Raw genomic sequence first — 92,022 nt, 5'->3', positions numbered from 1 at the left:
GGCGCGGTGGCGCGGTGGCGCGGTGGCGCGGTGGCGCGGTGGCGCGGTGGCGCGGTGGCGCGGGGCACATGGTGCAGCAGGCCATACCGGCGTGCCAGGGCGTCGAACTCGGGCGGTCCCGCCCGCCCCCCGGGACGCGCCGATCGCCGACGTCGCGGTGGCGCGGGGCACGCCGGGCGCGTGGTGCGGCCGGGCCGGGCGGGCGAGGCGGTAGCGTTGCCGGAGTGGCCGTGACCGATCCCGCCGACATCCGCCTGCTCGCCGCGCTCGCCGAGCTGGGCAAGGGGGCTGTGCACGAGCTGGCGGCGAAGGTCGGGATGGACCCGAGGGAGGTCGCGTACCGGCTGGTCGCGCTGTCCGGGAGCGGATTGCCGCTGCTGGTCGGGGTCGAAAGCGACCCGAACGGCCTCCGCGCGGCGATTTCCGGGGCTCCGGCGTCGTGGCAGCGTCCCCCGGGCGGCTATCCGGGCGGGCCCGGGTCGGTGCCGTTCCCCGCTGCGGCTGGACCGAACGCGGGGCCCGGGACGGCGGGACAGAACCTGGGCGGGATGCCCGGGGCAGCCGGGCCGAATCCGGGCGGGGCTGCGGGGCCCAACCAGGGCGGGATGCCAGGGGCTGCCGGGCCCAACCAGGGCGGGATGCCCGGGCCCAACCAGGGCGGTATGCCGGGGCCGATGACGTCCGGCCAGGGTGCGGCGCCAGGCGCCGGCCCGGCGTCGGCGGGAGTCCCCGTGCGAGGCGGGGCGGCGGGAATGCCGGGCGCGCAGGGCTCCGGTCCGCATCCGCCCGGGCCGAACGGGATCCCCGATTCCGCCGGGATGCCGGGGCACTCCGGACCGCATCCGCCGGGACAGCACGGCATGCCCGGCCCGGGAACCTCCGGCGCCTACGCACCAGGGCAGACCGGGATCCCCGCGGGTCCGGGGCAGCACGGCATGCCCGGCCCGGGGACTTCCGCCGCGTACCCGCCCGGGCAGACCGGCATTCCGGCGACCGGGCCAGGTCCGGGCGTGTCCGGCGCGTACGCACCCGGACCGGCCGGGATTTCCGGCGCGTATCCCCCTGGGCCGAACGGAATTCCCGGCGGGCCGGGAGTGTCGGGCGCGTATGCCCCGGGACCGAACGGGATCCCTGCCGGGCCGGGAGTGTCCGGCGCGTACTCCCCCGGGCAAACCGGGATGCCGCCGCAGGTTCCCGTCGGCGCGAATGTCCACAATGGACTCTCCGGGCCGTACCCGGCTCCGGATCCGGTCGTCAGCACGTGGGGCGTCCCGCAGACCGCTTCCTGGGCCCGCGGCGACGAACCCCGGCCCGCCGCGGCGCCTGCCAAGCAGGGGCGGATCGGCGAGACGATGCAGTCGCAGGGGCTCGAAGGGGAACAGCTTTCCGTGCAGCTGCTGGAGGTCCAGGATCCCGCCGACTTCCTCTTCGGCGCGGCGGGCTACCGGCTCGAGGACGGCGAGCGCGCGGTCGTCGTGCACACCGAGATCACCAATCGCGGGCCGATCCCGTTCGCGTCGCTGCCCGACAACTATCTCGAGCTCGTCACCGACAGCGGCGAGACCGTCGCGAAGGCCCCGGTTTCGCTGACGTCCCGGCCGCCGCACAAGATCGGCGTGCAGCCGGGCGAGACGCTCGGCGGGCACACCGTCTACGTGCTCCCCACCGCGACCCGCGTCGTCTCGGTGCGCTGGAGCCCGCGGCCCGAGCCGGACGAGCGCACCCTGACCTGGGCCGTCGACTAGTTCCCGTCGCGCAGGATCTCCAGCGCACTGGCCAGATCGTCGGGGTATTCCGCCTCGAACTCGACCCACCGGCCGTCCGCGGGGTGCGCGAATCCGAGCGTCCGCGCGTGCAGCCACTGCCGCGTCAGGCCGAGTTTCCGGGCCAGCACCGGGTCCGCTCCGTAGGTCAGGTCGCCCGCGCACGGGTGGCGCAGCGCGGAGAAGTGCACGCGGATCTGGTGCGTACGCCCGGTTTCCAGCTTCACGTGCGCCAGCGACGCCGCCCGGAACGCCTCGACCACCTCATAGTGCGTGACGCTCGGCCGTCCGCCCGCGACGACGGCGAACTTGTAGTCGTGCCGCGGATGGCGGTCGATCGGGGCGTCGATGGTGCCGCGCGTCGGGTCCGGGTGGCCCTGCACGACGGCGTGGTAGCCCTTGTCGACGGTCCGTTCCTTGAACGCCCGCTTCAGCACGGTGTACGCGTGCTCGCTCTTCGCCACCACCATCACCCCGGTGGTGCCCGCGTCGAGCCGGTGCACGACGCCCTGTCGTTCGGCCGCGCCGGAGGTCGAGATGCGCAGCCCGGACGCGGCGAGTCCGCCGACGACCGTCGGGCCGGTCCAGCCGGGGCTGGGGTGCACGGCGACGCCGACCGGTTTCGAAATCACCACGATGTCGTCGTCATCGTGCAGGATCTTCATGCCTTCGACCGGCTCCGCGACGATTTCCGCCGCACGTTCCGGTTCCGGCAGCGTCACCTCGAGCAGCCCGCCCGCGGACAGCCGGTCCGATTTGCCCGCCGGACGGCCGTCGAGGAGGACGTCGCCAGCCGCGGCGAGGTCCGCGACCGCGGTGCGGGACAGGCCGAGCAGTTTGGCGAGCCCGGCGTCGACGCGCATCCCGTCGAGCCCGTCGGGGACGGGCAGCATGCGCGCGCTCACTCGGAGTCCTTCTTCTTGCCGCGGGTGGAGGTGCCGTCGTAGTCCTTGCCGAGCAGGGACAGCAGCACGATCAGCGCGCCGCCGACGCAGATCGCGGAGTCGGCGATGTTGAAGATCGCGAAACCCTGGCCGTTGGGCGCGAACGCGGAGATGAAGTCGACGACGTGGCCGCGCAGCGGTCCGGGCTCGCGGAAGAACCGGTCGGTCAGGTTGCCGAGCGCGCCGGCGAGCACGAGCCCGAGGCCGATCGCCCAGCCGACCGAGCGCAGCCTGCGCGAGATCCACACGATCGCGATCACGACGCCGATCGCGACCAGCGCGAGCACCCACGTCATGCCGGTCGCCATCGAGAACGCGGCGCCCGGGTTGCGGATGACCTGCAGGTAGATCAGCCCGCCGAGGATCGGCTTGGGCTCCTTGCCCTCGAGGTTCGCGACCACGAGGTTCTTCGTGATCAGGTCGATCGCCCACAGCAGCGCCGCGACCGCGAACACCACCCAGACCCGCCGCTTGGGCAGCGGCGCGCCGTCCCCGGCGGCCTCCTGCTCAGGCGGTTCCGCAGACGGCTCGACCTCGGACTCGGACGGCGAAGGATCGGTGCTCACACCCCCATTGTCCACAACCGCGCCCGAGCAGGTCACAGCGGCCGAATTCAGTCGCCCCGGAGGCCCCTCGCCCGCCATCATCGCTGCCATGCCCGCCGAGATCCCCGCCCCCGCCGCGGCCGCGGCCTGGATCGCCCTCGACCTCTCCCCCACGAGCGACCTCCCGCTCTGGGCCGCCCACTGGCTGGCCGACGGCGAGGACGGCGAGCACCTGCGCCACCTGGCCGGGCTGTCCCGCAGCGAACCACGGGAAATCCACGACGTGCAGGAGGCGGCCTTAGCCGACTGCCGCACGCCCATTCCCGCTGTGGCCGACGCAGCCGAAGCCGCGTTCACTCATCTGGCCCGGCTGTTCCTCAGCGGCGACCTCACCGAGCGCGGCCTGTTGAACGACCTGCACGCGGACTGTGTTTGATGGCGTCGGCTCCGCCGCCGCGGCGGGATCGCCCTTAAGCCGACGTTTGGGCTGAGCGACGCGAGGGGCCTTCGGCCTGTCACGCCGCTCAGCCCAAACGTCGGCGCGATCCCGCGTTGTGGTCACGTTTCCTGTCGCGCCAGTCCCAGCACCAGCCCTGTCAGGCGCAGAACGGCGGCAGCTCCCGCGGGTCCCCGACCGGTGCCCACCGCCCGTCCACCTTCGCGTACTCCCACCGGGCTCCCCGGGCCACGATCTGCCGCAGCGCCAGCACCAAGCGGTCGACGTGTTCCTCGGTGCTCCCCAGCCCGAGGCTCACCCGGACCGCCTGCTGGCCCTGGCTTCCGGCTTCCCGGATCAGCCGCCGGGCGGCCACGTGCGCGCAGAACGCCCCGTCCCGCACGCCGATTCCGTACTCGGCCGACAGCACCGCGGCCAGCCATCCGGGCTCGAACCCGTCGACCACGAAGCTCACCGTGCCGACCCGGTCCACCGGCGCGTCGAAGAACCGCAGCTCGGCGAACCCCGGCAAGCTCTCAAGCCCCTTGCGCAACCGCTCCAGCAACGCGGCTTCGTGCGAACCCACGGCATCCCACTGAGCTGCCAGCTGCTCGCAAGCCACCCCGAGCGCATACACGCCAACGGTATTCGGCGATCCGGCCTCGTGCCGTTCTTCGCCGCTGTTCCACACCACGGCTTCCTCGGTCACCAGCTTCGTAGCGCCACCACCGGCCAGGTACGGCTCGGCCGCCCGCAACCAGTCGCTGCGCCCGATCAGCGCACCAGCCCCGAAGGGCGCGTACAGCTTGTGCCCGGACAGCGCGACATAGTCAACATCCAGCTCCCGCAACGAAATCTGCCGGTGCGGAGCGAGCTGTGCGGCGTCGAGGGCCACCCGGGCGCCGTGTTTCCGGGCCACCGCAGCGATCTCGGCCACCGGCAGCAGCTCACCGGTCACATTGGACGCACCGGCGACGACGACCAACCGCGGCCCCTGCGGGCATTCCGCGAGCGCTTCGTCCACAACGGACACTGCGGCGAGCCGGGTCCGCGGCAGCTGCACGCGCCGGACGTTCGGGCCGCGCCACGGCAGCAGGGCCGCGTGGTGCTCGCTGTCGAACACCACCACGGAAGTCTTGCGCGGCAACGCTTTCGCCAGCAGGTTGAACGCGTCAGTGGTGTTGCGGGTGAAAATCACCGAGTCGCCGTTGCGCGCGTCCACGAACCGGCGCAGCACGTCGCGCGTCCGCTCGTACAGCCGCGTCGAGACCTGCGAAGCGAAACCCGCGCCGCGATGCACGCTGGCGTACCAGGGAAGGAACTCGTCGACCGCCGAACGCACCGCGTCCAGACACGGCGCGCTCGCCGCGTGGTCGAGGTTGGCGTAACCGATGTCGCCGCCGGTGACCAGCGGGACCCGCAGCGTCGCACCGGCGACAGCGGGAACGGCAGCGGCAACAGTTTCCGTGGACCGGTCGAGTGCGAGAGTCATGACGACGCCTCCTCGGCGTTCCGGGGGACCCCCGGCGAGGGGCCCGCGCTTGCCCGCCGCACTGCGCGACCGGCCTGGTCCTCACCCGGGGCACCCCACCGCGGTAGGAGGGTTGCCGGCCAGCAAGCCGGGGCTTCGCGCTGGCACTCATGACCTGAAACCGAAGATAGCGGACGACCCCCGGGAGAAACCAGACCCGTCTCGTGATCTGAGACGGCAGTCACAGGGCGTGTCCACAAAGGACAGAAAAGATCAGGCTCCGGATTCCCCGTGCCAGCGGGCGAGGCGGCCGGCCCGGTCGACAGCCCGGATGCGCCGTTCGGTCGCGTCGCGGTCGGCGGCGGTCGTGACCACCAGAAGCTGGTCCTCGACCTGCAAGCGGCTCGTTTTCTGCGGCGTGAAGCCCGTCCCGCCGCGCACCACGAGACTGACCGTCGCCCCGGCGGGCAGCCGCAGCTCGGACAGGTACACGCCGTGCAGCTTCGACCCCTTCTGGATGCGCACCTGCAGCAGTTCGGCGCCGAGCTCGTCGAGCGGGGCGGCGTCGACCTCGATCTCGTGCGCCTGCGTCGCCTTCGCCAGCCCGAGGATCCGCGCGAGCGGGCTGAGCGTCGCGCCCTGCAGCACCGTGAGCACGATGACGAGCACGAAAACCGCGTCCACGAGCCGTTGCGCGCCGGGCACGCCTTCGGACAGCGGGATCATCGCGAGCACGATCGGCACCGCACCGCGCAACCCCGCCCAGGACAGGAACGCCTGATCCCGCCACGGCAAGCGGAACGGCAGCAGCGACAGGACCACCGACAGCGGCCGGGCGAGCAGCAGCACCACCGCGCCCGCGACGAGGCCGGGGATGAGCGTTTCGAGCAGCCGGGTCGGCGACGCGAACAGGCCGAGCAAGACGAACAGCCCGATCTGCGCGAGCCAGCCGAGCCCTTCGGCGAACGACAGGGTGTCCGACCGGTGCGGGAGCTTGGAATTCCCCAGCACCAGGCCGGCGACGTAGGTGGCGAGCAGGCCGGACGCGTGCGCCAGCTGACCCGAGGAGTACGCGAGCACGCACACCGCGACCGTGGCGAGCGGGTAGAGACCGGTCGCCGGGAGCGCGGCCCGGCGCAGCGCCTGCGCGCCCAGCCAGCCGAACGCGAGGCCGAGCACGAGGCCGGTGAGCAGTTCGTAGACCACCAGCAGCGGCAGCGACCAGTCGACCGCCTCGCCGGACGCGAGCACGACGACCGCGATGTAGGCGGGCGCGTCGTTGATGCCGGATTCCAGTTCCAGCGCGCCGACGAGCCGTTTCCCGACCCCGGCCGTGCGCAGCACGGAGAACACCGCCGCCGCGTCGGTGGACGCGAGAACCGCGCCCCACAGCAGGGCGAGCCGCCAGTCGAGGCCGAGCAGCCAGTGCAATGCCGCGCCGGTGACCGCGATGCTGATCACCACGGCCACTGTGGACAGCAGGATTCCGGGCCCCAGCGAGGGTTTCACCGCGGACCAGCGCGTGGTGAGCCCGCCCTCGGTGAGGATCAGGACGAGCGCGGCGAGCCCGAGGGACTGGGTGAGCGCCGGATTGTCGAAGCGGATGCCGAACCCGGCTTCGCCGAGCACGACGCCGATCCCGAGATACAGCAGCAGCGACGGGAATCCGAGCCGGATGGACACCCGCACCGCGACGACCGAGACGACGAGAACCAGCGCTCCGACGCCCAGCACCAGGGGAAGCTCGTTCACCCTCCGCCTCCCTCCCGGTCGCCCGCAGGCGTCCAGAATAGTGAGGCAGTGTCCGGTTCCCGAGCGCGCACCACCGGTCCGGGGGACCTCGCCGGTGTGTTACGAAGCCTCGGCGGCACTCACCGTCGCGAGATCGACACCGAGCGCGGCGAACGGACCCCGCGCGCCCGGCAGGACGCGGACCGCGCGCTGCTGGTCCCGCGTCAGCCATCCCGCCTCGACCGCCCGCTCCAGCACCGCCGCCGGGACCGCGCCGGCCAGGTGCTCCCGCCGCTCTGTCCAATCCAGACAGTCGCGCAACAGCGGCCGCCGCGGCCGATCCGGCACCGCGACGCCGAGATCCGCCAGCACGTCGCGTCCGGAGTCGGTGAGCGCGAGCCCGTCCGACACGTCGATCAGGCCCCGCTCGACCATTCCGTCCCGCAAGGCGACGCCGAGGGTCCCGGCGAGATGGTCGTAGCAACTGCGCGCGAACGACAAACGCTGCACCCGCAACGAAGTCCGGAGCCCGGACGGCCGTTTCAGTTCGGCATGCTGCGCCAGATGCTCGATCAGCTCCGCGACCCGCGGGTTCGCGAGCCGCACGTACGCGTGCCGCCCCTGCTTCACCCGGGCGACGAACCCGGCCTCGGCCAGCCGCGTCACGTGCTCGCTGGCCGTAGACACCGCGATCCGCGCCGCGGCGGCCAGTTCGCCGACCGTCCAGGCCCGCCCGTCGAGCAGAGCGAGACACATGGTCGCGCGGCTCGGGTCGGCGAGCACGGCAGCGACCTCGGCCAATGCGACGGTTTCCATGTGCCCACGGTAGAGCGGGGACGCTTCGGCCGCGGCCGAAGCGAGGTTTTCTCGGCAGCCGCGGCGTGCGCCCTGGTTGCCGCGATGCGCGGCATCAGCCGGGCTTCGTGGCTTCTCCGCACCCGCCGACACGCATCGCGGCTCGCGGAACTGGCGCGGTCGCGAGGTCCGTGAAGGGCTCCTTGAGGGAATCAGATTCCCTCAAGGAGCCCTTCACGGACTTTCAACGGGAGAGGAACCCGCCGCACACCCGCGCTGCTGGGTCCCTACAGCGCGTCGAGGAACTTGGCGCCCAGCGAGACGGCCGGTTTGGAGTCGTTGGCTCCCTCCAGGAACACCGCGAACGCCAGGTCGCCGCGGTAGCCGACGAACCAGCCGTGTGCCTCCGCGCCGTCGCCGAACTGCGCGGTGCCGGTCTTGCCGAATACCGGGCCGGAGTGTGCCAGGCCGGTCGCCGTGCCGCCGGTGACGACCTCGCGCATCATCCCGCGCAGCGCCGCCAGGACCGGGCCGGACGGCGGGTGGTAGCCGGTGTTGACCTTGGTGCCGTCCTCCCACAGCCGCGGCACGACCGCGCGCCCGGACGCCGCGGTCGCCGCCATCACCGCCGCTCCCATCGGGCTGACCTGCACCTTTCCCTGGCCGATGCCGTCCTCGACCTGTTCGTCCGCGTTCGCCGCCGGGTCGACGCGGCCCATCTCGGTGGACAGGCCCTCGATCGAGAAGTCGGCGTTGAGGCCGAACTGGGTGGCCGCCTTCGCGAGCCCGTCGGCGGGCAGCTGCGACGCGAGCCGGGCGAACGTGGTGTTGCAGGACTTCGCGAACGCCTTGTGCACGGTCGTCGTGCCGAGGTCGAACCCCTCGTTGGAGAGCGTGCGGGTGCCGATCCGGTCGGTCAGCGGGCACGGAACCGTGGAATCCGGCGTGACGATCCCGGCTTCCAGCGCCGCGGTCGCGGTGACGATCTTGAACGTCGACCCCGGCGCGTACTGGCCGCTGAACGCCGACGCCGCGTTGGTGACGCTGGCGTTCTGCGCCACCGCGAGCAGGTCGCCGGAGGACGGCTGGATGGCGACCAGGACGGCCTTGCCGTGATACCCGTCGACGGCGGCCTGAGCCGCGTTCTGCGTCGCGACGCTGAGCCCGGTGGCAGCCGGTTTGTGGTCGCCTTCGGGGTTTCCGAACAGTGCTTCGAGGTTCTTGCCCGAGGCGTCCACGCGCTCGACCGCGAACGCTTCGGACGACTGCCCGTGCCCGGTGAGCGCCGAACGGAGCAGCGGGAACGCCTTGTCGTCAGCCAGCTTCAGTCCCCCGCCGCCGGAGACGACGAGCGGTTTGCCGTCGCGGTCGACGACCGCCGGGACGTCCGAGGACGCGATCGCCAGCCGCTGCCCCGCTTCCAGCTTCGGGTGCAGCACCGTCGGAGCCCAGTGGACCCGCCACTTGCCCTGCGCCTGGACGAGCCCGAGGCTGCCGGTGTACGTCCAGACGTGGCCCGGGCCGAGGTTCCAGGTGATCGTGTAGCCGGCGGTGGCCTTGTCGCCCTGCGCCGCGCCGACGTCGCCGAGCTTCGCGGTCAGTTCCTTGGGCTTGAGCGTCGCCCACGCGTCCTGCAGTGCGGTAGAGGCGTCCATCGGAGCGTCGGTGGCTTTGCTGGCGGCGTCGGCGTCCTTCCCCGCGAAAGCGAGCAGGTACGTGCGGGCCGCCGACGTCGGATCGCTCGGCTCCGCAGCCGTCGAGGCCGGCTCCGTGCCTGGTGAGGCCGCTGTCGTTCCGCCACCGTTGAGCAGCACGACCGCGGCCACGACGATCGCGACCACGACCAGCGCGCCCCCGATCAGCACGCCCTTCTTCCCGGCAGGACTCACCGTCGCCTCCCCCTCGCCCACGCGGTCCGCCCGCGTCGCTGGCTCAGCTTGCCCATCGCAGCGCGGGACCGGGCGTTACCTCGGGGAACGCGACGGATTCGTGATCAACGCCGAGCCGTATAGGTCGTTATACAGTCTGGTCAGCCGCCCGGCGGGCGCGTTGCCAGCAGATCCCGGCCACGACCAGCGCCGCCACGAGGACGCCTGAGCTGATCAGCTGGATCCGGGCGTCGGCGTCGCCGGTCATCACCGCCAGGATCGCGATCATCGCGGCGAGCGTCGCCCAGGTCAGGTACGGGAAGCCCCACATGCGCACGGTCAGGCTCTCCGGCGCGGTGCGTTCCAGCTGCTTGCGCACCCGCAACTGCGTGCAGGCGACCAGGATCCACACGATCAGCAGCACCGAGCCGACCGCGTTGAGCAGGTACTGGAAGACGGTGTCCGGCCAGAGCGCGTTCAGCGCCACGGCGACGAACCCGAAGAGCACCGAAGCCGCGACCGCGAAGACGGGTACGCCGTTGCGGTCCACTTTGGTCAGTGCGCGCGGCGCGTGGCCGCGTTGCGCCAGCGAGTACACCATGCGGGCCGCGCCGTACATGTTGGTGTTCAGCGTGGACAGCAAGGCGAACAGCACGACCACGTTCATGATCTGCCCGGTCGCCGGGATCCCGATCCGCTCGAGCACCGCGGCGAACGGGCTCTGTCCGATGTGGACACTCGACCACGGCAGCAGCGAGACGATGACCAGCATGGAACCGATGTAGAACACCGAAATCCGCACGACCGCGTTGCGGACCGCCTTGCCGACCGCGTGCGCGGGGTCGTCGGACTCGGCGGCCGCGATGGTCACCACTTCCAGGCCGCCGAAGGTGAAAACCACCGCGAGCAAGCCGGTGCCGACGCCTTCCCAACCATTCGGCAGCAGCCCGCCGTTGCCGAGGAGGTTGGTCGTGCCGACGAAGGACGTTCCCGGGAGCACACCGAGGAACGCGAGCACGCCGAGGACCAGGAAGGCCACGACCGCCACGACCTTGATCAGCGCCAGCCAGAACTCCAGCTCGCCGAAGCGGGACACCGCGGTGAAGTTGACCGCGGTCAGCACGGCCATGAAGAGCAGGACCAGCGCCCACTGCGGAATGCCGGGCAGCCAGCTGTTCACGATGATCGCGGCCGCGGTGGCCTCGACGGCGAGCACGACCACGAGCGCGGCCCAGTACAGCCAGCCGATGGCGAACCCGGCCCACGGCCCGAACGCGCGCTCGGCGTGCACCGAAAACGACCCGCTGGACGGGATCGCGGCGGCCATTTCCGCCATCATGCGCATGACCAGCATCGCGAGCGTGCCCGCGAGCACGAAGGACAGCACGATGCCGGGCCCGGCAAGCTTGATCCCGACGCCGGAGCTGACGAACAGTCCCGAACCGATCACGCCGCCCATCGCGAGCATGGCGAGGTGCCGCTGGCGCAGGCCGGCGGCCAGCCCCTCGGCGGCCGGTTCGGCGGCGGCTTTCGAAGTCATGGGGAAATCCCTAGCAGACGCGTTCCGCGGCGCAGGAGCCGAGGCCCGTCCGTCCGGAGTCACCGGCTGGGCCGGTAGCGGGCCCTGAGGTGGAATCGTTCGCCCTGCGGCCCGAGGATGCTGAGGAATTCCACCGCGTGCTCGTCGGCGTTGCCGAACCAGTGCGGCAGATGCGTGTCGAATTCGGCGACCTCGCCGGCCTTCAGCACGAAATCCTGGTCGCCGAGGATCATCCGCAGCCGTCCGCTCAGGACGTACAGCCAGTGGTATCCCTCGTGCGAACGCGGATCCGGGTCGAGCCGGTCGGTCCGCCCGGCGGGAAGGATCTGCTTGTACACATGCAGCCCGCCGGGTTTGCGGGTCAGCGGCAGGACCGTCATGCCGTTGCGGTCGAACGGCCGGAGATGCACGCGCGGGTCGCCGCTGGGCGGGGCGTCGACGAGTTCGTCGAGCGGCACCTGATAGGCCTTGGCCAGCGGGAGCAGCAGTTCCAGACCCGGTTTGCGCTGCCCGGATTCCAGCCGGGACAGGGTGCTCACCGCGATCCCGGTGGTCTCCGACAACGCGGTGAGAGTGATCCCGGTCCGGCGGCGCAGCTCCCGCAGCCGCGGCCCGACCGCGGCCAGCACGGCGTCGAACTCTTCGCTCATGCCCTCATGGTGCGGGCGGCTTTGCGGTTTCCGCCAAGAATTTTGCCGAAACCGCGGTCTTGCCCCGGACTCCCGGAGCAAGACCGCGGCACGTCACGCCTTAGCGACCGCCACGCGCACCTTCACGCCCTCGCCGACCGTGCCGTCGAAGCCCTCGGCGACCTCGCCGTAGGACACCGACGTCGCGAGCGTCTCGGACGCCACGAACTCCTCGTGCTTGCGCACCGCGGCCGTCACCTCGTCGGCGGCGTCCACGGTCAGCGAGATCCGGTCGCCGACGTCGAGACCGGCCTCGCGGCGCGCCTGCTGGACCACGCGGACCAGGTCGCGGGCAAGGCCCTCGGCCGCCAGGTCCCCGGTGACCTCGGTGTCCAGCACGACCAGGCCGGCCCCGCCGGGCAGTTCGGCCGCCGCGCCGCCGCCGGACGCGACCAGGCGCCGGTCGTACTCGCCCTCGACCAGTTCGACGCCCGCCGCCACGACCGCGCCGGACGCGTTGGTCGTCCAGTCGCCCGCCTTGACCGCCTTGATCACCTGCTGCACGGCCTTGCCCAGCCGCGGCCCGGCCGCCCGCGCGTTCACCGCGACCTCGAACGTGCCGTGCGCCGCGACGTCGGTGGTCAGCTCCACCGACTTCACGTTCACCTCGTCCCGCAGGATCTCGGTGAACCCGCGCAGCGCTTCGACGTCCTCGGCCGCGACCACGAGCTTCGCCAGCGGCAGCCGCACGCGGAGCTTGTTCGCCTTGCGCAGCGCCAGCGCCGACGACGCCACCTGCCGCACCTTGTCCATCGCGGTCACCAGCGCCGCGTCGGCGGGCAGGTCGAGCGCGTTCGGCCAGTCGGTCAAGTGCACCGAACGGCCGCCGGTCAGCCCGCGCCACACGGTTTCCGTGGTGAGCGGCAGCAGCGGCGCGACGACCCGGCAGGTCACCTCCAGCACGGTGTGCAGCGTGTCGATCGCGTCCTGCTCGCCCGCCCAGAACCGGTCGCGCGACCGGCGCACGTACCAGTTCGTGAGCACCTCGAGGAAGTCCCGCACGGTCTGGCACGCGCCCGCGATGTCGTAGCCGTCCATCGCGGACTCGACGTCGGTGACGAGTTCGTGCGTCTTGGCGAGCACGTACCGGTCGAGCAGATGCGTCGAATCCGTGCGCCACTGCCCCTGCTTGCCTTCGGCATTCGCGTACAGGGCAAGGAAGTAGTACGAGTTCCACAGCGGCAGCACGGCCTGGCGCACCGCGTCGCGGATCCCCCGGTCGGTGACGACGAGGTTGCCGCCGCGCAGGATCGGGCTCGCCATGAGGTACCACCGCATGGCGTCGGACCCGTCGCGGTCGAAGACCTCGTTGACGTCCGGGTAGTTCCGCAGCGACTTCGACATCTTCTGGCCGTCGGAGCCGAGCACGATGCCGTGCGACACGCAGGTGCGGAACGCCGGCCGGTCGAACAGCGCGGTCGCGAGCACGTGCAGCAGGTAGAACCAGCCGCGGGTCTGCCCGATGTACTCGACGATGAAGTCGCTCGGGTAGTGGTGCTCGAACCATTCGCGGTTCTCGAACGGGTAGTGCACCTGGGCGTACGGCATCGACCCGGAGTCGAACCACACGTCGAGCACGTCCGGCACGCGGCGCATGGTGGAGCGGCCGGTCGGGTCGTCCGGGTTCGGCCGGGTCAGCTCGTCGATGTAGGGCCGGTGCAGGTTGTCCAGCCGCACGCCGAAGTCGGCCTCCAGCTCGTCCAGCGAGCCGTAGACGTCGATGCGCGGATAGGCCGGGTCGTCCGAGCGCCACACCGGGATCGGCGTGCCGAAGTAGCGGTTGCGGGAGATCGACCAGTCGATGGCGTTCTCCAGCCACTTGCCGAACTGGCCGTCCTTGACGTTCTCCGGGTACCAGGTGATCTGCTGGTTCAGCTCGACCATCCGGTCCTTGAACTGCGTCACCGCGACGAACCACGACGACACCGCGCGGTAGATCAGCGGGTTCCGGCAGCGCCAGCAGTGCGGGTACGAGTGGTCGTAGGTCTCGTGGCGCAGCAGCACCGCGCCCTGGCGCTCCGCGCCGCCGGTGCCGTTCTTGAGGTCCCGCACGATGTTCGGGTTCGCGTCGAACACCAGCTGCCCGGCGTAGTCCGGAACGGTCTCGTCGAACTTGCCGTGGTCGTCCACCGGCGTCACCGGGGCGATCCCGGCCGCGTCGGTGACTACCTTGTCCTCGGCGCCGTAGGCGGGCGCGATGTGCACGACGCCGGTGCCGTCGTCGGTGGTGACGTAGTCCGCCGACAGCACGCGGTGCGCGTTCTCCGTGCCGACGAAGTACGGGAACGGCGGCGCGTAACGGGATCCGAGCAGCTGTTCGCCGGTGTAGCGCGCGACGACGGCCGGCTCCTCGCCGAGTTCGCGCGCGTACGCGGCGACGCGGGCCTCCGCGAGCAGGAAGCGCTTGCCGTCGCTTTCCACCACGACGTACTGCACCTCGGGGTGCACCGCGGTGGCGAGGTTGGACGGCAGCGTCCACGGCGTCGTGGTCCAGATCAGCAGGTACGTGCCGTCGAGGTCGTTGTCGTTGCCCTCCAGGCGGAATCCGACCGTGACGGCCGGGTCCTGCCGGTTGCGGTAGACGTCGGCGTCCATGCCCAGCTCGTGGTTGGACAGCGGCGTCGCGTCGCGCCAGCAGTAGGGCAGGACGCGGTAGCCCTCGTAGACGAGTCCCTTGTCCCACAACCGTTTGAACGCCCAGAGCACCGACTCCATGTAGGTGACGTCGAGCGTCTTGTAGTCGTTGTCGAAGTCGACCCAGCGGGCCTGGCGGGTCACGTAGTCGCGCCACTCGTCGGTGTAGCGCAGCACGGACTCGCGCGAGGCCTCGTTGAACTTCGCGATGCCCATCTCTTCGATCTCGGTCGTCTCGGTGATCCCGAGCTGCCGCATCGCTTCGAGTTCGGCGGGCAGGCCGTGGGTGTCCCAGCCGAACCGCCGGTCGACGTGCTTGCCCTTCATCGTCTGGTAGCGCGGGACGATGTCCTTGACGTACCCGGTGAGCAGGTGCCCGTAGTGCGGGAGGCCGTTGGCGAAGGGCGGGCCGTCGTAGAAGACGTACTCGTTGTCGCCGTTCGTGCCCTCGGGACGGGCGTCGATCGTCGCCTGGAAGGTCCGGTCGCTCTCCCAGTACGCGAGGACGCTCTCCTCCAGCGCGGGGAACGACGGCTGGGACGGGACCGTGGTCTCTCCGCCCGGCGAAGCCTGGGGGTACATCCGGGTGCTCCTTGCGTTCGTCGCTCGTACGGGCGACCGGCGGCCACCCACACGGGGACGAGACGCTGGCGCGTCACGCGGTACCACCCCGCTTGCCCGGCGCACTGCTCCCGGGCCACTCGTTGCGCGGCTGTCACGGGCCGCACCCGTCCGGTTCTACTGCGGGCGGCGACCGCCCGGTTCTTCCGGAGGCTCCCCGGTGATGGCCGGATCGACGCCTTGCTGACTCCAGGTTAACCCGTCGCCGCAACCCGCTTTCGCCCTGCCCCGGCCGGGCTCGCGCCGTCGCCGGGGGAAAAGGCGAAAACCGATGTCCGGCACCGGGTTCCGCCGATACGGTAACGACCGGGCGTGCGCGGCGGATGTGCCGGGCAGATCTTCCTTCCGGCCACAGCACAGGAGTCGAGCACGGGTGAACCGTAGTTTTCAGGTGGATCTTCGCGGGGTCGTCGACCTGCTGAGCCAGCACCTCTATTCCAGTCCCCGCGTCTACGTGCGCGAACTGCTCCAGAACGCCGTCGACGCGGTCACCGCGCGCCGGGCGGCCGACGCTTCGGCGCCCGCGGAGATCGCGATCGAAGCCGGCGACGGGACGCTGCGGATCACCGACACCGGCATCGGCCTGTCCGAGGCGCAGGTGCACGAACTGCTCGCGACGATCGGCCGCAGCTCCAAACGGGACGAACTCGGCTACGGACGGCGGGATTTCCTCGGCCAGTTCGGGATCGGGCTGCTGTCGGCCTTCCTGGTCGCCGACGAGACCCGCGTCGTCACGCGTTCCGCGAGCGGCGCTCCCGCGGTCTCGTGGACCGGCCGCGCGGACGGCACCTACGCCGTCGGGCCCGGCGAACGGGACACGATCGGCACCACCGTCACCCTCACCGCGCGCCGCGGCGCCGAGCAGTGGTTCGTGCCGGAGACGGTCGCCGATCTCGCGACGCTGTACGGCTCGATGCTGCCGTTCGAAATCACCGTCAACGGCAAGGCGATCAGCGGCGCCGGCATCCCGTGGCAGGCCGACGAGCGCTCCCCCGGGCACCGCTCCGCGGACCTCGTCGGCTACGCGCAGGAGGTCCTCGGCTTCACTCCGTTCGACGTCGTCGACCTCGACGTGCCGGAGGCCTGGCTCACCGGCGTCGCCTACGTGCTGCCGTTCCCGGCGAACCCGGCCGAGCGCGCCGGGCATCGCGTGTACCTCAAGCGGATGCTGCTCGCGGAGAACGCGCCCGGGCTGCTGCCGGACTGGGCGTTCTTCGCCCGCTGCGTCGTGGACACCGGCGAGCTGCGGCCCACCGCGAGCCGCGAGGCGCTCTACGACGACGACCAGCTCGCCGCGACCCGCGAAGCGCTCGGCGAGCAGCTGCGCGGCTGGCTCGTCGGGCTCTCGGCGACCAGCCCGCGGCGGCTGAACCAGTTCCTGAAGATCCACCACCTCGGCGTCAAAGCGCTCGCGCTGCACGACGACGACATGCTGCGGCTGGTCGACGAGTGGTGGCCGCTGGAAACGAACGTCGGCCGGATGACGCTCGCCGAGTTCCGCTCGCGCCACGGCGTGCTCCGCTACTGCGCGACCGCCGACGAATTCGACCAGCTGGCCGGGGTCGCCGCCGCGCAGAACCTGCCGGTGATCAACGGCGGCTACACCTACGACAGCGAACTCGTCGAACGCGTCGGCGCGCTCGAACCGGGGGTGCGCGTCGACCGGCTCGACCCGAGCGACCTCACCACCGCCTTCGCCGATCTCGCCCCGGACACCGCGCTGGCGGTCCGGCCGTTCGTCGCGGCCGCGCAACGCTGCGTCGACCGGCTCGGCTGCGAGGTCGTGCTGCGCGAATTCGAGCCCGCGTCGCTCCCGGTGCTCTATCTCGTCGACCGCGCCGCCTCGTTCGCCGGCGAACTGCGCGCGACCAAGGAGGCCGTCGACGAGCTGTGGGCCGGGGTGCTCTCGGCCTTCGAGAAGCCGGAACGGGATCGCCCGCAGCTCGTGCTCAACTACCGGAACCCGTTGGTGCGGCGCGTTTCCCGGCTCGAGAACGCGGAACTGACCGCGCTGGCCGTCGAATCCCTCTACGGCCAGGCGCTGCTGCTCGGCAAGCACCCGATCCGGCCCGCCGACTCCGCGCTGCTCAACCGGGCCTTCCTCAGCCTTCTCGACCACGCCGTCCCGAACCGGGAGAACTGATGACCGCACCGACCGAAGAGAACCTGTGGAACCGGCTGGGGTCGGCCCGGGCCCTTCCGTTCGGCAAGGGCCAGATCGCCGCGACGGAGAGCCTGGTCCGCACCGCCGACGCCGAGCGCCTGCCGGACCTGCAGTACGCCGCCCGGCTCTCGCTCGTCCGCGCGTACACGCACGGCGGCGAGCCGGCGAAGTCGTTCGTGCCGTTCGCCTGGTGCCTCGCCAAGCACGACCAGGGCGAGGGCAACGAGCGGTGGGACTACATCCTCTTCTGGTCGTTCAAGTCCATCGTCACGTCGCTGACCGACTTTCCCGAGGTGCCGCTGGACCGCACCTACGCCGTGCTCGACGACATGGAGCGCCGGTACCGGGCGGCCGGGTACGCGATGAACCCGGTGCACCAGCACCGGCAGATCGTGGCGCGGCACGTCGGCGACCACGAAACGGCTGTCGAGCAGTACCGGCTCTGGGCCGCGGCCCCGCGCGGCGAGATGTCGGACTGCGTCGGCTGCGAACCGTCCGGCAAGGTCGCCCACCTGAGCCGCTACGGCCGGTTCGAGGAGGCGATCGAGGTCGCCGAACCGGTCCTCGGCGGCACGTTCACCTGCAGCGAGCAGCCGAACGGGATCCTCTCCTCGCTGCTGCTCCCGTTTGTCCGCACCGGACGGCTGGAGGAGGCCGCGCGAGCCCACCGGCAGGTGTACCGCACGATCCGGCACAACCGGCTGGACCTGGATCTCCTCCCCCGCCACCTCCGGTTCTGCGCGCTCACTGGCAACCACGTGCGCGGGCTTGAAATCCTCGAACGGCATCTCGGCTGGCTCGCCGACGCGCCCTCTCCGGACGTCGAGATGGAGTTCTGCGCCGCCGCCGCGCTCAACCTGCGCCTGGTCGCCGATTCCGGGCACGGCGGCACGACGGTGCGCCGTACCGACGGCGAGATTTCCGTCCAGGCACTGCACGACGAGCTTTCCGGGCGCGCACTGGGCATCGCGGCCCGCTTCGACGCCCGGAACGGCACCAGCGAGCAGAGCGACCTGATCCGCGACGTCCTCGCCGCCGAGCCGATCGTGGACCACCTCCCGCTGTCCTTGACCAGTCCGCGTCCGGTTTCCCCGCCGCGGACGCCCGTCGCACCGTCCCTTCCGGACACTCCCGAAGAGCTGGCCGATCTCGCCGACCAGCACTCCCGGCTCAGCGCTTACGAGGCCGCCGAAGCCGCGTGGGCGAAGTTCGACGAACTGTGCCCGGAACCGGCGGGGTCGCTGCTCGCCCGGCGGCTGTCCGGATCCGCGACCGCGGTCGTGGACACCGACCCCGAGGCCGCCGTGCGGGATTGGCTGCGCGCGGCCGAACTGTTCGCGGCCGAAGGCGACGAGGTCGCCCGGCACACCGCGGCGAGCAAGGCCGGGCTCGCCCGTTACCAGCTGGGCGAGCCCGAATCCGCTCTCGCCGCCCTCGCCGGCACGGCCGAGGCGCTCGCCGGGCTCGGCGACGTAGAACAGCACGTCCGCGCGCTGCTGCGGTGGTCCCTGGCGCTTTCCGGGAACGACGACCTCGACGCCGCGCTCGAGATTCTCGGCCGTGCCGAAGCCGCCGCCACCGAGGTTCCCGCTGAGCTGACCGCCCGGCTTTTGCTGCTGCGCGGCGAACTCACCGCACGCAGCGGCCGGCTGGACGAGGCGCGGGAACCGGCCGGACGCGCGGTGGACCTGTTCGCCGAAGCCGGGTTGGCCGAGCAGGAGGCGTGGGCGCGGCTCATCGCCGGACGGATGGCCGCCGCGAGCGGCGAACTCGAGACGGCCTACGCCACGGTGCGGCCTGCCGAGTCCGCCGCCTCCCCGGGCCTGCGCGCCCAGGTGCGGCACACGCTCGGCTTGCTCGCGTCCGACCTCGACCTGCGGGAGGAGGCGGTGGCCCACTACCGCGGCGAGGTCGCCGACCTGGTCGAAGCCGGGGACCTGTCCGGCGCCGCGCTCGCCCAGCTCGGACTGGCGTCCGCGGCCGAACGCGCCGGGGACCCGCTGACCGCAGCCGACGCCGCCGAGGCCGCGATCGAGGTCCTGGAGCAGGGCGGCGACGAGGACGAACTGGCCCGGGCGCGCTACCTGCTCGCCGGAGCGCACCGCGCCCTCAACCAGCCGGATCCGGCGCTGATTTTGCTGGAGCAGGTGCTCGGGCACTTCGCCGCCGCGGGCAACCAGCCCGCCGCCGGGCAAGCGGCCGAGACCATCGGCGACCTCCTCGACGAACTCGACCGCGACGCCGAGGCCGCCTCGTCCTACGGGCGCGCAGCGGAGTACTACACGGCGGCGGAACTCCCGGTCGACGCCGTGCGCAACCTCCGTCAGGCAGCGCTGTCATGGCAGTGGGCGACGGAAACGGATCAGGCGCTTTCGGTGCTGGCAGAAGCGGAAAAGAGCGCCGCGGACCTCGACGGCGACGAGCCGCCGATCCGCTGGGAACGAGCCATGGTCGCCTTGAACGGCGGCAAACTGCTGGGTGCCGCAGAGCGGCCTGAGCAAGCGCTGCCCCGGGCGACCGCGGCCGTCGAACTGTTCCTGGCCCTCGACGCGACCACCGAAGCCGCGATCGCCGCGGGCCTGCGCGCCCGGCTGCTGGTCGACCTGGGCCGCCCCGCCGAAGCCCGCGCCGCGACGCAGGCCGCGATCGAAGGCCTGCCGCCGGAAGCGACGGAACAGATCGAACGGCTCGAATACATCCTGGCGAATCTCGGCGCGGAGTAAAGCCTTTCGCCGGGCCCACGGGTTCTCCCGTGAGCCCGGCGGAGGGTGCGCTCTCGCCGGGCTTTCTCCCGGCCGATGCCGTGAGCCCCACAGCCGCTGAGCCCACGGGTCTTCTCGCAGGCCCGGCGGAAGGTGCTCTCGCCGGACTCCTCTCCCTGCCTCAGCTCACCCCGTCGGCTCAAGCCGCTTCCCGCGAACCCGCCGCTGCACCGTCACCACCGCCAACACCGCAGCCACAACCCACAACCCGCCCGAAACAAACCCCAGCAAGTGCAAGCCATGCACAAACGACCCCCGCGCCCCCGGTTCCCCTGCCACCGCACCGAAAACCGCCACACCAAGCGCACCACCTGCCTGCCGCGCCGCGTTGTTGATTCCGCCCGCGATGCCTGCCCGCTCGTCCGGCGCGTCGGCGACCGCGGCGGTCACCACGGCGGCGGTCAGCAGTCCCATTCCGATGCTGAGCACGAACAACGTCGGCAGCAGCGTCCAGTACCCGGTGCCGGGGCCGATGCGCAGCAGGTTCAGCATCGCCGCCGCGCCGAGGAGGAGCCCGGTCACGATCTGCGGGCGCGGGCCGAACCTCGCGGTGAGCCGTCCGGAGACCGGGCCGAGCAGCACCATCGGGACGAACATCGGCAGCAGCGCCGCGGCCGCGGCGATCGGGTCCGCGTGGAGCACATCCTGCAAGTACAGCGTGAACACCAGCACTGAACCCAGGCCGACGAAGTTCATCGCGGCGGACACCAGGTTCGCGCCTGCCGCCTGCCGGGACCGCAGCAGCGGCAACGGCAGCATCGGGGCCACAGAACGCCGTTCCACCACCACGAACGCCACGGCCGCCGCCACCGCGAGCAAACCGACCCATGGCGTCCCCGCGATCACCGCGTACACCGCGGAGCCGAGCGCCAACGCCGCGGTCGCCGCGCCGGGAACGTCCACGCGGCCCGGTTTCCGCACGTCTCGCGGCACCAGCCGCCGGGTCGCGACGGCCGCCGCGGCGACTATCGGGACGTTCAGCCAGAACACCGGCCGCCATCCGGCCGTCTGCACGAGAATCCCGCCCAGCAACGGTCCGGCTGGCAGGGCGAGCGCCGAAATCCCGGCCCAGATCCCCAGCGCCCGGGCGCGTTCGGTACGGCCGGGGAACGCCCCGGAGATCACGGCCATCGTGCCCGGCAGCAACAACGCCGCTCCGACCCCTTGCACCGCCCGGGCCGCGACCAGCCAACCCGCCGACTGCGCGAGCCCGCACGCCGCCGACGCGGCCCCGAAAACGCCCAGCCCGGTCAGCACCACGCCGCGGTGCCCGAGGACGTCGCCGAGCGCTCCCCCGGTCAGCAGCAACGCGGCGAGCACGACCGAATAGCCGACCACCACCCACTGCAACTGCGGGACGTCCGCGTGCAGTTCGCTGCCGAGGGTGGGGAGGGCGACGTTGACGACAGTGACGTCGAGCTGCACCAGGAACATCCCGGCGCACATGGTGAACAAGATCGCGGTGCGCATGGGTCCAGCAGACACCGGGAGCGCTTCCGTCGCGGTGGAAGTGTGCCGGGGGCATGCTGGAGGCATGGAAGGAGACGCCGACATCGCGCGCACCGCCGCCCTGTTCGCCGATCCGGCGCGGGTCCGCGTGCTGATGGCCCTCGCGGACGGCCGGTCGCTGGCCGCGTCCGTGCTGGCCGGCGAAGCGGGTCTGACCGCGCAGGGCGTGAGCGCGCACCTGTCGAAACTGCTGGCGGCTGGGCTGGTGACGGCGGAAAAGTCCGGCCGGCACCGGTTCTACCGCATCGCCGGCGCCGCCCCGGAACTGCTGGAAGCACTCGCCCGGCACTCCCCCGCGCGCCCGGTTCGCTCGCTGCGGGAAGGCACGCGCGCGGAAGCCTTGCGCACCGCGAGATTGTGCTACGACCACGTCGCCGGACGACTCGGCGTCACCGTCACGGCCGCCTTGCTCGACCGCGGCGCGCTGGCCACTGTGGACGGTGACCCGACGACGCAGCGGCGACCCGGAGACCGGATTTCCTCGCAGCTGCAAGAACATCCGTACGTGCTGGGGCCCGCTGCCGACGATGTGTTCGCCGCGTTAGGGGTGGATGTCGAAGCGGCTGCGGAGAGCCGTCGCCCGCTGCTGCGGTTCTGTCTGGATTGGACAGAGCAGCGCCATCACCTGGCCGGAGCCTTGGGCGCGGCGGTGACGCGACGGTTCATGGACGCGGGCTGGCTGCGGTCACGCGCGAAGGCGCACCGAGCCGTTCAGCTCACCGAAAGCGGCGCGAAGGTACTTGAAGAGGTGCTCGGCGTCAGCGATGCGCCGCGGCCAGCACAGCGTCCGGACCGCACCGCGCGCACGGCGTGAAGCCGAGCTGGCGTGCCTCGCCGACGCCGATCGGGATGGTGTCGCGACCGGACAGCCAGCCGCAGTCCACCAGGTGGTAGCGCGGGTACTCGTCGACGACCACGACCTCGTCCTCGAGCTCCTTGACCACCTCGAGGTCCTCCGGCGCGGTCTCCTCGACGCCGGGCGGCGTGTCGCGCACCGCCTTCGCCTCGGACTGGGGCTCGGCTTCCGCGGCGGGCTTCTCGAGCTCCGGTTCCGGCACGTCCGCCGGATCGCCCAGCTCGCCCGTCGCCGGGATCAGCGCGGTCTGCTCGGCGTCCTCCTCGGCCGGGACCGCTTCGTCCTTCGCCTCCGCCGCATCCGAATCGGCGGCTTCGGAGTCCTCGGACTCCTCGGACTCCTCGGCGTCCGAGGCGCGGTCCGCGCGCTTGCGGCGGCGCAGCCAGTCGACGAGCAGAAGGAGCCCGGCGAGCACGGAAAGGCCGATGGAAACCCAGGCCCACAGCGAGGTGCCCGTGATGAGCGCCGTGACGAGCAGCCCGAGAGCCGCCAGCACCAGAAGGAGGACGATGTAGAGCACGCTGAATTACAACACGCGCGGCCCGCCAACCGGGCGCGACCCGCCCACGCGGCGTGCTCCGCCGATGCCCCACCGTGGCGGGAACCGGACCCGGACACGCCGAAACCCCGCCGGGTCGGAAGGTCTTCCGGCGGGGTGCGTACGGCGGTGGGTCAGCCGGCCTCGGCGCGCGGGCCGAACGAGTAGCCCTGACCGCTGCTGCCGGTCGAGGACTGGCTCGAACCGGAAGAGGCCGACGCCGGGGCCGCGGAGCCGCGGTCGTCGAGCTCGCGCAGCTGGGACTCGAGGAATCCGCGCAGCCGGGTGCGGTATTCGCGCTCGATCGTGCGGAGTTCTTCGATCTTCTTGCCCAGAGCGCCCTTTTCGGCGTTCAGGTTGTTCATCGTCTCGGTGTACTTGCGCTGCGACTCGCGTTCCATGGTGGTCGCCTTGTCGCGCGCCTGGCGCTCCAGCGTCTCGGCGCGCGTGCGCGCGTCGTTCAGCATCGTCTCGGCGCGGGTGCGCGCCTCGTTCACCATCGAGTCGGACTTCGCCCGGGCGTCGGACAGCAGCTGCTCGGACTTGGTCCGCGCCTCCGCCAGCATCCCGTCGGACTCGGTCTTCGCCTCGGCGGTGAGCCGGTCGGCCATCTCCTGCGCCAGGCCGAGCACCTTGGCGGCCTGGACGTTCGGCTCGCCGCTGTCGGGGACCATCGAGTGCGCCTGGGTCTGCTCCATCGCCGAAGCGGGCGGCGGAACCGGGGCGAGCCGCCGCGACGGCTCGGGGTCGCGGCCCGGCGGCGGGCCGGCGACCTTCGCGTTCTCGAGCTCCGAGCGGGTCGACTCGAGCTCGGAGTCGAGCTGCTCGACCTGCTGGCGCAGCTCGTTGTTGTCCTCGATCAACCGGGCAAGCTCGGTCTCCACCAGGTCGAGGAACGCGTCCACCTCGTCCTCGTTGTAGCCCCTCTTGCCGATGGGCGGCTTGCTGAACGCGACGTTATGCACGTCAGCGGGGGTCAACGACATCAGATCACCTCACGCACTCCATGGCCTGCAGGACACACCCGGGTTTTCCCCGATCACCTGGGTGTCAGTTGCATCGCGAAGAACACAACCAACAGCAGCACCATAATCGACAAGTCCAGTCCTACGCCGCCGATCCGGACCATCGGAATGATCCTGCGGAACAACCGCACCGGCGGGTCGGTCACTGTGTAGATGGTCTCGAGCGTCACCGCAACCCCTCCGGCGGGACGCCATTCCCGTGCGAAAGTCCGCACGAGCTCGACCACGATCCGGGCCGTGAGCAGCAGCCAGAAGGCAAACAGCACGTACCAGATCGCAAGCCACACAGCATTCACGGCGACCACTCTAGCGGGGGACGGCCGGATTGGGCGCGACCAGTCGCCCTGAGGGCGACATAGTCGACAAAATCACGTCTGGCTGCGCCCAGCGGTCCGTTCCCGTTCACCCGCGCAGGAACAATCCGCCCTCGGCGATCCGCCTGCGGTCCTCGGCGGTCACGTCCACGTCGGGCGGTGAGAGAAGGAACACCTTGTTGGTGACCTTGTCCATCGACCCCCGCACGGCGAACGCCAGGCCCGCCGCGAAGTCCACGATCCGCTTGGCGTCCGCGTTGTCCATCTCGGTGAGGTTGATGATCACCGGGATGCCCTCGCGGTAGTGCTCGCCGATCGCCCGCGCCTCGATGTAGCTCGTCGGGTGCAGCGTGGTGATCCGGCTGAGCGGGTCCCTCGCCGGCGCGGCGACCGGTTCGGCGACCGGGCGCAGCCGGGCGACCGGCTCCGGCTGGCGGTCCACGGCGAGCGCGCCGTGCGTCGCCGGCTCGGCCGCCATCGACCGGGACCGCACGCGCGCGGCCGGTTCGTCGTAAGCCTCTTCGACGTCGCGGTAGCGCGCCCGGGACCGCGCCGGCGGCTGGTCGTAGCCGTCGTCGTAGTCGTCGTAACCGTCGTCGTAGCCGTCTTCGTCCGCGGGCACCATCCCGAAGTAGGCCTTCAGCTTCTGCAGCGCGCTCATAGCCTCTCCCTAGCCCTTGCCGCTCCCGCACCGTTGTGCCCCGCCCGGCCGGACACGAAACGTGACCACCGGGCGGACTCCCTACGGCGAGGCTAAACCGCGCCCGCCGAGCAACGCGGTTCCGACACGCACACACGTCGAGCCGTGCCGGATCGCCTGGTCCAGATCATGGCTCATTCCGGCGGACACGTCAGCCGCTTCGGGATGCCGGGCGCGGACTCTTTCCGCTGCGTGGGACAGGCGGGCAAAAGCAGTGCCCGGGTCCTCCCCTAACGGGGCCACCGCCATCACGCCTCGCAGTCGCAGCTCCCCCGTGTGGGCGATGCGGTCGGCGAGGGCGTCGAGCTCCTCGAGCGGGGTCCCGCCGCGCGCGACGTCGCCGTCGAGGCTCACCTGGACCAGGACGTCGAGCGGTCCGGTCCGCTCCCCCGCCTCCTGCGCGGCGGCGACCGCGCGGGCGAGCGCGTCGGCGAGCCGCGCCGAATCGACCGACTGCACCTCGGCCGCCCAGCGCACGACCGAACGCGCCTTGTTCCGCTGCAGCCGCCCGACCATGTGCCAGCGCGGCGCGGCGTCCGGGCGCAGCTGCGCGACCTCGGCCGCCTTCGGACCGGCTTCCTGGTCGCGGTTCTCGGCGAGGTTCATCAGCCCGAGATCGGTCAGCAGCGCGGCGTCGCTCGCCGGGAAGGTCTTGGTGACGCCCAGCAACCGCACCTCGTCGCGGGAACGGCCGGCCTCGGCGCACGCGTTCGCGATGCGTTCCTCGACCGCGGCCAGCGCCGCCGCCAGCTCCGCCCGCCGCTTCTCTGCCGGGTCCTCGGTCACGCTTTCTCCTCTTCAAGCCAGGTGATGCCGGCGATGCGGCCGGTGGTGCCGTCGCGGCGGAAGCTGAACAACGTCTTGTCCTCCGCCGTGCAGCGCGGATCCGCGCCGACGCGTCCGACGCCGAGGTCGGCCAGCTGCTGCCAGAGCCCGGCGCGCAGGTCCAGACCGGTCGTGCCCTTGCGCGTTTTGCACGCGCTGCCGGGCAGGTGTTTCTCGACGTCCGCGGCCATCGCGGCCGGGACCTCGTAGCAGTCGCCGCAAATGGCCGGGCCAAGCAACGCCTCGACGCGGCCCGGTTCGGCGCCGAGATCGCGCATCGCCTCCAGCGCGGCGGGAACCACGCCGACGCGCGCGCCGACCCGGCCCGCGTGCACCGCGGCGACGACGCCCGCTTCCGGATCCGCCATGAGCACCGGGACGCAGTCCGCGACCAGCACCACGAGCGCGACGCCCGGACGGTCGGTCACCAGCGCGTCGGTCGCTTCGGCCGCGGCGGTCTCGGTGCCGTCCACGACGGTCGCGGTGCGGCCGTGCACCTGCTCCATCCAGGCCAGCTTGTCCTCGGCGAGACCGAGTTCGGACGCCAGCCGCTTGCGGTTGGCGTAGACGTCGCCCGCGTCGTCGCCGACGTGGTCGCCGAGGTTGAAACTCTCGTACGGCGGCCGGGAAGCCCCGCCCGCCCTGGTCGTGACCACTCGTCGTACTCGCACCCCGCCATCCTGCCAAAAACCGCGGCGGCCGCTGAGGCGAGTCTCGCGAGCGGCGGTCCCGGTTCTCGCCGGAGCCATTGCGCACGAGACCCCTGGAAGTCCCGAGGTTCCGCACCGCCAGACGGCGTCGCGAGCGGCGGTCCCGGCGAGAACCGGCATCGCCACTCACGACGCCAGCCCGGCCGCACGCCTCTGCCGCTGCGCATGGTGCGGGCCCTCGTGAGCGGCGGTCCCGGTCAGAACCGGCGCCAACACCCACGAAGGTCCGGACACGGCAACGGCCGCCCCGGACAGATCGGGGCGGCCGTTGCTCGCGAGTCCTTGCTTACCGCCGCATGAACGGGGGCACGTCGACGTCGTCGTCGGTCGGGTCGTCGTGCACCGTCGTCGGGCGGCTCGGCAGACCGCCCGTCGCGGAACCGGAGCCGATCGGCGAATACCCCCGCGAGCCGCCGCCCGGCTGGGGAAGGCCGCCCGGCGGGGTGCCGGTGCCCGGCTGCGGCAGGCCTGAGGGCGGGGTCCGCGGCGGTGCGACCGGGTAGCCGGAGCTGCCCGCAGGCGGCACCGGAGTGGCTCCGGTCTGCGGCGGGGTCTGCGCGGCCGAACCGCCGCCGACCTGGCTCGCCGCGGCGGACGCGGTGCCGTTGCCCTGTTTGCCGCCGAACGCGGGCGGGTCGAGCTTCTTGTGGGTGGGCGCGCCCGCGTCGAAGCCGGCCGCGATCACCGTGACGCGGACCTCGTCGCCGAGGGAGTCGTCGATGATCGTGCCGAAGATGATGTTCGCGTCCGGGTGCGCCGATTCCTGCACGAGCGACGCGGCCTCGTTGATCTCGAACAGCCCGAGGTCCGATCCGCCCGCGATGGACAGCAGCGCGCCGTGCGCCCCGTCCATCGACGCTTCCAGCAGCGGCGAGTTGATCGCCTTCTCCGCCGCCTGTATCGCCCGTCCCTCCCCGCGCGCGGAGCCGATGCCCATCAGCGCGGAGCCCGCGCCGGACATGACGCTCTTGACGTCGGCGAAGTCCAGGTTGATCAGACCCGGCGTGGTGATCAGGTCGGTGATGCCCTGGACACCGGAGAGCAGCACCTCGTCGGCGGAGCGGAACGCGTCCATCAAGGACACGCCGATGTCGCCGAGCTGCAGCAGCCGGTCGTTCGGGATCACGATCAGCGTGTCGCACTCGTTGCGCAGCTGCTGGATGCCGTCCTCGGCCTGCTTGCCGCGGCGTTTGCCCTCGAAGGTGAACGGGCGGGTCACCACGCCGATCGTGAGCGCGCCGAGCTTGCGGGCGATCTGCGCGACGACCGGCGCGCCGCCGGTGCCGGTGCCGCCGCCCTCGCCCGCGGTCACGAACACCATGTCGGCGCCCTTGATGACCTCTTCGATTTCCTCGCGGTGGTCCTCGGCCGCCTTCTGCCCCACCTCGGGGGCGGCTCCGGCGCCGAGTCCGCGGGTGAGTTCCCGGCCGATGTCGAGCTTGACGTCGGCGTCGGACATGAGCAGTGCCTGCGCGTCGGTGTTCACCGCGATGAACTCGACACCCTTGAGGCCGACCTCGATCATCCGGTTCACGGCGTTCACGCCGCCGCCGCCGATGCCGACGACCTTGATCACCGCAAGGTAGTTGTGCGGGGGCGTCATCGGGTCCGCCTTCCTGATCGTGATGTGCACATGCCGCCCGCCGGGGCCGGAAACCCTCAACCTCAACCCGAGAGTGAGAGTTATGTCAACCACCGGCGTCAAGGCAGGACGGTAGGCGCCGCGCAAGCTCTAATCCAGTAGCCACGCCGTGAGCGGCAAAGGTGTTTTGCCACAACGCGAAGCCGCGCGCAAGGCCGGAACCCGCCGCGAGGCCCGGCGCGCGGTCTGCTATGCGGGCACCGAAGCGACCAGGACCACGTCCTTCGACGGCTTCCCCGACGGCGACCCGCCCGCCTGCTCCACGCTCACCGCGAACTGCTGCGCACCGGCCAATCCGTCCGCCACCACCAGCGAACCCGACGGTCCGCCCGGCAGCAGACCGGCCGGACGCGGCGCGAGCTCCGGGCCCATCAGCCACGCCTCGTACACCTGCCCGGACAGCACCGGCGGCAGCCCGGACTGCATGAACATCACGCGGTCCAGCTTCCGCGAAACCACCACGGTCCCGCCGCCTCCGCGCGGCGACGCGACGTGCGACGTCTGGCTGTCCGGCGCGGCGAGCAGCTCGGCCACCGGCGCGTAGCGGTCGCGCGCGGCGTCCAATTCGGACTGTGCGCTGTTCAGCTGGCTGCTGGTGTGCAGCGCGATCCCGCCGAACACGCCGGCCAGGGCGAGCCCGATGACGGCCGCCGCGGCGGCGATCAGCATCGGCCAGCGACGCGGTCCGCGCGGACGCGGTTCCGCGGCGCCGGTCCGCGGCGGCAACTGGCGCGTCGTGCGCATCTCCGCCAGCACCCGGTCCTTGAGACCGGACGGCGGCTGCTCGTCCATCGCCGCGCCGAGCCGGGCCGCGGTCTCGCTCAGTTCCCGTACTTCCTGCGCGCAGGCTTCGCACTGTTCGAGGTGACGGCGGAACTGGGCCCGCTCGACCTCCGACAGCGCGTCGAGCGCGTACGCGCCGGCCAACGTGTGCATCTCCGGACTGCTCACGCCGTCACCCCCAGGCAGTCGCGCAACCGGATCAACCCGTCGCGCAGTCTGGTCTTGACCGTCCCCTGCGGCGTGTCCAGCACGTCGGCGACCTCGCGATAGGTATAGCCCTGGTAGTAGGCCAGGAGGACGGATTCCCGCTGCAATTCGGTCAGCGTCTTCAGGCAGCGCCGCACCTGCGAGCGTTCCAGCCGGGTCGCGACGGATTCGGCGACCTCGTCGAACGGCCGCCCGCGCGCGGCCTCGAAAGTCGCTTTCCGCTCGCGTTCGGTGCTTGCCCGTGCCGACCGCACCCGGTCGACCGCGCGGCGGTGCGCGAGAGTCATCGCCCAGTTCAAGACGCTGCCTTTCCCCGGCGAATAGCGCGTCGCGGTCTTCCACAGCTCCACGAGCACCTCCTGCGCGACCTCCTCGGACTGCGCGGGGTCCCGCACGATACGGCGGACGAGCCCGTAGACAGGACCGGCGAGCTGATCGTAGAGCCGTTCGAAGGCGCGTTCGTCTCCCTTCGCGACCAGCGCCATCAAATCCTCGGCACTCGTCGGCGGCACCGCCGAGAGCCGGTCCGCCGGGCGTGCGCTCTCATCCATGGAGGGCTCCTGCCGTGTTCTGTCCGGTCCGGGCGGCGAGCGGGGCCTTGCGCCGCCACAGCGCGAGTCCGTGGCGGCGGATCAGCGCGGCGACGCGCTGCGGCTGCAGCGGCCTGCCCAGCAGGAAGCGCGCGAGCGTGCGGATCCCGACCGGACGGCGGACTCCTCGCAGCGTAGCGGTCAGGGCGGCGTCTCCGTCGTGCTGCAGGACGACGGTCAACGCCAGCAGCGCGTCCGGCCGCGGCAGGTGCATCCGGTACTCCCCCGCCATCTCCTGGAACGGCGACACGTAGAACTCCTTCTCCGTCCGGAGCTCGTCACCGGGCCGGAGCAGGTAGGCGTGCCGGCCGCCGTAGGTGTTGTGCACCTCGGCGACCACGCAGGCGAGCGCGCCGTCCGGCGTGTGGCACCAGTAGACCGTGATCGGATTGAACACGTACCCGAGAACGCGCGCCGACGCGAGCATCGTCACCGGCCCGCCGCGCAAGTCCACCCCTCGGTGCGCGAGCCAAGCGTCCAGTTTGGACCGGATGTCGCCGGGTTCGTCCCGGCCGAAGTGGTCGCGGCCGTCGAAGCGCGCGAACGGCCGGAGCCACCACGGCAGCCGCGGCAGGTCGTCGAGCTCGGTCCGCCACAGGTACATCCGGTGCGCGAAGGAGTACGGCGGGTCGGCCCGCCGGACGTGCGCGACGGTGGCGTCGTAGAGAGCGGTCACCAGGTCACCCCGAAACTGGCCGCGGCGCGGACGCCGGAGGAACAGCCGTCCTCGTGGAATCCCCAGCCTTGATAAGCACCGGCGTAGGCGAGGACGCCGTCGTTCAACTCCGCCAGGTTCCGCTGCGCGGCAACGGATTCCGGCGTGTAAACCGGATGCTCGTAGGACATTTTCGCGACCACCGCGTCCGGATCGAGGCCGACGCTTGGATTGAGGGTGACGGCGTACGTCGTCGCTTCGTCGAGGCCCATCAAGCGATTCAGGTCGTACGTGACTTGGACAGCGCGCAGATCCGCCCCGCAGCCGGGGGTCCGGTAATTCCAGGAGGACCGGGCACCCGGCACGGTCGGCAGCACGGCGGGATCGGTGTGCAGCCAAGCCTCGTTGCGCGAGTAGCGGAAAGCACCGAGCAGCTTCTGTTCGGCCGCAGTGGGATCCGGCAACAGTCGCAACGCTTGGTCCGCGTGCGTCGCGACCACGACTCGGTCGACCCGGTGCGCCGTGTCGGCATCGTCGCGCACCTCGACGCCGCGCGCGGTCCGCCGCACCGCGCGAACCGGAGTGGACAAATGCACCGCGGTCAACTGCTTGGCCGCCCGCTCGACGTACTCCCGCGAACCGCCGACAACCGTCCGCCACGTCGGCGAATTCCGCACGCTGAGCATTCCGTGGTTGCGCAGGAATTCGAACAGGTACCGCGCCGGATACTGCATGGTGTCGGTGCGATCGGCGGACCACACGGTCGACACGAGCGGCAGCACGAAATGGTCCACGAAATACCGTGAATACCCGCCGATCGCCAGGAACGCGCCGAGCGGCACGTCGCCGGCCTCGGGGCGCGCCAGCAGTCGTGCGGCGTGCCGGTGGAACCGCTTCACTTCCGCCAGCATGAGCAGGTAGCGCGTGGACGCGGCATTGCTCCGTTGCGCGAACAACCCGCGCACGCCTTTCGCCCCGGCGTACTGCAGACCGCAGCCGTCGCAGCGGATGCTCATCGACATCTCGGTCTCGCGGGTGCGGACGCCGAGTTCGCCGAACAGCCGCAGCAGCGTCGGGTAGGTGCGCTCGTTGTGGACGAGGAACCCGGAGTCGACGGCGACCGTCCCGCCGTGCGCGCTCGGCACGTCGTGGGTGTGGGCGTGGCCGCCGAGCCGGTCGTCGGCCTCGAACAGCAGAACCTCGTAGCGGCGCTGCAGCAGGTACGCGGCGGTGAGGCCGGCGACCCCGCTGCCGATGACAGCGATGCGTTGTCCCGTGGTGTGGTGCACGGAAGGCATTCGGCGCGGCGACCCGGCCGGATTGGTGCCAATCCGCGCGAACCTCGGCTCCGAATCCCCCGCATGCCGAAATCCGCAGCCCATCGACTCGCCGACTTCGCCGAACGCGTCCTCGGCGGCCCGCTGCCGGTCGCCGTCCGCACCTGGGACGGGCGCCAGGCGGGGCCGGCCGGGCCGACCGTCGTCCTGAAAAACCGCCGCGCCCTGCGCTGGCTGCTGTACTCCCCTGGTGAACTGGGCCTGGCCCGCGCCTACGTCTCGGGCGACCTGGACGTCGAAGGCGATCTCACTGAGGGCTTCCGCCGGGCCTGGGCTTACCGGCCGCACCTGTCCGCACGGGACTTCGGCGAGGCGGTCCGCCTGGCTGCCCGGCTCGGGGTGTTCGGCCTGCCGCCGAAACCGCCCGCCGAAGAGGCGCGGCTGCGCGGGAAGCTGCACACCCTCGGCCGGGATCGCTCCGCGATCTCGCACCACTACGACCTGTCGAACGCCTTCTACCAGCTGCTGATGGACGATTCGATGGCGTATTCCTCGGGCTACTGGTCCGAAACCGCCGATCTCGCCCGCGCCCAGCACGACAAACTCGAGCTGATCTGCCGCAAACTCGGTCTGCGGCCGGGCATGCGCCTGCTCGACGTCGGCTGCGGCTGGGGTTCGCTGCTCGTGCACGCGGCGAAGCACCACGGCGTCGAAGCGGTCGGCGTGACCATCTCCGCCGAGCAGGTGCAACACGTCAAAACGCGGCTGGCGCAGCACGATCTGGACGACCGCGTCGAGGTGCGGCGGCAGGACTACCGGGAGCTGGCCGGGGAGTTCTTCGACGCCGTAGCGTCCGTCGAGATGGGCGAACACGTCGGCGAAGAGAACTACCCGACGTACGCCAGCACGCTGTACCGGATGCTCAAGCCGACCGGACGCCTGCTGCTGCAGCAAATGTCGCGCGGAGCGGTCGCACCCGGCGGCGGCGCGTTCATCGAGCGCTACATCGCCCCCGACATGACCATGCGCCCGCTCAGCCGCACGCTCGGCCACCTCGAAACCGCCGGCTTCGAAATCCGCGACGTGCACGCGTTGCGCGAGCACTACGTCCCGACCGTGCGAGCGTGGGCAGACACCCTGGAGCGGCACTGGGACGAGGCTGTCGCGCTGATCGGCGAGGCAGGCGCCCGGGTCTGGCGGCTGTACCTGGTCGGCGGCGCGCTCGCCTTCGAGGAGAACCGCATGGGCGTGGACCAGATCCTCGCGGTGCGCCCGGACGCGACCGGCCGCTCCGCCCTGCCGTGGACGAGGGAGTGGGCATGATCGCGCTGCTCGCCCTCACCGGCGGAGTCACCCTGGTCGCGGTCACCGTGACCTTCGGCATCGCGCGCCTGCGCCGCCGCTACGACACCATCGACACGTTCTGGGGCTTAGGTTTCGCCCTCGTCGCCGTGGTCTCGTTCCCGTTCGGCACCGGCCCGCTCGCCCTGCGCCTGACGGCCGCCGCGCTCACCGTCGTCTGGGGCGTCCGGCTGGCCGTCCACCTGCACCTGCGCAACCGCGGCAAGCCGGAAGACCCGCGCTACCAGCAGATAGCCGAACGCGCCGGGCCCAACCCCGGCGTCCGGATCTTCGTGCGGACCTACCTGATGCAGGCGGTGGTCCTGTGGTTCGTCTCGCTGCCCGTGCAATTCGCCATGTCCGGCACGGGTTTCGGCGTCACCGCCTGGCTGGGCGTGGCGGTCTGGCTGGTCGGCTTCGCCTTCGAAACCGTCGGCGACGAGCAACTCCGCCGCTTCCGCGCGAACCCGGCCAACCGCGGCGAAGTTCTCGACACCGGCCTCTGGCGCTACTCCCGGCACCCGAACTACTTCGGCGACGCCTGCGTCTGGTGGGGCCTCTACCTGCTGGCCTGCTCGACCTGGCCCGGCGCGGCGACGATCCTGTCCCCGGTCGCGATGACCTTCACCCTCGCCCGCGGCACCGGCAAGCCCATGCTGGAAAAAGGCATGCGGCAGACTCGCCCCGGCTACGCCGACTACATCGCCCGCACCAGCGGTTTCGTCCCGCTTCCCCCGAAAAAGCTCACTCCCCGGTGAGCCCGCGCAGCAACACGAGACGCCGCTAGGTCCCCACCGTCACGAGCCGGTCGCCCGCGAACCCCACCGGATCGTCCAAAGACCGCTCGGAGCACGTCCACGCCACGGTCGCGCGCAGCAGTTCGAGGCTCATTCCCCGGTGAGACCGTCGGTCAGCTCGCGCAGCAGGTCAAGATGCCCGAGATGGCGCGCGGTCTCCTCGATCATGTGCGTGACGACCCAGCGCACCGTGAGCGGTTTGTCTCCCTTGAACAGCACTGTGTCGTCGAACCCTCGCGCCGCCACGACCGCGCGGCATTTCTCGGTCTCCGCCTCGTAGTCGGCGATCAGCTGCGTCATCGGCAATTCCAGCGCGAGCCGGAACTCGGCGTCCCGGTCGATCTCGAGCCGGTCCGCCCACTCGTCCGGCTGCCCGTCGAGCACGACGCGGAACCAGTAGTTCTCCACGAGCGTGAGATGGCACAACAGCCCGGCGATCGTGGTCAGCTCGCTGGGCACGTGCGTCCGGCGGGCTTGCTCGTCGGTGAGGCCGGAGCATTTCCACACCACGCTGGCGCGCAGGAAGTCGAGGAAGCCGGTGAGCTGGGTGCGCTCGTCCCCCGCCATCGGCGGGTCGGGACGTTCAGGAGCATCGGTCACAGTTCGCAGTCTGCCGCACCCGGCCACCCGTTTTCGCGATTTAACTTGCGTACAATGTAATTGCGCACTACCTTCATGGGAGCAGCACCCCCAACCGTTTCGAAGGAGACAGCGATGCCCAGCCGCGACGCGACCACCCACTGGACCGGCGGACTGCAGAAAGGCAAGGGCGAGGTCACGTTCGACTCGTCGAACCTCGGCACCTACGAGGTGTCCTTCCCGACCCGCGCGGGCGACCCGGACGGGCAGACCAGCCCCGAGGAACTCATCGCCGCGGCCCACTCGAGCTGCCTGGCGATGAACCTCTCCGGCGTGCTGGAGTCCCAGAAACTGGAAGCCGAGTACATCGACGTCTCCGCCGAAGTGACCCTCGGCCCGGCCGACGGCGGCGGTTTCGAAATCAGCGGCATCGCCATCACCCTGCGCGCGAAACTGGACGGCGTCACCGCGGACCAGTTCGCCGAGCTGGCCAAGACCGCCGAACAGACCTGCCCGGTCTCCAAGGCCCTCTCCGGCACCACCATCACCCTGGACGCCGCACTGGCCTGACCGTGTTTCGCGAGGGGAACCCCGACGGAATCCGATTCCTTCAGGGTTCCCCTCACGACGTTCCCCGCACGACTCGCGGCGCCCGGTTTTGTCGGTGGTCGCTCCTACGATGCGGATCATGAAAAAGCATGTCGACGAAGACCTGCACGACGCGGAGTTCCGCGAATGCGACCTGACCGGCGCGCGCCTGATCGGCGTGGTCATGCAGGACGCCGTCATCGACGGACTCGTCTCCAACCTCGTGGTGAACGGCGTCGAAGTCAGCGGCTACGTCGAAGCAGAACTGGACCGCCGCCATCCAGTGCGAGTACTGATCCGCTCCGACGACCTTGCCGACCTTCGCGAAGCAGCACGCCAACTCCGCGCCGACTGGACCGCGACGATCGAGCGCATCCGCCGCACCCCCGGCATCGAACACCGCAGCGTGAACGACGAATGGTCGGCCGCACAAACGATGCGCCACCTGGTCTTTGTCCACGACTCCTGGTTCCGCCGCTGCTGCCGAGGCTCGACGGCGCACTTCACCCCCATGGGCATCGGCCCGACCGTCGAGCCCTACCGCGAAGCACACGGCCTGAACCTCTCGGCAACTCCGTCCCTGGACGAAATCGCGACCGTGCGCGACGCACAAACCGCCGAACTAGAGACCTGGCTGAACGAGATCACCGCCGCCGAGCTGGCAGCCCCCGCCCCAGTACCCGACGACGACGTCTGGCCGCCCTACGCAAGAGGCCGCACAGTACGCCAATGCCTACGCACAGTGCTCAACGAAACCTTCGAACACCACGGCTTCTGCGTCCGAGACCTAGACCTCATCGACCAAGCCAACTAAAAAACCCAAAACAAACCCAGCCAGCACACCCAACCCCTCAAGGCAGCCACACCTCCCCCACCCCCGATACGAAGCCCAAAACACGGCGCGGGGGTGCTTGTCAAGGCATCTTTCCCGCCTTGACAAGCACCCCCGCGCCGTAGTCACACTCAAAAATCGGGGTGCCCCATCTCACCACTCACGGCGCAATGTCGCCGCCAGGCGACGAGCCGCCTCAGGAAAACGCAGCCACATTACCCTTCGCCCACTCAGCAAAAGAAATCCCCGACCGCCCCAGCAATTCCTCAACCACCCCAGTAGGCACCTGCGGCTCCCGATCAGTAACCGCGAAATTCTCCAGCAACCACGAAGCAACCCCTTCCGGATACCCAGCCCCGATCCACTCGGCAACCTGCTCCTCCGGAGTCAACTCCACAAACGGCAGCGTCTTCCCCAACGCACCGCCAATAGCCGCAGCCATCGCCTCAAGAGAAATCCCCTCCGGCCCACTCAACTCATAAACCCGCCCCACATGCCCCTCGCTACCCAACACCTGAGCGGCAACAGCAGCGATATCCCCCAAATCAATAGGCGTCTGAGTAGCCCGAGGATAAACCGACCGAATCTCCCCACGCTCCCGAATCGAAGACGCCCACCCCAGAGAATTCATCATGAACGCCCCAGGCCGCAAAAACGTCCACGCAAACCCGCCAGCCCGCACCGCCGCCTCCACCGCAGCAAACCCATGCCCGCTGGAAGCCGGATGCGTATCCCCCACACTGGACCCGGACAACGCGACCACCCGCCGAACCCCAGCCGCCGAAGCCAGCTCGCAAAACCGCGAAACAGTCCGCGCATAAGGCGCCAGATAAACCGCCTCGACCCCCTCCAACGCAGCAGGCAACGTCGAAGGCTTGGCCAACGACCCGACCACCACCTCGACCCCGCCAGGCAACGCCGCCCGCTCCGGATCCACGGTCAACGCCCGCACCGGCACCCCGCGAGCCACCAGCTCGTCGACCACCAGCCGCCCGACGTTGCCCGTCGCACCCGTCACCAGAACCGTCATGCCCCCACCTTCTCGTATGGCGTACGAACTCAACAAGCGTACGCCATACGAGAAGTCCGCGCCACGAAAATCTCGCGCATGGCAATGCCAATGAGGACGACGCCTGCCTCGCCGCACACCCGCGCCCGCCCGCACGAGTTGCTCCCGCCGCGCGCAGGCGGCTACGTCACCAAATCCCAGGCCTCGTGCGTGTTCATGCCGGTGAGAACCCGGCACTCACGAGGTGATAGTCGGCAACTCCGGCGCGGAAACGTCGTAGATCTTCCCCTGCTGCGTCAGCAGCGCGGCCAGCACCTTCGCCTTGCGGTCGGTGTTCTCCGCGTTCCCCCACCGCACCGTCTTGCCGGTGGAGAGCGTGAACTCGACACTCGCCGGCGTCTGCGCGGTGACCGTCTTCGTCTGCTTCAGCAGCTGCTCCGGCAGGACCCCGAGCACCGCGGTCACCGCGCGGGTGACCGGGTCGTCCACCGACACCTTCGGCAGTTTCAGCTCGGGCAAGCCGACCGGCCGGGTCTTCACCGTCTTGAACACGACCCCGCCGCCGTCGACGAGGTGCACCCCGTCGCCGCCGGGTCCGCTGTCGAAGAACGCGATCGCGGTCCGTTCGGTCACCGCGATCTCCAGCGTCGTCGGCCACGACCGGGACACGTCGACCGTCGCGATGCCCGGCATCTGCGCCACCCGGTCGCGGATCCCGTCGACGTCCGCGCGCAGCATCGGCTGCCCGGGCGGCACCGCGGCGGTCGCGCGGATCTGGTCCGCCGACACGGTTTTCGCGCCCTGCACCTCGATCGTCTTCACCGCGAGCAGCGAGCTGAAGAACAGCAGATACCCGAGCGCGACCAGGGTGACCACGGTCAGCAGCGCGACCCAGCGACGGCGGATCTCCTTGCCGCGCGAGGGCCGGGACTTCCGCGCGGAAGCCCGCGTCGAGCGGCCGGAACGCGCGGAGGTGCGGGCGCGGGTGCGCTGGCGTTCCTCCTCGGTCCGCCGCCCGCGGCGTTCCCGGGCCAGGGCGGCACGCTGCTCCTCGCCCGCGCGAGGCGCGGGCGAGCGACGGCGCTGCCGGGTCCCGGTCATGCTCCCGAGGCCCTCCGGTCCAGCTCGGCCAGGATCTCCGGGCCGAGCTGCGTCACGTCGCCCGCGCCCATGGTGATCGCGAGGTCGCCCGGCCGGACGAGGTCCGCGACCAGGCCGGCGGCCACGTCGAAGGCGGGCTGGTAGTGCACCGGCACGGTCACCCGGTCGGCGATCAGCGCACCGGTCACGCCCGGCACCGGCTCCTCGCGCGCGCCGAACACGTCGAGCACCACGACCTCGTCGGCCAGCGACAGCGCTTCGGCGAACTCGGCGGCGAAAGTCTGCGTGCGCGAGTACAGGTGCGGCTGGAACACCACGACGACCCGTCCGCTGCCCGCCGCCGTGCGCACCGCGCGCAGCTGCGCGGCCACCTCGGTCGGGTGGTGCGCGTAGTCGTCGTACACCCGGACGTCGCCCGCGCGGCCCTTGAACTCGAACCGGCGGCGCACCCCGCCGAACGCGGCGAGCCCGGCGGCCATGCCGTCCAGCGGCGCGCCGAGTTCGAGCCCGGCGAGCAGCGCGGCGACCGCGTTGAGCGCCATGTGCTCGCCCGGCACCGCGACCCGCAGGTCGTGTTCTTCGCCGTCCAGCGCGATCCGCACGACGCCGCCGTCCGGCGCGGGCGTGTAGTCGAGCACGCGCACGTCGCCTTCACCGGAAGCGGCACGGCCGTAGCGGCGCACCCGTACTCCGGCGGCGGCAGCCTCGTCGCCGAGCCGGGCCGCGCCCTCGTCGTCCGCGCACACGATCAGCAGCCCGCCCGGCTCGATCTGGCCGACGAAATCGCTGAACACCTTCACGTACGCCTCGGCGGTGCCGTGGTGGTCGAGGTGGTCGGGCTCGACGTTCGTCACCACCGCCACCGACGGCGTGTAGGTGAGGAAGGAGCCGTCGCTCTCGTCGGCTTCCGCGACGAACACGCCGCCCTCGCCGTGGTGCGCGTTGGCCCCGGATTCGTTGAGGTCGCCGCCGATCGCGAACGACGGGTCCATCCGGCAGTTCTGCAGCGCCACGGTGAGCATCGACGTGGTCGACGTCTTGCCGTGCGTTCCCGCGATGCACGCGACGCGGTGCCCGGCCATCAGCCCGGCAAGCGCCTGCGCGCGGTGCAGCACCGGGATGCCCCGCTCGCGGGCCGCGGCGAGTTCCGGGTTGGTCTCCTTGATCGCGGTCGACACCACGACGGCCGACGGCGGTTCGGCCAGCTCGGCGAGGTTCTCCGCGGTCTGGCCGACGAACAGCGTCGCGCCCTGCGCGCGCAGCGAAAGCAGCGCGCGCGATTCCTTGGCGTCCGACCCGGACACGGCCGCGCCGCGGGCGAGCAGGATCCGCGCGATGCCGGACATCCCGGCCCCGCCGATCCCGATCAGGTGCGCCCGGCGCAGCTGCGCGGGCAGTTCGGGCGTGTCAGGCACCGGCGGCCTCCAAAACGATGCGGGCGAGGGTTTCGTCGGCCTCGCGGTGGCCGAGCCCGACGGCGGCCGCGCTCATCGCGGCGACCCGGTCGGCGTCGGTCACCAGCGGGATCACCAGTTCGGCGACCTTCTCCGCGGTGAGGTCGGCGTCGGCGACCATCAGCGCGGCGCCGGCGTCGACCGCGGGCTGGGCGTTGACCGCCTGCTCGCCGTTGCCGTGCGGCAGCGGGACGAACACCGCGGGCAGCCCGACCGCGGACACCTCGGCCGCGGTCATCGCGCCGGACCGGCACACCACCGCGTCCGCCGCGGCGTAGGCCAGGTCCATCCGCTCCAGGTACGGCACCGGCACGTACGGCGGGCGGCCGGGAAACTCTTGCACCACAAGGGAATTCTTCGGCCCGTGCGCGTGCAGCACGCCGACGCCCGCCTCGGCGAAGTCCTTCGCCGCACCGGAAACCGCCGAGTTGATCGACGCCGCGCCCTGCGAACCGCCGAACACCAGCAGCGTCGGCGCGTCCGGGTCCAGCCCGAAGAATGCGCGGGCCTCGGCGCGCAGCGCGGCCCGGTCCAGCGACGTGATCGAGCGGCGCAGCGGAATGCCGACCACCTCGGCCTTCGGCAGCGGCGTGCCCGGCACCGCGACCGCGACGCGGGACGCGAACCGAGCGCCGACCTTGTTGGCCAGCCCGGCCGACTTGTTCGCCTCGTGCACCACGATCGGCGTGCGGCCGCGCGCGGCGAGGTACGCCGGCAGCGCGACGTAGCCGCCGAAGCCGACCACGACGTCCGCGTGCACCCGGTCGAGCACCTCGCGGGTGCGGCGGACCGAATCGCGCACCTTCAGCGGCAGCCGGAGCAGCTCCGGCGTCGGCTTGCGCGGCATCGGGACCGGCGGGATCAGCTCCAGCGGGTACCCGCGCGCGGGCACGAGCTTGTTCTCCAGTCCGCGTTCCGTGCCGAGGGCGATCACCTCGGCGTCCGGGCGCAGCCGCTTCACGGCGTCCGCCAGCGCGAGCGCGGGCTCGATGTGCCCGGCGGTGCCCCCGCCCGCGACCACGACGACCGGCGCCCGGCCCGCTGCCGACCGCTGCGTTCCCTTGACGGGCTTGCTCACCGATGACCTCTCCGGTTCGCGGTGCTCCGGGCACCGCGGTTCGCTGTAGTCCGCCGCGCCGACCGGCGGCGTTCCTGTGCCGGTGCGGGCCGGGCCGCACGCGGCGCCGGCCGGGCCGCCCTCGTCCCGGTCCCCGCTCCGCGCGTTCCCTTGCGGGTGGACGGCGGGCGGTACGGATCGGGCGCGGGCAGCCGCAGCAGGCGTCCGAATTTACCCGGCCCGTGCGAGCGCAGTGCGGCCACCGCCTCGGGTTCGTGCCGCGCGGCGTTGGCCAGCACGCCCATGATGAGCATGGTGATCACGAGCGACGTGCCGCCGTAGGAGATCAGCGGCAGCGTGACGCCGGTGACCGGCAGCAGCCCGACCACGTAGCCGATGTTGATGGCCGCCTGCGCGACGAGGAACACCGTCAGGGTGCCCGCGACGATCCGGATCCACGGGTCGATGTTGCGGGTGGCGATGCGCAGGCCGACGACGGCCACGCCGGCGAACAGCGCCAGCACGACCGCGCAGCCCACGAAGCCCAGTTCCTCGCCGATCAGCGCGAAGATGAAGTCGTTCTGCACGTTCGGCAGGTAGCCCCAGTTCGACGCGCCCTGCCCGAGACCCTTGCCGAACAGCCCGCCGTCGGCGAGCGCCAGCTTGGCCTGGTTCGCCTGGAACCCCTCGGCCGAGGTGTCCGCGTCCGGCGACAGGAACGACATCACCCGCGCGAGCCGGTAGGGCGCGATGATCGCCAGCACCAGCACGCCGCTCAGGCCGCCGGCGAGGATCACCCCGAAGAGCCGTTTCGGCGCGCCGGCGAACCACAGCAGGCCCAGCAGCACCACCGCGAGGGTGATCGTGCCGCCGAGGTCGGGCTGCAGCATCACCAGCGCGAACATCAGCAGCGCCACCGGGACGACCGGGACGAGCAGATGCCGCCACTGGTGCAGCACGTTGTACTTGATCACCAGGATGTGCGCGCCCCAGAAGGCCAGCGCCACCTTCGCCGCCTCGACCGGCTGGAAGGTGAACACGCCGAGCTTGAACCAGCCCTGCGAGCCGTTCACCGTCGACCCGAGCGGCGTCAGCACCAGCAGCAGCAGGCCGAGGCAGGCGACCGTCATCGTCGCCGACATCCGGCGGACCCGCTCGAGCCGGACCCGCAGGCCCACCCAGAACACGATCCCGCCGATCGCGACGAACATCAGGTGCCGGAAGAACAGCGCGTACACGCCGCTGCCGGTCTTCGGGTTGTAGGAGGCCACCGACGACGCGGACAGCACCATCACCGCGCCGATCACGGTGAGGATGCCGGTCAGCGCGAGGACCAGGTGGAACGACGCCAGCGGCCGCGACAGCCAGGCGGTCAGCGCGGTCCGGAGCGCGACGAACGGGCTTTCCTTGCGGACGCGCCGCGGCCGGGGCTTGTCTCCGTCAACGACCGTCATCCGCCGCCCCCGCCGCGCCGTCGTCCAGAGCACGCACCGCGGCTTCGAACGCGTCGCCGCGCGCTCCGTAGCCGGAGAACATGTCCAGCGAGGCGGCGGCGGGCGCGAGGAGCACCACGTCACCAGGACGAGCCAGGGCGCTGGCCGCATTCACCGCCGCAGTCATGGGCTCATCGTCACCCGGAAGGAGGCGGTTGACCGGGACATCCGGCGCGTGTCGCGCGAGAGCGGCCTCGATCACGGGTGAATCGACGCCCAGCAGCACGGCGGCGCGCAGCCGTCCGCCGACCGCGGCGACCAGCTCGTCCACCGACGCGCCCTTGAGCTGCCCGCCGGCGATCCAGACCACGCTTTCGTGCGCGAGCAGCGAGCCGAGCGCGGCGTGCGGGTTGGTGGCCTTCGAGTCGTTGACGTAGCGGACTCCGCCGACCTCGGCGACCTCCACCGCGCGGTGCGGCGCGGGCTCGTAAGCGCGAAGCCCCGCGCGCACCGCCTCCGGAGTCACGCCGTGCGCGCGGGCGAGCGCGGCCGCGGCGAGCGCGTTCGCGAGGTTGTGCGGTCCGGCCGGGCGGACGTCGGCGATCTCGGCCAGTTCCTCCGCGCTCGTCTCCGGGTCGGCCCCGAAAGCACGGTCCACCAGCAGGTCTTCGACCAGGCCCAGTTCGCCGGCGCGCGGGGTGTCGAGCACGAACCCGATCCGCCGGGCGCCGTCCGGCGCGTGCTCCTCGGCGATCCGCGCGGACCACGGGTCGTCCACGTTGTGCACGACGGCGCGCGAACGCTCGTGCGCGCGGCCCTTCGCGGCGGCGTACTCCTCCATCGAGCCGTGCCAGTCGAGGTGGTCCTCGGCGAGGTTCAGCACCACCGACGCGTCCGGCGCGATCGTGGACGACCAGTGCAGCTGGAAACTCGACAGCTCGACGGCCAGCACCTGGTGCCCGCCGCGGACCGCGTCCAGCACCGGATAGCCGACGTTGCCGCAGGCCACCGCGTCCGCGCCGGCCGCGCGCAGGATCGACTCCAGCATCCCGACCGTGGTCGTCTTGCCGTTCGTGCCGGTGATGACCAGCCACGCGGGCGGATGCTCGCGCAGCTGCCCGATCCGCCAGGCCAGCTCGACGTCGCCGATCACCTCGACGCCCGCCTCGGCCGCCGCGACCAGCAGCGGGGACGTCGGCCGCCAGCCGGGGCTGGTCACGACGAGCGCGGTGTCCGCGGGCGGTGCGGTGAGGCCGGGCACCAGCTCGGCGTCCAGGTCCTCCAGTTCGGCGAGCCGCTCGGCGTTGCCGTCGGTGACCGTGACCCGCGCGCCCAGTTCGCGCAGCACGGGGACGACCGATTTCCCGGTGACGCCCGCGCCCGCGACGAGAACGTGTTTGCCCTCAAGCTGCAAGGCTCAGCCTCCGAAGTTGAGCTGCTCGCTGTAGAACAGCCCGAGCCCGAACATGCAGCAGATCGCCGAGAGCAGCCAGAACCGGATGATCACCGTGGTTTCCGCCCACCCGGCGAGCTCGAAGTGGTGGTGGAAGGGCGCCATCCGGAACAGCCGCCGCCGCGTCGTGCGGAAGACCGCGATCTGCGTGACCACCGAGATCATCTCGACCATGAACAGGCCGCCGATGACGATGGCGAGCAGTTCGGTGCGGGTGGTCATGGACAGCCCGGCGACCAGGCCGCCGAGGGCGAGCGACCCGGTGTCGCCCATGAAGATCTTCGCCGGAGCCGCGTTCCACCACAGGAACCCGATGCAGGCCCCGGTGGCGGCGGCCGCGACGACCGCGAGGTCGAGCGGGTCGCGCACGTCGTAGCAGGCCGGGAGCGGCTGGGTCGAGCAGGAGAGCCGGGCCTGCCAGAACGAGATGACCACGTACGTCGCGAGCACCATCGCCGCCGCGCCGCCCGCCAGGCCGTCGAGGCCGTCGGTGAAGTTCACCGCGTTCGACCAGCCGGAGATGACGATGTAGCAGAAGATCACGAACACGACCGACGGGAACGTGATCAGCGCCAGGTCGCGGACATAAGACAGGCTCTGCGACGCCGGGGTGAGCCCCTGCGCGTCCTTGAACTGCAGCGACAGCACCGCGAACAGGATGGTGACCACGAGCTGGCCGACCAGCTTCGCGGTCTTGTTCAGCCCGAGGTTGCGCTGCTTGCGGATCTTGATGAAGTCGTCGAGGAAGCCGACCACGCCGAGCCCGACCGCGAGCATCAGCACGAGCAGGCCGGACGCCGAGGGCGCGGCCGAGCGCGAGTTGCCGATCCAGGTGATCAGGTGCGCGACGAAGTAGCCGACGACCATCGCGATGATGATCGCGACGCCGCCCATGGTCGGCGTGCCGCGCTTCGACTTGTGCCCCTGCGGGCCTTCCTCGCGGATCTCCTGGCCGAAGCCCTGCCGCGAGAAGACCCGGATGAGGTAAGGCGTGAGCAGGATCGAGACCAGCAGACCCGCCGCGGCCGCGATCATGATGTTGATCACGCGTGACCACCGTTCGAGCGTTCGGAAGACGAGGAAGAGAGGTTCCCGGGTTCGGCCAGCAGCGCTTCGGCCACCCGCCAGAGACCGGCGGCCTTGGACGCCTTGACCAGCACCACGTCCCCGGGACGGAGCTGATCATGCAGCACGGCGACGGCGGCCTCGACATCGGGTACCAGCACCGACTCCTCGCCCCAGGAACCCTCCTGGAACGCGCCCTGGTGCATGGCGGCCGCGTCCTGGCCGACCACGACGAGCTTCTCGATGTTGAGCCGGACCACGAGCCGCCCGATCGAGTCGTGCGCGGTCACCGAGTCCTCGCCCAGCTCGCCCATCACGCCGAGCACCGCCCACGCGCGGCGGCCGGAGCGGCTCATCGACGCGAGCGCCTTCAGCCCGGCCCGGACCGATTCCGGGTTGGCGTTGTACGAGTCGTTGAGGATGGTGACGCCGTCCGCGCGGGTGGTGACGTCCATCCGGCGCTCCGAGCGCCGCTGCAGCGACGACAGCCGCTGCGCGATCTCCTCGGTGGTCGCGCCCAGCTCGCGCGCGATGGCGGCGGCCGACAGCGCGTTGCCGACGTGGTGCTCGCCGTGCAGTGGCAGCGTCACCTGGGCCTCGCCCTCGGGCGTGATCAACCGGAAGGACGGGCGGGCCTCGTCGTCGACGGTGATGTCGGCGGCCCGGACCTGCGCCCCGGCCGACTCCCCCACGCCGACGACGCGGGCCTTCGTGCGGCTCGCCATGGCCGAGACGAGCGGGTCGTCCAGGTTCAGCACCGCCAGGCCGTCTTCCGGCAGCGCCTCGACCAGCTCTCCCTTGGCCTTCGCGATGCCCTCGCGCGAGCCGAACTCGCCGACGTGCGCGCTGCCGACGTTGAGCACCGCGCCGATCCGCGGCGGCGTCGTCTCGGCGGCCGCGGCGATGTGCCCGACGCCGCGCGCGGACATCTCCAGCACGAGGAACCTGGTCGACGCGTCGGCGCGCAGCGCGGTCCACGGATGGCCCAGCTCGCTGTTGAACGACCCGGGCGGCGCGACCGTCGGGCCCATCGGCTCGATCAGCTGCGCGATGACGTCCTTGGTCGAGGTCTTGCCGGACGAGCCGGTGACGCCGATGACGGTCAGCCCGCCCGCCGCCAGCCGGTCGACGACGTGCCGGGCCAGCTTGGCCAGCGCGGCCAGCACCGCGGCGCCGGAGCCGTCTTTGTCGCCGGTCAGCGCGACCGACCCGGCGTTGCCCTGTCCCGGCGGCAGCGGCGGCACGACGATCGCGGGCGCGTCGACCTCGCGCGCGGCCAGCACGCCGGCCGCGCCGGCCTGGACCGCCTTCGCGGCGAAATCGTGCCCGTCGACGCGTTCGCCGGGCAGGGCGAGGAACAGCCCGCCGGGGCCGAGCTCGCGGGTGTCGAATTCGACGCTGCCGGTCACGACAGCGGATCCGTCGGTGCGGTGCAGCCTGCCGCCGACGACGTCGGCGATCTCGGCCAGGCTCAGCTCGATCACGCGGTCACCTCGAGACGCTTGCGGATGGCGGCCTCCAATTCGTCCCGGTCGGAGAACGGGTGCACCACACCCTGGATCTCCTGGCCGGTCTCGTGGCCCTTGCCTGCGATCAGGACGATGTCCCCCGGCCGGGCGAGCGACACCGCGGACGCGATCGCCTCGCGCCGGTCGCCGATCTCCACGACCTCGCCGCCGGCCGCGGGCCCGACGGCGCGGGCGCCGGCCATCATCGCGGCGCGGATCGCGGCCGGGTCCTCCGAACGCGGGTTGTCGTCGGTGACGATCAGCAGATCGCTGCGGCGCACCGCGGCCTCGCCCATCATCGGGCGCTTCGCGGTGTCGCGGTCGCCGCCGCAGCCGAGCACGGTGATGATCCGGCCGTCGGTGCGGGCGCGCAGGGCGTCGAGGCCCTGCGCCACGGCGGCCGGTTTGTGCGCGTAGTCGACCACCGCGGTGAACTCCTGGCCGAGGTACACCCGCTCCATCCGGCCGGGCACCTCCACCGCGGCGAGCCCGGCGACGATGTCGTCGGCGTCGATGCCCGCGCTGTCCAGGATCGCCGCGGCGAGCACCGCGTTGGCGACGTTGAACGTGCCCGGCAGCGGGATCTTCGCCGCGCGGCCGATCCCGTCCGGCCCGAGCAGGGTGAAGGTCTGCTCCCCCGCCGGGGTCGCCGCGATGTCGGCGGCCCGCCACAGGGCGTCGGTCCCGGCCTCGATCGAGACGGTCACCGTCTGCGGCGTGAGCAGCGCCTGCCCCCACGCGCTGTCGACCACGACGACCTCGGTGGTCGACCGGCCGTCGAACAGCAGGGACTTGGCGGCGAAGTACTCCTCCATGTCCTTGTGGAAGTCGAGGTGGTCCTGCGACAGGTTGGTGAACGCGCCCACCGCGAACCGGGTGCCGTTGACCCGGCCGAGCGCCAGCGCGTGGCTGGACACCTCCATCGGCACGTGCGTGACGCCGCGCTCCAGCATCACCGCGAGCAGCGCCTGCAGGTCCGGGGCCTCCGGCGTGGTGAACCCGCTGGCGAGGCGCTCGCCCGCGATCCGGGTCTCGACCGTGCCGATCAGGCCGGTGGTGCGCCCGGCGGCGCGCAGGCCCGAGTCGACCAGGTAGGAGGTGGTGGTCTTGCCGGAGGTGCCGGTGACGCCGAGCACGGACAGGCTCAGCGACGGCTCGCCGTAGATCCACGCGGCGATCTCGCCGAGCGCGGCGCGCGGGTCCGGGTGCACGAGGACCGGCACCGGCGCGTCGCGCAGCGCGGGCCGGTCGGCTCCGCTCGGGTCGGTCAGGACGGCCGCGGCTCCGGCGGCGAGGGCCTGGTCGCTGAAGTCGGCGCCGTGCGCGCGGGCTCCGGGGAGGCCGGCGAACAGGTCACCGGGGAGCACGTGCTGCGCACGCAGCGTGGTGCCGGTGACGGTGAGGTCGGCGGCCTCGGGACGGTCGGCGATCAGCCGGGCTCCCGCACGGGCGAGCAGAGTGGCCAGCGGGACCGGGTCGATCCGGGCCGGGCGGGGCGGCGCGGCGGCCGCCTTGGCCGGGCTGTCCGGCAGCGACGCGGCAGCGGGCCCGCTTCGGGGCTGGGACGAGGACACGGACACGCCGGAGAGGTTACCGAGGCCGGATCCGGGTGACCCAACGCGGTACGGCGAACGCGCGCCCCCGCCCCGGGTGTGGTAGGCGGGGCGGTCAAGATCGTTGCGGCGCAACCCTTTCCCCGGCGCCGCACCGGCCCGTGTGGACGATCGGCGCGCGTTCCGGCCCGGATCCGCCGCCTGCGGTGCGTCCGCATTCGCCGCCTGGCCGCTATGTCGGCCGCAGTGAACGCACCCGACGCGCCGTGCGGTGCACACCAGCCGCGACCGCCCGGCCCCCGCGGAAATGCGTGAAGGGCTCCTTGTGGGAATCGGATTCCCTCAAGGAGCCCTTCACGGACAACCGAAGCGGCCGGGGCGGTCAGCCGACGACGAGCGGCACCACCGGCGACGGGCCGTCGGACAGCGGAATCTGGTACCGCTGCGACAGGTACGACGCGATCGAGTGGAACAGCGGGCCCGCGGAATGCCCGGCGGGCAACGTGGTGTCCGGCGCGTCGAGCCGGATGCCGACGACGAACCGCGGGTGGTCGGCGGGCAGGATCCCGGCGAAGGTGATGTTCGCCAGGCTCGAGCTGTACGCCTTGGTGCGCGGGTCGATCTGCTGGCCGGTGCCGGTCTTGCCGGAGATCTGGTAGCCCTCCAGCCCGGCCGAGGGCGCGGTGCCCGCGTTCGGGCTCTTCGCGTTCTGCACCACCGCGCGCAGCATGTCCCGCACCGTTTTCGCGGTCTCCGGGCTGACCACGCGCTCGGTCTTCGGCGGCGCTTCCGGCGTGACCGTGCCGTCCGGGTTCTTCTTCGCCTTCACGATCCGCGGCTCGACGCGCAGGCCGTCGTTCGCGATCGCCTGGTACATCCCGGCCATCTGCACGACGGTCATCGAAAGGCCCTGCCCGATCGGCAGGTTGCCGAACGTGGACGCCGACCAGTCCTTGCGCGGCGGCACGTAACCGGAGCTCTCGCCGGGAAGGCCGATGCCGGTCTTCTGCCCGATGCCGAACTTCTTCAGCAGCGCGAGGTACCGGTCCGGGCCGACCTGCTGCGCGAGTTCCAGCGTGCCGACGTTGGAGGATTTCGCGAACACGCCGGTGGTGGTGAACGTCTGCGTGCCGTGCACCCACGCGTCGTGGACGGTCCGGTCGGCGACCTTGATCGAGCCCGGCACCTCCAGCGTCGAGGTGGGCGTGGCGATCTTGTCGTCGATCGCCGCGGTCGCGGTGACCACCTTGTTCACCGAACCGGGCTCGTACGGCGTGGTGACCGGGCGGTTGTTGAGCAGGTCGTCCTTGATCGTGGACGGGTCGTTCGGGTTGAACGTGCTCGCGTCGGCCAGCGCGTACACCTCGGACGTCTTCGCGTCCATGATGACCGCCTGGCCGCCCTTGGCGTTCGCCTTCGCGACGTAGTCGGCCAGCTGGCGCTGCAGTTCGAACTGCAGGTCGGAATCTATGGTCAGCTCCAGATCGGAGCCCGGGACGGCGGCGGTGAGCACGTGCTCGGTGCCCGGCAGGTACAGGTTGTCGTTGCCGTTCTGGGTGTTCACGATCTCGCGGCCGGGCGTGCCCGCCAGGTCCGCGTCGCGCGATTTCTCCAGCCCGATCACGCCGTGCAGGTTGTGCTTCGACACGTCGGGGTCGTCCATCCGCCAGTTCGCCAGGCCGACGATGTTCGACGCGAGGTTGTCGCCCGGGTATTCGCGTTTGGCGCGCTTCTCCACGCTGATCCACGCGTACTTCTTGACGATCTGGTCGGCCACCGAAGGCTCGACGTTGTCGACGAGGTAGGTGAAGGACTGCTGTTTGTGCAGCAGTGCCAGCTGTTCGGCCTCCGTCGTCAGGTGCGGGACTTTCTGCGCGATCAGCTTCGCCGCGCCGGCCACCTCGGTTTCGAAGGTGCGGCCCTTGTCCGGGTACTTCTTCGCGTACTCGTCCATCGTCTTGTGCAGCGCGCGCAGGTTCACCGACAGCGTGCGGGTTTCCACGCTGAACGCCAGTTTCGCCCCGTTGCGGTCCACAATGGACCCGCGCTGCGCCGGGATGTCGATGGTGAGCGTGCGCTGCCGTTCGGCCGCCGCGGACAGCGCGGGGGCCTCGAACCACTGCACCTGCACCAGTTTCGCGCCCGCCACCACCATCAGCACGACGAGCATGATGCGCACCGCGGAAAACCGGCTGCGCTGTCCGCCGTTGCCCCGTTTCGCGACCGCGCGGCGGGTGCCCGCGGCGTAGGTCCGCCGCGCGCTGCCCGCCGCCCGGGAACGGCTGTTGCCGCCTGCCGCCATCACTGCCCTCCTGCGGTCCCCGCGGGCGTGCCCGACAGGTCGCCTTCGATGCCGCCCTCCGGCGGAGCGACCGGCTGCGCCGGGGGCGCGGCCGTGTCCTGCTCGTCCGGCTGGGCCTTCTTCGGTTCGCCGACGACGGTCGTCTTGCCGTCCTTGCCGACGACGATGCGCGCCGGGTCGCCGCCGGGCACCATGCCCAACTGCTTGGCCGCGGGCGCGAGAGACGCCGGGGACTGGGCCTTCGCGACCTCGCGCTCCAGCCGGTCCTTCGTCTCCATCAGCGAAGCGCTGTCCGTGCGCAGCTTTTCGAGCCGGTACGAATCGGCGATCGCCTGCGTGGTGAACCACAGCGTCGCGGCGACCCCGACCGCCAGCAGCCCCATCATCACGAGCACGAACGACGCGCGCGAACGCGGCCAGCGCAGCTGGAACCGCGTGCGCACGGTCTTCGTTTCGACCCGTTCCGGTTCCGCGACGGGCTTTTTCGGCGCACGCTGGCGCAGCAGGTCGGCCCGCTGCGCCCGCCGGGCGTACGCGCGCTCGGCCGCCGTCGTGCGCCGCCGCGCCGGAGCGTCGGTCTCGGCGACGGTGTTCCGCGGTGCCCGCTCCGCAGCGGTCGACGACGAGCGGCGGGACTTCGTAGGTGCGGTCATCGCGGCTCTCCGATCCGTTGTGCTGCACGCAGCCGTACCGAGGCGGCCCGCGGGTTGTGCTCGATCTCGCGCTCGCCGGCCTTCTCCGCTCCCCGCGTGAGGAGCTTCAGTTCCGGCCCGTGCCCGGGCAGTTCGACCGGAAGCCCTTCCGGCGTCCGGGATTTCGCCAGTTCCGCGAGCGCCTGCTTGACCAGCCGGTCCTCGAGGGACTGATAGGACTCGACGACGATCCGGCCGTCCATCGCCAGCGTGCGCAGCGCCGCGGGCATCGCCCGGCGCAGCACTTCCAGCTCGCCGTTGACCTCGATCCGCAGCGCCTGGAACGTGCGCTTCGCCGGATGCCCGCCGGTGCGCCTGCTCGCCGCGGGCACCGCGGAGTAGAGCAGTTCGACCAGCCTTCCGCTGCGGGTGAACGGTTCCTTCTCCCGTTCCGCCACCACGGCGCGGACGATCCGCTGCGCGAACCGTTCCTCGCCGTAGTCGCGCAGGATCCGGATCAGCTCGCCGGGCGCGTAGGTGTTGAGCACGTCGGCCGCGGTGAACCCGGTGGTCGGGTCCATCCGCATGTCGAGCGGCGCGTCCTGCGAGTAGGCAAACCCGCGTTCGGTGCGGTCGAGCTGCATCGACGAGACGCCGAGGTCGAACAGGATTCCGTCCACTTGGGACAGTCCCAGTCCGGACACCGCTTCGGGCAGTCCGTCGTAGACAGTGTGGACCAGGTCGACGCGGTCGCCGTGCCGCGCGAGCCGCTCCGCGGAGCGCTCGAGCGCGGCCGGATCGCGGTCGAGACCGATCAGCCGGAGCCGGGGGAACGCGGCGAGCAGCGCGTCGGAATGGCCGCCGAGGCCGACGGTCGCGTCGACGAGAACGGCGTCGCGATCCGCCAGTGCGGGGGCGAACAGCTCGACGATGCGGTCCAGCAGCACCGGAACGTGCTCGGCTTCGTCCGCCATGTCTTCCCCCTTTCTGCCGCGAGTGTTTCCGGGGAAGATGCGGCGGATGCCGTCAGGTCCCTGCCCGCCCGCTTGCTGACCTGGCACCGGGGAAGGTGCGCCAGGGTCAAAGAGCGGACAGAGGCCTCACGGCATCCGCGTCGAACGGCGTACCCGCGTCCCCCGACGACGCAGGTGCGCTCAGGGCGTCTCCTAGAAGACGCCCGGCAGAACTTCCTCCCGAGCCTGTGCGTAGCTGTCCTCGTGTTCGTCCAGGTAGCCCTGCCACGCCTGGGCGTCCCAGATCTCGAGCCGGGTGATCGCGCCGATCACCACGCACTCCTTGTTGAGCCCCGCGTACCGGCGCAGCTCCGGCGCGATGGCGACGCGCCCTTGTCCGTCCGGACGTTGCTCGTCCGTCCCGGCGAACAGGTAGCGCTGGTAGGCCCGCACCGCCTCGTTGGTGAACGGGGCTTCGGCGACCTTCCTGGCCATCTGCTCGAACTCGGCTCGGGGGAAGACGAAGAGACAGTGGTCCTGCCCCTTGGTGACCATCAGCCCGCCTGCCAAGGCTTCGCGGAACTTCGCGGGCAGCGTGAGCCGCCCTTTGTCGTCCAGCTTCGGGGTGTGGGTGCCGAGGAACACCGGCCTCCACCTCCCTACCGGATCCGGTTGGCTCCCCGCCCGGTCCCGGCTCGGGGGCTCCCTTCCGCCCCACTGGCCACCACCGTACCCCACTTTTCACCACAGTCAACGAGTCTTGCGCGCGTGCCACTCCGTCGGGTGGCGCGTTTGCGCAGGTCACGGAGGTGGGTCCAGGTGGGGGCGCGGTGGGGGGACCGTGGCGAAGATCCCCCGCACCGGGGTCTCCCGCAACCTCGGAAGGTCTGAAACGTCCGCGTTTCGGCAGCGTGGGGACCCGTGGTGGGGACGGGTGGGGGAACCGGTGGGGGCTGGCGGGGACGCGGGTGGAGCGGGGTGGGGAGCCGCGGTGGGGCCTGGTGGGGGGGGCGTCGTGGGGAGGCGGCGCGAAGTCCGGGAAGTGCGCGATGCAAAGCGAGTGGGGCTTGGTGGGGGCCGCCGTGGGGGCGGGTGGGGAGCCGCGGCGAGGCCTGGTGGTGAGGCCAGCCGGGTGGGGCTCGGCGGGGAGTCCGGCGCAAGCGGCGGCCAACCGCGGTCGTGAGTGGCGATGCCGCTGAGAACCGGCATCGCCGCGCACGAGTCCGCCGCCAGCCGGTCGACCGTCCACTCGCGACACCGGCGCGGCCGCCACCGTCCACTTCAGACGCGCCCCGTCAGCGCGGCGCCAGCTCCATCACCCGCTCGGCCAGCCGCGCGCTGTCGACCGGGGACACCGTCACCCACTCCTGCCCGCCGCGGCCCGGCGAGCTCACCGCCGAATACGCCCCGGCGTCCGTGTCGAACCACGTCAGCCCGCCGGTCCTGGCGAGTTTGCCCGCCCGGTCGCGGACGTGGACGGTGAACTGGCCCGCCGCGTACACCGGCCGGGACTGGATCGCCCGCAGCTCCTCCCCCTGCGCGCCGCCGGGCGGCTCCCCCGCCGCGGGCAGCCGGACGCCGTAACCGGGTCCGGCCGAAAGCTCGGGCAGCACGTCGACGATCGCCGAGGCCAGTTCGCTCTCCCCGATGCCGCGCACGCCGATCGTCCGCGCCGGCTGCACGGCCAGCACCGCGTTCCGTCCGCGAAGAGCGGCGACCGCGCGGAACGGTTCGTCGGCGGTCATGTCGGCGAGCGCTTCGCACTCCACATACCGTTCCGCGGACGCCAGCACGCGGAGGCCGTTCTCCAGCGCGGCGTCTAGACGGCCGTCGAAGAGGCCGCGTTCGCCGAGGTTCCGGTAGACCTCCGCGCGGATCGCGGAGCGGTCGGCGTCGGTCTCTCCCACGCTGCGCACCGAGAGCGGCGCGGGAGGGGCGTCGAGGCCGAGGTCGGCCCACACGATGTCGAACGCGGACGCCGACAGGCTGATCAAGCCGGCCCCGCGCCGAGCGGCGGGACCGCGGGGAACTCGCCTTCGGGCAGGAGCCCGCGCAACGCCGTGTCCCGGGTGCGCAGGACGTCGATCGCCTTCTGCCGGGCGGCCTCGGCTTCGGCGCGCCGCTCGTCCATCGCGGACGACAGCCCGGCCAGCCGCACCAGGTCCCCGCTCGCCGCGGCGGACCGGATCATCGCCGCCGGGTCGAAGTCCACCGGCGCGGGCATGTCCGCGCGCGCCCGGGCGGCGACCTCGGCCTGTCCCTGCACGGCCTCCCCGACCTTCGCCGACACCACGGAGGTTTCGGCCAGCCAGCCGGACGCCTTGCCGAGCACCTTCCGCATCGCGTCGCCGGCGTCGCCCTGCCAGGCCTCCTCGCTGCCCGCGGACAGCGCGATCAGCCCGCCGAGCGAGTCCTCGAGCCGCTGCGACAGCCCGGCCCACCGCGTGCCCGACTCGCCGGCCGCGGCCGGGTCGTTGCCGTCGACCGCCTGCGCGGCCAGCGCCGCGTGGCTGAACGCTTCGTACCGGGCCGTCGGCTCGGGGGCCGGGGTGTCGGTCACGACTTTCCTCCTCGCACGGGGTTCACGGCAGCTTCGGCTCGACCAGCCCGGCCACGTCGCCCGCCCGCGAGCAGGCGAGGTCCGAGTCGGCGAAGTTCGCGTTGTTCACGTCGACCTGCACGCTCTGCGCGCCGCCGACGTCGAGCAGCACCGCGCACGTGCCGCGGCGGCCGGACACCTGCACCGCCTGGTGCGAGCCGACCTCCTTCTTGGTGCGCTTGCCGTCGGAGAGGTCGAGGTTGGCCAGCCCGTTGGTTTCGTCGAGGGTGACCGTGACGCCGAAGGTCGAGGGCACCGTCCAGTCGCAGGCGCGCGCCTCGCCGATCGTCTTCGGCTTGCCCTGCCCGGTGAGCCCGGCCGACGACCGGTCCTGCGGCGAGAGCAGCGTGCACGGGTCGAGCTTGGCCAGCGAAGGAGCGGAGGATGACGGCGGCGGAGCGGGCGGGCCTCCGTCGGCGGGTGCGGCGTGCGAGAGGCCGGGCATCCGGCCGCAGGAAACGAGCATCGTCAGCCCGGCGAGCGGGAGAAGAAGGAGTGCGGCGCGCGCCGCGGAACGGTCAGCCACCGGTGCAGTCCACGCCTTCGGCGGCTTCGCTGTCCTGGTCGCGGTATTTCTCGAGCGCGCCGCCGATGCGTTTCTTCAGCCCGGCGATTTCCTTCCCGAACGCGGTGAGGCTGTCGACCGCCGAGCCGTCGCGGCCGAGGCCGTACTTCGCCATGAACGCGCCGACCTCGCCGGCGTACCCGCCGCCCAGCGGCACCGACCGGCCGAGCACCGCGGCCTCGCGGACCATCTCGCCGACGACGTCCTGCAGCTCGCCGAGCTTCGCGTACGTCGCGGTCGCCAGTTCGGGCGTGACCGCGAACCGGCCGCCGGACAGTCCCGGGAGCCCGGCTTTCCGTTCCGCCTCGGCCTCGCTCATGCGCGGATGCACCTCTTCCGACGTCGAACCGTGGTCGGGCGACTTCGTTTCGGAGCATACGACAGTGCATACGGTCAGCGGGATCACCTGAAAATGCCTCATAATCACCCGTAAGAAGGAGTGCTGAGGTGGCTGGGCGTCACCATGAAACGATCTCGGGGTTCCGCCGCCCGGTTCTCCCGGGTTTGACACACTGGGGAGCACGCTGGGCAGGCGCGCATCCCCGCCGGTTCCCGCCCAGCCATTGCGCCACCAGGAGGTCGAGTGACGTCGAGAATCCAGTCCGCTTCCCCCGCCGGAGGTCACGGCAACGGGTCCGGGCAGCCGCCGTACCCGGCGGTCGAGTCCCCGGACGGGCTGGCAGCGGTCCCGGCGGCCGGGCTCGGCGAACTGCACGACGCCGCGCGCCGGATCGCCGCGAACGTGGAACGCGTCCTCGTCGGCAAGCCGGACGTCATCCGGATCGCGCTGGTGACCCTCCTGGCCGAGGGTCACCTGCTCGTCGAGGACGTGCCGGGCGTCGGCAAGACCTCGCTCGCGAAGGCGCTCGCGCGCTCGATCGACTGCACCGTCAGCCGCGTGCAGTTCACGCCCGACCTGCTGCCCAGCGACGTCACCGGCGTGTCCATCTACAACCGGCAGACCGGCGAGTTCGAGTTCCGGCCCGGCCCGGTGTTCGCGAACATCGTGGTCGGCGACGAGATCAACCGGGCCTCGCCGAAGACGCAGTCCGCGCTGCTGGAGTGCATGGAGGAGCATCAGGTCACGGTCGACACGAGCACCTACCGGCTCGGCGCGCCGTTCATGGTCATCGCGACGCAGAACCCGATCGAGATGGAGGGCACCTACGCGCTGCCCGAGGCCCAGCGCGACCGGTTCACCGCGCGGGTGTCCATCGGCTACCCCGACCAGCAGGCCGAACTGGCCATGGTCGACGAGCACTCCGGGCACAACCCGCTCGCGGACCTGGAGCCGGTGTCCGACGGCGAGACGATGCTGCGGCTGATCGAGACCGTCCGCGGCGTGCACATCGCGCCGGAGGTCCGCCGGTACGCCGTCGACGTCGTGTCGGCGACCCGGCAGGTGCCGGAGATCCGGCTCGGCGCCTCGCCGCGGGCGACGCTGCACCTGGTCCGGGCCGCACGCGCGCAGGCCGCGCTGTCCGGGCGCGACTACGTGGTGCCCGACGACCTGCACACGGTCGCCGTGCCCGTGCTGGCGCACCGGCTGGTGCTCACCACCGAGGCGCACGCCGCCCGCCGTTCGGCGACCGACGTGGTCCGCGCGGTGCTGCACCGCGTCCCCGTCCCCCAGGGCTCGGCCCGCTGAGGCGCGTCCCGCTACCCGAGTAGGGAATCCGCATGCTGCGCGCGCTTTCCGGCCTCACCACCCGAGGCCGCTGCCTCCTCGCCGCCGGGATCGCGGCCGCGGTGTGCTCGCTGGTGCTCAACGAACGCGACCTGCTGCGGGTCGCGGTGTTCGTCGTCGCCCTGCCGCTGCTGGTCGCCGCTTACATTTCGGCGACCCGGCTGCGGCTCGGCGCCGCGCGCTCCTTGCGCCCGGACCGGGTCGCGGCGGGCGCGACCGGCGAGGTCGACCTTGAACTGTGGCGCAGCGGACGGCTGCCCGGCGGCGAAGTGCTGCTGGAGGACGGCGTGCCGTACGCGCTGGGCGCCCGCCCGCGGTTCGTGGTCGAACGGCTGCCGCACGACCGGCGCGTGCTGCTGCGGTATCCGCTGCGCCCGGCCATGCGCGGGATCCAGCAGGTGGGCCCGTTGCGCGCGACGATCACCGACCCGTTCGGGCTGTGCGAATTCGAACGCGAGCTGATCGGCCATTCGCGGCTGGTCGTCGTGCCGCGCGCGGTGCCGTTGTGGGGGCTGCCCGGCGGTGCCGGGGCCGGAGCGGGCGACGACGGAAGCGTCCGGCTGCATTCCGGGCAGGGCGAGCCGGACGTGATCGTGCGGCACTACCGCACCGGCGACGACATGCGGAAGGTCCACTGGCGGTCGACCGCGCGGCGCGACGAGATCATGGTCCGCATCGAGGAACGCCCTTGGCGCGGCGGCACGACAGTATTGCTGGACCACCGCGCCGCGGCGCACCACGGGAGCGGGCCCGCGGCGAGCCTGGAGTGGGCGGTGTCGTTCGCGGCTTCGGTGTCGCTGCATCTGCGGCGGACCGGCCACCGGGTCCGACTGGTGACCGAACACGGCATCTCGCTCGCCGACTCTCCCGCCGACGGCGGCGAGGGGTACGACAACCTGGTGCTCGACGCGCTGGCCGCGCTCCAGCCCGCGCACCAGCGAGACGTGACGCTCGGCCACGACCCGGCCGAGGGACAGGAACTGATCGCGATCCTGGGCACGGTGAGCGCGGAATCGGTGCACGAGCTGACGCGGTACCGGGCCCGTGGAGTCCGCAGTCTCGCCGTCCTTTTGGACACTCCGGCCTGGGCGGGTTCGGCTTCGCCGGACCACCTCGCCGCGGCGACCGAGGAGTCGGCGGAGCTGCTGCGCGGAGCTGGCTGGGGCGTCGTGGTGGCTGGTCCGCGAACGCCGATGCCCGAGGTGTGGGGGCTGCTGTGCCGCGCGGGGACCCACCGGTCGACGGTGATCGGCGGGACGCGATGAAACTGACGAAGACCGTCGTGCGCGGTGATGCCGGTTCTCACCGGCGTCGCCGCGCACGAGCACGCAGGGGGATCCGATGACCACCACCGCTCCCCGCCCGTCCGGCGCGCCGCCGATCCCGCACACCCCGACCCCGCAGCCCACCGATCCGCCGCCCGCGTGGCGGAGCAGCGTGCTGCCGCCGATCGCGGCCGGGCTCGCGACGCTGTGCGCGGCCACGTCGCTGACCAGCGTCGTCTCCGGCTGGGCGTGGTTCGGGTACATCTTCGTCGCCGTCGTGCTGGTCGCGGGCACCGGGCTGGCGCTGCGGTCGCTGCGCGCGCCGACCGTCGTCGCCGGGTTCGGGCAGCTGTTCGTGCTGCTGTTCCTCATCACCGGGGCGTTCACGACCCAGGGCGTGCTCACGATTTTCCCCGGCCCCACCGCCTTCGGCGAACTGCAGGCCACGCTCACCGCGGCGGCTGAGCAGATCCGGACCGGCCTCCCGCCGGTCGACAGCACCCAGCCGATCCTGTGCCTCGTCACGATCGCGATCGGCCTGGTCGCGGTGCTGGTCGACACGCTCGCCGTCGCCGCGGCGGCACCCGCGGCGACCGGGCTCGTGCTGCTCTGTGTGTACGCGGTGCCCGCGGCGCTGTCGGACGACTTGATGCCGTGGTGGACGTTCGTGCTCGGCGCCGGTGCCTTCGCGTGTCTGCTCGCGCTTGACGGAAACCACCGGCACCGCCGCTGGCGCAACCGTGACGCGCCCGGCTCCGGCGGCATGCTGCGGCTCGCGCAGGCCCCGGTGGCCGTGGTCAGTTCGGCGATCGTGCTCGGCCTGCTGGGCGGCGGGATCACCATGGTCGGGACGGTCGGCAAGATCCCGTTCGGTTCCGGCCCGGGCGGCGACGGGGACGGGACCGGCGGCTTCGGCATCGCGCCGTTCACGCAGCTGCGCGGACTGCTCGACCAGGGCCAGAACACCGAACTGTTCCAGGTCCGCGGCCTCGGCCCGGATCGGCGGCTGATGCGCGCGTTCACCTTGGACACCTACACGCCGAACAAGGGCTGGGGCCTGCGCGCCGGCGGCCAGGCGCAGACCGGCGTGCTCGCGAACAGCACGCTGCCCGCCGCGCCCGGCGACGACGGCACCGGCGTGTCTCGGCAGATCCAGATCCAGCCGACGCGCTGGGTCGACAACTGGCTGCCGGTCTACGGCGCCCCGCGCGCGCTCCGGGGCGTGCCGCCGCAGTGGCTGTACGACCGGGTCAGCGGCTCGGTGTTCACCACGACGAGCGAACCCGCCCCGGCGTACGTGGAAACCGCGTCGCTGAAGGAGCCGACCGCCGCCGAATTGCGCGACGCCGCCCCGAAATCCGACGAGGTCCCCGCGCTGTACACGCGGATCGGCCAGGTCGACCCGCGCGTCACGGCGCTGACCGACCAGCTCACCGCGGGCAAGTCGAACAACTTCGACCGGGCGACCGCGCTGTGGCAGTACTTCAGCGCGCAGAACGGTTTCGTGTACGACACGAAGACCGCGGACGCCACCGACGCCGACGCGCTCGCCGACTTCATCCTCAAGGGAAAACGGGGCTACTGCGAGCAATACGCGTCGGCGATGGCGGTGATGCTGCGGGTCGCGCACATCCCCGCGCGCGTCGCGATCGGCTTCACTCCCGGCGTTTCCAAGGGCGACTACCAGTCGATCAGCTCGCAGGACGCGCACGCGTGGGTCGAGGCGTACTTCGGCGACAAGGGCTGGGTCAGCTTCGACCCGACCCCGCTCGCCGACGGCCGCGGCATCGTCCCGCCGTATCTCCAGCAGAACACCCAGAACCCGCACCAGCCCAACGCGACCGACGACCTCCCGACGGCCCCGCGCTCCGCCTCCCCGTCGACCGGCGCGTCGGCCGACAAGACCCACGACCAGGCCGCACCCGCCACCCCCGCCGACACGACCCCGGACGACAGCTGGATGACCTGGCTGGCGCTCGCCCTCGCGGTTCTGGGCGCCGCCGCCGTGGCCACGTCGTACTTCCTGCGCCGCCGCCCGCGTCCCGGCATGGCCCCGTCCGGCGTCCCGCCGGGCGCCACGCCGGACGGGAACGTGCTGGTCAGAAACCCGGTCGCCGCCCCGACCCCGTTGCACCTGGCCGCGTTGTGGCTGCCGCTGACCGGAGCGGTCCTGCTGGTCGCCGCGATCGGCCTGCTGGCCGGCACGGTGTCATGGTGGTTCGCCGCGGTGGTGGTCCTGATCCTCGCCGCGACCGGCGGCCCCGCTGCGCTGCGCGACCTGACGCGCCGCCGTCACCTCCAGACGATCGCCACGCACTCCTCCGGTGCCGCCGACGCGGCTTGGCGCGAGCTGAAGGCCGAGTGCGCGGACAGAGACCTGCCGATCTCCGACAGCGACACGGTTCGCGTGGCGGGCGGGAAGATCGCCGAACGCCACCGCCTGGACGACTCGGGCCGGGAGGCGTTGCGGACTGTGCTGGGCGCGGTGGAACGCAGCTGGTACAGCGACGAGGCGACTCCGGATGCGACCTTGGAGCCCGCTTTCGGACAGCTGCGGGAAAGCCTGCGCCGGACGGCCCCGTTGTCGATGCGCGGTCGGTTGTTCCCCCGATCGGTCATTCGCCGACGACGGTGAGCTTCACGGGGTCGCGTTGGCTGGGGTGTGAAGCCTGAGCCAGCGCGGCCTGGTCTTGCCTAAGCGGCGCGCGCAGATCGCGGTGGGTGCATTTGTTGGGTGCGGTGGGACGAGCCAAACCATCCGGATGCGTTCGGCCGCGGCAAATCCCAGACCGCTGTCCCGCCTCAGCCTTTGCACTGCCGCGCCCTCGCCGCTCTCGGGGGCCGTTTTCCCCGAACTCCGCGCGGCCTGCTGGCTCTGATCGACCTCGGCGAATCCGCTCACCCCGGCACGCTGCGACACCTCGCCCGATCCGGTGCCGTATTCGGCAGCACCGCATGCCCCGGGGCGCGACGCAACTCCTCGTCGCGCATCCCGACCGGGCGCACACGAGCCAGGCCTGCCCCGACAATCCGGGGCGGGAAATGGTGTCCCGCTAGCCGGTGCAGTCCGTGCCCGCGCACGAGAAACCGCGCTCCGCCCCGAGGGGAGAAGCGCGGATTCGCCGTCGTGCTATTGGCCTTCGAAGCGCTGGCGGAAACGTTCCTCCATGCGCTGCGTGAAGGAGCTCTTGCGGCCGGATTGCTTCCCCCCGCCGCCTCCGTCGTCATGGCTGTTCTTGCCGCCGCTGTCGCTGTGGCGCAGCGACGTCACGGCCATCATGACCCCGAAGAACATCACGAGGAACCCGAGCACGCTGACCACCGGCACGTCGGCTACCCGCAATACCGGGATCACCACACCGAGCACCAGCAGCGCAACGCCCACCACGAACAGGGCGATCCCCTGGATGCGCCGACGGCGCGCGGGTCGGCGCAACCGGGTGCCGCGCACCGTGGATGCGAACTTGGGGTCCTCGGCATAGAGCTCGCGCTCGATCTGGTCGAGCAGCCGCTGCTCATGCTCGGAGAGTGGCATCTTTCCTCCTCCGGCACAGCTGTCGCGGGCGCCGGGCCGCGCAACGTCCTGGACCCAACAGCCAACCCCAGGCGGGGTGGCACTGTCCAGGATACGAGCCCCGCGCTCGTCCGACTACCCGATCCCCGATCCGGAAATGATCGAATCGGGGGAAATCCCGCACAACGCGGGTTGACAGTGCGTCACCGCGACGGAAGTCACCCCCATCGGCGCAGTCCAGGGCCCTGCGCCGCCCCGTCGGCCTCCCCCGGGCGGGGTCCCTCGTCACGGAGAGAAACCGTCTCCGCGCCGACCACCCGCCCTGCCGACGCCCCCGCCGGGCCGATCTTCCGCCGATCGGTACCGTCCGCGATTCATTCACCCGGAGGTATCCGGGATCGGCAATTCCTCACCGCTCGAACAGCCCGGCTCCCGCTAACTCAGCGCGACCGACGGAACCCTGTTCCGGGCCTTGCTCGACCGCCTCGAGCCGGGCATCGATCGCCAACTGGGCGGTCATTCCGGTGAATCGCCCACGAATCCGTCGAGGCGGATGAATCCGGCTAGGCGGCCCGGCCGGACAGAGAAGCCTGCGCCCGGACGCGTGCGGGCGTGCCCGCCGCTGCCGTCCGAACGTCTGCGGTGCCAGAACGGCGACGGCCACACGCCCAGCAGGCCTGGGCTTCCCAGCGGTGCCGAGACCTCCCAGCGCGCGATCAGCTCCCGGCCCCGAAGGCGGTCTTGCCCGGGACACCGTGCCAGGCAGCGGGGGCGGGATTTCGAGGAAGGCGCGGACGGATGCTGTGCGGGCGAGCGGAAACGGGTCCCGCAGCATCGCTGCAGGGCATTGACGGGCGAAGAAGCAAGCCTCGGGGTTTCCATCCGAACAGGCCAGCCAGGGCCCGCTCTCCACCTCAGCCTCACTCCTGCACGCCCCGCCCTCAATCCTCCCGGGGAGAAAGCAGCGAAGCAGGCCGGATAGCCGCCGAGCCGAACTTCAGTCTTGCGACGTCCGCCGCTACCTCCGCGTCGCGCCATCGAGGTTCGTCGTTCGCGAACGACAGTTGCTCGCCTCCGTCGCCGGTGTCCAGGCCTTCCACTCGCACTCCGATCAGCCGGACCGCTCCCGTCGGTGCGTGTTCGGTCAGCAGCTCGACTGCCGTGCGGTGGATGTCGCGGGCCACGTCCGTCGGGGAGAGCACGGTGCGCGCTCGGGTGATCGTGCGGAAATCGGCGAACCGCACCTTGATCGAGACCGTCCTCCCGCGCAGCGCACGCGATCGGAGCGTCGCCCCGACTCGTTCGGACAGGCGCAGCAACTCCAGGCTCAGCTCGCCGCGGTTCAGGACGTCGACATCGAAGGTGTGCTCGGCTCCGATCGACTTCTCCGCCGACTCCGGTTCCACCGCCCGGTCGTCGTGGCCGTTCGCCAACGCCCACAGGTGATCTCCGACCGCTCGGCCCGCCGCGCGCCGCAGCCGGGCGGGCGGGGTGGCGGCGATGTCCGCGATCGTGTGCCAGCCGTGCTGGCGCAGCTGTTCCTCCGTCCGCTTGCCGACGCCCCACAGCGCCGACACCGGCAGCGGGTGCAGGAACTCCAGCGTCTCGGCCGCGGGGACGATCACCATCCCGTCCGGTTTGGCCATCCCCGACGCCAGTTTCGCCACGAATTTGACCTTCGCGACCCCGACCGAGCACGTGATCCCGTGCTCGGCCGCCACCCGTTCCCGGATCCGCGCCCCCAGCGCACCCGGAGTGGTCCCCAGCCGCCGCAGTGCGCCTCCTACGTCCAGGAACGCCTCGTCCAGGCTCAGCGGCTCCACCAGCGGCGTCAGCTGCCGGAAAATCCCCATGACGCCGCGCGACACCTCGCCGTACAGCCCGGGCGTCGGCTGGATGCAGACCAGCTGCGGGCACAGCCGTTTGGCGGTGGCGAACGGCATGGCCGAGCGCACGCCGAAGCGCCGCGCCGGGTAGCTCGCCGCGGCGACGACCGAGCGCGGGCCGCCGCCGGACACGACGACCGGCTGGTCCGCCAGCTCCGGCCGGGTGCGCAGTTCGCACGACACGAAGAAGGCGTCCATGTCCACGTGCAGAATCGAGCAGCCGGTGTCGTCCGGCAGCTCGGTCGCGCCCGTGGTGACGCGGTAGCGGGCCATCCCGCTCGGCAGTTCGGCGTTTCTCCCCACGCCTCCGGACGCTACCTTCCGCCACCGACAATTCCCGGCGCGCGAGCACCGGCGACCACGCTTACGGGTGGTCCGGGACGGCTACCGCCGCAGAGCGGAGCGGATCAGCCCCGCCGGGCGATCGCGTGCAACCGGCCCGCGACGTCGCGCAGCGCGGGCACCGCCGAGGCGCTCAGCTCGAACTCGGCCAGCTCGTCCTCGCGGACCCCGCCCGGTACGACGTCCGAGATCACCCGGTCGCCCTGCAGCAGCGTGACCTCAAGGCCGGCCGCCACGAGCGAATCGGTCAGCCCGGCGCTGTCGTACCGGCGCAGTACGGTGTCCCCCGCGACGATGCCGTCCGGGCCTTCCATCAGCTGCTGCGCCTCGGAGATCCGCCCGGCCAGCGCGCGATGCAGCACGGCCGCGTTGCGGTTGGCCACCAGCACCGACACGGCGCCGCCCGGCGACACAGCGGCGGCGAGCGCGTCGAGCACGGCGCGCGGGTCGTCCACGACCTCCAGCAGGCCGTGCGCCAGCACCAGGTCCGCCGATCCGGCCTGGACGTGCGCGGCGAGCGCGTCGGAGTCGTCCGCGATCACCGTGATCCGGCCGGAGACGCCCTCCTCCTCGGCGCGGCGGCGCAGCGTCGCGAGTGCGTTCGGGTTCGGTTCGACCACGGTGACCAGGCATCCGGCCGAGGCGAACGGCACCGCCCAGCCGCCGCTCCCGCCGCCGACGTCGACGACGACCGGCTGCTCCACGCCGCGGGCGCGGGCGGCCCGCAGTTCGGCCTCGAGCGCCCGGCGAACAGCGCCCGAACCCCGGGCGGCCACGGTGTCGGTCTTCATGGCCGACAGGGTAATGGCCGCCGGTCACTTGCCGTGACCCGCGTGGCGCCGCAGCGGCGTTCGCCACCTTCCGGGCTACCGCCCCGGCGCACGGCCCGTAGGCTGTGTCGAGTGCACACGGTCGCCGTTCTCAGCCTCAAGGGTGGTGTCGGCAAAACGACGGTCGCGCTCGGTATCGCGTCGGCCGCGCTGCGTAGGGGAACCCGCACGCTCGTAGCCGACCTCGACCCGCAGGGCAACGCCACCACCTCGCTCGACCCGCCGTTCACCGACGCGACGCTCGCCGACGTGCTCGAGACGCCCGCGCGGGCCGTCCTCGAACGCGCGATCGCGCCCAGCGTCTGGAGCGAGGACATCGACGTGCTGGTCGGCGCCGAGGAGCTGGAGTCGCTCAACGAACCCGACTCCGACGGCCGCCGCCTGGAAAACCTCTCCCGCGCGCTCGACGAGCTGCACCAGCACCCGCTGCGCGAGGATCCGTACGAGCTGGCGATCATCGACTGCCCGCCGTCGCTCGGCCGGCTCACCAAATCGGCGCTCGTCGCGGCCGACAGCGCGCTCATTGTGACTGAACCCACAATGTATGCCGTCGCCGGTGCGCAGCGCGCGCTCGAGGCGATCGAACGGATCCGCGAGGACAGCAATCCGTCGCTGCGCCCGATCGGCGTACTCGTGAACAAGCTGCGCGTGCGGTCGTACGAGCACCAGTTCCGGGTCTCGGAACTGCGGGAGAACTTCGGTTCGCTGGTGATGCCGACCGCGATCCCGGACCGGCTCGCGGTGCAGCAGGCGCAGGGCGCGTGCAGCCCGATCCACGAATGGCATTCCCCTGGCGCACAAGAGATCGCGCTGACCTTCAACATGGTCCTCGCCAAGATCCTGCGCTCCAACCGCGCCGGACGGCACCGCGTGCGCGCCGAGGAGGAAGCGGTGCAGGCGGAAGTGTCGGAAACCGCGGGCTGAACCGTGCCCGAGGGCGACACCGTATTCCTGGCCGGAAAACTGCTCGACCGCGCGCTCGCCGGGAAAACCTTGGTGCGCGGGCAGTTCCGGCACCCCGAACTGGCCACTGTGGACCTCGCGGGCCGGGAGGTGCACGGCGTCGGCACCGTCGGAAAGCATCTCTTCACGCGCTTCTCCGGCGACCTGACGCTGCACAGCCACCTGCGCATGGACGGCTCGTGGAAAATCCAGCCCGCGGGCGCGAAGTGGCCGATGCCCGCCCATCACGCGCGCGTCGTGCTGATGACCGACGACGTCCAGGCGATCGGTTTTCGGTTGCACGACCTGAAACTGCTGCCCACCACCGAGGAACACACTCTCGTCGACCACCTCGGCCCCGACCTGCTCGATCCACAGTGGACGGACGAGCACGCCGCGCTGGCCGCCGCCAACCTCGCCGCGAAACCGGACCGCGAACTCGGCGACGCACTGCTCGACCAGCGCATCATGGCCGGCGTCGGCAATCTCTACAAGTGCGAGATCTCTTTCCTGCTAGGGGTTTCCCCGTGGACCCCAGTGTCCGAAGTGGACCCCGCACGGGCCGTGGCGCTCGCCCGGAAGCTGCTGGTCGCCAACGCCTGGCGGCACGAACAGGCCACCACCGGCGACCTCCGCCGCGGCCGCCGCACCTGGGTCTACGAACGCACCCGCCAAGGCTGCTTCCGCTGCGGCGGCCCGCTGCTGGTGCGCCAGCAGGGCGACGGCCAGTACCAGCGCCCGACCTGGTGCTGCCCGCGCTGCCAGCCCGGCCCCGTCCCGGCCGATGGACCGCCGCGCAAATGATGTTGCCGTATCTAGAGGTTCGCGGTTAGCGTGGCAGTACACGAGAGAGGAGGTGGTCCTAAGTTGTATTCACACAGGACTCGTGAGGTGGCTGTCCGCTAGCGGATGGCACGTGTAGGGACTTTGAGCAGCGATGCAACAAGAGCCACCTTCGGCTCATCGCCTGCTTCACGTGCTGCCTGCTGACGAATACCAGGCAGTCACCGGGTTCCCGGGGTTCTCGAGCACCGGTCCGGCTCGAGCCTGGACGCTGACGGCGTCCAGGAGGCGCCCCGGGAATTTCCATGTCCGCACGCGGCTCCGCGCGTGTTTTTTCCGCGCCAGGCGATCACCGCGGCGGTTCCTGCGGGCACGCGGAAGTCGCTAGGCTGGGAGGATGCTCAGGCCGGACTATCCGATCAGCACCGAACGCCTGCTCCTCCGCCCGTTCCGGGACGACGATCTCGATGCCCTGAACTCGTTCCAGTCCCGCGCGGACGTCGTCCGCTACCTGTACTGGGGACCGCGCAGCCGTGCGGAATCCGCCGCCGCGCTGGCGAAGCGCGTGCACAGCGCGTCGCTGTCGGAGGAAGGCCAGTTCCTCGCCGTCGCCGTGGAACTCGCCGAAACCGGGCAGCTCATCGGCGACCTCAACCTCGAATACCTCAGCGCCGAACACCGCCAGGGCGAGATCGGCTTCGTCTTCCACCCCGACCACCACGGAAAAGGCCTGGCCCTGGAAGCAACGCGCGAGGTCCTGCGCCTCGGCTTCGAAGACCTGGGCCTGCACCGCATCATCGGCCGCTGCGACGGCCGCAACACCGCGTCGGCGACCTTGATGGAACGGCTGGGCATGCGCCAGGAAGCACGCCTGCGGGAAAACGAGATCGTCAAGGGCGAATGGACCGACGAGCTGGTCTACGCCATGTTGGAAGACGAGTGGAAAGCCGGCGCCGCGAGGCGAAACTGATCCGCTCTGGTCGTGAGGGGCTCCTTCACGGACCACCGCCCCACTCGCCCGCCCTCGCAGCCGCAGCGATGCGCCCCAATGCGGCATTGGGTGCGTCAGACGCACCGAACGCCACATTGGGTGCATCGCACGCACCCAATGCCACATTGGGGATCTTCCATCCTGATTTGCCCTGATCACACTGGTGAACGAGCACGGAGCAGTGCCCGGAGCAGAGTGGTGGCGCAGCGCGCGTTGCGCCGCAACTCGCCGAAGATTCGCCAACTCTCGAGAGCCGCGAAGCCCCATCCCACGAAGCAACCCGCAGCCGATGCACCCACGAGCGAGGCACCCAGCCCCTCCCCCAACCCCGATACGAAGCCTCCCTGCGGTCTGGGGGTGCTTGTCAAGGCATCTTTCCCGCCTTGACAAGCACCCCCAGACCGTCAGCACAATCAAGCTTCGGGGTGCCCCACGCAACCACCGTGCGCAATGTCGCCGCCAGGCGACGAGCCGCAACGCGACCCCCACCACACCAACCGAGATCCACCCCAGCCGGCCCACCCCCCATACGGCAGCATGGACGCGTGCTCTTCGACAGGATCGTCCGCCCAGCGATGTACCGGCTCGCCTACCACGACCCCGAGGTAGTCCACGAACGCACCGTCACCTTGCTGAGCCGAGCCGGAAAAACCCTCCGCCCGATCTCGAAGCTGTACCGCACCGCCGACCCCACCACCGTCCTCGGCCTGACCTTCCCCAACAAGATCGGCCTGGCCGCGGGCATGGACAAAAACGGCCGCGCCCTCCACGCGTGGCCCGCCCTGGGCTTCGGGTTCGTCGAAGTAGGCACGGTCACCCGCCATCCCCAGCCGGGCAACCCGAAACCCCGCCTCTACAGCCTCCCGGCCACCGACGCGGTCATCAACCGCATGGGCTTCAACAACGACGGGGCCCAAGCCCTCGCCGACCGCCTGGCCGCGGACGGAAAACCCGCGGTCCCGCTGGGGATCAGCATCGGCAAGTCGAAGGTGACGCCGCTGGACGAGGCCGTCGAGGACTACCGCTTCTCGCTGCGCGCCCTGCACCCCTACGCGGACTACTTCGCGATCAACGTCAGCTCCCCGAACACCCCGGGTCTCCGTGCGCTGCAAGACAAAGCCGCGCTCGCCGAGCTGCTCGCCGAACTCCGCAAGACCGGTGCCGAACTGGGCGGCAACACTCCGCTGTTGGTCAAGGTCGCCCCCGACCTCACCGACGACGCGCTCGCCGAACTCCTCGAGGTCTGCCTGGAGCACGGCGTCGCCGGAATCATCGCGACCAACACGACCCTCTCCCGCGAAGGCATCGCCCCCGCCGAAGCCGCGCTGGCCGCCGAAACCGGCGGACTCTCCGGCCGTCCGCTGACCCGGCGTTCGGCCGAGGTCGTCCGCTTCGTCCACGAGAAGACCGAAGGCAAGCTGCCCATCATCGGCGTCGGCGGCATCCTCGGCCCGGACGACGCCCGCCGCATGCTCGACGCCGGGGCCAGCCTCGTGCAGCTCTACACCGGCTTCGCCCTGCACGGGCCCGGACTCGTCCGTCGCGTCGGCCGGGGGCTCGCCGCCCGGTAGCGCAGCGCCGAGCCCGAGTCCGCCCACGAAGACTCGGGCCCCCGCGCCGAAAGCGACCGCCCGGCCTCAGCCGGGGAACCGCGGCCCGCCAGTGCTGACGAACCGCAGGTAGCCCCGCCAGGACGCGTACCGGTCCAGACCTTCCCCGCCCGCCGCGGCCGCTGGTTCGCACAGCACCGCCAGCGGCGTGCTCCCGTCCTCCAGTTCGACCCGGCCCAGCACGAACGGCGCGGCCAAGCCGGCGGCGAACCGGCCGAACGCCGCGGGAGACAACCGCCAGCGCTCGCCGTCCACGCCCGCCGAGCCGGAGACCACCCCGGGCTGCGGCGGCGTGACCCCGTCGAGCAGCACCATCCGGTAGCGCTCGGCGGTCCGGACCAGACCGCCGAACCGGGCGCCGTGCAGTTCGTCGTGCAGCGGCTGGCCGCACAGATGCGCGCCGAACACCACGACGTCGACGCTTTCGCACGGATACGGATCCGGCGACTGCTCGCCGGTCAGCACCGAAGCCAGGTCGAGCCCGATCTGGTCCTCGAACGCCCTTGTCACCACCGTGATCCCGTACGGCCGCCGGTCCCCCGGCACGGTCACCGCAGCGAGATCCAGGGCGTTCAGCGTCGCGTCCAGGACGCCGACGGTCGGCAGGAGAACCGCGTCCAGCTCCGCCAGCAGCGAGCGCGCCGCAGGGGCGTTTCCGGCCCCGTAAAGCGCGCGGACGTCCACAGGGACCAGCACCGCACCCGAAGCCTCCAGAGAGGCCGCGGCGACGTCGAACGCCCTCCTCGCGGGCAGCGGGAGGCTGGCTTCGGCGGGGATGCCGAGGCGCGGGTGCTGCCCGGCGGCGAGCCGGACGTCGGCGGGCCATTCGCGGGCCGCCGGGTCCAGACCATCGGGGCCGAGCATCGCCGCGATCGCGCGCTGGGCGGTCGCGAGGCGGTGCGCGGACACCGAAACGGTCGGGCCGGCGATGAGCCCGGGCGTCGGTTTGAGGGTGAGCACGCCAGGCGGGGCGGCGATCTCGCGGGCGGCGGAATTCAGTGCCAGGTCGACGATCTCGAGTCCCACGACCGCGTTTTCCGGGTCCGCGACAGTGGTTCCGAGGACCACCGCGCCGGCGTCGGTCAGCCGCGCGAGCGCGGGCGGGCCGTCGGCGTCGGCCGCGCAGACGATTCCGGCGAGCGGCAGGTCTTCTCCGGCGTGGACGCGTTCGTCGACGGTTTTCGCCTCGACGAGCACTTCCTCCATGGTCCGCACCGAAGCCCAGAGTCCGGGGCGGTCGGCTTTCGCGAGCCGCTCGAACGCGGTGCGGACCCGCTCGTGCGAGCTGGGCGGAGGGACGGGAACAGGATCAGGTTCCGGCGGGAGCGTAGTCACGAGGGCGTCCTTTCCTCGGCGGGATCGGAGGAGTCCACTGTGTACGTCCGGCGCCGCGAACCTCAGCCCGCGACGCCGGGCCTGGCGGGTGCCAACACCGACCTCATGAGAAAAACGTTAAACCGCAGACGTTTCCGTCACCAGCAGGATCGGATTACGCGATTGTTGCGGTGTGCGGGGGAAACTCACGCACCGTCGCGGCCGGATGCGTCCGGTTGCGCCGACCGGAATCCCAAACTCGGCCATCAGGACGGCGGTCCCGCCCGATCGCTGCGATTCCCGGAGTCGTCGCGAAGCAGCAGGCCCGGACCACATTCACCCCTGGATCGGGCGTTTCGCGGCGGATTCCCCGGTCGCAAGCCAGCCACCTGGAGCCCACGGGCCAGGGTCAGCCGAGATCCTTCAACGCCAGCGCCAACCCGGCGAGCCGGTCCGTCGCGTCCGTCAGTGCCTCCCGCGACGTGACCATCCCGTCACTGCTCGCGGCCACCGCGCGACCGGCCGCGGCGACCAGGCCGCCGTAGCCCTCGATGCCGTCGTCGAGTTGTTCGCGCAGCTTCCCGATCGCGGCCTGCAGCGCCGAACGTTCGCGCTCCGGCGCGGAATTGCGGCCCCGTTCGATCGCCTGGATCCGGTCGGCCAGGCCGCGCAGCGCACGGGCGGCCTCGTCGGCCGTCGCGCGGGCGTCGGCGACGGAAACCTCGGGAACCGCCGTGGTGCCCAGCGAGGTCGGGACCGAAAGCTGCTTCAGGAGTTCCCGCAGCGAAGCTTCCGACTCGGCCAGCCGCTCCATCGGCCCGCGCGCGGCCGAACCGGCGGCGGGCAGCGGCGGCGGGCCGCTGGGCGCGGCGGGCAGTTCGACCTTCTTGAGCTCTCGCAGCCGCATCCCGGTGCGGACGCTGAACGTGCCGAACACCAGCGTCGCGAACCCGGAGAACACCGCCTGCCCGATCTCCGGACCGGCCACCGCCCCGCCGAGCAATCCGGTGGCGGTGAGCACGGTGAGGACCCCGAACAGGATCGTGACCAGCACCCACAGCGTCAGCACGCGCGAGGTGCGGCGGACCCGGCGCTGGTGTTTCGCGCTCGGCTCGTTCCAGCGCTGCCATTTCGCGCGGACCTCGGCCACCGCGGGCACCTGTCCGGCCACCGCGGAAAACGCGGCCGGGGCCGACGGGCGGCGCGGGGCCGGCGGCGGGGAGACCGGACCGCGCTGGGTCCGGCCGTTCTGCTGCGGCTTCCCGCCCGCCTCGTCGGCGGGCGGGAAGTACCGCTGCAGCTTTTCCTGGGCGCGCTGGGCGTAGTCGGGCAACCGCTCGATGTGCTTCTCGAGCTTCGCGTTGAACTCGCTGAAGTCCCGTCGCTTGGTCATCCGGCCCTACCCCCTGCGCGCCGCTCGTGCCCGGCCGGTCAGGCCGGGTTCTTGCCCTGTTCCGCCTGCACGCGGGCCTGGATCTCCCGCTGGATGTCGCCGGAGGCGGCGGCCGGCTTGGCCGCGCCCGCGGACGCGCCGCCGTCGGTGACCTGGGCGACCGAGTCGCCGCGCATCGACGCGCGGATCTGCTCGAGCCGCGAGTGGCCCGCCATCTGGGTGGCCGACTCCTGGACCTCCATCATGCGGCCCTGGACCGAGTTCTGCGCCAGCTCCGCCGAGCCCAGCGCGGTGGTGTAGCGCTTCTCGATCTTGTCCCGGACCTCTTCCAGCGACGGCGTGTTGCCCGGCGCGGCCAGCTGGCTCATCTGGTTCAGCGAGGCGGAGACCTGCTCCTGCATCTTCGCCTGCTCCAGCTGCGAGAGCAGCTTGGTGCGCTCGGCCAGCTTCTGCTGCAGCATCGTCGCGTTGCGCTCGACGGCCTGCTTGGCCTGCGTCGCCGCCTGCAGCGACTGGTCGTGCAGCGTCTTGAGGTCTTCGATGCTCTGCTCGGCGGTGACCAGCTGCGCGGCGAAGCTCTCCGCCGCGGTCTCGAACTGGGTCGCCTTCGCCTCGTCGCCCTTGCTGCGGGCCTCGTCGGCCAGCACCAGCGCCTGGCGCGTCGAGGCCTGCAGCTTCTCGACCTCGCCGAGCTGGCGGTTGAGCTTCATCTCCAGCTGCCGCTGGTTGCCGATCACGGAGGCGGCCTGCTGCGTCAGCGCCTGGTGGTTGCGCTGCGCCTCCTCGATGGCCTGCTGGATCTGTACCTTCGGGTCGGCGTGCTCGTCGATCTTCGACGAGAACGCCGCCATCATGTACTTCCAGAACTTCACGAACGGGTTGGCCATCTCCTCCGCCTGCCTTCTTGCGTCCCACGGGCCCTGATTGCTTCGGGGCGGGGCGTCGCTCCCCTAGTCGCACAACGTACCGACCCCGGCGTTGGGTTCCATCGTGTCAGGTCGGCCTCCGCCGTTCCAGGCGACCCCGGGGGAATTCAGGGTCAGCCCTGACTGGCGGCCGGGACCGGCCCGGAGGGGAACCCCGCGCACGCCGACGGCCCCGGGGAGATCCCCGGGGCCGTGCAGCGAAACAGCGCCGGCGTTACGCCGCGATCGTGGACGCGAGCTTGGGCGCGCCGATCGTGGTCCGCAACGTCGTGTTCATCCGCGGCGCGGGCTGAAGCCGCAGGTCGGAGAGGTCGTCGCCGATCAGCTCCGACACCAGGCGGCCGCCTTCGAACCCGGCCTCGCCCCGGTCCGGAACAGTCTGGCCCGGCGCGGTCTCCACCTCTTCGACCGGCGCGACCTCGACCTTGTCGAGGGCCGACACGTCGGCGGCGACCTTGTGCAGCAGCTCGCCCAGCGGCAGCTCCAGCGCCTCGCAGATCGACGCCAGCAGCTCGCTGGAAGCTTCCTTCTGGCCGCGCTCGACCTCGGACAGGTAGCCGAGGCTCACCCGGGCGGCGCGGGAGATGTCACGCAGCGTCCGACGCTGGTTGGTGCGGGCATGACGGAGCCGATCACCGATCGCCTCGCGCAACAGCACGGTCATCACGCGCCTCCCTTCCCGAACTGGTGCCTCCTACGTTACCCAGAGCGGTACCCCGAGTGCAGGACTTGACACGTACGTACGCCAAGGGCGAACGCCGTTTTCAGTCTAGTTGTTCCCCGAGCAGCGCGAACGCGGCGCGCACCGACGCGGTCCGGATCGTGTCCCGGTCACCGGTCTCGGCCAGCTCACGCACCGTGTCCACGCCGGGTCCGCTGAGCCCGACGTACACCGTGCCCGGGGCTACGCCGTCCTGCGGATCCGGCCCGGCGACACCGGTCAGGCCGAGGCCCCAGGTCGCCCCGCACCGCTCCCGCGCGCCCCTGGCCAGCTGCGCGGCGACGTCGGGGTGCACCGCACCGTGCTCGGCCAGCAGCTGTTCGTCGACCCCGGCGAGCGCGGCCTTCAGCTCTGTGGCGTAGACCACCAGACCGCCGCGCAGCACCGCGCTCGCACCCGGCACCTCGGCGAGCGTGGCGCAGACGAGACCGGCCGTGAGCGACTCCGCGGCGGCCACGGTTTCCCCCCGGCGGGTGAGGGTCGCGACCAGTTCGCGCGCTCCGGTCATCACGCGCCCATCGCGCGCCGGCCGGCGGCGCGCAGCCGGATCGCACGGACCAGGTAGTCGACGCCGGTAATCACCGTCAGCGCCACCGCGATTCCCATCAGCACCCAGCGCACCGGGTCCGCTCCGGCCGGGAGCGGCAGCAGGTAGGTCACGATCGCGAGGATCTGCGCCATCGTCTTCGCCTTGCCGCCGCGGCTGGCCGGGATCACGCCGTGCCGGATCACCCAGAACCGCAGCAGGGTCACGCCGATCTCGCGCACCGCGATCACGATCGTGACCCACCAGGACAGCTCCCCCAGCGCGCTGAGCCCGACCAGCGCGGCGCCGATGAGCGCCTTGTCCGCGATCGGGTCGGCGATCTTGCCGAAGTCGGTGATGAGCCCGTAGCGGCGGGCGACCCAGCCGTCGACCTGGTCGGTGGCCGAGGCGATGGCGAACAGCCCGGTGGCGATCGCGCGCCAGGTGGTGTCCTCGCCGTGGCCGGTGAACAGCGCGACCACGAACAGCGGGACCAGGACGAGCCGCGAGATGGTGAGCAGGTTCGCCAGGTTCAGCGTCGGGACCGGAGTCGCCTCGGGCAGCTGAGCCCCGCCCTCCGACGCGGCGCGGGGCACGCCCTCGCCAGCCCCGCTGGGCGCGGCACTCACCGGCCGGCGTCCGGTGCCGGACGGACGACCAGGTCGACGCCGGCGGAGTCGACGACCTCGCAGCGGACGATGTCGCCCACCGAGAGCGGCTTGGTCTCTTCGTCCTCGAGAATGACGCATTCCCCGTCGACCTCAGGGGCCTGGTGCGCGGCGCGGCCGACCGCGTCGTCGCCGTCCGTGCCGTCGTGCTCGACCAGCACGTCCACGAAGGTGCCGATGCGGTCCTCGGCGCGCTGCGCGGTCAGCTCCTCGACCAGCGCCGAGATGCGCGCGACGCGCTCGGCGACCACGGCCGGGTCGAGCTTGCCCTCGAAGGTCTCGGCCTCGGTGCCGTCCTCGTCCGAGTAGCCGAACACGCCGACGGCGTCGAGCCGCGCCCCGGTGAGGAACCGCTCCAGCTCGGCCAGGTCGTCCTCGGTCTCGCCGGGGAAGCCGACGATCACGTTGGTGCGGATGCCCGCCTCGGGCGAGTACTCGCGGATCTGCTCGGTGAGCGCGAGGAACGAGTCGGTGGAGCCGAACCGGCGCATCCGGCGCAGCACCTGTTCGCTGGAGTGCTGGAAGGACAGGTCGAAGTAGTCCGCGACGCCCGGCGTGGTCGCGATCGCCTGCACCAGCTGCGGCCGCGTTTCGGCGGGCTGCAGGTAGGAGACGCGGACGCGCTCGATGCCGTCGATCTCCGCGAGCCGCGGCAGCAGCAGTTCGAGCGCGCGGGTGCCGTCGCGGCCGAAGTCCTTGCCGTACGACGTGGAGTTCTCGCTGACCAGGAACAGTTCCTTCGCGCCGTTCTCGGCGAGCCAGGCGGCCTCGGCGACGATCTCGTCGGGCTGGCGGGACACGAACGACCCGCGGAACGACGGGATCGCGCAGAACGAGCAGCGCCGGTCGCAGCCGGAGGCGATCTTCAGCGCGGCGACCGGGGAATCGTCGAGCCGCGTGCGCAGGACGCGCGGGCCCCAGCCGTGCTGCGCGTGCCCGGGCACCTCGACCTCGGCGGTCGCGGCGGGCCGCTGCACCGGGCTGATCGGCAGCAGCTTGCGGCGGTCGGACGGGGTGTGCGAGGCGATCGCGCGGCCGGCGACCACGTCGTCCAGCCGCGACGAGAGGTCGGCGTAGTGGTCGAAGCCGAGCACCGCGTCGGCCTCGGGGAGGCTGTCGGCGAGTTCGGTGCCGTAGCGCTCGGCCATGCAGCCGACCGCGACGACCTTGCGGCCGGTGTCGGCGGCGGCGAGCAGCGTGTCGACCGAGTCCTTTTTGGCCGATTCGACGAACCCGCACGTGTTGACCACGACGACGTCGGAGTCCTCCGGTTCGGCGGCCAGTTCCCAGCCGCCCGCGGCCAGCCGGCCCGCCAGCTCCTCGGAATCGACCTCGTTGCGGGCACAGCCCAAGGTCACGAGGGAGACACGGCGGGCGCGAGCGGAGTCAGCGGCTGGAGAAGGCACGACGTTCAGGGTAGCCGTCGCGTCCGGACCGCCCGAGACGGAGTCGCCCAGTGCGGTGACCCGGTCTCCTCCGGCGCCGGGTTCGCCGTCCGTGAAGGACCCCTCGAGGGAATCAGATTCCTTCAAGGAGTCCTTCACGGACGGCAAACCCGGTCGTCCGAGCGGGTCATTCCGCGGCGGACACGTCCGGGACTGTCAGCAGGGTCAGCTCCGCGTCGTCCAGCGCCTCCAGGTCGACGTCCGGGCCGGCCAGCCGCATCGCCTGCGCCCGGATCGCGCGTTCGAGCAGGCCGCGGGCCGAGCGGCCGTTGGCGAAACCCGTTCCGCGGTCGAGACCGGCCATGAACCCGGGCAGCGCTTCGACGAGCCCGGGGTCGAGCCGGTAACCCTGTTTGCCCGCCATGGCGGTGAAGATCGCGGCCAGCTGGTCGTTGTCGTAGTCGGCGAAGTGCACCGTCGCGCCGAAGCGGGACCGCAGGCCCGCGTTGGCGTCGAGGAAGCGGTCCATGTCCGCCGGGTAGCCCGCCGCGATCACGATCAGGTCCTCGCGGTGGTTCTCCATCTGCACCAGCAGTTCGGCGACCGCCTCGCTGCCGAAGTCGGTGCCGTTCGAGTAGCTCTGGACCAGGTTGTACGCCTCGTCGATGAACAGCAGCCCGCCGATCGCCCGCTCGCACACCTCGCGGGTCTTCGGCGCGGTCTGGCCGATGTACTCGCCGACCAGGTCCGGCCGCGCGACCTCGACGAGGTGCCCCGACGGCAGCACGCCGAGCTCCCGGTAGAGCTGGCCCATCAGGCGCGCGACGGTCGTCTTCGCCGTGCCGGGGTTGCCGGTGAACACCAGGTGCCTGCTGCGCGCCCCGACCGGCAGCCCGGCCTTGCGGCGGCGCGCGTCCAGCCGCGTTTCCGCGACCAGCGCGCGGACCTGCTCCTTCACCCCGTCCAGGCCGATCATGCCGTCGAGTTCGGCCAGCAGGTCGTCCAGTCCGCGGCGCGGTCCGGCGTCGTCGCTGACCGCGACCCCGGCCTCGCCCGGCAGGTCCGCGGCCACCAGGACGGCCAGCTGGTCCGGCGGCGTGTCCGGGGCGGCGGCGAGCCGGCTGGACTGCCCGCTGATCGCGGCTTCCAGCAGGCCGCGCGCGGACCGGCCGTTCGCGAACCCGCGACCGCGCGGGATGCGGCGGATCGCCTCGGGCAGCGCGGCGGCGAGGTCGGCGGACAGCTCGTAGCCCTGGCTCTTCGCCATCACGGTGAAAATCCCGGCGAGTTCCTCGTTCGTGTAGTCCGGGAACTCGATCCGGCCGGAGAACCGCGACCGCAGGCCCGGGTTGGACTCGAGGAACTCGTCCATCTGCTTGGGATAGCCCGCGACGAAGACCACCAGGTCCTCGCGGTGGTTCTCCATCTGCACCAGCAGTTCGGTGACGGCTTCCTTGCCGTAGTCGTCGTTGTCGTCGCGCACGAGGTTGTACGCCTCGTCGATGAACAGCACGCCGCCCGCGGCCCGTTCGCACACTTCGCGGGTCTTCGGCGCGGTCTGGCCGGTGAACTCGGCGACGAGATCGCCGCGGCCGACTTCCACGAGGTGCCCGGACGGCAGCACGCCCAGCTCGCGGTAGATCTGCCCGACCAGCCGCGACACGGTCGTCTTCGCCGTGCCCGGGTTGCCGGTGAACAGCAGGTGGCGGCTGCGCACGGCGACCTTCATGCCCGCTTCGCGCCGCCGCGCGTCGACGGCCATCTCGTCCACCATGGACCGCACGCGCTGCTTCACCGAGCCGAGCCCGATCATCGCGTCCAGTTCGGCCAGCAGCTCCGGCAGACTGCGCCGCGGCCCGGTGTCGTCCACCGCGCCCACCCCGGATTCGCCGGGCTGCGGGAGGTCGGCGGCGACGAGCGTGACCAGGTCCGCGCCGCCGTCGGTGGTCAACCGGGTGGACTGCTTCCCGATCGCCGCTTCCAGCAGCACGCGCGCGGACCGGCCGTTCGCGAAGCCGCGCCCGCGCGGGATCCGCCGGACCGCTTCGGGCAGCGCCGCGAGCAGGTCCGCGGACAGCTCGTAGCCCTGGCCCTTGGCCATCGCGCGGAAGATCCGCGCCAGCTCGTCGTTGGAGTAGTCCGGGAATTCGATGGACCCGGCGAACCGCGAGCGCAGGCCGGAGTTGGACTCCAGGAAGGCGTCCATCTCCTTCGGGTAGCCGGCCGCGAAGACCACCAGGTCCTCGCGGTGGTTCTCCATCTGCACCAGCAGTTCCGCGACCGCTTCCCGGCCGAAGTCGTCGTCCTTGTCGTTCACGAGGTTGTAGGCCTCGTCGAGGAACAGCACGCCGCCGACGGCCCGCTGGACCGCCGCGCGGGTCTTCAGCGACGTCTGGCCCACGTACTCGCCGACCAGGTCGGTGCGGGTCACCTCGACGACGTGGCCCTTGGGCAGCGCGCCGAGCGCCTGGTAGATCTTGCCGAGCAGCCGGGCGACAGTCGTTTTCGCCGTGCCGGGATTGCCGGTGAGCAGCAGATGGCGGCTGCGCACAGCGACCTTCATGCCCGCTTCGCGCCGCCGCGCGTCGATCGTCATCTCCGACGTCAGCGAACGGACCCGCTCCTTGACCGCGGCGAGGCCGATCATCCCGTCCAGTTCGGCGAGCAGCTCCTCGATCGAGGACCCGCCGCGCTGGCCGGCCGCGGCGACGAGCGGCTCGATGTCCGGATGGCCGATCTCGATCCGGGTGCCCGGCATCGCGCCCCGGCTGATCGCCTGCCGCGAGGCCGCGTCCAGCAGCGCCTCCACCGTGCGGGCGCTGGGTTCCTTGACGAGCGCGGCGAGGCGGTCGCGCACGTCGGCGGGCAGGCCGAACGAACGCTCCCGGGCCAGGACGTCGAGCAGCGCGGCCGCTTCGGCGGGCCGGTCGAACCGGGGCAGCCGGTACTGCAGCATGTTCTGCACCAGGTCGGGGGCCTCGGCGCTGAGCTGTTCGAGGACCTTTTCGGTGCCGTCCAAGACGATCAGGCGGCAGCTGTCCTGGTCGCGCGCGTAGTTGCGGAGCAGCCGGACGGTGCCGGCGAGGTCCTTCTCGAAGAGCGCGTCGACCCGCTCCGCGAGCATGAGCGCGGAGCCGCCGTTCTCGATCTCGTTGATCGTCGTCGGCACGGAACGCTCGATCGGGTCGTCGCCGTACTCGGCGACCAGGACGGCGCAGTCGAAGAACTCGGCGTTGTCGAACCCGACTTCGGCCTCGGTCAGCGACGCCTTCAGCGCCCGGGTGAACCGGCGCTGGCCGGTGTTCGCCTCGCCGATCAGCAGGATGAACGGGTTCGGCTGCTTGGTGCCCGCGGTCATCCGCGCCGCTTCGCGCTTCTCCCATTCGGCGTAGGCCTTCTGCCACTCCTCATAGGCCTTTTCGTAGCGGGACTGCTCCTTGCGCTGCCACATGCGGTTGCCCGCGGCGAGCAGGTCGAGCGTGACCGACCGGCTGTGCCGCGCCATGTCGCCGAGCACGTTGTTGCCGTTGCCGTCCGAACCCGGCCGTTCCGGTTCGGGCGGCGGCGGTTCGCCGGGGCCGTTCGCGGTGCCGTGCCGGGTGGCGTCCGCCCAGGCGACCACCCGGGTGGCGCGCGTGACGAACTCGGCCATCGATTCGGTCCCGGCGACGAACATCCCCGCCTGGCCTAGGCTCTCTACCCGGATCTGCGGCGGCTGAGCGGGATTCGGGGCGCTCGCGGGGACCGGCGGCGGCGATCCCGGGGGCCCGGCGGCGGGCAGCGGCGGAGGCCCCGAAGGCGCGGCTGGCGGCTGCGGTGCTGGAGGCGCGGCGGGCGGCGGCTGCGCGGGCACTTGTCCGGACCACGGGCCGCCCTGCGGCGGCTGGTAGCCGGGCGGCGGCGGGCGATAGCCCTGCGGAGCGGGAGGCGGGCCGCCGAATCCGTTGCCTTGCGGCGGCGCGGCGGGTCCGGGATAGCCGCCGGGGCCGCCCTGCGGTCCGGGATAGCCCTGCGGCGGCCCCGCGTACCCGCCGGGATTGCCCTGGGGCGCGGCGAAACCGCCCGGGTTGCTCGGCGGACCCGGATACGGCGGCCGGGGTCCTCCGTTGCCGGGACCGGCGTAGCCCGGCTGGCCGCCCGGGTACTGCTGCGGCGCGCCGTAGCCCGGCGCGGGCGTGCCGGGAGCGGGCGGCGGCACGAGACGGGCCGCGCCGCGGTAGCCGGGATCCGCGGGCGGCTGCGTGTACTGCCAGTTCCCGTCCGGCAGCCTCCGCTGCCACGCCTGGCCGGGGACGAGCAGCCATCCGACGCCGTCCGGGCCGGTCAGCGCGGCCGTCCGGCCCGCCGCCGCCTCGGACTGTGCGGCCTGGAATGCGTCCCACCCTGCGCGCGTCAAAAAGACCAGCTCCCCCTCAGGTGCCCGTGCGGCGATCCCGCCGCCGCCCCATTGTGCCCAACCCGGGACGCTCCGCGACGGCTAGTCGCCGAACTCGTCCCTTACCGCCTCGCGCGCGGTCACCACCGCAGGGCTTGTTTGAGCTGTTTGACCGCGATCGGCGCGAGTGTCGTGTTGAAGGTCGCGGACGGATGGTTGTCGTCCATGTAGACCAGCACGTTCCCGACGACCGCGCGGCAGCGCTTCTGGTCGCAGTAGTAGTCGGTGAAGTCCAGGAAGGTCACGTTGTCCGGGACGTCCTCGACCTGCTCCCACGACGGCGTCGCGGCCACCGCGGCGGACCGCGGCACCGAGCACGACGGGTCGGCCGGGCTCTTCTGCGCGACGCAGCTGGCCATGTTGAACGTGTAGCGCGGGTTGTCGCGCACGGCCACGACCGGGATGCCCGCTTTGTCCAAAGTGGACCAGACGTCGGCGAAGCCCTTCGGCGTCGTCTCGTGCGGCCCCGGCTTCGAGTTGATGGTGCCGAGCATGATCACCGCGTCCGGGCGAGTGTCGAGCAGTTCGTCGGTGACGGCCTTGTTCCAGTCGAGGCAGGGCTGGTCGCCGGGCATCAGCTCGGAGCCGGACGAGTACGGGCACGCGCCCTTCAGCATGGTCGAGACTTCCCAGCCGTCGGAGACGATCGCGGGCCGGAAAGACGCGAGGAACTGCTGGATGTGCGAATCCCCGACCAGCACGACCCGCTTCGTCGGCGGGCCCTCCGGGAACTCCGAGCAGATCTGCAGTTCCTTGTTGCGCGGCGAGATCGAGCACTGGTCCAGCGGCGTGCGGGCCCAGTCGTCGGCCAGCTTCACCGTGGGCGGCACGATCGACGGCGACGGCGTGCCGCGGTAGACGAAGCCCGGCGCGTGCGCGACCGCGCCCGGGTGGTCCGGGTCGCCGATCGCGATCTCGTAGTTCGCCCGCGCGCTGCTCACGCCCTGCCAGACGCCGCTCGCGACGAGCACCGGGGCCAGCGCGAGCACGCCGAACCGGTACGCGCCCCAGCGTTTCGCGGTGCCGATCTTCGACAGCCGGATCGGGTTTTCGATCAGGTGGTAGGTCAGGATCGAGAGCAGGAACGACACGCCGACCACGAACGTGCCGCCGAGCAGACCGACCGCGACCCGGTCGCGGACGATCAGGTAGAACACCAGCACCGGCCAGTGCCACAGGTACAGCGAGAAGCTGAGGTTGCCGACGTAGCCGAGGAATTTCGAGCTGAGCCAGCGGTCCGCGCCGAGCACGCTGCCGGTCTGCCCGGCGACCAGCACCAGGCCCGCCGAGACGGTCGGCCACAGCGCGATCCAGCCGGGGAACACGCTGTCGACCTCGAGCAGCACGCCGCACAGCACCAGCCCCGCGACGCCGACCCAGCCGAGCGCGATGCGCAGCAGGCGCGGCAGCGTGACCTGGTCGAGGAACATCGCCATCAGGCCGCCGAGCGCGAATTCCCACACCCGGGTAAGGCCGTGGAAGTAGGCCAGCGGCTGGTCGGCGGCGGTGAGGTACACCGAGTACGCGAGCGAGGCGGCGAACAGGACGATCAGCAGCAGGTTCACCGTGCGCCGCAGCGACCAGCCGAGCCGGCGCACGAGCAGGCCGAGGCCGACGAACAGCAGCGGCCACAGCACGTAGAACTGGCCCTGGATGGACAGCGACCAGAAGTGCTGCACCAGGCTCGCGCTGTTGTGCTGGGCGAAGTAGTCCACCGAATCGGCCGCGAGCTGCCAGTTCTCGTAAAAGAGCGCCGACGCGACGACCTCGCGGATGGTCTGGAACCAGCGGTCCTGCGGCAGCAGCAGCTGGGAGACGACCACGACGGTGAGCAGCACGGTCATCGCGGCCGGGAAGAGCCGTTTGATCATCCGGGCCCAGGTGGCGCGCAGCTCGATGCGGCCGCGCAGCAGCGCCCGGTAGAGCTGGCCGGTGATGAGGAACCCGGAGACGAGGAAGAACACGTCGACGCCGCCGGAGATCCGGTCGAACCACACGTGGTAGACCACGACCAGCACCGAGGCCAGCGCCCGCACGCCCTGCAGCTCGGGCCGGAACCGCGCTTGCGCGCTCGGCCCGGCGGGAGGTTTGCCGGGCCGTTCCGGGGCAGCCACCGTGGTGCCGGACATGCAGGTTCCTCCCGGGGGCCGGCGGCGGGCCGGGCCGCCGACTACTGGTCATGTGCGTCCACTAGCTATACGTGACGGCTCGCGGCGTCACGCATCCGGGGTCCCCCGATGGAGCCGCTCGGCGCGGCCGGTCCTCGCGGTCGTTATCTTGACCAGGTGCCCGATTCCCGCTCCCCGTCCGTCCGCCGCGCGCGGATCGCCGACGTCCGCAAGATCAAGGCCCTCGTCGATTCCGACGCGGGCCGCGTGCTCCTCGAGAAAGATCTGGTCACGCTCTACGAGGCGGTGCAGGAGTTCTGGGTCGCGACCGACGAGGAGAACGGCACCGACGACGTGCTGGGCGCGGCCGCGCTGCACGTGCTGTGGGAGGACATCGGCGAACTGCGCACCGTGGTGGTCGACAAAGCGGCGCGCGGCCGCGGGATCGGCCGCGCGCTGGTCGGCAGGCTCGTCGAAGAGGCCCGCGAACTGGGGTTGAAGCGGCTGTTCGTGCTGACGTTCGAGACGTCGTTCTTCTCCGGGCACGGATTCGTCGAGATCGACGGCGCCCCGGTGTCGCACGAGGTGTACGAGGAGATGCGGCGGTCGCTGGACCCGGGCGTCGCGGAGTTCCTCGACCTGCCTTACGTCAAGCCGAACACGCTCGGGAACTCGCGGATGCTGCTGGAGTTCTGAGCGCCCTCAGGAAAACCGCACCAGGATGTGGTTCCCCGACCCGTCCACCGCGGCCAGCTTCACCGTCGTCCCCGCGAACGTCGTCGTGTCCGGGCCCTGACGGCCGGTGTGCAGCTGGACGGACGTGTGCTCGCCGCGGCCCGGTTCAGTGAGGACCAGCGCCACCACGGCCTCCCCCGCCACGAAGCACTGCCTGCCCGGCTTGCAGCGCGAATCCGAGACCAGCTGGCGGTAGCGCACGGTCAGGTCCCGTCCGGCGACCTGCACCTCCTGGCCGGGCGTGAGCGCCACGTTTCCGCCCGGATCAGCGGCCGGCGGGCGCGACGGTGTCTGCGCGATGGCGGCCGTTCCGCCCGCGCACCCGGCCAGCGCGGCGGCCGTCCCGATACCCAGTGCGAGCTTCTTGAGGTCCATGCGCAGTGGACGGGCCGGACGCGCCGCCGGGTTGCACGCGGGGCTCAGAAGTCTTCGTCCTCGCCGCCGGCGGGCGAGCCGCCCGCGTCGGAGCCGCCGCGGATCATGAACAGCACCGACTCCAGTTCCTCCGGCTTGATCAGCACGTCGCGGGCCTTCGAACCCTCCGACGGGCCGACCACGCCGCGGCTTTCCAGCAGGTCCATCAGCCGGCCAGCCTTGGCGAAGCCGACGCGGAGCTTGCGCTGCAGCATCGAGGTGGAGCCGAACTGCGACGTGACGATCAGTTCGGCGGCCTGCAGCAGGACGTCGAGGTCGTCGCCGATGTCCGGGTCGATCTCCTTCTTCTCGCCCGCCTTGGCGCTGGTGACGCCCTCGTTGTAGTCCGGCTGCGCCTGTTCCTTGGCGAAGTTGACGACCGCGGCGATCTCCTCGTCGCCGACGAACGCGCCCTGGATGCGGACCGGTTTCCCGGCGCCCATCGGCAGGTAGAGCGCGTCGCCCATGCCGATCAGCTTCTCCGCGCCCGGCTGGTCGAGGATGACCCGCGAGTCGGTGAGCGACGACGTGGCGAAGGCGAGCCGCGACGGCACGTTGGTCTTGATCAGGCCGGTGACGACGTCGACCGACGGCCGCTGCGTCGCGAGCACCAGGTGGATGCCCGCGGCACGGGCCTTCTGGGTGATCCGGACGATCGCGTCCTCGACGTCGCGCGGGGCGGTCATCATCAGGTCGGCCAGCTCGTCGACGATCGCCATGATGTACGGGTACGGCTGGTACTCGCGTTCGCTGCCCGGCGGCGCGGTGATGTCGCCGGAGCGGACCTTGGCGTTGAAGTCGTCGATGTGCCGGACCCGGTTGGCCTGCATGTCCTGGTAGCGCTGCTCCATCTCCTCGACGAGCCAGGCCAGCGCGGCGGCGGCCTTCTTCGGCTGCGTGATGATGGGCGTGATCAGGTGCGGGATGCCCTCGTACGGGGTCAGCTCGACCATCTTCGGGTCGATCAGGATCATCCGGCATTCGGCGGGCGTCGACCGGGCCAGCAGCGACACCAGCATGGAGTTCACGAAGCTGGACTTACCGGAACCGGTCGAACCCGCCACCAGCAAGTGCGGCATCTTCGTGAGGTTCGCGGTGACGAACTCGCCCTCGATGTCCTTGCCCAGCCCGATCAGCATCGGGTGGTTGTCCTTGACCGTGGTCGGCGCGCGCAGCACGTCGCCGAGGCGCACCATCTCGCGGTCGGAGTTGGGCACCTCGATGCCGACCGCGGACTTGCCCGGGATCGGCGCCAGGAGGCGGACGTTGTCGGTGGCCACCGCGTAGGCGATGTTCTTGGTCAGCGCGGTGATCTTCTCGACCTTCACGCCCGGGCCGAGCTCGACCTCGTACCGGGTGACCGTCGGGCCGCGGGTGAAGCCGGTGACCTGCGCGTCGACGTTGAACTGGTCGAGGACGCCGGTGATCGCCTCGATCATCTGGTCGTTGGCCTTGCTGCGGGACTTCGGCGCGTCGCCGAGCTTCAGCAGGTCGGGCGGCGGAAGCGCGTAGTCGCCCTCGACGGTGCGGGTGACCGACAACGCGGGTTCCGGAGCCTTCTTCGGCTTCTTCTCCGGCACGTCGGCAGGCGGCGCGACCGGCTTCGGCGGCCGGATCGGCGTGGCCGGCTCGGCGAGCGCGGCGTCGATGTCGAGCTGCTCGCCGTCCTTGTCGGCACTGGCCTGGCGGCGGCGCGACGGTTTGCGCAGCCGGACGGACTTCGGGTCGGCCTCAGGCTCGGGTTCGGGCTCGTCGTCGTGCTGACCGGCCTCGTATTCGGCCAGCTCGTGCTCGTCGAGGCCCCAGGTGCGCAGGCGGTGCGGGATGTCGCGCACCGGCGTGCCGGTGAACACGAGGACGCCGAACAGCAGCGCGAGGATCAGCAGCGGCACCGCGACCCAGGTGGTGACGCCCTTGGTGAGCAGCCCGCCGGAGAACGCGCCGAGAATGCCGCCCGCGTACATGCGGCCGTCGTTGGTGTCCGGGAGCGCGGTGAAGATGTGCAGCATCCCGAGCACGGACAGCACGACCAGCAGCGTGCCGATCACCATCCGCGGCCGGGTTTCCGGACTCGGCTCGGACCGCATCAGCGCGACGGCGACCACGAGCAGCACCAGCGGCAACGTCACCGCCCCTGCGCCGAGCACCGTCCGCGTCGCGATCTCGACCCCGGCCCCGATCGGCCCGGCCGCCCGCCACCAGACGCCGACCGCGGCGACGATGGCCAGCGCGATCAACCCGAGAGCAAGCCCGTCGCGCCGGTGCTCGGCCTCGAGCTCCCGCGTGCGCCCGACCGTGCGGGCCAGCGAACCGACGCCCTTGGCCACGAGGTTCCAGGTACTGCGCACGCCGCGCCCGAACGCGCCATTCTTGCGCCGGGGAGCCGGGCGCCGGGCACTGGACGTCCGCGGCCGGGAACTCCCCCTGGTCGAACGGCCTTTCGACGACCTGCTCGACGCGGCGGCCCGAGACTTCGCCGGCGTACGCGAACTACGCGCCGGTGCCTTCCCGCCGCTTCCCGCAGTGCTCCGCTTTCTCGTCGCCGACCCAGCCATGCCTCCACGGTAACGGGCGAGGACCGATAGTCACATGTGCCACTCGCAGCGCACCCGAAACAATCGTCCCGGATCACAGTGGATCTTGTGGAAGCGTCGGGGTTCCCCTGGGAAGGCGAGGTCCCTCCATGCCCAGCCCTGCCGAGATCGTGCGACTGCTTGCCGAACGGACCGTTTTCGCTGCGGCACCTCGGGGTACGGGGCGGTACCACTACCTCCGCAAGTCCGGATGGGCCGGGCATAGCGACCGGACCGCTTCGGGGCGGGTTCTGTCGGCGAGCACTCGGTTCTTCGAGCGCGAGGACTGGATCGCCGCGGACGGTTCGGGGCGGTTGCTGGTGACGCAGGATGGGACGCCTGTGCGGCCCAGCGGCTACTTTCCGCCGGGCGGGTTGATGGGCGACTTCCTGCGGGGCCGGGATCTGCCGTCGGTGAGCGCAGAGCTGCGGCGGCGGATTAGTCCGGCTGGAGTGGTCAAGGCTTTCAGCACTGTGTGGCTGACTCAGGTGGTGACGCCTGAGCTGCAGCGATTGCTGCTCTTGTGGTTGGCGGACCAGCCCGGGCTGGTCTTGGAGGACGCGGAGGTGCCGGGAGTTGTGGTGAGTGCCCCGGATTCGGCGCGGGCTGGGACGCGGCAGCTGGTGTTCGATTCGGAGACCGGGATGTTGCTGCAGACCCGGGACGTCGACGGTGCGACGGTGTCGGGCTGTACGAGGTGGCTGGAGTCCGGGTATACGGAGTCCACTGAGTTGCGACCGGCTGAGGTTTCCTGACCAGCGACAACCGCTCAATCCCCGCCCATGAATCCGGGTGCGCGGCCGCTCTCCTTCCGGACATTCGTGCCGTAACAGCTCGCGTGATCAACGCGACCCATCGAAGCACTCTTCGACCGGGCTTGGAGCAAGCATGACCATCCGGACTCTCTTCGGCCTCGTCCTCGGCACAGCGACGCTGACTGTGCTGCTCAGCTCGTGCGGCAACAATGCGCCCGCTCCAGCGACTCCCGCTCCGCCGACTTCCCGTCCGTCGGTTTCCGAACCAGCGTCCCCCGTGGCCGACTCCCCTGCGCCCGCGAGCGTCGCGGCGGTGCCGACCACCAGCGCGATGGCAGCGGACACCTACTTGAAGAAATCCGTCGGGCAGGTCTGGGGCACCCGCGACCCCGGCACCGGCGAACCGCGCATCACCGCGTGGCTGACCAAAATCACCGTCGACCCGGCCTGCGACCGGCCCGGAACGCGCAAGCCGGGCATGCACACGCTGGTGCTCGACTTCACCGTCCAGATGCCCGCCGCCGGCGGCGACCCGTCCGACATCTACGCCTTCGGCAATGACGTGCTCAACGAGACCCGGTTCTCGACCCGCGGCGAGGACGGCTTCACCAACCAGGCCGAGTACAACAGTCCATGCAAATGGCGGGTCAAGCAGCTCCCGTTCCAGTTCGCGCCCAGCAGCAAGTACACAGGTCAGCTCGTGGTCGACACCCCCAATCCGCACGGCATGCTCCTGCTCACCGCCGCCAACGGGTACCTGAACGGCAGCCTCGGCTGGGAATGGGACTACTGACCGCGAACCAAGCCCCTCCGCACGCGCTCTGAGCAGCTACAACAGCATCCGAAGCCCACACCGCCCCCACCGCACCGAGAACCGCGTTGCCGCAGGTGGCTCCGCCCGTGAAATGCTCTGCTCATGTTCGCGCTCCAACAGGACGAGGCTCCGCGCCGTGCCCCCGCGATCTGGCGGACGATGCTCAACCTCGACCGAGGGCTGGTGAATCTCGTCGGGCGGCTCACGGTCACCGGGGCGGTGCCGCGGGAACTCCGGGGGAAGCCGTTGCTCATGGCGGCCAATCACATCGGCGTGTTCGACGCCTTCGTGCTCATGGCGGCGTGCAAGCGGATCGGCATCAATCCCCGGTTCATGCTCGCCGGCGGGATTCTCGACGCGCCGGTGATCGGGCCCGCGCTCAAGGTCAGCGGGCATTTGCGCGTGGACCGGGCCAAGGCGGCGACCGCGATCGGGCAGTTCGCCGAAGCCGCCGAGGCGTTGCGGACCACTCGCGAGCCGATCGTCGTTTATCCCGAGGGGCGGATCAGCCACGACCCGGGGCTGTGGCCCGAGCGCGGCAAGACCGGGGCGGCGCGGCTCGCGCTCGCCGCGGGCGTGCCGGTGATCCCGATCAGCCAGTGGGGCGCGCACGAGGCCGTCTACTGGGGCACGGAGACCGTGAACGGGCCCGCGGACCTGCTGCCGCTGGCGAAGTCCGGGTTGAGCGCGCCGTTGCGGCGGCCCCGGTTCAAGGTGCATTTCGGCGCGCCGGTGGACCTCTCCGACGTCGAGCCGGAGCGGCCGGGCGCGGGCGTTCGCGCGCACGCCAAGATCATGCAGGCCATCACGGACGGCCTGGTTCCGTTGCGCCGCCACGAACCCATCCGGCCGCGCTTCTACGATCCGACCCGGCCGACCGACACGGTCAGTCCCTGGAAGCCGCAGCGCTGAGTCCGGATCGTGGGACGCCTCGCTGAGCCCGGCTAGGGTCGCGAGGTGTGAGCACCCGCATTCTGGTCGTTTACTACAGCGCCACCGGGAACACCGCTGCCCTCGCCGGCGCGCTCGCCGAGGGGGCGGGCGAAGCCGGGGCGGAGGTCCGCGTCCGCACCGTGGCCGAGACCGCGCCGCCGGAAGCGATCGCGAGCAACCGGCGCTGGCAGGCTTGGGTCGATTCCGGGCCGCACCACGAACTCGCCACCCTGGCCGATCTCGAGTGGGCGGACGGGCTCGCGCTCGGCAGCCCGACCCGGTTCGGCGGGCCCGCCGCGCAGCTGAAGTCCTTTGTGGACACCACGGGCGGCCTGTGGGCGCAAGGGAAACTGGCCGACAAGGTGGCGACGTCGTTCACGTCGGCGTCGACCGCGCACGGCGGCCTCGAAGCGACCGTGCTGGCCATCAACAACATCTTCTACCACTGGGGCGCGATCGTCCTCCCCCTCGGCTACGCGGACCCGCACCTCATGGAGTCCGGCAACCCGTACGGCGGCTCGTTCGTCTCGCGCAAATCCGCGGCGCCGGATGCCACCGCACTGCAGGCACTGCGGATTCAGGGGCGGCGGCTGGCGACGATCACGACACACGTCGCGACGGGCCTGACTGTGCCGATCATTACTAATCCGACCACAGCCACGGCCGAATGGCTTTCGTAGCAACGGTTACGTGCCGCGGTCGGGGTCGGCCTACTTTTGGTCGGATTAGTAAAACCGGGGAATAACTCAGTTTCGCTCGGTCGTCCCGCTCCGTAATGTCGCGCGCGTGACCACCGAACTCCCCGTCCTGGAACAACCCCGGGTGATCCACCGCGGCCGCGGGCTGTCGCTCGTCCTGCTCGCCGCGGTCTTCTTCAGCACCTCCGGGACGCTCGCGAAACCGGTCATGGGCGCGGGCATGACGCCGGAACAGGTGGCGGTGCTGCGGATCGGGACGGCGGGGGTCCTGCTGCTGATCGGCACCGCGCTGTTCGCGCCGCACACGTTGCGCGTCCGGCGCGGGGAATGGCCGATGCTGCTGGCGTACGGGGCGCTCGGCGTGGCCGGTACGCAGCTGCTGTATTTCATTGCCGCGCAACGGATCCCGGTCGGCATCGCGATCCTGCTGGAGTTCCTGTCGCCGGTGCTGATCGCGTTGTGGGTGCGCGTGGTGCGCAAGAAGCGGCTGCCGCGCATGCTGTGGTTCGGGATGGCGGTCGCGATGGTCGGACTGGCGCTGGTCGCGCAGGTCTGGCAAGGGCTGCGGCTCGACGCGATCGGGCTGCTGGCCGGCCTCGGCGCGGCGCTCTGTTCGGCCGGGTACTTCCTGCTCGGCGAACGCGCGGTGGCCGACCGCGAACCGCTCGGGCTGGTCACCTGGGGCATGGTGATCGGCGGGGTGCTCGTGAGCGTCGCCGCGCCGCCGTGGACGCTGCCGCTGGGGATGGCGGGCCAGACCGTCCCCTTCGGAGCGTGGACCCCGCCGCTGTGGCTGCTCCTGCTCGGCCTGGTGATCCTCTCGACGGCGATCCCGTACGTCGCGGGGATCTCCGCGCTGCGCCATCTGCCTGCCTCGGTGGCGAGCGTGGTCGGGCTGCTCGAACCCGTCGCGGCCGCGGCGTTCGCGTGGGCGTTGCTCGGCGAAGCCCTCGCCTGGCCGCAAGCGGTCGGCGCCGCGCTGCTGCTCGGCGGCGCCTACCTGGTCCAACGACAGACCGCCGAGGTCGCCTGACTCCCCCTCCGGACGGAGACGGGAACCAACCTCGCGCGGGATGTGTCCTATCCGCGGGCCCGCCACACTGGAGCGAGCCGCACGAGACACCTGGGGGATCTCATGGACCACCGACCGAGCCGGGCCGAACAGCGCAGAGCCCGCAACGCGCTCGCCCGCCAGGCAGCGATCGTCGTGATGGCGTTGCTGCTGGCGGGCGCGCGGCGCTGAATCAGACCGGGATGACCGTCGGCACGATCATCGGCCGCCTGCGGTAGGTGTCGGCGACCCACCGGCCGACGACCCGGCGCACCGCCTGCGCGATGCGGTGGGTGTCGGTGATGCCCTCGGCTTCGGTCCGCGCCAGCTCCATCTCCACGAGCGGCACGACGGCGTGCAGGGCCTTCGGGTCGTCGGAGAAGCCGCGGCCGGAGATCGTCGGGCTGCTGACCGCGCGGCCGGTGTTCGAGTCGATCACCACGGTGATCGCGATGAACCCGCCCTCGCCGAGCACCAGCCGGTCGGACAGGGTCGACTCGCCGACGTCGCCGACGGACAGCCCGTCCACGTACACGTGCCCGACCTCGACCCGGCCGGTGCGCGAGGCCTTGCCGTCGACCAGGTCCACGACCACGCCGTCCTCGGCGATCACCACGTTGTCCGGCGCGACGCCGGTGCGGATCGCGAGCTCTCCGTTGGCGCGCAAGTGTTTCCACTCGCCGTGCACCGGCATGACGTTGCTCGGCCGGACCGCGTTGTACAGGTACAGCAGCTCGCCCGCGGACGCGTGGCCGGACACGTGCACCTTCGCGTTGCCCTGGTGGACGACGTTCGCGCCGAGCCGGGTCAAGCCGTTCACGACGCCGAACACCGCGGTCTCGTTGCCCGGGATCATCGAGCTGGCCAGCACGACGGTGTCGCCCGCGCGGATCGAGATCTGCCGGTGCTCGCCGCGGGCCATCCGCGACAGCGCCGACAGCGGCTCGCCCTGCGAACCGGTCGACACGAACAGCACCTTGCTCTCGGGCAGGTTGCTCGCCTGGTCCAGGTCCACGAGCAGGCCTTCCGGCACGTTCAGCAGGCCCAGTTCGGCCGCGATGCCCATGTTCCGGACCATCGACCGGCCCACGAACGCCACCCGGCGGCCGTGCCGGACGGCGGCGTCCAGCACCTGCTGCACGCGGTGCACGTGGCTCGCGAAGCAGGCGACGATGACGCGCTGGTCCACGCGCCGGACGACGTCGTCGAGCACCGGGCCGATGTCGCGCTCGGGCATGACGAACCCGGGCACCTCGGCGTTGGTCGAGTCCACGCAGAACAGGTCCACGCCCTCGTCGCCGAGCCGCGAGAAGCCCGCGAGGTCGGTGAGCCTGCCGTCGAGCGGCAATTGGTCGAGCTTGATGTCGCCGGTGTGCAGCACGACGCCGGCCGGCGTGCGGATGGCGACCGCGAGCGCGTCCGGGATCGAGTGGTTCACCGCGAAGAACTCGAGGTCGAACGCGCCGACCTTGCGCTTCTCCCCCTCGCGCACCTCGATCAGCTTCGGCCGCTGGCGGTGCTCCTTGGCCTTGGCCGCGAGCAGCGCGTTGGTGAAGCGCGAACCGTAGATCGGGACGTCCGGGCGCAGCCGGAGCAGGAACGGGACGGCGCCGATGTGGTCCTCGTGCCCGTGGGTGAGCACGAGGCCGTCGATGTCGTCGAGCCGGTCCTCGATCGCGCGGAAGTCGGGCAGGATCAGGTCGACGCCCGGCTGGTCGTCCTCGGGGAAGAGGACGCCGCAGTCGACGATCAGGAGCCTGCCGTCGTATTCGAAGACGGTCATGTTGCGCCCGACCTCGCCGATGCCGCCGAGCGCGACGACGCGCAGGGCTCCCTCGGGAAGGGCGGGCGGGAGGTGCGTCGGGCCGGGTCCGGCGGGAAGTGAGGTCACCGGGGCATTGTCCCAACGCTGGTGTGCGAGGTGGGGGCGGTGTAGGCCGCCTGCGAATCTGCTTGTGCCACCCGTGCACCATGCCAGTCCGAGGCCGCGCTGTCCTCCAGCGGCACGCCGCCCTGGGCGAGATCGGCCGCGATCTGCTCGAACTGGTCGTCGAACGGGGCCACGATCGGCAGCCGCGGGTCGCCGATGTCGAACCCGCGCAGCCGCAGCGAAGCCTTGCTGAACGCCACGCCGCCGACCCGCGACATCGCCCGCAGCACCGGCAGCATCGCGCGGTGGTTCGTGCGCGCGGTCGAGGTGTCGCCCGCCTCGTAGGCCTCGATCATCGCGCGGATCCGGCCCGCCACGACGTGCCCGATCACGCTGACCACGCCGACCGCGCCGACCGACAGCCACGGCAGGTTCAGC

The 92,022-nt window shown here is 71.5% G+C and carries 77 protein-coding genes, 1 pseudogene and 1 riboswitch (1 of these 79 running past the window's edge); of the genes and pseudogenes, 23 read left to right on the top strand and 55 right to left on the bottom strand.

Annotated features, from left to right (window positions below; genetic code table 11):
- Nucleotides 1-224: 224 nt before the first annotated feature.
- Together WA670_RS45270 and WA670_RS39115 are read left to right on the top strand one after the other, a co-directional pair.
- A pseudogene (locus WA670_RS45270) lies at nucleotides 225-650 on the top strand (AsnC family protein); the annotation flags it as partial.
- Between the two features lie 102 nt (nucleotides 651-752).
- A complete protein-coding gene (locus WA670_RS39115; RefSeq protein ID WP_442893161.1) occupies nucleotides 753-1,745 on the top strand; it encodes an AsnC family protein in 993 nt (330 codons plus the stop codon).
- Here the strand turns inward: WA670_RS39115 and WA670_RS39110 are convergent.
- A complete protein-coding gene (locus tag WA670_RS39110) occupies nucleotides 1,742-2,668 on the bottom strand; it encodes an RluA family pseudouridine synthase (protein WP_107051029.1) in 927 nt (308 codons plus the stop codon). The genes WA670_RS39115 and WA670_RS39110 overlap by 4 nt on opposite strands.
- Nucleotides 2,665-3,273 carry a signal peptidase II gene (lspA, locus tag WA670_RS39105; RefSeq protein ID WP_134670196.1) on the bottom strand — a complete coding sequence of 203 codons (609 nt, stop codon included), beginning with the start codon at nucleotides 3,271-3,273 and terminating at the stop codon, nucleotides 2,665-2,667. Before lspA ends, WA670_RS39110 begins: the two co-directional genes overlap by 4 nt.
- Nucleotides 3,274-3,361: 88 nt before the next feature.
- Between lspA and WA670_RS39100 the strand changes: the two genes are divergently transcribed.
- Nucleotides 3,362-3,688 carry a hypothetical protein gene (locus WA670_RS39100; RefSeq protein WP_336161128.1) on the top strand — a complete coding sequence of 109 codons (327 nt, stop codon included), beginning with the start codon at nucleotides 3,362-3,364 and terminating at the stop codon, nucleotides 3,686-3,688.
- Nucleotides 3,689-3,848: 160 nt separating this feature from the next.
- Here WA670_RS39100 and WA670_RS39095 read toward each other — a convergent pair whose 3' ends face one another.
- The 7 genes from WA670_RS39095 to ileS form a co-directional block, all read right to left on the bottom strand.
- The gene (locus tag WA670_RS39095; RefSeq protein WP_336161127.1) at nucleotides 3,849-5,180 is read right to left on the bottom strand and encodes an aminotransferase class V-fold PLP-dependent enzyme; all 1,332 of its coding nucleotides are present in this window, start codon (nucleotides 5,178-5,180) and stop codon (nucleotides 3,849-3,851) included.
- 40 nt (nucleotides 5,181-5,220) lie between these two features.
- Nucleotides 5,221-5,335: riboswitch (SAM riboswitch) on the bottom strand.
- Between the two features lie 97 nt (nucleotides 5,336-5,432).
- The gene (locus WA670_RS39090) at nucleotides 5,433-6,911 is read right to left on the bottom strand and encodes a potassium/proton antiporter (protein ID WP_037812405.1); all 1,479 of its coding nucleotides are present in this window, start codon (nucleotides 6,909-6,911) and stop codon (nucleotides 5,433-5,435) included.
- Between the two features lie 99 nt (nucleotides 6,912-7,010).
- Nucleotides 7,011-7,706: an ArsR/SmtB family transcription factor gene (locus WA670_RS39085; RefSeq protein ID WP_238605462.1), complete on the bottom strand. Its 696-nt coding sequence runs from the start codon at nucleotides 7,704-7,706 to the stop codon at nucleotides 7,011-7,013.
- Between the two features lie 266 nt (nucleotides 7,707-7,972).
- Nucleotides 7,973-9,574 carry a penicillin-binding transpeptidase domain-containing protein gene (locus tag WA670_RS39080; RefSeq protein WP_037812408.1) on the bottom strand — a complete coding sequence of 534 codons (1,602 nt, stop codon included), beginning with the start codon at nucleotides 9,572-9,574 and terminating at the stop codon, nucleotides 7,973-7,975.
- A 127-nt stretch (nucleotides 9,575-9,701) separates the two neighbouring features.
- Complete coding sequence (locus WA670_RS39075; protein ID WP_336161126.1) at nucleotides 9,702-11,093, bottom strand: amino acid permease; 1,392 nt, start codon at nucleotides 11,091-11,093, stop codon at nucleotides 9,702-9,704.
- Between the two features lie 59 nt (nucleotides 11,094-11,152).
- Nucleotides 11,153-11,743, bottom strand: a complete 591-nt coding sequence (locus WA670_RS39070; RefSeq protein WP_037812410.1) for a helix-turn-helix domain-containing protein — start codon at nucleotides 11,741-11,743, stop codon at nucleotides 11,153-11,155.
- A 93-nt stretch (nucleotides 11,744-11,836) separates the two neighbouring features.
- Nucleotides 11,837-14,998 carry an isoleucine--tRNA ligase gene (ileS, locus tag WA670_RS39065; RefSeq protein ID WP_336161125.1) on the bottom strand — a complete coding sequence of 1,054 codons (3,162 nt, stop codon included), beginning with the start codon at nucleotides 14,996-14,998 and terminating at the stop codon, nucleotides 11,837-11,839.
- 412 nt (nucleotides 14,999-15,410) lie between these two features.
- Here ileS and WA670_RS39060 point away from each other — a divergent pair, with 412 nt between their 5' ends.
- Both WA670_RS39060 and WA670_RS39055 read left to right on the top strand, forming a co-directional pair.
- Nucleotides 15,411-17,180 carry an HSP90 family protein gene (locus WA670_RS39060; protein ID WP_336161124.1) on the top strand — a complete coding sequence of 590 codons (1,770 nt, stop codon included), beginning with the start codon at nucleotides 15,411-15,413 and terminating at the stop codon, nucleotides 17,178-17,180.
- A complete protein-coding gene (locus tag WA670_RS39055) occupies nucleotides 17,180-19,924 on the top strand; it encodes a hypothetical protein (protein WP_336161123.1) in 2,745 nt (914 codons plus the stop codon). The genes WA670_RS39060 and WA670_RS39055 overlap by 1 nt, the downstream gene beginning before the upstream one ends.
- A 165-nt stretch (nucleotides 19,925-20,089) precedes the next feature.
- Here WA670_RS39055 and WA670_RS39050 read toward each other — a convergent pair whose 3' ends face one another.
- Nucleotides 20,090-21,433 carry an MFS transporter gene (locus WA670_RS39050; protein ID WP_134728586.1) on the bottom strand — a complete coding sequence of 448 codons (1,344 nt, stop codon included), beginning with the start codon at nucleotides 21,431-21,433 and terminating at the stop codon, nucleotides 20,090-20,092.
- 64 nt (nucleotides 21,434-21,497) lie between these two features.
- Between WA670_RS39050 and WA670_RS39045 the strand changes: the two genes are divergently transcribed.
- The gene (locus WA670_RS39045; protein WP_134728585.1) at nucleotides 21,498-22,286 is read left to right on the top strand and encodes an ArsR/SmtB family transcription factor; all 789 of its coding nucleotides are present in this window, start codon (nucleotides 21,498-21,500) and stop codon (nucleotides 22,284-22,286) included.
- On the opposite strand, the gene WA670_RS39040 is transcribed toward WA670_RS39045, so the two are convergent.
- From WA670_RS39040 to WA670_RS38990, 11 genes are all read right to left on the bottom strand, one after another.
- Nucleotides 22,231-22,848, bottom strand: coding sequence for a hypothetical protein (locus WA670_RS39040; protein ID WP_275295603.1), 618 nt, complete (start codon nucleotides 22,846-22,848; stop codon nucleotides 22,231-22,233). The genes WA670_RS39045 and WA670_RS39040 overlap by 56 nt on opposite strands.
- Before the next feature lie 152 nt (nucleotides 22,849-23,000).
- Complete coding sequence (gene wag31, locus WA670_RS39035) at nucleotides 23,001-23,852, bottom strand: DivIVA-like cell division protein Wag31 (RefSeq protein ID WP_037812417.1); 852 nt, start codon at nucleotides 23,850-23,852, stop codon at nucleotides 23,001-23,003.
- A gap of 53 nt (nucleotides 23,853-23,905) precedes the next feature.
- Entirely contained in the window at nucleotides 23,906-24,178 is a 273-nt protein-coding gene (locus WA670_RS39030; RefSeq protein ID WP_037367937.1) for a YggT family protein, read from the bottom strand.
- A 115-nt stretch (nucleotides 24,179-24,293) separates the two neighbouring features.
- Nucleotides 24,294-24,866 carry a cell division protein SepF gene (locus tag WA670_RS39025; protein WP_037812419.1) on the bottom strand — a complete coding sequence of 191 codons (573 nt, stop codon included), beginning with the start codon at nucleotides 24,864-24,866 and terminating at the stop codon, nucleotides 24,294-24,296.
- Nucleotides 24,867-24,947: 81 nt separating this feature from the next.
- A complete protein-coding gene (locus tag WA670_RS39020; protein ID WP_336161122.1) occupies nucleotides 24,948-25,691 on the bottom strand; it encodes a YggS family pyridoxal phosphate-dependent enzyme in 744 nt (247 codons plus the stop codon).
- Nucleotides 25,688-26,401 (bottom strand): peptidoglycan editing factor PgeF, encoded by a 714-nt coding sequence (gene pgeF, locus WA670_RS39015; protein ID WP_043838484.1) that lies wholly within the window; start codon nucleotides 26,399-26,401, stop codon nucleotides 25,688-25,690. Before pgeF ends, WA670_RS39020 begins: the two co-directional genes overlap by 4 nt.
- A 325-nt stretch (nucleotides 26,402-26,726) precedes the next feature.
- Nucleotides 26,727-28,043, bottom strand: coding sequence for a cell division protein FtsZ (gene ftsZ, locus WA670_RS39010; RefSeq protein ID WP_336161121.1), 1,317 nt, complete (start codon nucleotides 28,041-28,043; stop codon nucleotides 26,727-26,729).
- Between the two features lie 228 nt (nucleotides 28,044-28,271).
- Nucleotides 28,272-29,033 (bottom strand): anti-sigma factor, encoded by a 762-nt coding sequence (locus tag WA670_RS39005; protein WP_336161120.1) that lies wholly within the window; start codon nucleotides 29,031-29,033, stop codon nucleotides 28,272-28,274.
- Nucleotides 29,030-29,623, bottom strand: coding sequence for an ECF RNA polymerase sigma factor SigK (gene sigK, locus WA670_RS39000; RefSeq protein WP_037812427.1), 594 nt, complete (start codon nucleotides 29,621-29,623; stop codon nucleotides 29,030-29,032). Before sigK ends, WA670_RS39005 begins: the two co-directional genes overlap by 4 nt.
- On the bottom strand, nucleotides 29,616-30,341 hold the full coding sequence (locus WA670_RS38995) for a DUF1365 domain-containing protein (RefSeq protein WP_238608301.1): 726 nt from the start codon (nucleotides 30,339-30,341) through the stop codon (nucleotides 29,616-29,618). Before WA670_RS38995 ends, sigK begins: the two co-directional genes overlap by 8 nt.
- Nucleotides 30,335-31,615, bottom strand: coding sequence for an NAD(P)/FAD-dependent oxidoreductase (locus WA670_RS38990; RefSeq protein ID WP_037812429.1), 1,281 nt, complete (start codon nucleotides 31,613-31,615; stop codon nucleotides 30,335-30,337). The genes WA670_RS38995 and WA670_RS38990 overlap by 7 nt, the downstream gene beginning before the upstream one ends.
- Before the next feature lie 63 nt (nucleotides 31,616-31,678).
- Here WA670_RS38990 and WA670_RS38985 point away from each other — a divergent pair, with 63 nt between their 5' ends.
- Together WA670_RS38985 and WA670_RS38980 are read left to right on the top strand one after the other, a co-directional pair.
- Nucleotides 31,679-32,917, top strand: coding sequence for an SAM-dependent methyltransferase (locus WA670_RS38985; protein ID WP_238605456.1), 1,239 nt, complete (start codon nucleotides 31,679-31,681; stop codon nucleotides 32,915-32,917).
- Nucleotides 32,914-33,693 (top strand): DUF1295 domain-containing protein, encoded by a 780-nt coding sequence (locus WA670_RS38980; RefSeq protein ID WP_134728579.1) that lies wholly within the window; start codon nucleotides 32,914-32,916, stop codon nucleotides 33,691-33,693. The genes WA670_RS38985 and WA670_RS38980 overlap by 4 nt, the downstream gene beginning before the upstream one ends.
- 129 nt (nucleotides 33,694-33,822) lie before the next feature.
- Here the strand turns inward: WA670_RS38980 and WA670_RS38975 are convergent, their stop codons facing one another.
- Nucleotides 33,823-34,332, bottom strand: coding sequence for a DinB family protein (locus WA670_RS38975; protein ID WP_134669168.1), 510 nt, complete (start codon nucleotides 34,330-34,332; stop codon nucleotides 33,823-33,825).
- 114 nt (nucleotides 34,333-34,446) lie between these two features.
- Here WA670_RS38975 and WA670_RS38970 point away from each other — a divergent pair, with 114 nt between their 5' ends.
- Nucleotides 34,447-34,881 carry an OsmC family peroxiredoxin gene (locus tag WA670_RS38970; RefSeq protein WP_037812437.1) on the top strand — a complete coding sequence of 145 codons (435 nt, stop codon included), beginning with the start codon at nucleotides 34,447-34,449 and terminating at the stop codon, nucleotides 34,879-34,881.
- Nucleotides 34,882-34,999: 118 nt separating this feature from the next.
- The gene (locus tag WA670_RS38965) at nucleotides 35,000-35,713 is read left to right on the top strand and encodes a DinB family protein (protein WP_336161119.1); all 714 of its coding nucleotides are present in this window, start codon (nucleotides 35,000-35,002) and stop codon (nucleotides 35,711-35,713) included.
- A gap of 214 nt (nucleotides 35,714-35,927) precedes the next feature.
- Here the strand turns inward: WA670_RS38965 and WA670_RS38960 are convergent, their stop codons facing one another.
- From WA670_RS38960 to WA670_RS38880, 17 genes are all read right to left on the bottom strand, one after another.
- Entirely contained in the window at nucleotides 35,928-36,761 is an 834-nt protein-coding gene (locus WA670_RS38960) for an NAD(P)H-binding protein (protein WP_336161118.1), read from the bottom strand.
- Between the two features lie 216 nt (nucleotides 36,762-36,977).
- Nucleotides 36,978-37,841, bottom strand: coding sequence for a cell division protein FtsQ/DivIB (locus tag WA670_RS38955; protein WP_275295791.1), 864 nt, complete (start codon nucleotides 37,839-37,841; stop codon nucleotides 36,978-36,980).
- Nucleotides 37,838-39,256, bottom strand: a complete 1,419-nt coding sequence (gene murC / locus WA670_RS38950) for a UDP-N-acetylmuramate--L-alanine ligase (protein ID WP_134728574.1) — start codon at nucleotides 39,254-39,256, stop codon at nucleotides 37,838-37,840. The genes WA670_RS38955 and murC overlap by 4 nt, the downstream gene beginning before the upstream one ends.
- Complete coding sequence (gene murG, locus WA670_RS38945; protein ID WP_238605452.1) at nucleotides 39,249-40,373, bottom strand: undecaprenyldiphospho-muramoylpentapeptide beta-N-acetylglucosaminyltransferase; 1,125 nt, start codon at nucleotides 40,371-40,373, stop codon at nucleotides 39,249-39,251. The genes murC and murG overlap by 8 nt, the downstream gene beginning before the upstream one ends.
- The gene (gene ftsW / locus WA670_RS38940) at nucleotides 40,370-41,806 is read right to left on the bottom strand and encodes a putative lipid II flippase FtsW (protein ID WP_037812789.1); all 1,437 of its coding nucleotides are present in this window, start codon (nucleotides 41,804-41,806) and stop codon (nucleotides 40,370-40,372) included. Before ftsW ends, murG begins: the two co-directional genes overlap by 4 nt.
- Nucleotides 41,793-43,199: a UDP-N-acetylmuramoyl-L-alanine--D-glutamate ligase gene (gene murD / locus WA670_RS38935; RefSeq protein ID WP_336161117.1), complete on the bottom strand. Its 1,407-nt coding sequence runs from the start codon at nucleotides 43,197-43,199 to the stop codon at nucleotides 41,793-41,795. The genes ftsW and murD overlap by 14 nt, the downstream gene beginning before the upstream one ends.
- 3 nt (nucleotides 43,200-43,202) lie before the next feature.
- On the bottom strand, nucleotides 43,203-44,285 hold the full coding sequence (gene mraY, locus WA670_RS38930; protein ID WP_037812444.1) for a phospho-N-acetylmuramoyl-pentapeptide-transferase: 1,083 nt from the start codon (nucleotides 44,283-44,285) through the stop codon (nucleotides 43,203-43,205).
- Nucleotides 44,282-45,787, bottom strand: coding sequence for a UDP-N-acetylmuramoyl-tripeptide--D-alanyl-D-alanine ligase (locus tag WA670_RS38925; protein WP_037812446.1), 1,506 nt, complete (start codon nucleotides 45,785-45,787; stop codon nucleotides 44,282-44,284). Before WA670_RS38925 ends, mraY begins: the two co-directional genes overlap by 4 nt.
- Nucleotides 45,784-47,343 (bottom strand): UDP-N-acetylmuramoyl-L-alanyl-D-glutamate--2,6-diaminopimelate ligase, encoded by a 1,560-nt coding sequence (locus tag WA670_RS38920; protein WP_238608300.1) that lies wholly within the window; start codon nucleotides 47,341-47,343, stop codon nucleotides 45,784-45,786. The genes WA670_RS38925 and WA670_RS38920 overlap by 4 nt, the downstream gene beginning before the upstream one ends.
- A gap of 403 nt (nucleotides 47,344-47,746) precedes the next feature.
- Nucleotides 47,747-49,666 carry a peptidoglycan D,D-transpeptidase FtsI family protein gene (locus tag WA670_RS38915; protein ID WP_134728571.1) on the bottom strand — a complete coding sequence of 640 codons (1,920 nt, stop codon included), beginning with the start codon at nucleotides 49,664-49,666 and terminating at the stop codon, nucleotides 47,747-47,749.
- Entirely contained in the window at nucleotides 49,666-50,319 is a 654-nt protein-coding gene (locus WA670_RS38910; protein WP_238605451.1) for a hypothetical protein, read from the bottom strand. The genes WA670_RS38915 and WA670_RS38910 overlap by 1 nt, the downstream gene beginning before the upstream one ends.
- Entirely contained in the window at nucleotides 50,316-51,272 is a 957-nt protein-coding gene (gene rsmH / locus WA670_RS38905; protein ID WP_336161116.1) for a 16S rRNA (cytosine(1402)-N(4))-methyltransferase RsmH, read from the bottom strand. The genes WA670_RS38910 and rsmH overlap by 4 nt, the downstream gene beginning before the upstream one ends.
- 192 nt (nucleotides 51,273-51,464) lie before the next feature.
- The gene (gene mraZ / locus WA670_RS38900; protein ID WP_009080393.1) at nucleotides 51,465-51,896 is read right to left on the bottom strand and encodes a division/cell wall cluster transcriptional repressor MraZ; all 432 of its coding nucleotides are present in this window, start codon (nucleotides 51,894-51,896) and stop codon (nucleotides 51,465-51,467) included.
- A gap of 650 nt (nucleotides 51,897-52,546) precedes the next feature.
- The gene (locus WA670_RS38895) at nucleotides 52,547-53,245 is read right to left on the bottom strand and encodes an ESX secretion-associated protein EspG (RefSeq protein ID WP_336161115.1); all 699 of its coding nucleotides are present in this window, start codon (nucleotides 53,243-53,245) and stop codon (nucleotides 52,547-52,549) included.
- On the bottom strand, nucleotides 53,242-53,811 hold the full coding sequence (locus tag WA670_RS38890) for a PPE domain-containing protein (RefSeq protein WP_037812454.1): 570 nt from the start codon (nucleotides 53,809-53,811) through the stop codon (nucleotides 53,242-53,244). Before WA670_RS38890 ends, WA670_RS38895 begins: the two co-directional genes overlap by 4 nt.
- Before the next feature lie 22 nt (nucleotides 53,812-53,833).
- Nucleotides 53,834-54,376, bottom strand: coding sequence for a DUF3558 domain-containing protein (locus WA670_RS38885; protein WP_240690919.1), 543 nt, complete (start codon nucleotides 54,374-54,376; stop codon nucleotides 53,834-53,836).
- Nucleotides 54,369-54,734 (bottom strand): hypothetical protein, encoded by a 366-nt coding sequence (locus WA670_RS38880; protein WP_037812795.1) that lies wholly within the window; start codon nucleotides 54,732-54,734, stop codon nucleotides 54,369-54,371. Before WA670_RS38880 ends, WA670_RS38885 begins: the two co-directional genes overlap by 8 nt.
- Nucleotides 54,735-54,998: 264 nt before the next feature.
- Between WA670_RS38880 and WA670_RS38875 the strand changes: the two genes are divergently transcribed.
- The 3 genes from WA670_RS38875 (at nucleotide 54,999) to WA670_RS38865 (ending at nucleotide 60,002) form a co-directional block, all read left to right on the top strand.
- The gene (locus tag WA670_RS38875) at nucleotides 54,999-56,063 is read left to right on the top strand and encodes an AAA family ATPase (protein WP_037812456.1); all 1,065 of its coding nucleotides are present in this window, start codon (nucleotides 54,999-55,001) and stop codon (nucleotides 56,061-56,063) included.
- 32 nt (nucleotides 56,064-56,095) lie between these two features.
- The gene (locus WA670_RS38870; protein ID WP_134669150.1) at nucleotides 56,096-57,367 is read left to right on the top strand and encodes a DUF58 domain-containing protein; all 1,272 of its coding nucleotides are present in this window, start codon (nucleotides 56,096-56,098) and stop codon (nucleotides 57,365-57,367) included.
- 76 nt (nucleotides 57,368-57,443) lie between these two features.
- Nucleotides 57,444-60,002 carry a transglutaminase family protein gene (locus tag WA670_RS38865; protein ID WP_336161114.1) on the top strand — a complete coding sequence of 853 codons (2,559 nt, stop codon included), beginning with the start codon at nucleotides 57,444-57,446 and terminating at the stop codon, nucleotides 60,000-60,002.
- A 495-nt stretch (nucleotides 60,003-60,497) separates the two neighbouring features.
- On the opposite strand, the gene WA670_RS38860 is transcribed toward WA670_RS38865, so the two are convergent.
- From WA670_RS38860 to WA670_RS38850, 3 genes are all read right to left on the bottom strand, one after another.
- Nucleotides 60,498-60,902: a DUF3040 domain-containing protein gene (locus tag WA670_RS38860; RefSeq protein WP_043827044.1), complete on the bottom strand. Its 405-nt coding sequence runs from the start codon at nucleotides 60,900-60,902 to the stop codon at nucleotides 60,498-60,500.
- Nucleotides 60,903-61,822: 920 nt separating this feature from the next.
- Nucleotides 61,823-63,040 carry a DNA polymerase IV gene (gene dinB, locus WA670_RS38855; protein ID WP_336161130.1) on the bottom strand — a complete coding sequence of 406 codons (1,218 nt, stop codon included), beginning with the start codon at nucleotides 63,038-63,040 and terminating at the stop codon, nucleotides 61,823-61,825.
- 134 nt (nucleotides 63,041-63,174) lie between these two features.
- On the bottom strand, nucleotides 63,175-63,900 hold the full coding sequence (locus tag WA670_RS38850; RefSeq protein ID WP_134728569.1) for a methyltransferase domain-containing protein: 726 nt from the start codon (nucleotides 63,898-63,900) through the stop codon (nucleotides 63,175-63,177).
- A 111-nt stretch (nucleotides 63,901-64,011) separates the two neighbouring features.
- On the opposite strand from WA670_RS38850, the gene WA670_RS38845 reads away from it, so the two are divergent.
- The 4 genes from WA670_RS38845 (at nucleotide 64,012) to WA670_RS38830 (ending at nucleotide 68,226) form a co-directional block, all read left to right on the top strand.
- The gene (locus WA670_RS38845) at nucleotides 64,012-64,863 is read left to right on the top strand and encodes a ParA family protein (protein ID WP_037812467.1); all 852 of its coding nucleotides are present in this window, start codon (nucleotides 64,012-64,014) and stop codon (nucleotides 64,861-64,863) included.
- Nucleotides 64,864-64,866: 3 nt separating this feature from the next.
- Nucleotides 64,867-65,685 carry a DNA-formamidopyrimidine glycosylase family protein gene (locus WA670_RS38840; RefSeq protein WP_134728568.1) on the top strand — a complete coding sequence of 273 codons (819 nt, stop codon included), beginning with the start codon at nucleotides 64,867-64,869 and terminating at the stop codon, nucleotides 65,683-65,685.
- A gap of 376 nt (nucleotides 65,686-66,061) precedes the next feature.
- The gene (locus WA670_RS38835; protein ID WP_336161113.1) at nucleotides 66,062-66,634 is read left to right on the top strand and encodes a GNAT family N-acetyltransferase; all 573 of its coding nucleotides are present in this window, start codon (nucleotides 66,062-66,064) and stop codon (nucleotides 66,632-66,634) included.
- Nucleotides 66,635-67,200: 566 nt separating this feature from the next.
- Nucleotides 67,201-68,226 (top strand): quinone-dependent dihydroorotate dehydrogenase, encoded by a 1,026-nt coding sequence (locus WA670_RS38830; protein ID WP_336161112.1) that lies wholly within the window; start codon nucleotides 67,201-67,203, stop codon nucleotides 68,224-68,226.
- Nucleotides 68,227-68,292: 66 nt separating this feature from the next.
- Here the strand turns inward: WA670_RS38830 and WA670_RS38825 are convergent, their stop codons facing one another.
- The 9 genes from WA670_RS38825 to WA670_RS38785 all read right to left on the bottom strand — a co-directional run bounded on the left by WA670_RS38825 (nucleotide 68,293) and on the right by WA670_RS38785 (nucleotide 81,762).
- Nucleotides 68,293-69,600 carry an allophanate hydrolase-related protein gene (locus tag WA670_RS38825; protein WP_336161111.1) on the bottom strand — a complete coding sequence of 436 codons (1,308 nt, stop codon included), beginning with the start codon at nucleotides 69,598-69,600 and terminating at the stop codon, nucleotides 68,293-68,295.
- Nucleotides 69,601-69,988: 388 nt separating this feature from the next.
- Complete coding sequence (gene pspM / locus WA670_RS38820; protein ID WP_336161110.1) at nucleotides 69,989-70,972, bottom strand: phage shock envelope stress response protein PspM; 984 nt, start codon at nucleotides 70,970-70,972, stop codon at nucleotides 69,989-69,991.
- 38 nt (nucleotides 70,973-71,010) lie between these two features.
- Entirely contained in the window at nucleotides 71,011-71,859 is an 849-nt protein-coding gene (locus tag WA670_RS38815) for a PspA/IM30 family protein (protein ID WP_037812477.1), read from the bottom strand.
- A 253-nt stretch (nucleotides 71,860-72,112) separates the two neighbouring features.
- Nucleotides 72,113-72,562 (bottom strand): helix-turn-helix domain-containing protein, encoded by a 450-nt coding sequence (locus tag WA670_RS38810; protein ID WP_037812480.1) that lies wholly within the window; start codon nucleotides 72,560-72,562, stop codon nucleotides 72,113-72,115.
- Nucleotides 72,563-72,662: 100 nt separating this feature from the next.
- Nucleotides 72,663-73,127 carry a CinA family protein gene (locus WA670_RS38805; RefSeq protein WP_336161109.1) on the bottom strand — a complete coding sequence of 155 codons (465 nt, stop codon included), beginning with the start codon at nucleotides 73,125-73,127 and terminating at the stop codon, nucleotides 72,663-72,665.
- Nucleotides 73,127-73,774, bottom strand: a complete 648-nt coding sequence (pgsA, locus tag WA670_RS38800) for a CDP-diacylglycerol--glycerol-3-phosphate 3-phosphatidyltransferase (protein ID WP_275294320.1) — start codon at nucleotides 73,772-73,774, stop codon at nucleotides 73,127-73,129. Before pgsA ends, WA670_RS38805 begins: the two co-directional genes overlap by 1 nt.
- Nucleotides 73,771-75,219, bottom strand: coding sequence for a 30S ribosomal protein S12 methylthiotransferase RimO (gene rimO / locus WA670_RS38795; protein WP_037812800.1), 1,449 nt, complete (start codon nucleotides 75,217-75,219; stop codon nucleotides 73,771-73,773). The genes pgsA and rimO overlap by 4 nt, the downstream gene beginning before the upstream one ends.
- Nucleotides 75,220-75,385: 166 nt before the next feature.
- Nucleotides 75,386-79,594, bottom strand: a complete 4,209-nt coding sequence (locus WA670_RS38790) for an AAA family ATPase (RefSeq protein ID WP_336161108.1) — start codon at nucleotides 79,592-79,594, stop codon at nucleotides 75,386-75,388.
- A 119-nt stretch (nucleotides 79,595-79,713) separates the two neighbouring features.
- Nucleotides 79,714-81,762, bottom strand: a complete 2,049-nt coding sequence (locus WA670_RS38785) for an acyltransferase family protein (protein ID WP_336161107.1) — start codon at nucleotides 81,760-81,762, stop codon at nucleotides 79,714-79,716.
- Nucleotides 81,763-81,918: 156 nt separating this feature from the next.
- Here WA670_RS38785 and WA670_RS38780 point away from each other — a divergent pair, with 156 nt between their 5' ends.
- Complete coding sequence (locus WA670_RS38780) at nucleotides 81,919-82,437, top strand: amino-acid N-acetyltransferase (RefSeq protein ID WP_037812807.1); 519 nt, start codon at nucleotides 81,919-81,921, stop codon at nucleotides 82,435-82,437.
- Between the two features lie 6 nt (nucleotides 82,438-82,443).
- Here WA670_RS38780 and WA670_RS38775 read toward each other — a convergent pair whose 3' ends face one another.
- Nucleotides 82,444-82,851 (bottom strand): hypothetical protein, encoded by a 408-nt coding sequence (locus WA670_RS38775; protein WP_238605442.1) that lies wholly within the window; start codon nucleotides 82,849-82,851, stop codon nucleotides 82,444-82,446.
- Nucleotides 82,852-82,895: 44 nt separating this feature from the next.
- The gene (locus WA670_RS38770) at nucleotides 82,896-85,445 is read right to left on the bottom strand and encodes a DNA translocase FtsK (RefSeq protein WP_051171419.1); all 2,550 of its coding nucleotides are present in this window, start codon (nucleotides 85,443-85,445) and stop codon (nucleotides 82,896-82,898) included.
- Nucleotides 85,446-85,573: 128 nt separating this feature from the next.
- Here WA670_RS38770 and WA670_RS38765 point away from each other — a divergent pair, with 128 nt between their 5' ends.
- The 5 genes from WA670_RS38765 to WA670_RS38745 all read left to right on the top strand — a co-directional run bounded on the left by WA670_RS38765 (nucleotide 85,574) and on the right by WA670_RS38745 (nucleotide 89,696).
- Complete coding sequence (locus tag WA670_RS38765; protein WP_336161106.1) at nucleotides 85,574-86,218, top strand: hypothetical protein; 645 nt, start codon at nucleotides 85,574-85,576, stop codon at nucleotides 86,216-86,218.
- Nucleotides 86,219-86,351: 133 nt separating this feature from the next.
- On the top strand, nucleotides 86,352-87,011 hold the full coding sequence (locus tag WA670_RS38760; protein WP_336161105.1) for a hypothetical protein: 660 nt from the start codon (nucleotides 86,352-86,354) through the stop codon (nucleotides 87,009-87,011).
- A gap of 123 nt (nucleotides 87,012-87,134) precedes the next feature.
- Entirely contained in the window at nucleotides 87,135-87,944 is an 810-nt protein-coding gene (locus WA670_RS38755) for a lysophospholipid acyltransferase family protein (protein WP_037812490.1), read from the top strand.
- A 47-nt stretch (nucleotides 87,945-87,991) separates the two neighbouring features.
- Entirely contained in the window at nucleotides 87,992-88,645 is a 654-nt protein-coding gene (gene wrbA, locus WA670_RS38750; RefSeq protein WP_134669129.1) for an NAD(P)H:quinone oxidoreductase, read from the top strand.
- 106 nt (nucleotides 88,646-88,751) lie between these two features.
- Entirely contained in the window at nucleotides 88,752-89,696 is a 945-nt protein-coding gene (locus WA670_RS38745) for an EamA family transporter (protein ID WP_134669127.1), read from the top strand.
- Between the two features lie 211 nt (nucleotides 89,697-89,907).
- On the opposite strand, the gene WA670_RS38740 is transcribed toward WA670_RS38745, so the two are convergent.
- The gene (locus WA670_RS38740) at nucleotides 89,908-91,497 is read right to left on the bottom strand and encodes a ribonuclease J (protein ID WP_235146553.1); all 1,590 of its coding nucleotides are present in this window, start codon (nucleotides 91,495-91,497) and stop codon (nucleotides 89,908-89,910) included.
- Between the two features lie 104 nt (nucleotides 91,498-91,601).
- Nucleotides 91,602-92,022 carry the 3' portion of a 4-hydroxy-tetrahydrodipicolinate synthase gene (gene dapA, locus WA670_RS38735; protein WP_051728913.1) on the bottom strand. 593 nt of this gene lie beyond the right edge of the window, so only the last 421 of its 1,014 coding nucleotides appear in the window; its start codon lies beyond the right edge, outside the window; its stop codon occupies nucleotides 91,602-91,604.

The organism is Amycolatopsis sp. VC5-11 (assembly GCF_037034185.1).
In the GTDB taxonomy this organism is placed as follows: Bacteria; Actinomycetota; Actinomycetes; order Mycobacteriales; family Pseudonocardiaceae; genus Amycolatopsis; species Amycolatopsis nivea.
The sequence above is the reverse complement of the archived record's forward strand: the minus strand, read 5'-3'. Positions and strand labels throughout refer to the sequence as shown.

Bases quoted from the DNA above. Each gene is read 5' to 3' on its own strand.
- WA670_RS39115 (WP_442893161.1), top strand. From the start codon at position 753: ATGCCGGGCGCGCAGGGCTCCGGTCCGCATCCGCCCGGGCCGAACGGG.
- WA670_RS39100 (WP_336161128.1), top strand. From the start codon at position 3,362: ATGCCCGCCGAGATCCCCGCCCCCGCCGCGGCCGCGGCCTGGATCGCC.
- WA670_RS39095 (WP_336161127.1), bottom strand. From the start codon at position 5,180: ATGACTCTCGCACTCGACCGGTCCACGGAAACTGTTGCCGCTGCCGTT.
- WA670_RS39085 (WP_238605462.1), bottom strand. From the start codon at position 7,706: ATGGAAACCGTCGCATTGGCCGAGGTCGCTGCCGTGCTCGCCGACCCG.
- WA670_RS39075 (WP_336161126.1), bottom strand. From the start codon at position 11,093: ATGACTTCGAAAGCCGCCGCCGAACCGGCCGCCGAGGGGCTGGCCGCC.
- WA670_RS39070 (WP_037812410.1), bottom strand. From the start codon at position 11,743: ATGAGCGAAGAGTTCGACGCCGTGCTGGCCGCGGTCGGGCCGCGGCTG.
- ileS (WP_336161125.1), bottom strand. From the start codon at position 14,998: ATGTACCCCCAGGCTTCGCCGGGCGGAGAGACCACGGTCCCGTCCCAG.
- WA670_RS39055 (WP_336161123.1), top strand. From the start codon at position 17,180: ATGACCGCACCGACCGAAGAGAACCTGTGGAACCGGCTGGGGTCGGCC.
- WA670_RS39050 (WP_134728586.1), bottom strand. From the start codon at position 21,433: ATGCGCACCGCGATCTTGTTCACCATGTGCGCCGGGATGTTCCTGGTG.
- WA670_RS39045 (WP_134728585.1), top strand. From the start codon at position 21,498: ATGGAAGGAGACGCCGACATCGCGCGCACCGCCGCCCTGTTCGCCGAT.
- wag31 (WP_037812417.1), bottom strand. From the start codon at position 23,852: ATGTCGTTGACCCCCGCTGACGTGCATAACGTCGCGTTCAGCAAGCCG.
- WA670_RS39025 (WP_037812419.1), bottom strand. From the start codon at position 24,866: ATGAGCGCGCTGCAGAAGCTGAAGGCCTACTTCGGGATGGTGCCCGCG.
- ftsZ (WP_336161121.1), bottom strand. From the start codon at position 28,043: ATGACGCCCCCGCACAACTACCTTGCGGTGATCAAGGTCGTCGGCATC.
- sigK (WP_037812427.1), bottom strand. From the start codon at position 29,623: ATGGATGAGAGCGCACGCCCGGCGGACCGGCTCTCGGCGGTGCCGCCG.
- WA670_RS38990 (WP_037812429.1), bottom strand. From the start codon at position 31,615: ATGCCTTCCGTGCACCACACCACGGGACAACGCATCGCTGTCATCGGC.
- WA670_RS38985 (WP_238605456.1), top strand. From the start codon at position 31,679: ATGCCGAAATCCGCAGCCCATCGACTCGCCGACTTCGCCGAACGCGTC.
- WA670_RS38980 (WP_134728579.1), top strand. From the start codon at position 32,914: ATGATCGCGCTGCTCGCCCTCACCGGCGGAGTCACCCTGGTCGCGGTC.
- WA670_RS38970 (WP_037812437.1), top strand. From the start codon at position 34,447: ATGCCCAGCCGCGACGCGACCACCCACTGGACCGGCGGACTGCAGAAA.
- WA670_RS38965 (WP_336161119.1), top strand. From the start codon at position 35,000: ATGAAAAAGCATGTCGACGAAGACCTGCACGACGCGGAGTTCCGCGAA.
- WA670_RS38960 (WP_336161118.1), bottom strand. From the start codon at position 36,761: ATGACGGTTCTGGTGACGGGTGCGACGGGCAACGTCGGGCGGCTGGTG.
- WA670_RS38955 (WP_275295791.1), bottom strand. From the start codon at position 37,841: ATGACCGGGACCCGGCAGCGCCGTCGCTCGCCCGCGCCTCGCGCGGGC.
- ftsW (WP_037812789.1), bottom strand. From the start codon at position 41,806: ATGACGGTCGTTGACGGAGACAAGCCCCGGCCGCGGCGCGTCCGCAAG.
- WA670_RS38915 (WP_134728571.1), bottom strand. From the start codon at position 49,666: ATGGCGGCAGGCGGCAACAGCCGTTCCCGGGCGGCGGGCAGCGCGCGG.
- WA670_RS38910 (WP_238605451.1), bottom strand. From the start codon at position 50,319: ATGACCGCACCTACGAAGTCCCGCCGCTCGTCGTCGACCGCTGCGGAG.
- rsmH (WP_336161116.1), bottom strand. From the start codon at position 51,272: ATGGCGGACGAAGCCGAGCACGTTCCGGTGCTGCTGGACCGCATCGTC.
- WA670_RS38880 (WP_037812795.1), bottom strand. From the start codon at position 54,734: ATGAGCGAGGCCGAGGCGGAACGGAAAGCCGGGCTCCCGGGACTGTCC.
- WA670_RS38870 (WP_134669150.1), top strand. From the start codon at position 56,096: ATGCTGCGCGCGCTTTCCGGCCTCACCACCCGAGGCCGCTGCCTCCTC.
- WA670_RS38865 (WP_336161114.1), top strand. From the start codon at position 57,444: ATGACCACCACCGCTCCCCGCCCGTCCGGCGCGCCGCCGATCCCGCAC.
- WA670_RS38860 (WP_043827044.1), bottom strand. From the start codon at position 60,902: ATGCCACTCTCCGAGCATGAGCAGCGGCTGCTCGACCAGATCGAGCGC.
- dinB (WP_336161130.1), bottom strand. From the start codon at position 63,040: ATGGCCCGCTACCGCGTCACCACGGGCGCGACCGAGCTGCCGGACGAC.
- WA670_RS38850 (WP_134728569.1), bottom strand. From the start codon at position 63,900: ATGAAGACCGACACCGTGGCCGCCCGGGGTTCGGGCGCTGTTCGCCGG.
- WA670_RS38835 (WP_336161113.1), top strand. From the start codon at position 66,062: ATGCTCAGGCCGGACTATCCGATCAGCACCGAACGCCTGCTCCTCCGC.
- pspM (WP_336161110.1), bottom strand. From the start codon at position 70,972: ATGACCAAGCGACGGGACTTCAGCGAGTTCAACGCGAAGCTCGAGAAG.
- WA670_RS38815 (WP_037812477.1), bottom strand. From the start codon at position 71,859: ATGGCCAACCCGTTCGTGAAGTTCTGGAAGTACATGATGGCGGCGTTC.
- WA670_RS38810 (WP_037812480.1), bottom strand. From the start codon at position 72,562: ATGACCGTGCTGTTGCGCGAGGCGATCGGTGATCGGCTCCGTCATGCC.
- WA670_RS38805 (WP_336161109.1), bottom strand. From the start codon at position 73,127: ATGACCGGAGCGCGCGAACTGGTCGCGACCCTCACCCGCCGGGGGGAA.
- WA670_RS38785 (WP_336161107.1), bottom strand. From the start codon at position 81,762: ATGTCCGGCACCACGGTGGCTGCCCCGGAACGGCCCGGCAAACCTCCC.
- WA670_RS38775 (WP_238605442.1), bottom strand. From the start codon at position 82,851: ATGGACCTCAAGAAGCTCGCACTGGGTATCGGGACGGCCGCCGCGCTG.
- WA670_RS38770 (WP_051171419.1), bottom strand. From the start codon at position 85,445: ATGGCTGGGTCGGCGACGAGAAAGCGGAGCACTGCGGGAAGCGGCGGG.
- WA670_RS38765 (WP_336161106.1), top strand. From the start codon at position 85,574: ATGCCCAGCCCTGCCGAGATCGTGCGACTGCTTGCCGAACGGACCGTT.
- WA670_RS38760 (WP_336161105.1), top strand. From the start codon at position 86,352: ATGACCATCCGGACTCTCTTCGGCCTCGTCCTCGGCACAGCGACGCTG.
- WA670_RS38755 (WP_037812490.1), top strand. From the start codon at position 87,135: ATGTTCGCGCTCCAACAGGACGAGGCTCCGCGCCGTGCCCCCGCGATC.
- WA670_RS38740 (WP_235146553.1), bottom strand. From the start codon at position 91,497: ATGACCGTCTTCGAATACGACGGCAGGCTCCTGATCGTCGACTGCGGC.